This window comes from Acidovorax radicis N35 (assembly GCF_000204195.1).
Taxonomy (GTDB): domain Bacteria; phylum Pseudomonadota; class Gammaproteobacteria; order Burkholderiales; family Burkholderiaceae_C; genus Acidovorax; species Acidovorax radicis.
The window spans coordinates 557,122-666,677 of the sequence record NZ_AFBG01000018.1; the positions used below are offsets into that span (position 1 = coordinate 557,122).

111 protein-coding genes, 3 tRNA genes and 1 pseudogene (2 of these 115 only partly in view) are annotated in these 109,556 nt (G+C 64.4%); 66 read left to right on the forward strand and 49 right to left on the reverse strand.

Going from position 1 to position 109,556, the window contains the following annotated elements; all coding sequences use genetic code 11:
- The 3 genes in view from ARADN35_RS0108175 to ARADN35_RS0108185 are tightly spaced (each overlapping or abutting the next) and all read left to right on the forward strand, a layout consistent with a single transcriptional unit that may run on beyond the window.
- Positions 1–257, forward strand: the final stretch of a protein-coding gene (locus ARADN35_RS0108175) for a DUF802 domain-containing protein (RefSeq protein ID WP_010460952.1). It extends 2,170 nt beyond the left edge of the window; 257 of the gene's 2,427 nt are visible here — the last part of the coding sequence; the start codon falls outside the window, past its left edge; its stop codon occupies positions 255–257.
- The gene (locus tag ARADN35_RS0108180; protein ID WP_010460954.1) at positions 254–913 is read left to right on the forward strand and encodes an OmpA family protein; all 660 of its coding nucleotides are present in this window, start codon (positions 254–256) and stop codon (positions 911–913) included. The genes ARADN35_RS0108175 and ARADN35_RS0108180 overlap by 4 nt, the downstream gene beginning before the upstream one ends.
- Positions 906–1,499 carry a DUF2894 domain-containing protein gene (locus tag ARADN35_RS0108185; RefSeq protein WP_010460956.1) on the forward strand — a complete coding sequence of 198 codons (594 nt, stop codon included), beginning with the start codon at positions 906–908 and terminating at the stop codon, positions 1,497–1,499. The genes ARADN35_RS0108180 and ARADN35_RS0108185 overlap by 8 nt, the downstream gene beginning before the upstream one ends.
- Positions 1,500–1,537: 38 nt before the next feature.
- On the opposite strand, the gene ARADN35_RS28525 is transcribed toward ARADN35_RS0108185, so the two are convergent.
- Together ARADN35_RS28525 and ARADN35_RS0108195 are read right to left on the reverse strand one after the other, a co-directional pair.
- Positions 1,538–2,413: a DUF3703 domain-containing protein gene (locus tag ARADN35_RS28525; RefSeq protein ID WP_010460958.1), complete on the reverse strand. Its 876-nt coding sequence runs from the start codon at positions 2,411–2,413 to the stop codon at positions 1,538–1,540.
- A 3-nt stretch (positions 2,414–2,416) separates the two neighbouring features.
- Entirely contained in the window at positions 2,417–3,079 is a 663-nt protein-coding gene (locus ARADN35_RS0108195; protein ID WP_010460960.1) for a cation efflux transmembrane domain-containing protein, read from the reverse strand.
- A 69-nt stretch (positions 3,080–3,148) separates the two neighbouring features.
- On the opposite strand from ARADN35_RS0108195, the gene ARADN35_RS0108200 reads away from it, so the two are divergent.
- The 4 genes from ARADN35_RS0108200 (at position 3,149) to ARADN35_RS0108215 (ending at position 6,414) form a co-directional block, all read left to right on the forward strand.
- Complete coding sequence (locus tag ARADN35_RS0108200; protein ID WP_010460962.1) at positions 3,149–3,610, forward strand: Cd(II)/Pb(II)-responsive transcriptional regulator; 462 nt, start codon at positions 3,149–3,151, stop codon at positions 3,608–3,610.
- A gap of 196 nt (positions 3,611–3,806) precedes the next feature.
- Complete coding sequence (locus ARADN35_RS0108205) at positions 3,807–4,607, forward strand: MlaE family ABC transporter permease (RefSeq protein ID WP_010460964.1); 801 nt, start codon at positions 3,807–3,809, stop codon at positions 4,605–4,607.
- A gap of 59 nt (positions 4,608–4,666) precedes the next feature.
- Positions 4,667–5,704 (forward strand): MlaD family protein, encoded by a 1,038-nt coding sequence (locus tag ARADN35_RS0108210; protein ID WP_010460965.1) that lies wholly within the window; start codon positions 4,667–4,669, stop codon positions 5,702–5,704.
- Complete coding sequence (locus ARADN35_RS0108215; protein WP_010460967.1) at positions 5,701–6,414, forward strand: hypothetical protein; 714 nt, start codon at positions 5,701–5,703, stop codon at positions 6,412–6,414. The genes ARADN35_RS0108210 and ARADN35_RS0108215 overlap by 4 nt, the downstream gene beginning before the upstream one ends.
- 11 nt (positions 6,415–6,425) lie before the next feature.
- On the opposite strand, the gene ARADN35_RS0108220 is transcribed toward ARADN35_RS0108215, so the two are convergent.
- Positions 6,426–6,803, reverse strand: coding sequence for a hypothetical protein (locus ARADN35_RS0108220; RefSeq protein ID WP_244265861.1), 378 nt, complete (start codon positions 6,801–6,803; stop codon positions 6,426–6,428).
- Positions 6,804–6,929: 126 nt separating this feature from the next.
- Positions 6,930–7,112, reverse strand: coding sequence for a hypothetical protein (locus ARADN35_RS0108225; RefSeq protein ID WP_010460972.1), 183 nt, complete (start codon positions 7,110–7,112; stop codon positions 6,930–6,932).
- A gap of 987 nt (positions 7,113–8,099) precedes the next feature.
- On the opposite strand from ARADN35_RS0108225, the gene ARADN35_RS0108235 reads away from it, so the two are divergent.
- From ARADN35_RS0108235 to ARADN35_RS0108245, 3 genes are all read left to right on the forward strand, one after another.
- The gene (locus ARADN35_RS0108235) at positions 8,100–8,663 is read left to right on the forward strand and encodes a hypothetical protein (RefSeq protein WP_010460976.1); all 564 of its coding nucleotides are present in this window, start codon (positions 8,100–8,102) and stop codon (positions 8,661–8,663) included.
- 103 nt (positions 8,664–8,766) lie between these two features.
- Positions 8,767–10,458: a sensor histidine kinase gene (locus ARADN35_RS0108240; protein ID WP_010460978.1), complete on the forward strand. Its 1,692-nt coding sequence runs from the start codon at positions 8,767–8,769 to the stop codon at positions 10,456–10,458.
- The gene (locus ARADN35_RS0108245; protein WP_010460979.1) at positions 10,455–11,147 is read left to right on the forward strand and encodes a response regulator transcription factor; all 693 of its coding nucleotides are present in this window, start codon (positions 10,455–10,457) and stop codon (positions 11,145–11,147) included. Before ARADN35_RS0108240 ends, ARADN35_RS0108245 begins: the two co-directional genes overlap by 4 nt.
- 142 nt (positions 11,148–11,289) lie before the next feature.
- Here ARADN35_RS0108245 and ARADN35_RS0108250 read toward each other — a convergent pair whose 3' ends face one another.
- Together ARADN35_RS0108250 and mhpA are read right to left on the reverse strand one after the other, a co-directional pair.
- Complete coding sequence (locus ARADN35_RS0108250; RefSeq protein WP_010460981.1) at positions 11,290–11,700, reverse strand: nuclear transport factor 2 family protein; 411 nt, start codon at positions 11,698–11,700, stop codon at positions 11,290–11,292.
- Between the two features lie 77 nt (positions 11,701–11,777).
- On the reverse strand, positions 11,778–13,376 hold the full coding sequence (mhpA, locus tag ARADN35_RS26055; protein ID WP_010460982.1) for a bifunctional 3-(3-hydroxy-phenyl)propionate/3-hydroxycinnamic acid hydroxylase MhpA: 1,599 nt from the start codon (positions 13,374–13,376) through the stop codon (positions 11,778–11,780).
- Positions 13,377–13,512: 136 nt separating this feature from the next.
- On the opposite strand from mhpA, the gene ARADN35_RS0108260 reads away from it, so the two are divergent.
- Both ARADN35_RS0108260 and ARADN35_RS0108265 read left to right on the forward strand, forming a co-directional pair.
- Positions 13,513–14,622, forward strand: coding sequence for an alcohol dehydrogenase catalytic domain-containing protein (locus ARADN35_RS0108260; protein WP_010460985.1), 1,110 nt, complete (start codon positions 13,513–13,515; stop codon positions 14,620–14,622).
- 12 nt (positions 14,623–14,634) lie between these two features.
- On the forward strand, positions 14,635–15,177 hold the full coding sequence (locus ARADN35_RS0108265; protein WP_029413709.1) for a cupin domain-containing protein: 543 nt from the start codon (positions 14,635–14,637) through the stop codon (positions 15,175–15,177).
- A 43-nt stretch (positions 15,178–15,220) separates the two neighbouring features.
- On the opposite strand, the gene ARADN35_RS0108270 is transcribed toward ARADN35_RS0108265, so the two are convergent.
- Entirely contained in the window at positions 15,221–15,808 is a 588-nt protein-coding gene (locus tag ARADN35_RS0108270) for an NADPH-dependent FMN reductase (protein ID WP_010460989.1), read from the reverse strand.
- Between the two features lie 34 nt (positions 15,809–15,842).
- Between ARADN35_RS0108270 and ARADN35_RS0108275 the strand changes: the two genes are divergently transcribed.
- From ARADN35_RS0108275 to ARADN35_RS0108305, 6 genes are all read left to right on the forward strand, one after another.
- Positions 15,843–16,559, forward strand: a complete 717-nt coding sequence (locus ARADN35_RS0108275) for a GntR family transcriptional regulator (protein ID WP_029413710.1) — start codon at positions 15,843–15,845, stop codon at positions 16,557–16,559.
- 437 nt (positions 16,560–16,996) lie between these two features.
- Positions 16,997–17,857 carry a fumarylacetoacetate hydrolase family protein gene (locus ARADN35_RS0108285; protein WP_010460995.1) on the forward strand — a complete coding sequence of 287 codons (861 nt, stop codon included), beginning with the start codon at positions 16,997–16,999 and terminating at the stop codon, positions 17,855–17,857.
- 89 nt (positions 17,858–17,946) lie between these two features.
- On the forward strand, positions 17,947–18,918 hold the full coding sequence (locus ARADN35_RS0108290) for a tripartite tricarboxylate transporter substrate binding protein (RefSeq protein WP_010460997.1): 972 nt from the start codon (positions 17,947–17,949) through the stop codon (positions 18,916–18,918).
- 33 nt (positions 18,919–18,951) lie between these two features.
- Complete coding sequence (locus ARADN35_RS0108295; RefSeq protein ID WP_010460999.1) at positions 18,952–19,530, forward strand: amino acid synthesis family protein; 579 nt, start codon at positions 18,952–18,954, stop codon at positions 19,528–19,530.
- 23 nt (positions 19,531–19,553) lie between these two features.
- On the forward strand, positions 19,554–20,549 hold the full coding sequence (locus ARADN35_RS0108300; protein ID WP_100199409.1) for a zinc-dependent alcohol dehydrogenase family protein: 996 nt from the start codon (positions 19,554–19,556) through the stop codon (positions 20,547–20,549).
- 19 nt (positions 20,550–20,568) lie between these two features.
- Positions 20,569–21,129: a VOC family protein gene (locus ARADN35_RS0108305; RefSeq protein ID WP_010461002.1), complete on the forward strand. Its 561-nt coding sequence runs from the start codon at positions 20,569–20,571 to the stop codon at positions 21,127–21,129.
- Between the two features lie 219 nt (positions 21,130–21,348).
- On the opposite strand, the gene ARADN35_RS0108310 is transcribed toward ARADN35_RS0108305, so the two are convergent.
- The 3 genes from ARADN35_RS0108310 to ARADN35_RS0108320 all read right to left on the reverse strand — a co-directional run bounded on the left by ARADN35_RS0108310 (position 21,349) and on the right by ARADN35_RS0108320 (position 25,917).
- The gene (locus ARADN35_RS0108310) at positions 21,349–21,642 is read right to left on the reverse strand and encodes a hypothetical protein (protein ID WP_010461004.1); all 294 of its coding nucleotides are present in this window, start codon (positions 21,640–21,642) and stop codon (positions 21,349–21,351) included.
- A 284-nt stretch (positions 21,643–21,926) separates the two neighbouring features.
- On the reverse strand, positions 21,927–24,863 hold the full coding sequence (locus ARADN35_RS0108315) for a PAS domain S-box protein (RefSeq protein ID WP_010461007.1): 2,937 nt from the start codon (positions 24,861–24,863) through the stop codon (positions 21,927–21,929).
- Between the two features lie 10 nt (positions 24,864–24,873).
- Positions 24,874–25,917, reverse strand: coding sequence for an ABC transporter substrate-binding protein (locus ARADN35_RS0108320; RefSeq protein WP_035196818.1), 1,044 nt, complete (start codon positions 25,915–25,917; stop codon positions 24,874–24,876).
- A 406-nt stretch (positions 25,918–26,323) separates the two neighbouring features.
- Between ARADN35_RS0108320 and ARADN35_RS26060 the strand changes: the two genes are divergently transcribed.
- Positions 26,324–27,484, forward strand: a complete 1,161-nt coding sequence (locus ARADN35_RS26060; protein WP_244265862.1) for an ATP-binding protein — start codon at positions 26,324–26,326, stop codon at positions 27,482–27,484.
- 275 nt (positions 27,485–27,759) lie between these two features.
- Here the strand turns inward: ARADN35_RS26060 and ARADN35_RS0108330 are convergent.
- The 4 genes and pseudogenes from ARADN35_RS0108330 to ARADN35_RS0108345 form a co-directional block, all read right to left on the reverse strand.
- Positions 27,760–27,849, reverse strand: a tRNA-Ser gene (locus ARADN35_RS0108330).
- A gap of 64 nt (positions 27,850–27,913) precedes the next feature.
- Positions 27,914–29,133: pseudogene (locus tag ARADN35_RS26065) on the reverse strand (GGDEF domain-containing protein).
- A 259-nt stretch (positions 29,134–29,392) separates the two neighbouring features.
- Positions 29,393–30,313 carry an SPFH domain-containing protein gene (locus ARADN35_RS0108340; protein ID WP_010461012.1) on the reverse strand — a complete coding sequence of 307 codons (921 nt, stop codon included), beginning with the start codon at positions 30,311–30,313 and terminating at the stop codon, positions 29,393–29,395.
- A 54-nt stretch (positions 30,314–30,367) separates the two neighbouring features.
- Positions 30,368–30,793, reverse strand: coding sequence for an NfeD family protein (locus ARADN35_RS0108345; protein WP_010461014.1), 426 nt, complete (start codon positions 30,791–30,793; stop codon positions 30,368–30,370).
- Positions 30,794–30,939: 146 nt separating this feature from the next.
- On the opposite strand from ARADN35_RS0108345, the gene ARADN35_RS0108350 reads away from it, so the two are divergent.
- A complete protein-coding gene (locus ARADN35_RS0108350) occupies positions 30,940–33,312 on the forward strand; it encodes an arginine/lysine/ornithine decarboxylase (protein WP_010461017.1) in 2,373 nt (790 codons plus the stop codon).
- A gap of 210 nt (positions 33,313–33,522) precedes the next feature.
- A complete protein-coding gene (locus ARADN35_RS0108355) occupies positions 33,523–34,083 on the forward strand; it encodes a fasciclin domain-containing protein (RefSeq protein ID WP_010461019.1) in 561 nt (186 codons plus the stop codon).
- A 69-nt stretch (positions 34,084–34,152) separates the two neighbouring features.
- On the opposite strand, the gene ARADN35_RS0108360 is transcribed toward ARADN35_RS0108355, so the two are convergent.
- Positions 34,153–35,016 carry a DNA ligase gene (locus ARADN35_RS0108360; protein ID WP_010461021.1) on the reverse strand — a complete coding sequence of 288 codons (864 nt, stop codon included), beginning with the start codon at positions 35,014–35,016 and terminating at the stop codon, positions 34,153–34,155.
- A 77-nt stretch (positions 35,017–35,093) separates the two neighbouring features.
- Complete coding sequence (gene fabI / locus ARADN35_RS0108365; protein ID WP_010461023.1) at positions 35,094–35,894, reverse strand: enoyl-ACP reductase FabI; 801 nt, start codon at positions 35,892–35,894, stop codon at positions 35,094–35,096.
- Positions 35,895–35,998: 104 nt separating this feature from the next.
- Between fabI and ARADN35_RS0108370 the strand changes: the two genes are divergently transcribed.
- From ARADN35_RS0108370 to ARADN35_RS0108385, 4 genes are read left to right on the forward strand one after another with little or no spacing between them, the layout of a single operon-like run.
- A complete protein-coding gene (locus ARADN35_RS0108370) occupies positions 35,999–37,825 on the forward strand; it encodes an extracellular solute-binding protein (protein ID WP_029413713.1) in 1,827 nt (608 codons plus the stop codon).
- An 18-nt stretch (positions 37,826–37,843) separates the two neighbouring features.
- Entirely contained in the window at positions 37,844–38,875 is a 1,032-nt protein-coding gene (locus tag ARADN35_RS0108375) for a microcin C ABC transporter permease YejB (RefSeq protein ID WP_010461028.1), read from the forward strand.
- A 22-nt stretch (positions 38,876–38,897) separates the two neighbouring features.
- On the forward strand, positions 38,898–39,944 hold the full coding sequence (locus ARADN35_RS0108380; protein WP_035196876.1) for an ABC transporter permease: 1,047 nt from the start codon (positions 38,898–38,900) through the stop codon (positions 39,942–39,944).
- 14 nt (positions 39,945–39,958) lie between these two features.
- The gene (locus tag ARADN35_RS0108385; RefSeq protein ID WP_035196820.1) at positions 39,959–41,578 is read left to right on the forward strand and encodes an ABC transporter ATP-binding protein; all 1,620 of its coding nucleotides are present in this window, start codon (positions 39,959–39,961) and stop codon (positions 41,576–41,578) included.
- Between the two features lie 94 nt (positions 41,579–41,672).
- Here ARADN35_RS0108385 and ARADN35_RS26070 read toward each other — a convergent pair whose 3' ends face one another.
- Positions 41,673–42,269 carry a lipocalin family protein gene (locus ARADN35_RS26070; protein ID WP_010461034.1) on the reverse strand — a complete coding sequence of 199 codons (597 nt, stop codon included), beginning with the start codon at positions 42,267–42,269 and terminating at the stop codon, positions 41,673–41,675.
- Positions 42,270–42,536: 267 nt separating this feature from the next.
- Here ARADN35_RS26070 and ARADN35_RS0108395 point away from each other — a divergent pair, with 267 nt between their 5' ends.
- Positions 42,537–43,097, forward strand: coding sequence for a DUF1003 domain-containing protein (locus tag ARADN35_RS0108395; RefSeq protein ID WP_010461036.1), 561 nt, complete (start codon positions 42,537–42,539; stop codon positions 43,095–43,097).
- Between the two features lie 81 nt (positions 43,098–43,178).
- Positions 43,179–43,823, forward strand: coding sequence for a hypothetical protein (locus tag ARADN35_RS0108400; protein WP_010461038.1), 645 nt, complete (start codon positions 43,179–43,181; stop codon positions 43,821–43,823).
- 101 nt (positions 43,824–43,924) lie between these two features.
- Here the strand turns inward: ARADN35_RS0108400 and ARADN35_RS0108405 are convergent, their stop codons facing one another.
- Both ARADN35_RS0108405 and ARADN35_RS0108410 read right to left on the reverse strand, forming a co-directional pair.
- On the reverse strand, positions 43,925–44,269 hold the full coding sequence (locus ARADN35_RS0108405; RefSeq protein ID WP_010461040.1) for a FlxA-like family protein: 345 nt from the start codon (positions 44,267–44,269) through the stop codon (positions 43,925–43,927).
- 30 nt (positions 44,270–44,299) lie between these two features.
- A complete protein-coding gene (locus ARADN35_RS0108410) occupies positions 44,300–45,223 on the reverse strand; it encodes a LysR family transcriptional regulator (protein WP_010461042.1) in 924 nt (307 codons plus the stop codon).
- A gap of 121 nt (positions 45,224–45,344) precedes the next feature.
- Here ARADN35_RS0108410 and ARADN35_RS0108415 point away from each other — a divergent pair, with 121 nt between their 5' ends.
- The 3 genes from ARADN35_RS0108415 to leuD are packed head-to-tail and all read left to right on the forward strand — an operon-like array spanning position 45,345 to position 48,342.
- Positions 45,345–46,271, forward strand: a complete 927-nt coding sequence (locus ARADN35_RS0108415; protein ID WP_010461043.1) for an alpha/beta fold hydrolase — start codon at positions 45,345–45,347, stop codon at positions 46,269–46,271.
- The gene (leuC, locus tag ARADN35_RS0108420) at positions 46,268–47,686 is read left to right on the forward strand and encodes a 3-isopropylmalate dehydratase large subunit (protein WP_010461045.1); all 1,419 of its coding nucleotides are present in this window, start codon (positions 46,268–46,270) and stop codon (positions 47,684–47,686) included. Before ARADN35_RS0108415 ends, leuC begins: the two co-directional genes overlap by 4 nt.
- Positions 47,683–48,342: a 3-isopropylmalate dehydratase small subunit gene (leuD, locus tag ARADN35_RS0108425; RefSeq protein WP_010461048.1), complete on the forward strand. Its 660-nt coding sequence runs from the start codon at positions 47,683–47,685 to the stop codon at positions 48,340–48,342. Before leuC ends, leuD begins: the two co-directional genes overlap by 4 nt.
- Positions 48,343–48,391: 49 nt before the next feature.
- On the opposite strand, the gene ARADN35_RS0108430 is transcribed toward leuD, so the two are convergent.
- Positions 48,392–49,390 (reverse strand): PhnD/SsuA/transferrin family substrate-binding protein, encoded by a 999-nt coding sequence (locus tag ARADN35_RS0108430; RefSeq protein ID WP_029413715.1) that lies wholly within the window; start codon positions 49,388–49,390, stop codon positions 48,392–48,394.
- A 385-nt stretch (positions 49,391–49,775) separates the two neighbouring features.
- On the opposite strand from ARADN35_RS0108430, the gene ARADN35_RS0108435 reads away from it, so the two are divergent.
- The 4 genes from ARADN35_RS0108435 to ARADN35_RS0108450 all read left to right on the forward strand — a co-directional run bounded on the left by ARADN35_RS0108435 (position 49,776) and on the right by ARADN35_RS0108450 (position 54,807).
- Complete coding sequence (locus ARADN35_RS0108435; protein ID WP_010461052.1) at positions 49,776–50,681, forward strand: hypothetical protein; 906 nt, start codon at positions 49,776–49,778, stop codon at positions 50,679–50,681.
- A gap of 19 nt (positions 50,682–50,700) precedes the next feature.
- Positions 50,701–51,201, forward strand: coding sequence for a hypothetical protein (locus ARADN35_RS0108440; protein ID WP_010461054.1), 501 nt, complete (start codon positions 50,701–50,703; stop codon positions 51,199–51,201).
- Between the two features lie 184 nt (positions 51,202–51,385).
- On the forward strand, positions 51,386–52,606 hold the full coding sequence (locus ARADN35_RS0108445; protein WP_010461057.1) for a radical SAM family protein: 1,221 nt from the start codon (positions 51,386–51,388) through the stop codon (positions 52,604–52,606).
- Complete coding sequence (locus ARADN35_RS0108450; protein WP_010461059.1) at positions 52,591–54,807, forward strand: ATP-binding protein; 2,217 nt, start codon at positions 52,591–52,593, stop codon at positions 54,805–54,807. Before ARADN35_RS0108445 ends, ARADN35_RS0108450 begins: the two co-directional genes overlap by 16 nt.
- A gap of 44 nt (positions 54,808–54,851) precedes the next feature.
- On the opposite strand, the gene ARADN35_RS0108455 is transcribed toward ARADN35_RS0108450, so the two are convergent.
- The 3 genes from ARADN35_RS0108455 to ARADN35_RS0108465 all read right to left on the reverse strand — a co-directional run bounded on the left by ARADN35_RS0108455 (position 54,852) and on the right by ARADN35_RS0108465 (position 57,237).
- The gene (locus ARADN35_RS0108455) at positions 54,852–55,646 is read right to left on the reverse strand and encodes a sterol desaturase family protein (protein WP_010461061.1); all 795 of its coding nucleotides are present in this window, start codon (positions 55,644–55,646) and stop codon (positions 54,852–54,854) included.
- A gap of 122 nt (positions 55,647–55,768) precedes the next feature.
- Entirely contained in the window at positions 55,769–56,101 is a 333-nt protein-coding gene (locus tag ARADN35_RS0108460) for an ArsR/SmtB family transcription factor (protein ID WP_010461063.1), read from the reverse strand.
- 98 nt (positions 56,102–56,199) lie between these two features.
- Positions 56,200–57,237: an NAD(P)-dependent alcohol dehydrogenase gene (locus tag ARADN35_RS0108465; protein WP_010461065.1), complete on the reverse strand. Its 1,038-nt coding sequence runs from the start codon at positions 57,235–57,237 to the stop codon at positions 56,200–56,202.
- A gap of 343 nt (positions 57,238–57,580) precedes the next feature.
- Between ARADN35_RS0108465 and ARADN35_RS26075 the strand changes: the two genes are divergently transcribed.
- Together ARADN35_RS26075 and ARADN35_RS0108475 are read left to right on the forward strand one after the other, a co-directional pair.
- A complete protein-coding gene (locus tag ARADN35_RS26075; RefSeq protein WP_010461066.1) occupies positions 57,581–58,114 on the forward strand; it encodes a 2'-5' RNA ligase family protein in 534 nt (177 codons plus the stop codon).
- A gap of 82 nt (positions 58,115–58,196) precedes the next feature.
- A complete protein-coding gene (locus ARADN35_RS0108475) occupies positions 58,197–58,589 on the forward strand; it encodes a VOC family protein (protein ID WP_010461069.1) in 393 nt (130 codons plus the stop codon).
- A gap of 87 nt (positions 58,590–58,676) precedes the next feature.
- On the opposite strand, the gene ARADN35_RS0108480 is transcribed toward ARADN35_RS0108475, so the two are convergent.
- A complete protein-coding gene (locus ARADN35_RS0108480; protein ID WP_010461070.1) occupies positions 58,677–59,570 on the reverse strand; it encodes a LysR family transcriptional regulator in 894 nt (297 codons plus the stop codon).
- Positions 59,571–59,698: 128 nt separating this feature from the next.
- On the opposite strand from ARADN35_RS0108480, the gene ARADN35_RS0108485 reads away from it, so the two are divergent.
- From ARADN35_RS0108485 to ARADN35_RS0108500, 4 genes are all read left to right on the forward strand, one after another.
- Complete coding sequence (locus ARADN35_RS0108485; RefSeq protein ID WP_010461072.1) at positions 59,699–61,069, forward strand: acyclic terpene utilization AtuA family protein; 1,371 nt, start codon at positions 59,699–59,701, stop codon at positions 61,067–61,069.
- A 12-nt stretch (positions 61,070–61,081) separates the two neighbouring features.
- Positions 61,082–61,483: an AtuA-related protein gene (locus tag ARADN35_RS0108490; protein WP_010461074.1), complete on the forward strand. Its 402-nt coding sequence runs from the start codon at positions 61,082–61,084 to the stop codon at positions 61,481–61,483.
- Between the two features lie 83 nt (positions 61,484–61,566).
- Positions 61,567–62,562, forward strand: a complete 996-nt coding sequence (locus ARADN35_RS0108495) for a Bug family tripartite tricarboxylate transporter substrate binding protein (protein ID WP_010461075.1) — start codon at positions 61,567–61,569, stop codon at positions 62,560–62,562.
- A 183-nt stretch (positions 62,563–62,745) separates the two neighbouring features.
- Entirely contained in the window at positions 62,746–64,866 is a 2,121-nt protein-coding gene (locus ARADN35_RS0108500; protein WP_010461077.1) for an alpha/beta hydrolase domain-containing protein, read from the forward strand.
- A 231-nt stretch (positions 64,867–65,097) separates the two neighbouring features.
- Here the strand turns inward: ARADN35_RS0108500 and ARADN35_RS0108505 are convergent, their stop codons facing one another.
- Positions 65,098–65,991: a LysR family transcriptional regulator gene (locus ARADN35_RS0108505; protein ID WP_010461078.1), complete on the reverse strand. Its 894-nt coding sequence runs from the start codon at positions 65,989–65,991 to the stop codon at positions 65,098–65,100.
- 117 nt (positions 65,992–66,108) lie between these two features.
- On the opposite strand from ARADN35_RS0108505, the gene ARADN35_RS0108510 reads away from it, so the two are divergent.
- From ARADN35_RS0108510 to ARADN35_RS0108525, 4 genes are read left to right on the forward strand one after another with little or no spacing between them, the layout of a single operon-like run.
- The gene (locus ARADN35_RS0108510; protein ID WP_010461079.1) at positions 66,109–66,972 is read left to right on the forward strand and encodes an MBL fold metallo-hydrolase; all 864 of its coding nucleotides are present in this window, start codon (positions 66,109–66,111) and stop codon (positions 66,970–66,972) included.
- A gap of 36 nt (positions 66,973–67,008) precedes the next feature.
- A complete protein-coding gene (locus ARADN35_RS26080; protein WP_010461080.1) occupies positions 67,009–67,449 on the forward strand; it encodes a nuclear transport factor 2 family protein in 441 nt (146 codons plus the stop codon).
- A gap of 14 nt (positions 67,450–67,463) precedes the next feature.
- Positions 67,464–67,733: a hypothetical protein gene (locus ARADN35_RS0108520; RefSeq protein WP_181147533.1), complete on the forward strand. Its 270-nt coding sequence runs from the start codon at positions 67,464–67,466 to the stop codon at positions 67,731–67,733.
- Positions 67,734–67,736: 3 nt separating this feature from the next.
- Positions 67,737–68,387, forward strand: a complete 651-nt coding sequence (locus ARADN35_RS0108525; protein WP_010461082.1) for a DsbA family protein — start codon at positions 67,737–67,739, stop codon at positions 68,385–68,387.
- Positions 68,388–68,412: 25 nt separating this feature from the next.
- Here ARADN35_RS0108525 and ARADN35_RS0108530 read toward each other — a convergent pair whose 3' ends face one another.
- Positions 68,413–69,303, reverse strand: coding sequence for a LysR family transcriptional regulator (locus ARADN35_RS0108530; protein WP_010461083.1), 891 nt, complete (start codon positions 69,301–69,303; stop codon positions 68,413–68,415).
- 120 nt (positions 69,304–69,423) lie between these two features.
- Between ARADN35_RS0108530 and ARADN35_RS0108535 the strand changes: the two genes are divergently transcribed.
- Positions 69,424–70,392: a DMT family transporter gene (locus ARADN35_RS0108535; protein WP_010461084.1), complete on the forward strand. Its 969-nt coding sequence runs from the start codon at positions 69,424–69,426 to the stop codon at positions 70,390–70,392.
- A 20-nt stretch (positions 70,393–70,412) separates the two neighbouring features.
- Here the strand turns inward: ARADN35_RS0108535 and ARADN35_RS0108540 are convergent, their stop codons facing one another.
- The 6 genes from ARADN35_RS0108540 to ARADN35_RS0108565 all read right to left on the reverse strand — a co-directional run bounded on the left by ARADN35_RS0108540 (position 70,413) and on the right by ARADN35_RS0108565 (position 75,395).
- Positions 70,413–70,856: a YybH family protein gene (locus tag ARADN35_RS0108540; RefSeq protein ID WP_010461085.1), complete on the reverse strand. Its 444-nt coding sequence runs from the start codon at positions 70,854–70,856 to the stop codon at positions 70,413–70,415.
- Between the two features lie 451 nt (positions 70,857–71,307).
- Positions 71,308–71,856, reverse strand: coding sequence for a P-loop nucleotide/nucleoside kinase family protein (locus ARADN35_RS0108545; RefSeq protein ID WP_050812487.1), 549 nt, complete (start codon positions 71,854–71,856; stop codon positions 71,308–71,310).
- A 208-nt stretch (positions 71,857–72,064) separates the two neighbouring features.
- Positions 72,065–73,051, reverse strand: a complete 987-nt coding sequence (locus tag ARADN35_RS0108550) for an alpha/beta hydrolase family protein (protein WP_010461087.1) — start codon at positions 73,049–73,051, stop codon at positions 72,065–72,067.
- Complete coding sequence (locus tag ARADN35_RS0108555) at positions 73,048–73,911, reverse strand: AraC family transcriptional regulator (RefSeq protein ID WP_010461088.1); 864 nt, start codon at positions 73,909–73,911, stop codon at positions 73,048–73,050. Before ARADN35_RS0108555 ends, ARADN35_RS0108550 begins: the two co-directional genes overlap by 4 nt.
- Positions 73,912–73,987: 76 nt before the next feature.
- Positions 73,988–74,944, reverse strand: a complete 957-nt coding sequence (locus tag ARADN35_RS0108560; RefSeq protein ID WP_010461089.1) for an NAD(P)/FAD-dependent oxidoreductase — start codon at positions 74,942–74,944, stop codon at positions 73,988–73,990.
- On the reverse strand, positions 74,931–75,395 hold the full coding sequence (locus tag ARADN35_RS0108565) for an Rrf2 family transcriptional regulator (RefSeq protein ID WP_010461090.1): 465 nt from the start codon (positions 75,393–75,395) through the stop codon (positions 74,931–74,933). The genes ARADN35_RS0108560 and ARADN35_RS0108565 overlap by 14 nt, the downstream gene beginning before the upstream one ends.
- A gap of 251 nt (positions 75,396–75,646) precedes the next feature.
- Between ARADN35_RS0108565 and ARADN35_RS26085 the strand changes: the two genes are divergently transcribed.
- Both ARADN35_RS26085 and ARADN35_RS28745 read left to right on the forward strand, forming a co-directional pair.
- Positions 75,647–76,246 (forward strand): class I SAM-dependent methyltransferase, encoded by a 600-nt coding sequence (locus ARADN35_RS26085; RefSeq protein WP_010461091.1) that lies wholly within the window; start codon positions 75,647–75,649, stop codon positions 76,244–76,246.
- Positions 76,236–76,502, forward strand: a complete 267-nt coding sequence (locus ARADN35_RS28745; RefSeq protein ID WP_010461092.1) for a hypothetical protein — start codon at positions 76,236–76,238, stop codon at positions 76,500–76,502. The genes ARADN35_RS26085 and ARADN35_RS28745 overlap by 11 nt, the downstream gene beginning before the upstream one ends.
- A 155-nt stretch (positions 76,503–76,657) precedes the next feature.
- Here ARADN35_RS28745 and ARADN35_RS0108575 read toward each other — a convergent pair whose 3' ends face one another.
- The gene (locus ARADN35_RS0108575; RefSeq protein ID WP_010461093.1) at positions 76,658–77,590 is read right to left on the reverse strand and encodes a LysR family transcriptional regulator; all 933 of its coding nucleotides are present in this window, start codon (positions 77,588–77,590) and stop codon (positions 76,658–76,660) included.
- Positions 77,591–77,707: 117 nt separating this feature from the next.
- Between ARADN35_RS0108575 and ARADN35_RS0108580 the strand changes: the two genes are divergently transcribed.
- The 10 genes from ARADN35_RS0108580 to ARADN35_RS0108620 all read left to right on the forward strand — a co-directional run bounded on the left by ARADN35_RS0108580 (position 77,708) and on the right by ARADN35_RS0108620 (position 88,839).
- Positions 77,708–78,106: a tautomerase family protein gene (locus ARADN35_RS0108580; RefSeq protein ID WP_010461094.1), complete on the forward strand. Its 399-nt coding sequence runs from the start codon at positions 77,708–77,710 to the stop codon at positions 78,104–78,106.
- A 45-nt stretch (positions 78,107–78,151) separates the two neighbouring features.
- Positions 78,152–78,625, forward strand: a complete 474-nt coding sequence (locus ARADN35_RS0108585) for a cupin domain-containing protein (RefSeq protein ID WP_010461095.1) — start codon at positions 78,152–78,154, stop codon at positions 78,623–78,625.
- Positions 78,626–79,333: 708 nt separating this feature from the next.
- Positions 79,334–79,885 (forward strand): SLATT domain-containing protein, encoded by a 552-nt coding sequence (locus ARADN35_RS27865; protein ID WP_081474586.1) that lies wholly within the window; start codon positions 79,334–79,336, stop codon positions 79,883–79,885.
- Positions 79,872–81,236 carry a reverse transcriptase domain-containing protein gene (locus ARADN35_RS27265; protein ID WP_010461097.1) on the forward strand — a complete coding sequence of 455 codons (1,365 nt, stop codon included), beginning with the start codon at positions 79,872–79,874 and terminating at the stop codon, positions 81,234–81,236. Before ARADN35_RS27865 ends, ARADN35_RS27265 begins: the two co-directional genes overlap by 14 nt.
- Before the next feature lie 217 nt (positions 81,237–81,453).
- The gene (locus ARADN35_RS0108595; RefSeq protein ID WP_010461098.1) at positions 81,454–82,701 is read left to right on the forward strand and encodes an ROK family transcriptional regulator; all 1,248 of its coding nucleotides are present in this window, start codon (positions 81,454–81,456) and stop codon (positions 82,699–82,701) included.
- The gene (locus ARADN35_RS0108600) at positions 82,698–84,275 is read left to right on the forward strand and encodes a sugar ABC transporter ATP-binding protein (RefSeq protein WP_010461099.1); all 1,578 of its coding nucleotides are present in this window, start codon (positions 82,698–82,700) and stop codon (positions 84,273–84,275) included. Before ARADN35_RS0108595 ends, ARADN35_RS0108600 begins: the two co-directional genes overlap by 4 nt.
- Positions 84,256–85,272 carry an ABC transporter permease gene (locus ARADN35_RS0108605; RefSeq protein ID WP_010461100.1) on the forward strand — a complete coding sequence of 339 codons (1,017 nt, stop codon included), beginning with the start codon at positions 84,256–84,258 and terminating at the stop codon, positions 85,270–85,272. Before ARADN35_RS0108600 ends, ARADN35_RS0108605 begins: the two co-directional genes overlap by 20 nt.
- 216 nt (positions 85,273–85,488) lie before the next feature.
- The gene (locus tag ARADN35_RS0108610) at positions 85,489–86,472 is read left to right on the forward strand and encodes a substrate-binding domain-containing protein (protein ID WP_010461101.1); all 984 of its coding nucleotides are present in this window, start codon (positions 85,489–85,491) and stop codon (positions 86,470–86,472) included.
- Between the two features lie 115 nt (positions 86,473–86,587).
- Positions 86,588–87,598 carry a sugar phosphate isomerase/epimerase family protein gene (locus tag ARADN35_RS0108615; RefSeq protein WP_010461102.1) on the forward strand — a complete coding sequence of 337 codons (1,011 nt, stop codon included), beginning with the start codon at positions 86,588–86,590 and terminating at the stop codon, positions 87,596–87,598.
- A gap of 56 nt (positions 87,599–87,654) precedes the next feature.
- Positions 87,655–88,839, forward strand: coding sequence for a Gfo/Idh/MocA family protein (locus ARADN35_RS0108620; RefSeq protein ID WP_010461103.1), 1,185 nt, complete (start codon positions 87,655–87,657; stop codon positions 88,837–88,839).
- 83 nt (positions 88,840–88,922) lie between these two features.
- On the opposite strand, the gene ARADN35_RS0108625 is transcribed toward ARADN35_RS0108620, so the two are convergent.
- Together ARADN35_RS0108625 and ARADN35_RS0108630 are read right to left on the reverse strand one after the other, a co-directional pair.
- On the reverse strand, positions 88,923–89,273 hold the full coding sequence (locus ARADN35_RS0108625; RefSeq protein WP_010461104.1) for a hypothetical protein: 351 nt from the start codon (positions 89,271–89,273) through the stop codon (positions 88,923–88,925).
- 269 nt (positions 89,274–89,542) lie between these two features.
- Positions 89,543–90,796, reverse strand: coding sequence for a GNAT family N-acetyltransferase (locus tag ARADN35_RS0108630; protein ID WP_010461105.1), 1,254 nt, complete (start codon positions 90,794–90,796; stop codon positions 89,543–89,545).
- Positions 90,797–90,876: 80 nt separating this feature from the next.
- Here ARADN35_RS0108630 and ARADN35_RS0108635 point away from each other — a divergent pair, with 80 nt between their 5' ends.
- Positions 90,877–92,535, forward strand: coding sequence for an NAD+ synthase (locus ARADN35_RS0108635; protein ID WP_010461106.1), 1,659 nt, complete (start codon positions 90,877–90,879; stop codon positions 92,533–92,535).
- Positions 92,536–92,590: 55 nt separating this feature from the next.
- Positions 92,591–92,929: a P-II family nitrogen regulator gene (locus ARADN35_RS0108640; protein WP_007857855.1), complete on the forward strand. Its 339-nt coding sequence runs from the start codon at positions 92,591–92,593 to the stop codon at positions 92,927–92,929.
- A gap of 141 nt (positions 92,930–93,070) precedes the next feature.
- Here the strand turns inward: ARADN35_RS0108640 and ARADN35_RS0108645 are convergent, their stop codons facing one another.
- Genes ARADN35_RS0108645 through ARADN35_RS0108670 form a run of 6 tightly spaced genes read right to left on the reverse strand, consistent with a single transcriptional unit; the run spans position 93,071 to position 96,642 of the window.
- Complete coding sequence (locus ARADN35_RS0108645) at positions 93,071–93,664, reverse strand: LOG family protein (protein WP_010461107.1); 594 nt, start codon at positions 93,662–93,664, stop codon at positions 93,071–93,073.
- A complete protein-coding gene (locus ARADN35_RS0108650; protein WP_029413728.1) occupies positions 93,657–94,067 on the reverse strand; it encodes a diacylglycerol kinase in 411 nt (136 codons plus the stop codon). The genes ARADN35_RS0108645 and ARADN35_RS0108650 overlap by 8 nt, the downstream gene beginning before the upstream one ends.
- A gap of 55 nt (positions 94,068–94,122) precedes the next feature.
- Positions 94,123–94,671, reverse strand: coding sequence for an RDD family protein (locus tag ARADN35_RS0108655; protein ID WP_081474588.1), 549 nt, complete (start codon positions 94,669–94,671; stop codon positions 94,123–94,125).
- 44 nt (positions 94,672–94,715) lie between these two features.
- Entirely contained in the window at positions 94,716–95,600 is an 885-nt protein-coding gene (locus ARADN35_RS0108660; RefSeq protein ID WP_029413730.1) for a DUF3106 domain-containing protein, read from the reverse strand.
- Between the two features lie 23 nt (positions 95,601–95,623).
- The gene (locus ARADN35_RS0108665) at positions 95,624–96,076 is read right to left on the reverse strand and encodes a DUF3619 family protein (RefSeq protein ID WP_010461111.1); all 453 of its coding nucleotides are present in this window, start codon (positions 96,074–96,076) and stop codon (positions 95,624–95,626) included.
- On the reverse strand, positions 96,073–96,642 hold the full coding sequence (locus tag ARADN35_RS0108670) for an RNA polymerase sigma factor (RefSeq protein WP_010461112.1): 570 nt from the start codon (positions 96,640–96,642) through the stop codon (positions 96,073–96,075). The genes ARADN35_RS0108665 and ARADN35_RS0108670 overlap by 4 nt, the downstream gene beginning before the upstream one ends.
- A gap of 295 nt (positions 96,643–96,937) precedes the next feature.
- On the opposite strand from ARADN35_RS0108670, the gene ARADN35_RS0108675 reads away from it, so the two are divergent.
- From ARADN35_RS0108675 to pbpG, 6 genes are all read left to right on the forward strand, one after another.
- The gene (locus ARADN35_RS0108675) at positions 96,938–98,731 is read left to right on the forward strand and encodes an acetolactate synthase 3 catalytic subunit (RefSeq protein WP_010461113.1); all 1,794 of its coding nucleotides are present in this window, start codon (positions 96,938–96,940) and stop codon (positions 98,729–98,731) included.
- A gap of 145 nt (positions 98,732–98,876) precedes the next feature.
- Positions 98,877–99,368, forward strand: a complete 492-nt coding sequence (ilvN, locus tag ARADN35_RS0108680; protein WP_007857867.1) for an acetolactate synthase small subunit — start codon at positions 98,877–98,879, stop codon at positions 99,366–99,368.
- Positions 99,369–99,529: 161 nt separating this feature from the next.
- Positions 99,530–100,546: a ketol-acid reductoisomerase gene (gene ilvC / locus ARADN35_RS0108685; RefSeq protein WP_010461114.1), complete on the forward strand. Its 1,017-nt coding sequence runs from the start codon at positions 99,530–99,532 to the stop codon at positions 100,544–100,546.
- A gap of 192 nt (positions 100,547–100,738) precedes the next feature.
- Positions 100,739–101,572 carry a CDP-diacylglycerol--serine O-phosphatidyltransferase gene (pssA, locus tag ARADN35_RS0108690; RefSeq protein ID WP_010461115.1) on the forward strand — a complete coding sequence of 278 codons (834 nt, stop codon included), beginning with the start codon at positions 100,739–100,741 and terminating at the stop codon, positions 101,570–101,572.
- Between the two features lie 212 nt (positions 101,573–101,784).
- Positions 101,785–103,323 (forward strand): 2-isopropylmalate synthase, encoded by a 1,539-nt coding sequence (locus ARADN35_RS0108695; protein ID WP_010461116.1) that lies wholly within the window; start codon positions 101,785–101,787, stop codon positions 103,321–103,323.
- Between the two features lie 116 nt (positions 103,324–103,439).
- On the forward strand, positions 103,440–104,540 hold the full coding sequence (pbpG, locus tag ARADN35_RS26090; protein WP_010461117.1) for a D-alanyl-D-alanine endopeptidase: 1,101 nt from the start codon (positions 103,440–103,442) through the stop codon (positions 104,538–104,540).
- A 139-nt stretch (positions 104,541–104,679) separates the two neighbouring features.
- On the opposite strand, the gene ARADN35_RS0108705 is transcribed toward pbpG, so the two are convergent.
- The 6 genes from ARADN35_RS0108705 to ARADN35_RS0108730 form a co-directional block, all read right to left on the reverse strand.
- Positions 104,680–105,507, reverse strand: coding sequence for an IclR family transcriptional regulator (locus tag ARADN35_RS0108705; protein ID WP_010461118.1), 828 nt, complete (start codon positions 105,505–105,507; stop codon positions 104,680–104,682).
- A gap of 56 nt (positions 105,508–105,563) precedes the next feature.
- Positions 105,564–106,322, reverse strand: coding sequence for an arginyltransferase (locus ARADN35_RS0108710; RefSeq protein ID WP_010461119.1), 759 nt, complete (start codon positions 106,320–106,322; stop codon positions 105,564–105,566).
- Positions 106,319–107,074 (reverse strand): leucyl/phenylalanyl-tRNA--protein transferase, encoded by a 756-nt coding sequence (gene aat, locus ARADN35_RS0108715; RefSeq protein ID WP_010461120.1) that lies wholly within the window; start codon positions 107,072–107,074, stop codon positions 106,319–106,321. Before aat ends, ARADN35_RS0108710 begins: the two co-directional genes overlap by 4 nt.
- Positions 107,075–107,185: 111 nt before the next feature.
- Positions 107,186–107,261 (reverse strand) — tRNA-Asn (locus ARADN35_RS0108720).
- Positions 107,262–107,313: 52 nt separating this feature from the next.
- Positions 107,314–107,389, reverse strand: a tRNA-Asn gene (locus ARADN35_RS0108725).
- 147 nt (positions 107,390–107,536) lie between these two features.
- Positions 107,537–107,956 carry a YbaN family protein gene (locus ARADN35_RS0108730; RefSeq protein WP_010461121.1) on the reverse strand — a complete coding sequence of 140 codons (420 nt, stop codon included), beginning with the start codon at positions 107,954–107,956 and terminating at the stop codon, positions 107,537–107,539.
- 106 nt (positions 107,957–108,062) lie between these two features.
- On the opposite strand from ARADN35_RS0108730, the gene def reads away from it, so the two are divergent.
- Positions 108,063–108,602 carry a peptide deformylase gene (def, locus tag ARADN35_RS0108735; RefSeq protein WP_010461122.1) on the forward strand — a complete coding sequence of 180 codons (540 nt, stop codon included), beginning with the start codon at positions 108,063–108,065 and terminating at the stop codon, positions 108,600–108,602.
- A gap of 10 nt (positions 108,603–108,612) precedes the next feature.
- On the opposite strand, the gene ARADN35_RS0108740 is transcribed toward def, so the two are convergent.
- Positions 108,613–109,050 carry a universal stress protein gene (locus ARADN35_RS0108740; RefSeq protein WP_010461123.1) on the reverse strand — a complete coding sequence of 146 codons (438 nt, stop codon included), beginning with the start codon at positions 109,048–109,050 and terminating at the stop codon, positions 108,613–108,615.
- 305 nt (positions 109,051–109,355) lie between these two features.
- Positions 109,356–109,556, reverse strand: the end of a protein-coding gene (locus ARADN35_RS0108745) for a [protein-PII] uridylyltransferase (protein WP_010461124.1). Its footprint extends 2,409 nt past the window's final position; the window shows 201 of its 2,610 coding nt (coding positions 2,410–2,610); its start codon lies beyond the right edge, outside the window; it ends in the stop codon at positions 109,356–109,358.

Genomic DNA, 109,556 nt, shown 5'->3' on the forward strand with positions numbered 1-109,556 from the left:
TGTCCAGCCTGGGTGAATCCTTTGGACACGGCGTGGGGCTGTTCACGGCCAGCAACGAGAAGCTGATGGACAGCCTGCAGCGCATCGAAGGTGCCATTGGCCAGTCGATGAGCCGCAGCGATGAGCAGCTTGCCTACTACGTGGCGCAGGCCCGTGAGGTGATCGACCTGAGCATTGCCTCGCAGCAGGGCATCGTGGAAGACCTGCGCCGCCTCAATGGGCAAATGGCCGCTGCGGTGCAGGGGGTTGCTGCGTGACCGGCTTGGACGACACGCTGGACGATGCGACCGAGCAAACGGCCCCGGTGTGGGCTGTGTTTGGCGACCTCATGGCGGGCCTGCTGGGCGCGTTTGTACTGATTCTGGTGGGCGTGCTGGTGGTGCAGATCGACCTGGTTGCCAGCCTCAAGCAGGAAGTGGAAAAGCGGCAGATGGAAGAAAAGCGCCGGATGGCGCTGGAAAAAGCGCTGGCGATTCCGCTGGCCAGTGGCCGCGTCACGGTCAATGAAGGCCGCATTGGCATCAGCGGCAGCGTGCTGTTTGCGGCAGGCTCTGCCGAGTTGCGCCCTGAAGGCCGGCAACTGCTCCAAAGCCTGGTGCAGCCGCTGCAGGTGTACCTGCGCGAACGCGATGAAATGCTGATGGTGAGTGGCTTTACCGACAACACCACGCTGTTGCAAGGGCGTCACCAGCGTTTTGCCGACAACCTGGAACTGTCGGCCCAGCGCGCGTTGACCGTCACGCGCGCCCTGATCGAAGAGGACATGCCCTCGTCCCAGGTGTTTGCAGCGGCCTTTGGTGCTGAGCAGCCGGTGGCGGACAACGCCGACGAAAAGGGGCGGGCACAGAACCGCCGTGTGGAGATGGCCCCTGTACCCCGCGCTGCGCAAGCCAAGCCCGTCCGCAATGAGTGAGCCAACCCTGGAGTCCCTGCGGGCAGAAGGCGCGCAGCACCACGACCCGGTGCGCTTTCGGTACCTGGAGGTGCTGGCCACACGCCTGCCTGCGCAGCCAGAGGCTGTCCAGCAGGTGCTGGCAGGCAGATTGCAAACCGCCATGCGGGACTACGCCGGGCGTGCCCGGCCAGCTGCCCCCCGGCCACTGGCTGGTGCGGTGGTGGCCGGGACGCCATCCCCTCTGGCGCAGCTGAACCGCGATCTGAGTGCCCGCGCCCAGGCCGATGCAGACAGCGTACTGGTGGGTGGTGGCGCCAGCTTGTCGGACATGAAGAGCGTGCGCCGCTTCAGTGAAGTCTGGTCCAAAATTTCTGCAGAACAGCAGGTGGCCCAGGCCTTCACGCGTGGACCTGAAAACGCAGGGCCGCTGAATGCGCACCGGCTCATGCTGCGCTCCCTGGCCCTGATGCGGACCCTGTCACCCGACTACTTGCGGCATTTTTTGTCGCAGATGGACAGCCTGTTGTGGCTGGAGCAGGCCGCCGCGAAGCCAGCCAGGGCACCTCTCAAGCCGGGTCGCGCGGGTCGCTCCTCCAAACTCTGAGTGCACAGGCTGCGACCGGGGTACGCGGCGCGCAGTTTTTAGAAGCCGTGGTCGTCCGGCTGCACGGGGCGGATCGCCGTTTCCTTCAGCGCCTGGTCCATGAGCACAGTGACTTCCGCCGCAGGCACCATGGGCCGGAAAGCACTCACATGGGACCGCCCGATGTTGCCCAACGGCAACCGTGCCAGCAGGTGGCCCAGGGGCACCAGGGCCAGCCGCAGGAGCTGGCCGGTGGCCTCGCGCGCATCCCCCAGAACCAGGGCATGGCGCAGCATGGCAGTGTGTGACCGCCAGTGCAGTGGCAACGATGTCTGCCCTAGCACATGGGCGGCCTCCAGCCAGCGCCAGCGCTGGGCGGGGGGGACGTCGGGCTGGTGTGCAAAGCCGGCCAGCAGGTGGTCGAACGCGGCGCGCCTGTGCAGCGCGGTGGGGGCGGTGCCCCCTGCGGCGTGCTGGGCTGCCAACTGGCGCCAGCGCCTTTGGCGGTGCCGGTAGAACATCTGGGCAAACAGGGCGCTCAGCGGTGTCATCAGCCAGGGCAGGTGGCGTGCAACCACCTCGATGTCGTCCGTGTACAGCGTACGACCATCGGGCAGGGGCTGCAGGGTGATGCGGTGGTCCCAGCGGCGCATGAGCACGCCTTCTCCGTTGTCGCGCAGCGTGGGCCAGCCGCCCGCCTGTGCGGGTGGCTCGATAGAGATGCGTACGGTCTGCGGGCCCATGGGCAAGACGCCGAGTAACCGCATGTGCAGCGCCAGCTCGCCGGGCGCCCAGTGCGTGGGCCATTCCTTGCCCCGCGCTGGCCGGAACCGGATAAGCGGTGCGGTGATATGGCGGAACACGGCGGTGCTTTGCAGCTGGGCAGCCACCCATTCAGGCGGCGCGCTCAAGGGGGTAGACAGGTGCACGTGCATGGATCAGCGCCCCTGAGGTTGCGGTTGGGCAGCGGAGCCGGCCAGCTCGTGCCGTGCCTGGCGAATCACGCTCAAGCCCCCGCTGATGGCCAGGCCCGCCATGACGGCGGCCACTGCCAGATCGGGCCAAGCAGTGCCAGTGCCCAGAACGCCCAGGGCCGCACCCATCACCGCCAGATTGCCCAAGGCATCGTTGCGGGTGCACAGCCACACGCCGCGCATGTTGGCGTCGCCCTCCCGGTAGGCATAGAGCAGGGCGGCCACGCCCAGGTTGGCCGCCAGCGCCAGGAGGCCCACGCCACCCATGGTGAAGGGCTCGGGCGGTGTGCCTTGCCACGCACCCCAGGCCACGCGCCCGATCACGAACACGCCAAACGCCAGCATGCTGGCCCCCTTGACCAGGGCAGCGCGCGCGCGCCAGGTGAGGGCCATGGCAAGCACCCAGAGCGACAGGCCGTAGTTGGCGGCATCCCCCAGAAAGTCGATGGCGTCAGCCAGCAGCGATGCCGAGCCCGAGCGGGTGCCCGCCCCCAGCTCCACCACAAACATGGCGGCGTTGACGACCAGCGCGATCCACAGGATGCGGCGGTAGCGCGGGTCGGCGGTGGCAGGGGCGCCATGCTGATGGCCGTTGGCGCCGTGGTCGTGGTGGCAGTGGGCAGACATGAGTTCTTCTCCGGTTCTTTGAAAGCAATGGCATGATTGGAAACCTTAAAGTCACTTGAAGGTCAAGCCATGGATCAAAACGTTGTGCAGTTCCGCATTGGCGAGGCCGCCCTGCAGTCCGGGGTGTCGGCTGCCAATATCCGCTACTACGAGAAGGAGGGGCTGCTGCCTCTCGGAGCGCGGGGCGACAACAGCTACCGTCTGTACAGCGGCGCGGATGTGCACCAGCTGCGTTTTATCCGCCTGTGCCGCGCCATGGACATGTCGCTGCATGAAGTGCGCACCTTGCTGGCACTGGACTGGAGCCGCAAGGAAGACTGCGACGCTGCGCGCGATGCGCTGGATGACCATTTGCAGCACGTGCGTGCCCGTCTGGCAGAGCTGCAGACGCTGGAGGCCGACCTGCTGGCGTTGCGCAACCGCTGCGATGGGTCGGATGACCACTGCCACATCATCGAAGCCCTGCATGCGCGCGCGGATGCGCAGCCCGCCATGCCTTCAGCCACCGCTGCGGGAAAGCGGCATGTGTAGCCCGGTGTGCCGTCGGCGCTTGCCGCCACCAGTTTTCGCGAGGATGTGAGGAGCTGTTTCTTCTGCATCCAAGAATGCTATTTAAATAATAGCTGTCTGCTCTTATCTATCAAGCGCTAGAGCGAAAAAACATGCAAAAAATGCCATGACGACCCACCGTGAACGCTTGCTGTGAGTGCGCCGCTATGATCCGGCCATGATTTCGCGCTTGCCCGGCCTCTCCCTGCCCGAACGTGTGTGGAACACCGCGCGGCGCTGGGCGGTCGCCTGGTGGCGCATCCTGTACCTCGGAGCTGTGGTGCTGGTGCTGGTGCTGTCGCCGTCCAGCTATGGCAAGGGCACGCGCAGGGCGCTGGCGCGCCATCTTTACCTCGACACCGCCCCGGTGCTGCTCGGCTTTACGGTGCTGGCAGCGCTGCTCAGCCTGGTGCTCACGCGCATTGTGGTGGTCACGGCGCTCAGCTATGGCCTGTCGCGCTATGCGCTGGAGATGGTGATCCGCGTGCTGGTGCTGGAGCTGATCCCGCTCACGGCGGCGCTGTTTGTGGCCATGCGCTGCACCATCCCCAATGGCTCGCAAATCACGCGCCTGCGGCAGACCGGCCGGTTCGACACGCTGCGCGCCCATGGCTCGGACCCGGTGCGCATCGAGCTTCTGCCGCGCGTGATCGCGGGCGTGTTCGCCTGCATCACGCTCGCCGCGCTCAGCTGCGTGGTGGCCCTGGTGCTGGCGTACCTGGGGGTGTATGGTTTCAACCTGGCGGGGCTGCCTAGCTACACGCGCATGTTTGGCCAGGTGTTCACGCCCAGCGTGACGATGGTGTTCGCTCTCAAGACGGTGTTCTTCAGCCTGGCCGTGGCGCTCATCCCTATGGCGGCGGGCCTGTACGACACGGGCGACCGCACCCAGCCCGATTCGGAATTGGGCGGCCTGGCCCGCATGTTTGCCGTGCTGCTGATGATCGAGGTGGCCTCGCTCATGGGCAACTATTACTGACCGATGTCTGCTGACACCCGACCCCCCCACCTCCTTTCAGCGACCCACCTTCCGGCACCATGAACGACGAGAACCACAACGCCCGCCCAACGCCACCCCCAGGGCCCGCTCCGGCTTCTTCGGCCGCCGATGTGCCGCCCGTGGAAACCTTGCGCCCGGTGGCCTACCTGGAGATCAAGGCGGCGGCGTTGCTGCTGTTCACGGTGGCCCTCATCGTAGGCTCGGGCCTGTACCTGCTGTACGCGCGCGGCGCGTTCGAGCCCACGCAGACCCTGGTGCTGACGGCGGACGATTCCGAAGGCGTGGTGGTGGGCATGGACATGACGTTCTCGGGTTTCCCCATCGGCCGCGTGCGCCGCATTGAGCTGGCCGAAACCGGCAATGCCCGCATCATCGTGGACGTGCCCCGCAAGGATGTGCACTGGCTGCGCGAATCCAGCGTGTTCACCCTGGTGCGGGGCATCGTGGGGGGCACCAACATCCGCGCCTACACCGGCATGCTGAACGACAAGCTCCTGCCCGATGGTTCCGTGCGCCCGGTGCTGCGCGGCGACGCCACCGCCGAAATCCCGCAGCTCATGGCCTCGGCGCGCGAACTGCTGTCCAACCTCAATGCGCTTACGGCGCAGGACGCTGCCCTGGGCGGCAGTCTGGCCAACGTGCGGGCGCTGACCGACCGCATCAACGGACCGGGGGGTGTGCTGGGCGTGCTGATGGGCAACGAAGCCGATGCGAAGAAGATCGTGGCCACGCTCGAACGCACCAACGCCTTGCTTGCGCGCCTGGACGGCATGGCCGCACGCGCCGACAAGCAGGTGTTTGGCAGTGAGGGCAGCAAGGACGCGCTGGTGCCCGAGGTGCGTGCCACGGTGGCCCAGCTCAATGGGCTGCTGGCCGACACCCGCACCAGCCTCAAGAAGGTGGATGCGGTGCTGGTGGAGGCCCAGGCCATTGGCGCCAATGCCCGCGAAGCCTCCACCGACCTGGGGGCCCTGCGCGCCGAGGTGGAAAGCAATCTGCGCAAGGTGGAAAGCCTGGTCAACGAAATCAACCGCAAATGGCCTTTCGCGCGGGATACGGAACTCAAGCTGCCATGAAGCCATTTGCCGCACTGTCCTTCAAGGCCCAGCGCCCTGCCATGTCCCTGCGCATGCTCTTCTTCGGCGCCATGGTGGTCGCGGCGGCGCTGCTGGCCGCATGCTCCAGCAAACCCCCCGTGCCCGACTGGCAGATGAACGCCCAGGGCTCTGCGCAAAAGGCCATCGATGCTTTTCTGTCGGGCAATGCACGCGTGGACAAGCTCGAATGGGACCGTGCCCGTGCTGAAGTGGCCCGCACGGGCCGCCCGGACCTGCTGGCCCGGCTGGAACTGATGCGCTGCGCCGCGCAGACCGCCAGTCTGGTGCCCGGCCCCTGCGAAGGCTTTGAACGGCTGCGTGCCGACGCCGCCGCGCCCGAGCGCGCCTATGCTGACTATCTGGCGGGCCGATTGCAGCCCCAGGATCTGGGTTTGCTGCCCGAAGCCCAGCGCAAAGTGGCCGCATCAGGCGATGCGTCGGCCCTGTCTGCCTTGGAGGACCCGCTCTCGCGGCTGGTGGCCGCCGGGGTGTTGTTTCAGTCCGGGCGCTCCAGCCCGGCGGTGATCGCGATCGCTGCCGACACCGCTTCTGCCCAGGGATGGCGCAGGCCGCTGATGGCGTGGCTCAATTTGCAGGCGCATCGCGCCGAAGCTGCGGGCGACCAGCAGGCTGCAGCCGCGCTGCGTCGGCGCATGGCCATCGTGGAGCAAGGTGCACCGCTGCGCTGAGGTGTGCCTGGCTAGCGCAGGCGAGCCTGCAACTGGGTCTCGATGTGCTCCCTCTCCAGCGCAAACTGCTGGGCGTCGATTTCATTGGCCTCGTACTTGCGTGCGGTGGATAGCAGCAACACGGTGTTTTCCAGCCGTGTGTCTTGCTGCAAGGAAGGGGGCAGGGCGGTGAGGCGATCAAAACTTTGTTTGTAGAGCTCGCTCCAGCTCAGCGCACCCGCCTGGGCCTGGGCACGCGCGCCATCGTGCCAGCGCGCGAATTCTTCGAGGGAGCCGTCCCTGGGGCTGGTGCAGCCCGTCAGCGCTGCCAGAAGCGCCGTGGTCGCCAAAGGCCACGCCATGAAGTGAGAAGAAAACTGGCCTGCAGAGATTCGAAAACGTGTGGTCACGATCGTCCTCCATTCTTGAATGCCACCGAAAATCCCGGTGCGCAGCGCCAGATGGTACTCCGATGCTATGTTTTTTACTACCAAGGCGGCAAGAGTGCCGCCGCGATCTGACGGAGGCAAGTCAGATCATTCCAAAAAGCTGGAGGGGAGGATCTGGTCCAACCCACTGGGCAAGAGCGACATCGAATCCACCGACTGTACGGTCACATCGGGCATCAACAACGATGCTGCAGCCAGTACCGCCAGCACAACCGTGCCGGCAAACGCAGCCAGTGCGCGGGTTCCGGGTGTCAAAGGATGGCGCTTCATGATGGATCCTGTGTCAGAAAGGGGTGGGAGTCCCAATGAGCTCCCAAGCCAGCCTCAATGGCTGCTGGAAAGGATTTCAGCAAAGCATGCGCCTAGCGTCTGTCAGACAAGTGCGATATCGAGGGTTGTTTTCGGGATGTTGCTTTTGGTTGCATGTGTGCTGCCGCGTGCTGCGCAGTTGGCGGCGCATGGGGTTGCTTGGGATAGACCACAGCAACGCCGCAAGCAAACCTAATGCGGACCACGCCTTCTCTCCGTCATCGCAGCGAAAGCGGGGGATCGAAGCACCTGAAGAGGCAAGACCTCGATTCCTTTGTATTTCTGAACGCTTGCTGCGAGCTGTTTCCCCGGGGCTAGGAATCCAGCGTTGTTCTGGTTGTGTCGCGCTGCATGTGGCAAACGTCCAGGGAAGGGAGCCAGTCGGGAACGAGTGGCCCCTGCGGGGGCTGGACGGCTGCGAACCTGAATTGGTGACGGGGATAAGTGGTTGCCAGCGCTGCCCGTCCTTGCGGCGAAATAGCGAAAACCTCTGCTTTTTGCGCAGGGGCGTCAACATTGGGAAGTCGGGCTTCCACGAGCTGGGCAGCCGCCAGTACGCGAAGCTTGTCAACGTCGCAGGGCTTCTCGATCGTCATGGGTAGCTTGCTCTGTGCAAGGACGAACAGTAGCTCCATGGGCATGGGGGCACTCCTTCCGGATGGAGGCACTTATTTTGAACAGGGCACTTTGGTGTGACAACCAATCACACGTTTTGCAACAAATTCACTGACTTTGTAGCAAAGCCTGAGTCCTTCGTAGCTGGGGGGTGTGAGTCCATCCAGTCGCCATGGGCGGCTGCCTGACCTTGGTTCATCGAATGTTCATGTTCCGCTCACGTTCGGCTCATCAAGAAGTCAGAACCCATCCATGTTGCTTTGGTGAACTCTAGTTCTCGCAGACAGCCGCTCCGGCAACTGCGAGATCAAACCACTTCAACCAAAGAAAATCATGAAAAAAACCACCTGCATCGCCGTCGCCAGCCTCCTGATCGGCGCAGCTGCACTGCCCGCTTTGGCCAAGGGCCCGGTCGTCAACCACGCCATCTCCGAAAGCGAAGTGCTGGCGGCTCAGCAAGCCTGGTGCAAGGCGCTGATTGATATCAGCAACGCCAACACCTCCGGCGGCCAAGCGGCTGCCAAGGCGCTCGCTGAAAAGGTGATCGACAGCGCCTACGGCTACCAGATGGGGGCGGTGCTTTTCAAGCCGACACTTACCGAGGTGCCTCAGACCTTTCGCGTCACTCGCGAGGGCGCGCTTTCGTACTTCGTGGGGGGCAATCCGGCGTTCCCCAAGGACACCGGCTTTGCACTGAAGGGCTGGACAAAGTGCGAGATCGCCAATAGTGCCGTGTTCATCGCTGGTGACTCGGCCAACACCATGGGCAATGTGATGTTCACGGGCAGGGACGGCAAGGTGACCACGGTGGACAAGACCTGGGCGTTCGTCAAGGATGACGCGGGCAAGCTGCGCATCGTGGTGCACCATTCGTCCTTGCCATTCACCGGCAACTGACCGGCCCTGGCGTGGGGGCAGCAGCTTCGTACGCAAAGGCCACAGGCGCACTGCGAGTGCACCTGCCCGGCTTCATAATCCGGGGCTTCCTCCCTTGCCCGCCATGTACCGCGCACGACTCTCTCTGGCCTTTGCCGCCCTGGTGGCCCTGGTCTGCATCCAGGCCGCCTTTGTGTACTGGGGCGCCAACCGCGTCAACGACTACGCCCAGCACAGCCGGCTGGCCAGCGACATCCAGGCCGAGCTGCTGGACCTGTCGGCCAACAAGCAGCGGCTGCGCGTGTGGGCCATGCAGCGCCTGATGAACACCGATGCCCAGCCCGAGCAGCGCGAGCGCCTGGTGGCCAGCATGTACGCCAGCGCCGCCAACCTCGACGACCTGGTGCGGCGCGACCTGGCGCTGTGGACCGAACTCGTGCGCCGCGAAGGCGTGAGCATGCCCGCCGAGGTGCCCCAGCTCGTGGGCGTGACGGAGCTGCTGCGCGACAACATCCAGGCCGTGGAGGCGCGGCTGGCGCAACTGGTGCCGCTGGAACAGGGCGCCGACTTTCCGGCCCTGTGGGGCGAGCTTACCCAGGTGTTCGACATGGCGCGCGGGCGCGACCTGCGCGAGCTGATCAATGGTGCCATCGCGCACCAGCGTTCGGCCGTGCCGGTTGCGCGCGCCGCCACCGAGCGCGGGCTCGACGTGCTGCGTGCGCAGGCCATCGGCATGGCCCTCGTCACGCTGGCCGTGGCCGTGGTGCTGGCGCTGCACCTCAAGCGGCGCCTGCAGCGCCCGCTGGACCGGCTGCTCGAAGGCACACAGGCCCTGCAGGCTGGGGCACTGGACCACCGCGTGGCCACCGGCTCCAACGACGAATTCGACCGCGTGGCCCAGCACTTCAACGCCATGGCGGCCGAGCTGCAGCAGCACCGTGCGCGCGCCGATGCCGCGCGCCGCGGGCTGGAAGACGCCGTGCAGGCCCGCACCCAGGAGCTGAGCGCTGCGCACGACACCCTGCAGCGCCTGGACCAGCGCCGCCGCCAGCTGTTTGCCGACCTGGGCCACGAGCTGCGCACCCCCGCCACCTCCATCCGCGGCGAAGCTGAGATCGCGCTGCGCGGTGGCGACAAGCCGGCCGACGAATACCGCCAGACCCTGGCGCGCATCGTGGGCGGGGTGGACCAGCTCACCCGCGTCATCCACGACCTGCTGCTCATCGCCAAAGCCGAGGCCGACCAGCTGGTGATGCACCCGGCCCCGGTGGACCTGCGCGCCCTGCTGGGCGATGCCGCAGAGCAGGCCGCCGCCTTGGGCGCACCGCAGGGTGTGCAGGTGCAATTGCTGCTGGACGGCATCGAAAGGGATGGCGATGCCAGCGGCGCACTGCCCACCGGACAGGTCACTGTGCTGGCCGACGCCGACCGCCTGCGCCAGGCGCTGGTGATCGTGCTGGACAACGCGGTGCGCTATTCAGCGCGCGGCACCACCGTGCGCATCGGCCTGCAGGGCGTGGCGGGGGCGAATGGTGTGGGTGAGGTCGCGGTCGTGGTGCGCGATGAAGGCATCGGCATCGACGCGGACGAACTGCCCCGCGTGTTCGAGCGCTTCGTGCGCGGGCGCCGGGCGCGCGCCCACCGGGCCGACGGCACGGGCATCGGCCTGTCCATCGCTCAGGCCATCGTGCAGGCGCACCAGGGCCGTATCACCATCGCCAGCGAGCCGCAGCAGGGCACGGTGGTGCGCATCGAACTGCCGCTGCTGATGGCACCCCCGCAGCAGATTGGCGCACAGCAGGGAGTGCTGGCATGAACAAGCACATCCTGGTGGTGGAAGACGATGCGCGCGTGGCCGACTTCCTGGTGCGCGGTCTCAAGGCCGAGGGCTACCGCGTGGAGCTCGCCCGCACTGGGCCCGAAGGCCTGGCCATGGCGCGCGGCGCCGAGCCCGGCGTGCTGTTGCTCCTGGACCTGATGCTGCCGGGCCTGAGCGGCCTGGAGCTCTGCCAGACCCTGCGCGCCGAAGGCCGCCACATGCCCATGCTGATGCTCAGCGCGCTGAGCAATACCGAAGACAAGGTCAACGGCCTGCGCCTGGGCGCAGACGACTACCTCACCAAGCCCTTTGCCTTCGAGGAGCTGCTGGCCCGCATCGAGGCCCTGCTGCGGCGGGGCCGCGAGCAGCGTCCGCGCGCCAGCACCCTGCAGGTGGCCGACCTGGTGTTGGACCTGGAACGCATGCAGGCCAGCCGGGCGGGCCAGTCCATCGCGCTCACCGCGCGCGAGCTCGCCTTTCTGGAGCTGCTGATGAACTCACCGGGCCGCGTGTACAGCCGCGAACGGATCCTCTCCAACGTCTGGGGCACCAATGAGGACCCGCTGACCAACGTGGTCGACGTGTATGTGCGCCGCCTGCGCAGCAAGATCGACGAAGGCCATGCGCTCACTCTCATCAAGACTGTGCGTGGCTTTGGCTACCGGCTGGATGCGATGGCAGATTGAGCCAGGGCAAGGCGAGTTTTGGGTGACAGCGCCGAAGTGCGCGCACCAGCGTCGCGCTGCATTGCCGGAGGCTGCCTCCGCTGCGCTCAAGTGGTCCAGGCCGACCATAGCCCGCAAGGACTTGTTGCGAACGCGCATGGGATCAGGTGATGCTCATCGCCAGCGGCGTGGTCTGGAACGCAATCTGCCGCCACGCTCCGCCGTCCGCCTGCGTCCACACCTGCAGCACGCGCGAGTCGATGCGCACGGTGCCTGTGCCGTCCTTGCGCACGGCCACCAGCAGCTGGCGGCCGGTCATGACGGCGCTGGTGCCGAGCACCTGCACCTTCAAGTCGGACCGGTCGATCTGCTGGTAGTCGACGTGCGTGCCGCCGGAGCGGAAGTAGCTTTCGTAGTCGTCGGTCTGCCCCTTGGCATGTACATGGGTCAGGCCAGGGTGCAGGATCTCGCGCAGCCGTGCAAAGTCGGCGCGCTTCATGGCGTCGCACCGCTGGGCCTCCAGGTCCAGCAGCAGGGCTTCGGCGCCGGAGGGGGAATCGGTGGGGGATGTCATGGGAACCTGTTGTGTTCAAAGCCCGGAGGGCGGTGGCGGTACTGTTCAGCGGGACGCTGCGGAATGCTGAGGAGTTGTCACGAGACGGTAGCGGTTTGCACTGCGAGGTGCTCACAGGCGCGCTGCAGCAGTTCGGTGGTGGGTGCCGTGCCTTGCGCCACGCCGTAGACGATGTGATCGGGCCGCACCAGGGCTGCGCTGCATCCGTGTTGGCCGAACCAGTGCGCAAGGATGTCGTCGGCCTCATGCAATGCCTGCACGCCGGCCACCGCGCGCGCGGTGATGTCGATGCACGCCACCTGCGCCTGCAAGCGCTGCAGCGCGTCGGTCCATTGCGCCAACTGTTCTGCCGAGAGCGCATCGCGCAGGACCAGTACGAAACCATGCCCCAGCAGGTCGTCCATCATTTGTTCATGGCCTGCCGTGCCGATCTGACAGACCGGCTGCGGGAACGGTGTTCCCATCGGTGCTTCATCGCGGTCGATGAGGCCATGGTGCACCCCGGGCAGCAGGCTCTGGCGCAGCTGCATGCGCACCTGGTGGCCTTGCTGGGCGCGCAGGTGCTCGTCGCGCTCGTGGGCACGCGAGGGGTCGCGCTCGCAGATGATCTGCCCCAGGCGCTTGACGGTGGCGGTGACCGCCTCCACCTGCGGGCCGCGCTCGGTGCCGTAGCTGTCCAGCAGCTCCTCACCCGCACGGCCCTTGAGCACCCAGTCGAGCTTCCACGCCAGGTTGGCGGCGTCGCGCAGACCCTGGCACATGCCCTGGGCCAGAAAGGGCGGCATCTGGTGGGCGCTGTCGCCCGCCAGCAGCACCGGGCCCTGGCGCCACTGCTCCAGCACTACGGCGTGGAAGCGGTAGGTGGCGGCGCGCCAGATGGTCGCCTCCCCGGGGGCAATCCAGGGCTCCAGCAGTTGCCAGATGGCGTCGGGCGGCATCTCGCGCTGCTCGGCCTCGTGCGGCAGCAGCAAAAACTCCCAGCGCCGGTGCGTGCCCGGACCGACGACGTAGGTGCAGGGCCGTGCCGGGTTGCAATACTGGATGTTGGTGTCGGGCAGCCGGGCCAGCGCGGATTCGTTCACATGCATGTCCACCACGATCCAGGGCTCGTCGAAATCCAGGCTCTTGAGGCGCAGGCCCAGGCGCTTGCGGGCAGGGCTGGTGCCGCCGTCGCAGGCCACCACATAGCGCGCATGCACTTCGCGCGGGCTGCCGCCGGCTGCCTGCACCGTGAGCGCCGCGCCGCCATGCGCCTGCTGGACATCGGTGACCTCGTGGCCCAGATGCACCTGCACGTTGGGCAGCGCGCCCACGGCCGCACGCAAGGCGGTCTCCAGCGCCGGCTGGTTGAAGGTGTACGACGGTGCCCAGGCCAGCGGGTAGGGCGCAGGTCCCATGTCGAAATGCTGGATGGGCTGGCCGTCTGCGCCCTGGTAGATGGTGGGGCGGTAGGGCGTGATGTGCGCCGCCAGCGCGCCGGCAATGCCGATCTGCTGGAAGGTGCGCATGGCCTCATGGTCCAGCGCAAAGGCGCGGGGCAGGGGGTAGATCTGCTCGGACTTGTCAAAGACTGCCACGCGGCACCCGCGCTGCCCCAGCAGGGCGGCCAGGGATGCGCCCACGGGCCCGAAGCCGATGATGGCGACGTCTACAGAAGAGGTGGTTTGGCTGGTCATGGTATTTTTAATGCAATAAATGTAAATTGTGCATAAAAAAATAAAATGTGCATTAGGGGTTGATCCCGATGCCGGCGTCCGCGCTTAGATCAAAAAATGCACAAAGTTGGATTTGTGCATTTAACAAGGAGACGACATGTCGATGATGAAAGCGGCCCGCCTGCACCAGGTCGGCGCCCCCATGGAGATCGAGCAATTGCCCATCCCCCAGCCAGCGGCCAATGACGTGCAGGTGCGCGTCAGGGCCTGCGGCATCGTGCCCAACCTGGGCAACATATTGGCCAACTGGACCACCTGGTTTCCCGAGCTGCCGCTGCCCCCGCTGCCGGCCGTCTTCGGGCTCGACCCCGTGGGAGAAGTGACGGCGGTAGGCTCCCACGTGCATGCCTGGAAGCCGGGCGACCGCGTGTATGTGAACCCCAGTCTGTACTGCGGCGGCTGCCGCGCCTGCCGCAACGGCGACCTGATCAACTGCACGCACTATGCGTTCAGCGGCTACTTCGGCTTCTCGCAGAACTCGCTCAAGCTCTATGAGAACTACCCCAACGGCGGGCTGGCCGAGTACATGATCGCCCCGCAGTACGCGCTGGTGAAGCTGCCCGACAACGTGGGCTTCAACGAGGCGGCGCGCTTCGGCTACCTGGGCACCATGTACTCTGCCATGCGCAAGGCAGGCGTGGGGCCGGGCAAGAGCGTGCTCATCAACGGCATTAGCGGCACACTGGGCATCGGCGGCGCACTGTTCGGGCTGGCCATGGGCGCCACCCGCATCCTGGGCACGGGCCGCAACCAGGAGTTGCTGGACCGCGTCAAGGCGCTCGCGCCCGGCCGCATCGAGGTGTTCTCGAATGCCGATGGCGGCGCCATCGATACCTGGGTGAAGTCGCGCACCGAGGGCCTGGGGGTCGATGCCTTCTTCGACGCGCTGGGCCCCGGCGCCTCGCACGAGACGCTGCAGCAGGGTGTGCGCGCCCTCAAGCGCGGCGGGCGGGCCTACAACATCGGCGCCATCGCCGGCATGGTGGGCATGGACCTGCACACCATGATGGACGAGCAGCAATCCATCGAAGGCTCGGCTTGGTTCACCGCGGGCGAGGGCCAGGACATTGCGGACATGGCCGAGGCGGGAACGCTCGACCTGTCGGTCTTCGAGCATGTGTGCTATCCGCTGGACCGTATCAACGAGGCGATCTCGGGCATTGCGGGGCGCAATGGCGGGTTCAGTAATTTCGTCATCAACCCCTGAGAGGTGCCCACCATGCAAATCAGGCGAATCGTCGCGGGGGTCGGTGCCAACGGCCGCTCGCAGGTGTTCACGGACGGCGTGGCGCCGCGTGCCGTGGAGTTCGAGAGCGCACAGGGCTTTGCCGCTGCCCTGCTGTGGGCCACCTCGGCTGGCGAGGTGCTGGGCCAGGGGGCGGTGGCCGACCGCACGGGGCAGACCGGGTTCGTGCCGGCAGCGGGCGAGACGCTGCTGATGTTCGTCACCTTCCCGCCGGACGCGGTGATGATGCGCGCGGATTTCGACGGTGCGGCCTTTGGTGCGGAGTTTGCGCAGAAGGTCCCGGGCCTGGCCGAGCGCTTCGAGCAGGACCACCCGGGCATGCACACCACCGAGAGCATCGACTACGACGTGGTGTTGGAGGGAGAGATCACGCTGGAGCTGGACGACGGCGCCCAGGTGCTGCTGCGCCGGCACGACGTGGCGGTGCAGCACGGCAACCGGCACGCCTGGCGCAACCACACCGACCAGCCTGCCACCATGCTCTTCGTGCTGATGGGGGCGCGGCGGCCAGGTTGAAGGCCATGACGGGGCTTGCAGGGGCGGCATGCCCCTGCGTGCATCACGCCTGCTGGCGCGCGGCCTGGAGCCAGCGGATCTCGCCGAGCAGGTCCACCAGGCCGGCCTGGATGAAGCCCAGGGTCGGCTCGTCCACCAGGCGGCCGTCTTGGATGCGGCTGGCCACGCCTGCGATGGCGATGTGCTGGCGCACCAGCGGCCGGGCCAGCGTGGCGGCCAGGGCATCGCGGATCTGTGCCTGCGCGCGCACGCCGCCGGCCGTGCCGGGCGATGCGGTCATGACCAGCACCGGCTTGCCCTTGAGCGGCGAGGCGAAGCCCGGGCGCGATGCCCAGTCGATGGCGTTCTTGAGCACGCCGGGGATGCCGTAGTTGTACTCGGGCGAGCAGATCACCAGGCCGTCCGCAGCCGCGATGGCAGCCTTGAGCTGCGCGACTGCGGCCGGCGGGCTGTCGCCATCGAGGTCGGCGTTGTACATGGGAACGTCGTCCAGCGGGAACAACTCCAGCGTGGCCGTGGGTGGCAGCAGCGGTGTGAGGCTGCGCAGCACGGCCGTGCAGTGCGATGCGCGGCGGATGCTGCCCGATATGGCAACGAGGCGGGTGGGGGCGGTGTTCGGATTGGCGGTCACTGGGGTTTGCTCCTTCTTTCAATTGTTTGAGTTTATGCATAAAATTCAAAACATGTACAAAAAAGAAACGCCCACGCGCACACCGCCCCTGGTTGACCAGGCGTTTGCACAACTGCGCCACGATGTGCTCAGCGGTACCTATGGTGCCGGTGCCAAGCTCAAGCTCGACGAGCTGCAGACGGCGTATGGCTTTTCCAGCAGCCCGCTGCGCGAGGCCCTGAGCCGCCTGGCCCAGGAGGGCCTGATCCGGGCCGACGAGCGGCGCGGCTTTCGGGTGGCCGCCATTTCGGAGGAAGACCTGGCCGACATCACCCGCATGCGCGTGATGCTGGACGTGCAGGCGCTGCGCGAATCCATCGCCCATGGCGACGATGCATGGGAGGCATCTGTGGTGGGTGCCTACCACCGGCTTGAAAAAGTGGAAGGCCGCCTGGGCGATGGGCCGGTCATCCTGGACAACGATTGGACCGAACTGCACACCGCCTTCCATACCGCGCTGATCTCCGCCAGCCCGTCGGAGCGCCTGCGCACCTGGAGCGCCAGCCTGTTCGACCAGGCCGAGCGTTACCGCCGCTACTCGGCCCGCTTTCGCAAGACCTCGCGGCGCAAGTCGAACGAGCACCGCAAGCTCATGGACGCCACGCTGCGCCGCGATGCGGACACCGCCTGCGCGCTGCTTGAAGAGCACATCCTGAGCACCCAGCGCAATGTGATGGCGGTGCTGGCCCAGGTCGAGCAGCAGGACGGCTGATCCTGCGGCCGCCACCAGGGCTGAAGGGCTCCTGGCTGTCCCGGCATCCAACTGACCGGTAGCGGGCTGCACGCACCGCCCTCATGCCCTGGCGGCCATCGCGGCCCCGCATCCCTTTCAGCCTTTCTCTTCGCGCACCCCCAGCGCATCCGCGCCCACGCAGCCCAGGCGGCACGCCGCTGCGGGCTTGCCCCTGCCTGCCTGGCGCACGCGGGGTTGGGTGCCGGCCACCCGCAACTTTCCCCCTGTTGATTACCTGAGGCGCCGCCGCTGGCAGGCTCTTTCGCGTCTCTTCAGTTTTTGTGCTTGGTGTAAACCACTATGCATTTACAATGTTTTATGCATAAAAATAACTTCATGCACCAATTCGTGCGGCTGGAAAAATTCACTCCGGGTCGCCGTTCTTTTCACCTTTCCCATCCCTTTGAAGGAAACCCATGAAACTGATGTCCTACTCGATCGCCGGCCGTGAAACCTGGGGCGTTGTCGTCGACGATGGCGTGGCCGAACTGGCGGCGCGCACGGGCCATGCCACGCTGGCCGACTTCATCGCCAGCCCCGACTTCGCGCGCCGCGATGCGCTGGTGGCCGGGCTGGGTGCCGATGCGAAGCTGGCCGACGTGGTGTACCTGCCCGTGATCCCCCGCCCCGAGAAGATCGTCTGCGCGGTGCGCAACTACATGGACCACCACCAGGAGGTGCTGGCCGCCGGCATGCACCGCGAGCTGTCCGAGCAGCCGCCGATCTTTTTGCGCGTATGGCGCTCGCAGACGCCGCACCAGGGGCCCATCGTGCGCCCGCACGTGTCGGAGTCGCTGGATTGGGAGGGCGAGCTGGCCGTCATCATCGGCAAGGAGGGGCGCGACATCAGCGAGGTGGATGCCTGGGCGCACATCGCGGGCTACAGCTGCTACAACGATGCCAGCGTGCGCGAATGGCAGTTCCATGCCAAGCAGATCGCATCGGGAAAGAACTTCGAGTCCACCGGCGCCTTCGGCCCCTGGATGGTGACGGCCGACGAGATCGCCCCTGGCCGCGAGCTCAAGCTGGAGACGCGGCTGAACGGTGCCGTGGTGCAGTCCAGCCACACGGGCCACATGATTTTCTCCATCCCGCGCCTGATCGCCTACGCCTCCACCATCTTCACGCTGGTGCCCGGCGACGTGATCATCACCGGCACGCCGGCCGGTGTGGGCTGGAGCAAGAAACCCCCGCAGTTCATGAAACCTGGCGACGTGGTGGAGGTGGAGATCGAAGCCATCGGCTTGCTGCGCAACCCGGTGGTCGCGCAGGCCTGAGCGTTGCCACTCCCCAGATCCCATCCATCCACCACCAACGGGTAGAGCACCAGGCCCCAAGACGGCCGCCGCCCATGGAGACAAGCACCATGAACAGAAGACACCTGCTGGCTGCCTGCAGCGCGGCTGCCGTTGCCTGGCCGGCATTGCCGGCCCTGGCCCAGGCCTACCCGGAGCGGGCCATCAAGCTCTACCAGGGCTTTGCGCCCGGCGGCAATGCCGACGCCATCGCCCGCGCAGTGGGCATGGAGATGGCCCGTGCGCTGGGCCAGCCCGTGGTGGTGGAGGCGCAGTCCGGCGCGGGCGGTACCATTGCCGCCACCACCGTGGCGCGCGCCAAGCCCGACGGCTACACCCTGCTGCTGGCCACCGGTGGCCACGCAGTGGCGGGGGCGCTGTACAACACGCTGCCCTACAAGTCGGTGGCCGATTTCGAGATGGTCTCCACCGTCACCTACTTCCCCTTTCTGGTGGTGGTCAACACCAACTCCAGGGTGCAGGGGCTGCGCGAGGTGATCGCCAGCGCGCAGGCCGCGCCCGGCACGGTGGCCTATGGCACGGCGGGGGTGGGCTCCACCCACCACCTCGCGGGCGAGCTGCTGGCCAGGCTGGCGCGGGTGAACCTGCTGCACGTGCCCTACCGGGGCGATGCCGCCTCGCTCACTGCCTTGCTGGCAGGGGACGTGCCCTTCATCATCGCGCCGCCCACGGCGGTGATGGCCAACATCCAGGCCGGCAAGCTGCGTGCCATTGCCACCACTGGCCCGCAGCGCTGGCCGGGCCTGCCGAATGTGCCCACCGTGGCCGAGCAGGGCGTGGCGGGCTACGACGTGCGCTCGTGGGCCGGCCTGATGGCACCGGCCGGCACGCCCCGGGCCGTGGTGGATCGCCTGAACGCCGAGGCCCTGCGCGCGCTGCAGGCGCCCGCCGTGCGCCAGCGGCTGGAGGACATGGGCGGCGAGGCGCGCGGCAGCACGCCCGAAGAGATGAAGGCCATGGTCAGCCACGAGCTCGAAAAATGGCAGCAGGTGGTGGCCGATGCCAAGATACCGAAACAATGAACGACTGAAAAAATTCACTGAAAGACTTTTCGCATGACTCTGATCGCCATCCGCAAACGCAGCCTCAGCATTGAGACCATCTACCACGAAGGCGGCCCGCCAGCGCAGCAGCCGCTGCGCGTGGCTGCGGCCTGCGCGGTGATCCACAACCCCTATGCCGGCCGCTACGAGCCGGACCTGCTGCCCTTCATGGCCGAGCTGCGCAGCCTGGGCACCCTGCTGGCCGAGGAGCTGGTGGCCACGCTGGGCAAGGAAAACGTGCAGGCCTACAGCAAGGCGGCCATCGTTGGGGTCAACGGCGAGCTGGAGCACGGCGCGGTCTGGCACGAGGCCGGTGGCTGGGCCATGCGCCAGGTGCTGGGCGAGCCCAAGGCCATCGTGCCGGCGGCCAAGGCCGTGGCGGCCACGGGCTACCGGCTGATGGTGCCGCTGCACTACATCCATGCGGCCTATGTGCGCAGCCACTTCAACAGCACCGAGGTGGGCATACAGGACGCGCCGCGCCCCAACGAGATTTTGTTCGCGCTGGTGATGGCCGATGGCGGGCGCGTCCACTCGCGCCTGGGCGGGCTCACACGCGAGCAGGTCTCCGTGCACGATGGGCAGCGCTGAGCATGGCGGCACACACCACCCCCATGACGATGAAGGCAGTGCAGCTGCAGGTCACCGGCGGCCCCGAGGTGCTGTCGCTCGTGGACCTGCCCGAACCCCAGCCGGGCCCGGGCGAAGTGCGCGTGCGCGCCCACGCCATCGGCGCGGGCGGGCCGGACGTGCTGATCCGCAACGGCACCTACAAATGGATGCCCCCGCTGCCCGCCGTGCCCGGCAATGAGCTGGCCGGCGTGGTGGATGCCGTGGGCCCTGGCGTGGACCGCCTGGCCGTGGGCGAGCGCGTGCTGGTCAGCGCCCGCGAGCTGCCCCAGCGCGGTGGCTGCTACGTGCAGGCCATCTGCGTGGACCAGGCCGTGCCCTTCGTGCTGCCGGCCAGCATTGCCTTCGACGATGCGGTGAGCCTGGGCAACTTCCAGCTCGCACTGGCGCTGCTGGCGAGCAACGGCAACCTGCCGGCGCAGGCCATCTTGGTGCCTGGCGCGGCCGGCGGCGTGGCCACCGCGCTGGCGCAGGTTGCGCGCTCGCGCGGGCTGCGCGTGATCGGCACGGCATCCAGCGTGGAAAAGCGCGCTTTTGCACTGGAGAACGGGGTCACCGACCTCGTCGATGGCGATGTGCAGGCCCTGCCGCAGCGCGTGATGGAGCTCACCGGCGGGCGGGGCGTGGACCTGGCCTTCGACCATGTGGGCGCCGCGCTCTTCATCGCCTGCCTGCGGTCGCTGGCGCCCTCGGGCATGGCAGTGTCGTACAACATCCTGGCAGGCCCGCCGTCGAGCGACGTGTTCGACGAGCTGCGCAAGCTGCTGGCCAAAAGCCTTGCCATCCGCACTTTCTCCATCCACGCGGTGGATGCCGACATCGCGCAGCGCCGCGGCCTGATGGAGCAGGCCATTGCGCTGATGGCCAGCGGCCAGGTGCGCGCACCGCGCGCCATGCGCCTGCCGCTGGCGCAGGCCCGCCAGGCGCACGAGCTGCTGGACAGCGGTGGCACGCTGGGCAAGCTCGTCCTCATCCCCTGACCCCATGGAGGCCGCCACCATGAACCCACCCTACAGCGCCAACCTCTCGCACTGCGGCATCTTCTGCCGCGACCTGGAGGTGATGAAGCGTTTTTACACCGGCGTGTTCGATATGCAGGAGACCGACCGGGGCGAGGGTGTCACCTTCCGCTTCGAGATCGTGTTCCTGAGCGGGCGCGACGACCAGCACCATCAACTGGTGCTGGCCGGCGGGCGCGGGGCCGATGCGCCCAGCACGGTGATGCAGCTGTCCTTCAAGGTCCAGACCATCGACCACCTGCGCGAGGCGCGCCGCCGGGCCCTGGCCCTGGGCGCGACGAAGATGCGCGGCCTGAACCACGGCAACGCGATCTCCATCTACTGCATGGACCCTGAAGACAACACCGTGGAGGTGTACCTGGACACCCCCTGGTACGTGAGCCAGCCCCACGGCGACCCGCTGGACCTGGACCAGGACGACGAGGCCATCTGGGCCCAGACCGAGCAGGTGGTGCGCACCGACCCGAGCTTCATGCCGGTGTCGCAATGGGCAGCACGCTTCGCATTGCGCAACGAGGCGTTGAAGAAATCGAAGCTTTAGTCAGGGGCGATTGGGAGCATCCTTTGCCTTTTGATCGCGGGTCCAAGGACGCAGGGCTTGCGAGGATTTTCAGCTGCTTGCAGAGGCATGGACGCAGCAACAAAAAAGGCTCCCAACGGGAGCCCAGTTTGCTTGGCTTCAGCGCGGGATAAAAACACTCCCCATGGCAGCAGCACCCGCGAAGTGCCGCCACCATGGGAAGGCCCGCAACTGCGTCAATTACATGGCGCTGAATTCGCCAGAAGAGATCTGGCCCGTGCGCAGGGCTTCAGCAGCCTGGGCACGCACAGCAGCGCGGTCAGCGGTGGACTTGTAGGTCACCACACGCGAGCCAGCAGGCTCGATGGAGCGGGTCTGTGCCACGGTAGCGGCTTCAGCAGCCACTTCAGCACGGGTGCGGTTCGTGTCGAACTTGGTGGCGAACTGCGAAGCATCGGCTTCGTCAGCCTGGGCACCGAAAGAAGCGAAAGCGGCCACAGCGGCGATGGAGAGGAAACGTGCGGTGTTGTTCATGATGAAAATCCTTGAAGTTAAAAAAGCGTCTCAATAAAAGCCGGGACAAAAACCGTTCTTGAACCGGATTCGGTGAGTCGCCTTGCGGGTTCGGCTCATCGATGGGTTGAACTGTACGCCGCTGTCGTCCAGAGAGAAACTATCGGGTTGCGAACTGACCGTTTCAGTATTACGAACAATGCAGTGGGCCTGTCGGCCCGTGAAGGGCTCTTGCAGTGGGCCTGTCGGCCCGTGAAGGGCTCTATTTCTGCAATGCTCCGTGGGGCCTGCAATGCTGCAATACGCTACGCTGCCGAGCCTCCGCTGCTTCCCACGAGCCTGGATAGGTGGATAAAGGTCTTGCGCAACTCCCCGAGTTTGGGTGGTTTGCTGAGGATGCAGTCAATGTGCGGTGGAGTCTCTCCATTGGACATCAGCTTGCGCCCCCAACCGGTCAGGAGAATGACCGGTGTCAACGGTGACATTTGCTTCACGGCTTCGGCGACCCTGCGTCCATCGATATGCGGCATGCCCAGGTCCGTGATGACCATGGCAAACGTTTCCCCCGCTTCTTGTGTTGCGCGAAAAGCGTCGATCCCTGCCTGTCCGCCATTGGCGGTGGTCACGTCATGACCGTCCACCTCCAGGACGTCGCGCAGCGATTTGAGCAGCATAGGATCATCGTCCACGATCAAGAGACGCAGGCGCGGGATGGATACATCGAGTATTTCAGTCGATGCAAGAGCCGCCGCGACAAAGGGCACCGAAAACACCAGGCGCATGGTTGTCCCCAGCCCCTGTGTGCTGTCGATTTCAATTTCTGCGCTGTGACGCTCCACAACGCCATACACCATCGCCAAACCAAGTCCAGTGCCCCGCGCGCCCTTGGTGGTGAAAAATGGTTCCAGGCAGCGGCGTCGTGTCGCCTCGTCCATCCCCGTCCCGGTGTCTTCCACCTCAAGATGTACATGCTCCAGTGGAAGGGATGCGTCTGCCACCCTTTGCACTGCCTTCGTGCGCAATGTCAGCGTGCCGCCATCCGGCATGGCATCAATGGCGTTGAAGAATAGGTTGATCAATGCTTCGCGGATCTCGCTTTCGATGCCCATGACCACTGGCAAATCCGGCGCAAGCTCGGTTCGCAACTGGATCACAACACCCCGCTGCTGAGGTATGTCGTGCCATCTGGCGCGCGTGAGGTCGATGACCTGTTGCAGCAGCAGGTTCAGTTGTACGGGGGTGAGTGTCAGCTGAGGTTCGCGGTGTCGGTAGAACTCTCCCATACGCGTGACCGTCTGTGCTACGTCTTCAATCGAGCGCTGAATGGTTTCAAGATAATTGCGGCCGCGAGCGCTGAGTCCGGGCTCATTGGTCAGCAGCGTCTCGGTATAGAGCGTCACCGGCGAGATGGCGTTGTTGATGTCATGCGCAATGCCGCTGGCCATTTGTCCGAGTGCCCCCAGGCGTTCCTGTTGCATCACAGCCTGCTGGCTCAGGCGCAAATCGTCGTACGCTTGGTGCAGCGTTCCGTAGAGTTGCGTTTGGTGCGCCGCCAGGGCGACATGCTCACTCAGTTGCTGCAAGAATTCGCATTCACCACTGCTGAAGGCATGCGCTGCATGGCGCGCGGTAATCAACACACCGAACACACGGCTTTCCGTCAACAGGGGCGCGACGACCAAAGAACGCAGCTTCCCGCGCGCCAGGCGTTGCGGAAAAGGAAACGCGACCTGACTGATATCGGGCTCGTACACGAGTTCCCCACGTACACAGCGCGACAAACCATTGGCATCAATGGTCACCTGCTCGTGAGCCGTCATGACCAGCTCCGTGGCCAATACAGCACTGCGTATCCCCACGCTGGCGATTTCCAGGATGTTGTTGGATGAGTCATGCAGGGACATGCAGGCAAAATCCACCGGAAGCTGGTCCTCCAGGCTATTCACAACCACCTGGAAGATGCTGGGCAGATCCTGCCGCTCTCCAATCGCGCGAGTGATCTGATGCAGCAAATTAAGGCGCCCCAACTGCGCCTGGAGCTTCTGTTCGCTCAACTTGCGTTCGCTGATATCTCGCACAAATCCGGTGAAGGTGGGGGGGTGTGCAGAGCCGCTACGTGTGATGGACAACTCGGCCGGAAACTCCGTTCCGTCGGCGCGCAGGGCCGTCAGCTCCACACGCTGGCCCAGTATTGGCCCAAGCCCGGTCGCGAGGTAGTGTTCCAGGCCTTGGCGGTGCTGCGCGCGCCACTGTGGCGGGATAAGCAACTCAGCCATGTCTCGGCCAAGCACGTCGCCCTTGGTATGACCAAAAATGCCTTGGGCTGCAGCATTGAAATCGACAATACGTCCTTCATGGTCGATGGAAACGATGCCGTCCAGGGCTGTGTTGACCACCGCGAGGTTGCGCTCCTGGCTCTCGCGCAAGGCAACCTCGGTGCGTTTGCGTTCGGTGATTTCCGATTGCAGCTGCGCGTTCGACATCACCAATTGATCGCGCGAAACGGTCGTTCCCTTCAGCGTTGACGTCATGGCATCGAATGCGCGTGCCAAGTCGCCAATCTCGTCACGGGAAGTCACATCGAGCCGATAGTCAAGATTGCCTGCACCCACGACCTCAGTGCTGGCGCGCAGCCTTTCAAGAGGTCGTGTCACGCTTCTGAGCACGAGAAGGAGCGTCATCATGATGACCAGTAAAACTGCTCCACCGAATGCCGCCACGGCCACACTGGCGCGCTGCTGGGCTTTGAGAACGCCCTCCCGGCTTCGCACGGACAGACGCAAGGCATCTGAGATCATGGCTTGCGTCTGGTTGATGATCTGCCCGGTGAGCCGGGAGTCCAACTCCTCCAGCACCTCGCTGGCTTGTGGGGCGGCCTTGCGCTCCTGCTGGTTGGCAACAAGCTGGTCGAACAAGGTGTCGACAACCGTGTGGGTGCGCCTGAATTCTTCCAAGATGGCAAGTTCTTCGGCGTCGCTGAATTCCGGTATTGGGGTCAGCAGCTTCAGCAGCGACGCTTGGCTCAAGCGCCGCTGCACCCTTGCGCGCTCTTCATGGCGCAACACGTACTCCAGCGTCAGGTGTCTGACTGCGGTGACAGCGTTGAGAATTTCGCCGGCCGCCTCGTTTTTGGCGAGCTCCTTTTTGACCTGCTGCGTCGTGGTCCACAACACGGCGCTGATGACGATTACCACGGCGGCGGAGAACAGTCCCGCAAGTTTGAGTCGGGTTGCGATTTTCACGCTGGCATTCCTAGTGGATGACCGTCACTGCGCGTGGCATCACCGCGAGCAGCCCGTCTAGGTGGATGTTGTTCAGGTAATTCGGCATCTCTTTTTTGTCACCGACCAACCCATTCTTAATCGCCCACCGCGCCTCGTCCTCCAATGTCAGTAGCAGGCTCTGGTCCAGCACAACCCGAAAGCGATACAGCGCCCAGGGCTCTTTCAGTTCCTCCGCGCTGAATTTCATGAACCGCCCCGTCATTTCTCGGGCCTGCTCGGGTGCATCCTGGCAAAACCGCCCACCCTGGATCAGCGCGCGCAGGACTTTTTTGACAGCTTCCTGGTTGTTCTCCACGTAGTCGCGTGTTCCGCTCACGCTGGAGGTTGCCTCGTAGATGCCTGTGGCGGAAAAGGCTGTGCTATTGGTGCCCAGGGCCTTTTTCATCGCGCTGACGTGCGGTTCCCACGTTGCGGCAGCATCGATGTCCCCCCGGGCCAGTGCGGGCGCGATGTCTTCCGGCTTGAGGTCGACTGCCGTCACGTCGCTGGGCGATAGCTTTTGCCGGTTGAGAAACGCATCCAGTACGAAATGTCCGGACGTGCCCAGCGATACACCAATGCGTTTGCCTCGCAAGCTGGCTGGCGTAGTGATGCCCCGGTCCTTGCGCCCCACGACTTCATAGTCGGATTCCGATGCAAAGATCGTGGCAATCACGGCAATCGGCTGCTGGCGCATGCCAGCGAACATGATGGGGATGTCGGCCGATACACCGAGGCTGGCTTTGTCCTCCAAAACCGCGTCCAGCGCGGCCTTGCCGCTGGTGTGCGGCTGGATTGTGACGTTCAGGCCTTCGGCACCGAAGTAGCCATTCTCGTGCGCAGCCAGTATCGGGCACGAGCCCGCATAGAAGGTGTTGGCGGCAATGATCACCTGCTCAAGGGGCCTGGGATCTTGCGATGAGGTACGGGTGCCCCATACCACGGTCCCCGCCACTGCCATGGCCAGAACAAGCAGGCCTGCTGCGATGCGAACAGACCCGTTTCCCTCTTTTGATGCCGTCGCTCGTTTCATCTTGAACCTCTCTGGCACTGCGCCCAGGCTTCTGCTGCAGGCCCCGGTACACGGCATTTGTCCCGCAGGTCAGTGCATGCCCAATGATTGTGCGTATTCCGGAGGCCAAGGCAAGGCGCAATTGACAGCGGATCAACCACCCAACACGTTGTGCGCGGAGCCGAATGGACAGGCCCAGCGTTTGAAACTACCATTGAACACAGAAATAATTGACAAAGACCTCTTGTGGATTGGGTGTCGTTACCACACAGGACAGGGACTTTGCGTTCTTCTGAGGGAACAAGGCATGCAACTGCGTCAGTTTCTCCGCGTCGGCTGTTGGGCCCCTCGGTCGGGATGTCCCCATTTTTTTGTGACCTGAGTTCGCATCAAGCACATGCCTATGCAAGCCCCGCGCCTTTTGATCGTGGACGACGAAGTGATGCAGATGACAGCGCTGTGTGACACGCTGACACCCCAGGGCTATGAAACCGTCGGCTTCACGTCTGCCAAAGCGGCACTCCTGGCGCTACGGGAACAACGGTACGAATTGCTATTGACCGACTTGACCATGCCGGAGATGGATGGCATTGAGTTGTTGCGCGCTGCGTTGGATATAGATCCGCAGATGGTGGGGGTCGTCATGACGGGCGATGGCACTATTTCTTCGGCGATTCAGGCCATGAAAGTTGGTGCCTTCGACTACATACTCAAACCTTTCCGGCTGAGCGCCATTCTCCCGGTGATTGCGCGTGCCTTGGAGGTCCACAGTTTGCGCCAGGAAAATGCGGTGCTGGAGCTGCAGTTGCAGGAGCATATGGCGGCGTTAGAGGCGCGCAACAAGGAGCTGGCCTCAGCCAATAGCGAGCTTGAGGCATTTGCCAGCTCCGTCTCACACGATTTGCGCGCACCTTTGCGCATCATTTCCCAGTTTGCCCAGATCCTTGAAACCGACTTTGGGTCCGAAATGCCTGCAGAGGCCCGCGAGATGTTGGGCCGCATTGGCCTGGGGACGCAGCGCATGCACCAGCTTGTTGCCGATTTGCTGCGCTTGTCCAAACTGGGGCGCCAGACATTGATCAAGCGTCGCGTCGATCTGGACAGTCTTGTGCATGCGCTGATTGATGAGTTGCGCCCGGACTACGCGCGTGATGGCATCGGCATCCATGTTGGCCCGCTGAACCACTGCACTGCGGATCCTGCGCTGCTTCAGCAGGTGATGACCAATCTTCTGTCGAATGCGTTCAAGTTTACGCGGGGTCGCGATCAAGCCCGGGTGGAAATCGGGCGCCTTCCGCAGCAAGAAGAGGCAGCCTATTTTGTACGCGACAACGGTGTAGGTTTTGACATGGCCCATGCTGGCAAGCTGTTCGCTCCCTTCCAGCGGCTGCACCGCGCGGAGGACTATGAGGGTACGGGCGTCGGCCTGTCGATTGCGCAGCGGATAGTGGAGCGCCACGGCGGCCGTATCTGGGCCGAGGCGGAGGAGGGTAAGGGCGCCACGTTTTTCTTTACACTTTCCTCCGAGGATGACCTTATGAGGTCGAAGGCTGCAGCTGCGGGCGAGTCGGGTGGAGTCGCCGACTGATGCCAGGGCATACGCTACTCCGTGACCTGCCCGGGCGCGTATGAGGGTGTCCAAGGACTCTTGCTATCCTGCGATCTCGCTTTGACTGAGGCAGTACCTACTTCGAGAGCAAGGCTGGAATTGGGACAACCGAGCAAGCGGGCGTGCGGCGCCAGCAATCCATAGGGACAAAAAAAAAGCCCTGCCTTTCAAGACAGAGCTTTGTTTTGTGTGGGACTTTGTGTTGAACGGATTTGGAAGTCGTTCCTAAGTCATGGGTGGCTTTGTGTGCCAAATGGCGGAGAGGGCGGGATTCGAACCCGCGGTGGGGATTAGCCCACACACGCTTTCCAGGCGTGCGACTTAAACCGCTCATCCACCTCTCCGAAGCCCACTATTCTAGCAGTGCTTTTGGGCGTTTTCTGCGCCCGACTGATGTATCGGTTGTTTTTAGTGGGCGGGTCGGGTCGCGAGTGGTGCTGATTCTGTGGCGGAGTCGATCTCTTGCGCGTCGTCGCTCCTCTCGATGCGGTTGCGTCCGGTGTGCTTGCCCCGGTACAGCGCTGCATCGGCTTGTTGCATGGCGCGGTCTAGTTCCTGTGGGCCAGCGAAACCGGCCGAGATGCCGATGGTCACGGTGCAGCGGATGGGGCCGCCTGGGGCGGCGGCGGTCACCACTTCGCTGTTCTCGATGGCCATTCGCGCGCGGCTCGCAAGGCGCAGGGCGCCCTCGGCGTCGGTGTCCGGGCAAATAACAACGAACTCTTCGCCACCCAGGCGGCACGCGAGGTCGCCCTGGCGGGCGGTGTCCCTCAGCACGTCGGCCACATGGCACAGAACGGTGTCGCCGATTTGGTGACCGTATGTGTCATTGATGCGTTTGAAATGATCGATGTCCACGATCAGCAGGTGCGCAGTGCCTGCAGTGCGTGAGCGGAAATATGCATCCAACCCGTCGAGCATGCCGCGACGGTTCAACAGCCGCGTCAGCGGGTCGTGGGCCGCCATGGCGCGCAGTTCGTCGGTGAGCCTGCGCAGCACCAGCCAGATGATGGACGGTGCCAGCACGGTCGCCAGAAAGGACATATAGAGATAGAACACGGTCTGGAAACGGCTGTTCATGTCCAGTGCCTCCAGTCCGTCCTTGAGAACCATCACGAACTTCATGGCGTTGAGGGCAAAGATGCCGCCGATCAGGACTGCGAACAGCACCATTTCCGCCCGCAGATCCCTGGCAAAAGTGTGCGCGCCCTGGATCACGGTGGCGGTCATGGCGAGAAAGAGCAGGGCAGAGGCGCCCGCCAGCATGGCGTAGCGGACCTCTGTTCCCAGCGTCCATTGCACCACTAACTGCGCAGCGGCGTAGGCAAGGGCCAGTGTGAGGAGAGGGCGCCACAGCGGGGCCGCTCGACCGAAGAACCGCATGGCACCTACCGCGTAGACTGCCGGTGCACACAGGGTGAGCGTATGGTTGGCCACGCTCATCGCGTTCCACCCCGGGGGCCGCCCACCAGCTGCAACACGTAGGCTGAGCCCAGCAAGAAGTTGCCGATGGCGAAAACTTCCATGCCCATCTTCTTACCATGCAGGCGCGTGCTGATCAGCAGGAACATGGCGCTAAAGCACAGCAAATGCACGCACAGCATGCTGACGATGAGGGTGGCACCCATGGGTACTTGCACGTGAAGGTGTCTCGGTAGGAAAGCGAAATGGCACTTCATCCTAGCCGACACCATGCCGGCCTTACACCGTGGCACGCCTTCGCTGTTTGCTCAGCAAAGGGGTTGTGGAACAACCGGCAGCGTGGACGAACACCCATGCCTGGAATCAAAAAACCGGCACCGGGCGCTGGCGGCTTGTGCCTTGCAGCGTGCTCGGTTCGCCGGTTCACTGGGATCAGGGCCGATGGCGTCGGCCTGCCGTTTGATCTCAGTTGCGTGGAGTGCCGGTGGTTTGCACCATTTTCATCGCCGAGCCGATCAGTGCCGACACCTCGGTCATGTTGCTCGGCACGATGAGCGTGGTGGTCGAGTCCGCTGCCACCTGGCTGTACGCCTCCACGGCCTTTTCCGCGACCTTGAGCTGTACGGCCTGTTCGCCGCCGGGCTGGCGGATGGCGGCGGCCACGCGCTCGATGGCCTGGGCATTGGCTTCAGCCACGGCCTTGATGGATTCGGCCTCGCCCTGGGCCTTGTTGATGACGGCCTGCTTTTCACCTTCGGAGCGGGCAATGAAGGCTTCGCGTTCGCCGGTGGCGATGTTGATCTGTTCCTGGCGGCGGCCTTCGGAGGCGGCAATCAGCGCGCGTTTTTCGCGTTCTGCCGTGATCTGAGCCTGCATGGCATGCAGGATTTCCTTGGGTGGTGTCAGGTCCTTGATTTCATAGCGCAGCACCTTCACGCCCCAGTTCAGGGCTGCTTCGTCAATGGCTTGAACGACCTGGGCGTTGATGATGTCCCGCTCTTCAAAGGTCTTGTCCAGTTCCAGCTTGCCGATGACCGAGCGCAGCGAGGTCTGTGCCAACTGCGTCACGGCCACGATGTAGTTGCTGGAGCCGTAGCTTGCGCGCATCGGGTCGGTCACCTGGAAATACAGGATGCCGTCCACTTGCAATTGTGTGTTGTCGCGGGTGATGCAGACCTGGCTGGGCACGTCGAGCGGGATTTCTTTCAGGCTGTGTTTGTAGGCAACCTTGTCCACAAAGGGCACCAGAAAGTTCAGCCCCGGCGTGAGTGTGCCTGCGTACTTGCCCAGGCGTTCTTTGACCCAGGCGTTCTGCTGGGGCACGACCTTGACGGAGCGTGCGACGAAGATCACGGCAATGATGAGAATGACGACGGCAATTTCCATGAGAAACCTCTCTTTTCGTTGTTGATCTGTGAAGGTGAAGCGGCCGCGGCCTTTTTAGAGCGGATCTACCAGCAGGCGATTGCCCACCAGTTCCGCAACCCGGTGCATGCCTGTGGAGGGGGTGACACCGGGGCGGTGGATGGCTGTCCAAGTGGCACCCCGATATTTCACTGTAGTGGTGCCGTCCGCGTTCCAGCCCTCAATGAGGATGGTTTCGCCCACGTCCATGTTGACGCTGCGGTCGGCGCGGGCGGAGGGATCTCCGGGACGCTTTTTCTTGAGGTAGTACCAGCCCACCACCGCTCCTCCTCCCACGACGGCCGCCGCCACAACCTGAACAGTAGTGGGCAGGCCCAGATGGGCGGCCAGGGCTGCAGCCACCAGGCCGATGGCTACCATCAGCAAATAGAACGTACCGGTGAGCAGCTCTACAACGACCACAGCCCCTGCTGCCAGCCACCAGATGGTGGATTCCTCCATAGCCAACTCCTTGTTGTGGTTGTGTTTAGTGCACCACATTCTGGGTCAAAAGGGTTGCAGTTCAAAGGCGCGTCAACGTTATTCCTTACACTTCGCGCCTATTTCGTTTTTTGGCCGGGCAGGGCACGGTTGCACGGAGGCTGCGCATGAAGTTTCGCTTTCCCATCATCATCATCGATGAAGACTATCGTTCCGAGAACACTTCGGGGCTCGGTATTCGCGCGCTGGCGCAGGCCATCGAGGCCGAAGGGTTCGAGGTGGTCGGGGTCACCAGCTATGGTGATCTGTCGCAGTTCGCGCAGCAGCAAAGCCGCGCCAGTGCGTTCATTTTGTCCATCGACGATGAGGAATTCTCGGAGGGCGAAGGCCTCGATCCGATCGTTCTGAGCCTGCGCAACTTCATCGGCGAGGTGCGCCGCAAGAACACTGAGGTGCCGATCTACGTGCACGGCGAGACCAAGACCAGCCGCCATCTGCCCAACGATATCCTGCGCGAACTGCACGGCTTCATCCACATGTTCGAGGACACCCCCGAATTCGTGGCGCGCCACATCATCCGCGAGGCCAAGAGCTATCTGGAGGGTGTACAGCCGCCGTTCTTCAAGGCGCTGCTCGACTACGCCGAAGACGGCTCGTACAGCTGGCACTGCCCCGGCCACTCGGGCGGCGTCGCCTTCCTCAAGAGCCCCGTGGGCCAGATGTACCACCAGTTCTACGGCGAGAACATGCTGCGCGCCGATGTGTGCAACGCGGTGGAAGAATTGGGCCAACTGCTGGACCACAACGGCGCCATTGGCGAGAGCGAGCGCAATGCCGCGCGCATCTTCAATGCCGACCACTGCTTCTTCGTGACCAACGGCACGTCCACGTCCAACAAGATGGTGTGGCACCACACCGTGGCCCCCGGTGATGTGGTGGTGGTGGACCGCAACTGCCACAAGTCCATCCTGCACAGCATCATCATGACCGGGGCCATCCCGGTGTTCATGAAGCCCACGCGCAACCACTTCGGCATCATCGGCCCCATCCCGCAAAGCGAGTTCGAGCCAGCAGCCATCCAGGCCAAGATCAAGGCCAACCCGCTGCTCAAGGGTGTGGACGCCAAGAAGGTCAAGCCGCGCGTGCTGACCCTCACGCAGTCCACCTACGACGGCGTGCTGTACAACACCGAGACCATCAAGGGCATGCTCGATGGCTACGTGGAGAACCTGCACTTCGACGAGGCCTGGTTGCCGCACGCGGCCTTCCATCCGTTCTACGGCACCTACCATGCCATGGGCAAGAAGCGCACGCGTCCCAAGCATTCGGTGACGTATGCCACGCAGTCCATCCACAAGCTTCTGGCCGGCATCAGCCAGGCCAGCCATGTGCTGGTGCAGGACTCGCAGACCACCAAGCTCGATCGCCACCTCTTCAACGAGGCCTACCTGATGCACACCAGCACCAGCCCGCAGTACAGCATCATCGCCAGCTGCGACGTGGCGGCCGCGATGATGGAGCCGCCCGGGGGGACCGCGCTGGTGGAAGAGAGCATCCTGGAGGCACTCGACTTCCGTCGCGCCATGCGCCAGATTGAAGACGACTTCGGCAAGAAGGACTGGTGGTTCAAGGTCTGGGGCCCCGAGAAGCTGGTGGACGAAGGTATCGGCCGCGCGGAGGACTGGATCATCCGCAGCGATAGCAAGAGCAAGAAAGCCGGCGCCAAGTGGCACGGCTTCGGCCAACTGGCCGATGGCTTCAACATGCTGGACCCGATCAAGTCGACCATCGTCACGCCGGGCCTGAACCTGGACGGCAAGTTCGACAAGACCGGCATCCCCGCGTCCATCGTCACCAAGTACCTCGCCGAGCACGGCGTGGTGGTGGAGAAGACGGGCCTGTACAGTTTCTTCGTGATGTTCACCATCGGCATCACCAAGGGCCGCTGGAACACGCTGCTCACCGCGCTGCAGCAGTTCAAGGACGACTACGAGAAGAATCAGCCCATGTGGCGCATCCTTCCGGAGTTCTGTCAGCAGCACAAGCGCTATGAGCGCATGGGCCTGCAGGACCTTTGCCAGCACGTGCACGAGATGTACGCCAAGTACGACATTGCGCGCCTGACCACCGAGATGTACCTGTCGGACCTCACGCCCGCCATGAAGCCTTCGGATGCGTACGCGCACATCGCGCACCGCCAGACCGAGCGCGTGGAGATCGACCAGCTCGAAGGCCGCATCACCGTGGGCCTGGTCACGCCGTACCCACCGGGCATTCCGCTCCTGATTCCGGGCGAAGTGTTCAACAAGAAGATCGTGGACTACCTCAAGTTCGCCCGCGAATTCGCCAAACTGTGCCCGGGCTTTGAGACCGATATCCACGGCCTGGTGGAGGTGGAGGATGAAAACGGCCAGGTGCGCTACTACGCGGACTGCGTGGCCGACACAACCGCCAAGACCGGCAAGAACACCAAGCCGCTGGCCACCGCCAAGAACCTGGTACAGGTGGGCGACGACGGACCTTACGGCCGCAACGTGTGAGTGCGGTTTGACGCCGTGGTGATCGGCTAGTGGGGTCGTTCACCCGGCCCAAGATCGTGAACGCGTTCTAAAAATCGCTCCCCGGCACCGCCGGGGAGCGATTTTTTAGTTTGGAGGGTTTGAATCCGCTGAACAAGTACCCCCGTATTGCCTGTCAGCCGCGTGATTTTCAGGCGGTGTCAGTCCCTACATCACTTTCAGGAGATTCTCATGACCCACCGATTCAACACCCGTATGGCCACCATTGCATTGGCCGCTGCCATGGCTGCGGCCGCTGTACCTGCCATGGCGCAGGTCATGGTGGGTGGCGCGCCCATGCTCGCCAGCAAAGACATCATCGACAATGCAGTGAACTCCAAGGACCACACCACGCTGGTGGCTGCCGTGAAGGCCGCAGGCCTGGTCGAAACGCTGAAGGGCACCGGTCCCTTCACCGTGTTTGCACCCACCAATGCCGCCTTTGCCGCTTTGCCCGCTGGTACCGTGGACACCCTGCTCAAGCCCGAGAACAAGCCGACGCTGACCAAGGTGCTTACCTACCACGTGGTTGCAGGTAAGTACGATGCCGCAGCGCTTTCCAAGATGATCGCCGACGGCAAGGGCATGGCCAGCTTCAAGACAGTGGCAGGCGGCACACTCACCGCCAAGGCCAGTGGCTCCAGCATCATGGTCAGCGATGAAAAGGGTGGCATGGCCAGCGTGACCATTGCCGATGTGTACCAGTCCAACGGCGTGATTCACGTTGTGGACAAGGTACTGCTGCCCAACTGACCACATTGACGAAAGCGCTGAAAAGGCCTGTCCGTTGTGGAAGGGCGGGTTGCCTGGCTTGGCGCTCGATCAGCGTGCAGCAGGCATGTCTTCCCGCACACGCACAAAACTCGCGAAACGCGGCAGGCCGCCGTCGTGTGTTCCGCGAAACCGGTAGGTAACCCAGCTGCCCACCGGCGGAGGGTCAGCCCGTTGCGCATCGCTGAAGCCCGCGCCCAACCGAAAGCGCTGACCCGAGGGCATTTCCACCAGCAGGGCTCCCATGCGCCCTGCGTGGCGACCCTTGCCCGGCAGGTGGGCAACGACGCGGGCTTCCGTGTCATCGTGGGTCTTGACCTTCACCAGATCATCGCTGCGGCCAGACTGGTAGTGCGAGCTGCCCCGGTGCAGCATCAGGCCTTCGCCGCCCGCCCGCACCGTACGTTGCAACAGGGCCTGGAGGGCCGCATCGTTTTCGATGCGCTTTTGGGGCACCGCCTGGACCCAAGGCTGGTTGATCTGCATCACCAAGGCGTTGAGCGACCGCAGTCGCTCGTCAAACGTGTCGCCGTGCCGGGGCAGGTCAAACACCATGAAGCGCATCTGCCGCCAGGCCACGTCGTTGGGCTGCTGCTGGCGCGTGGTGGACTGCGCGTGCGCAAAGCGCCCGCGCCCAGCCCACAGTTCGCCATCCATGGGGGTGCTGGGCCAGCTGGCGGTGAACCACGCGGGGGCCACTACCGTTTCACCACCCCGGGTGCGCAGCGTGTGGCCGTCCCAGTAGCCACGCACGCCGTCGTACTTTTCGCTGACCCAATAGTCCGCCAACGCCATACCCGGCCGGTACACATTGGCCAGCAGCAGAGCCGGAGCATCTGCTGCATGGCCAGGACGTGTGGAAAGTGCGGGGAGGGCTGCGAACGCCAGCCAGGCCAGGTAGCTTCTGCGTTGCATTTGCTATTTAATTGATAGCTTATTGCGCTTTTGTATCAAGCGCTGGAGCCTGTTTTGACTCAAATTTCGAGGCGAAATCAGACTTGGTCTGCGCTCAGGCCTGCCGTCTGGCTGAAGCCGCCGTCCACGTAGGTGATCTCGGCGGTCATGCCCGATGCCAGGTCCGACAGCAGGAAGGCCGCCACATTGCCCACGTCCTCGATCGTCACGTTGCGGCGCAGGGGCGAGGCATCGGCCACGCGGCTGAGCAGCTTGCCAAAGTCCTTGATGCCGCTTGCAGCCAGCGTCTTGATGGGGCCCGCGCTGATGCCGTTGGCGCGGATGCTGCGGCCGTCTTCGGTGCGGCCGACGGCTTCGGCCAGATAGCGCACCGATGCTTCCAGACTGGCCTTGGCCAGGCCCATGGTGTTGTAGTTGGGAATGGTGCGCAGCGCGCCCAGGTACGACAGCGTGAGCAGCGACGACTTGTCGTTCAGGTAGGGCAGGGCGGCCTTGGCCATGGCCGGGAAGCTGTAGGCGCTGATGTCGTGCGCAATGCGGAAACCTTCGCGAGACAGGCCTTCGAGGAAATTGCCGGCAATCGCCTCACGGGGCGCAAATCCAATGCTGTGCACAAAACCATCAAATTTTGGCCACACCTGGGCCAGGTCGGCAAACATGCGATCGATCTGCTCGTCGCTGCCCACATCGCAATCAAAGATCAGCTTGGAGTCGAACTCGGCGGCAAAGTCGGTGATGCGGTCCTTGAAGCGCTCGCCCACGTAGCTGAAAGCCAGCTCGGCACCCTGCGCATGGCAGGCCTTGGCGATGCCGTAGGCGATGGAGCGGTTGGACAACACACCCGTGATGAGCAGCTTCTTGCCGGTCAGAAAACCCATGTTCAATCTCCTTTTGGAATGGCGAAATGTCGGCGGGCGGCCTGGTGCATGTGGATATGCGCGATCTGCAGCGAGGCCCGGCGAACGTAGTGCAGAATTGTCGCATGCGGTTTTGGCTGACTTTTTTGCTGATGGGGTGTGCGGTTCCGGCGTGGGCTGCGCATGGGTATGCCCTGTGGGGCGAGCCGCGTTATCCCTCCGGGTTTGCGCACTTTGCCTATGTGAACCCTGATGCGCCCAAAGGTGGCGAGCTGCGTCTGGTCAGCAACCTGCGGGTGTCCACCTTTGACAAATACAACCCGTTCACCATCAAAGGTAACGCACCAGCGTACTTGTCGTCGCTGATGTTCGATTCACTGCTTGCCGGTTCGATGGACGAAACAGCCACCGGCTATGGCCTGCTGGCCGAAGATGTAGAAGTTGCCCCCGACGGCTTGTCCGCCACCTTCCGCCTGCGGCCCGAGGCGCGTTTTCACAACGGCAAGCCGGTGCTGGCGCAGGATGTGAAGCACAGCTACGACACGCTGGTGGGCCCCTTCACATCCCCTGCCTACAAGACGCTGCTGATCGAGGTGGCGGGCGTGGACGTGATCAACGACCGCACCGTGCGTTACCGCTTCAAGCTGCCCAATCGCGAGCTGCCCCTCACCGTAGGTGGCCTGCCGGTGTTCAGCCGCGACTGGGGCGTCGAGAACGGCAAGGCCAAGCCGTTTGACCAGGTGGTGATGGATATTCCCATCGGCAGTGGCCCCTACAAAATCGGCCCGGTGCGGTTTGGCAAGGACATCACCTATGTGCGTGACCCGCAATATTGGGCGCGTGATCTGAACGTGCGCAAGGGCACGGCCAATTTCGACAACATCCTTGTCAAGATCTACAAGGACAACACCGCGCGGCTGGAGGCCCTCAAGGCGGGCGAGTTCGACCTCATGCGGTTTTTCAGCGCGGGTGACTGGGCCCGGCGCGTGACGGGCAAGAAGTTCGACACGGGTGAACTCGTCAAAGGCGAGTTTGTGCACAAGCTCCCTTCGGGTTTTCAGAGCTATGTGCTCAATACCCGTCGCCCGCTGTTGCAGGACGCCCGGGTGCGCGAGGCCCTGGGCCTGGCCATGGACTACGAATGGATGAACCGCCAGATGTTCTATGGCGCCTACCAGCGGGTGAACGGCCTGTTTGGCAACACGGCATGCGAAACCAAAGGGAGCCCATCGCCCGAAGAACTCGCGTTGATGGAGCCCTATCGCAAGGATATTCCGGCGTCGGCTTTTGGCCCCATGACGGTGGCCCCGCGCACGGATGGCGATTCGTCTCTGCGCGCCAACCTGCGGCGCGCCCAGGCTTTGCTCAAGGACGCTGGCTGGGAGGTGCGCGATGGCACGCTGCGCAACGCCAAGGGCGACGCCATGGTGCTCGAATACATGGACAGCAACGAAGGCGGCGTGCGCACCATCACCCCCTGGATGCGCAATCTGGAGAAGATCGGCATCACGCTGCGCTTTCGCACGGTGGACTTTGCGCTGTACCAGCAGCGGCTGCAGAAGTTCGACTTCGACATTACCTCCATCGCCTACCAGGGCACCAACAACCCGGGCCAGGAGTTTGCCGACATGTTCGGCAGCCAGGCGGCCGATGTGGAGGACTCCGGCAACTTCGTCGGTGTCAAGAACCCTGCGGTGGACGCCATGATCAAGGCCATGACCTCGGCCAAGACCGAGGCGCAATTGCTGCCCGCCTGCCACGCCCTGGAGCGCATCATCGCGCACAGCCACTACCTGATTCCGCAGTGGACGGCTGGCACCCACCGCATGGCCTACAACGCCTGGCGGCTGGCACGGCCTGCCACGGTGCCGCCTTACGCCAGCGGCGAAGGGTGGGTCATCGACACGTGGTGGGCGCGCATTCCGCCCCAAACCGCGCCAGACAAGAAATAACAACAAGACCGCCCACCCATGTTTGCCTACATCCTCAAACGTGTCTTGCTCATGCTGCCCACGCTGCTGGGCGTGCTCTTGCTGACTTTTGTGGTGATCCAGTTCGTGCCGGGCGGTCCGGTGGAACAGTACATGGCCGAGGCCAAGGCCGGTGTGGGCGGTGGTGGTGCCGAAGGTGGCGGCCTGAGTTACCGGGGTGCGCAGGGTGTGGACCCCAAACGGCTGGAGCAGATCAAGGCGCTGTACGGCTTCGACAAACCCGCTTACGAGCGCTTCCTGCAGATGCTGGGCCAGTTCGCACGGTTCGACCTGGGCAAGAGCTTTTTCCAGAACAAGGATGTGTGGCAACTGGTGAAGGAAAAACTGCCGGTTTCCATCAGCCTGGGCCTGTGGACTTTTTTCATCAGCTACCTGGTGGCCGTGCCGCTGGGCGTGGCGAAGGCGGTGCGTGCCGGTTCGCGGTTTGACCTGGTGACCACGCTGCTCATCCTGGTGGGCTACGCCATCCCGGGCTTTGTGCTGGGCGTGGCGCTGCTGGTCATTTTTGGTGGGCAATTGCAATGGTTTCCATTGCGCGGTCTCACGTCGGCCAACTGGGATGAGATGTCGTGGGGCGCGCGCATCGTGGACTATCTGTGGCACATCACGCTGCCTGTGACGGCCATGGTGCTGGGCAGTTTTGCCGTGACGGCAATGTTGACCAAGAACGCCTTTCTGGAAGAGATCCGCAAACAATATGTACTCACGGCCCGCGCCAAGGGGCTCAGCGAGCGGCAGGTGCTGTGGAAGCATGTGTTCCGCAATGCACTCATTCCCATCGTCACCGGGTTTCCGGCGGCCTTCATCGGCGCATTCTTTGCGGGCTCTCTGCTGATCGAGACCCTGTTCTCGCTCGACGGCCTGGGCCTGCTCAGTTATGAGAGTGTGATCCGCCGCGACTACCCGGTGGTGCTGGGCACGCTGTATCTTTTCACGCTGATCGGGCTGGTTACCAAGCTGGTCAGTGACCTTTGTTATGTGTGGGTCGACCCGCGCGTGAAGTTTGACTAGCCCGAACGAACCCATGGCCCTGATGAGTTCTGCTTCCGCATCGCCTTCGCTTTCTCCCTCGCGCCGTGCCTGGCTGCGCTTCAAGCGCAACCGCCTGGGTTACTGGAGCCTGCTGATCTTCTGCGCCCTGGTGCTGGTCAGCCTGTGTGCCGAGCTGGTCAGCAACGACAAGCCCCTCGTCGTGCGCTACGAAGGGCAGACCTACTTCCCCATGCTGAAGGACTACCCCGAAAAGACGTTTGGCGGGGACTTCGAGACCCCTACGGACTACCTCGATCCCTTCATCAAGGATCGCCTGAGTGCGGGCAGCAATTGGGCGCTGTACACCTTGAACCCCTACGGCCCCAACACGCTCAACTACTTTGCCAAGGCGCCCAACCCGTCTGCGCCCACGGCCGACAACTGGCTGGGAACGGACGACAGGGGGCGTGACCTGCTGGCGCAGTTGCTCTACGGCTTTCGCGTGAGCGTGCTGTTTGGCCTGGCGCTCACGGTCACCGGCGTGCTGCTGGGAATGCTCACCGGCGCCATCCAGGGTTTTTTTGGGGGCAAGACGGACTTGGCCTTCCAGCGCTTCATCGAGATCTGGGGCTCCATGCCCGAGCTGTACCTGCTCATCATCTTCAGCGCCGTGTTTGCACCCAGCATCGCGCTGCTGCTCATCCTACTCTCGCTGTTTGGCTGGATGGGGCTGTCGGACTACGTGCGTGCCGAGTTTCTGCGCAACCGCCAGCTCGACTACGTGAAGGCCGCGCGGGCCCTGGGCGTAGGCAATGCTCAGATCATCTGGCGCCACATCCTGCCCAACAGCCTGACGCCCGTGGTCACCTTTTTGCCGTTTCGCATGAGTGGCGCCATCCTGGCACTGACCTCGCTCGACTTCCTGGGCCTGGGTGTGCCACCGGGCACGCCGTCGCTGGGTGAGCTGCTGAACCAGGGCAAGAACAGCATTGATGCGTGGTGGATTTCGCTGTCCACCTTTGCGGTGCTGGTCACCACCTTGTTGCTGCTGACCTTCATGGGCGACGCGCTGCGCGATGCCCTGGACCCCCGAAAGGCCGACCAGTGACCACCCCTTCGGCCATGACCCCTTTGTTGCAGGTTCAGGACCTCCACGTTCGCTTTGGCGCCAAAGAGGTGGTGCGGGGCGTCAACTTCAGCATTGCAGCGGGCGAAAAACTGGCGCTGGTGGGTGAGTCCGGCTCGGGCAAAACCATCACGGCGCTGAGCCTGCTGCGGCTGGCGGGCGATGCAGCCATCTCCGGCCAGGCGCTGCTGCAGGGGCGTGGAGAACTGCTGGCGCTGACCGAACGCGAGATGCGCGGCGTGCGTGGTGGCGACATCGCCATGGTGTTCCAGGAGCCCATGACCGCGCTCAACCCGCTGATGACCATTGGCCTGCAGATTGCAGAAATCCTGCAGCTCAAAAAAGGCCTGACCGGGGCCCAGTGCGCGCAGGCCGCCGTCGAGCTGCTGGCCCAGACCGGCATCCCCGAGCCTGCGCGCCGTGCCAACAGCTTCCCGCACCAACTCTCAGGCGGCCAGCGCCAGCGCGCGATGATCGCCATGGCCCTGGCCAGCGCGCCGAAGCTGCTGCTGGCCGACGAACCCACCACCGCACTCGATGTGACGTTGCGTGGCCAGATCCTCGACCTGCTCAGCGACCTGCAGCGTCAGAACGGCATGGCGGTGCTGCTGATCACGCATGACCTGAACCTGGTACGCCGCTTTGCCGACCGCGTGGCCGTGATGGAGCAGGGCGTGCTGGTGGAGCAGGGCCCCGTGGCCGAGGTGTTTGGCGCCCCCCGGCATGCCTACACCCGGCGCCTCATCGCTAGCCAGCCCCGCCGCGATGTGGTCGAGGTCGACCCGCCCGCAGGCACCGCCCCGGTCGTGAAGACGCAGGACCTGCGCGTGGTGTACCCCACGCCGCTGCCCGGTGTGCGAGGGTGGTTCAAGAAGGGCGAGTTTGTGGCTGTGCAGGGCGCCGCGCTGCAGTTGCTGCCAGGCCAGACGCTGGGTGTGGTGGGGGAGTCCGGCTCGGGAAAATCCACGCTGGCCCAAGCCATCCTGGGCCTATTGCCTTACGCAGGCGAATTGCAGGTGGGTGGGCAGGCATGGCAGCAGCCCGCCATGCGCAATACACCGGCCAACCAGCAGCTGCGCCGCCGGGTGCAGGTGGTGTTTCAAGACCCGTTCTCATCGCTGTCTCCGCGCCTCACGGTGGAGGAGATCGTGGGCGAGGGCCTCAAGGTGCACGAACCCACACTGACCGTGGCCCAGCGCCGCGCCCGCGTCGAGGCGGCCCTGGAGGAGGTGGGGCTTGCCGAAGCACAGTACCCGCGCCTGCTCGAGCGCTACCCGCATGAATTTTCTGGCGGCCAGCGCCAGCGCCTGGCCATCGCCCGGGCGCTCATCGTGCAACCCCAGGTGCTGGTGCTGGACGAGCCCACCAGCGCCCTGGACGTGACCATCCAGCAGCAGGTGCTGGGCTTGCTGCAGCGCCTGCAAAAAGAGAAGGGCCTGAGCTACCTGCTCATCACCCACGACGTGGATGTCATCCGTGCCATGGCGCACGACGTGGTGGTGATGAAGGACGGTGCCCTGCTCGAAAGCGGCAGCGTGACAGACGTGCTGGATGCGCCGCAGCATCCGTACACCCAGCGGCTGGTGGCGGCGGCCACGGTGCCGGTTTTGGACTGATGAATTTTGATGAAAATAGCCGATAGCGCTTGCTGGTAAAGCGCAGTGCGCTATTGAAAATATAGCATTCTCGAAATGGCCGGGTCGTACCTTCTCAGGTCATCACGGCCCGCCGGGCATGTTGTTCGCTGGCAGGGGGTGTCCACAGAATCCTGCGCACGTCCATACCCAGCGTCTGCGCCCGCTCCATGAGGTGCTCGCGCACGTGTCCGGGCAGGGTGGGGGTGCGTGACAACACCCACAGGTAGTCCTTGCTCGAGCCCACCACCATGGCCCACTGGTAGTTTTCATCGAGCGCCACCACGTTGTAGCCGCCGTAAAAAGGCCCGAAGAATGACACCTTGAGTGCAGCGCGCGTGGGATCGTCCACAAAGCGGGCCGTGCCCTCGGCTTCCTTCCACACCTTGCGTACCGGGTCATAGCCACGGTTGACCACCTTGATCGTGCCTTCGGCATTGCGGCTGTAGGTGGCGCTGGTCTGGGTCAGGCCGCGCTCAAAGGAGTTTTCGATGCGTGCCACTTCGTGCCAGTGCCCTGCGTAGCGGTCCACGTCAAACCCCGTCACGGGCTGGATGCCCTCGGGCGTGCGCGGTGTGGAGCAGGCAGTCAGTGCCAGCGCGGCCATCAAGGCGGCTGCGCCGACCACCAGGGGCCATGGTGAGGGGCGGCGTGGCTGGGCATGAATACGCATGGGGTGCTCCGGCGGTGTTGTGGGCGTGTGGCTGGAAAGGGCGGCGCCGGTTGGGGTGGCGCAAAGGCTCGTTTATCGATGGATCTGACTTTAGGCAGGGTGCCGCACAGGGCCTGTAGGAGCGCGCTGTCAGCGCTTGTCAGAGCCCGGCAGCAAGGGGCGGCGCCCCCATTTGCGGATGTGCAGGTGTGTGGATGGGCGAGCGCGTAGAGTGCAGCAACGGTTTTGCCGATTGCGCGAACGCCCGGCCCGCTTTGGAGAGAACCCATGACTGCCCCTGCCCATCACCCCGCACACCCCGCAGCACCTTCTGCAGAGGGCCCTCCACCAACCGACCACCTGCGCTTTCATCGGCGCCATGCGCATCTGGCGCCCACGTTCGGGACGGACCGGTTCGCACTGCGGGCGGAGGCCTTTGCGCGCTTCTTTGGCACGCCCCTGTTTCTGGGGGCGCAGACGCTGATCGTGGCCACCTGGATATTCATCAACGTACTGGGCATCGCCAAGTTCGACCTCTATCCGTTCATCCTGCTCAACCTGGCGTTCAGCCTGCAGGCGGCCTATGCCGCCCCGCTTATCCTGCTGGCCCAGACGCGGCAGGCTGCGCGGGACAAAAGCCATGCGGAAGCTGATGCGCAGCACCGCGAAGCGCTGGCCATTGCCAATGAGCAGCGCCAGTCCATCGCCGCCCAGAGCGCGGCACAGGTGCTAGAGCTGCTTCAGCAGAACACCCTGCTCACCGAACAGACCCGCGAACTCACGGCACGCATCGAGGCGTTGACGGTAGAGATTCACCAGCGTTTTGTTGCCCCACCGGTAAAGCCGTGAAAAGATGCGCGAGCCCACACGGGCCTGCGCTGACCGCCATCGCTCGCCCGCACCGCCGCTGTTTGAAGAATCGGAGCCACCATGACCTCACCCCGGCCCGCGCCCTTTGCATCCCACAGTCCGTCAGCCTCGCTGCTGCCCCAAGTCGCCGAGCCCCGTTTTGATATCTCTGCCCTGTACCGGCAGGCGCACGGGCTGGCTGCACCCGGTCAATGCGTCACCGCCTTGCACATGGGCGCCGAGCACACCCTGTTGGCAACGGGAATCGACCCAACAACGCCGTCCGTGGTGCTGACGCTCGCCCTGGGAAGCGAGAAGACCGCGCGTGATTTTTTCCGCAGCACGCTACCCACCCCGCTGGAACTGGAGACGGCCATCGCCTGGGTGGAAGACGAGGTCTATGCGGCACACACGCGCCACCGCCAATGGGTACCCGAAGGGGTGGTGGTGATTCCATGTTCCACAGACCCCGCCCTGCACGAGATCGCCACCCTGGCGGGTGTTGCCGAAGCACCCACCCGGGTTTTGCCCCTGGAGGCCATGGAGCGTTTGTTCAACCGCCTTGCCGCCGTGGCCCAAGGCCGGCCTCCTGCACACGAGGGGTTGCCCGCGAGCCCCACCTTGGCCGCCACGCTGCTGGTCCTGCGCGAGTTGATGCACCACATGCCTTTTGCCGCCATCACGCTGACACCCGTTGCGAGCGGGGCGGGACTCTCTACGGGTTGAAGTGCCTGCAGCGCTTTTTTGTAAAGCGCTGTTTGCTATGGAAAAAATAGCGCTCTTCTGAGAGTTTCACCCACCGACCCGATTCCCACGGGTCGCCGTGCTCACGCAAAAGTGTCGACGGTGTCACCCAGGCCAGGTGTGCGACGGCCTGCAGGTGCGGGTGCCGCTTTCGTGCTCGGGTCCCTGGTCGCCTGGGCCTGCTGTTGTCTGGCGGCCTGCTCCTGCTGGCTTTGCCGTGCAATGGCAGCAATCTGTTGCTGCACCATCTGGATCTGCGCCTGCAGCAGCTTGATCTTTTCCTGCTTGGCCTTGGCGTCGATGTCCTGTCCGGCTACGCCCCGCAGTTCGTCGGTCAACTCACGCAGCTGTTTCTGAAGCTTCGCGATGTTGCTGCTGGCCGCCCCGCGGGAGGCAGCATTGGTGGAGTTGGCGCCGGAGATTTGCATCCCCTTGTTATCGGCACGGAATGGGCCATCTCAAGCACTGTTTGTTGTGCGCTGCGTTGCCGTGGGGCGCTGTGCAAACCACTCCCGCAAGAAATCCGCCAGGGCCCGCGTTTTGGCTGACAGATCACTTTTGGTTGGATAGACCAGGGTCACGTCCGCAGCGGGCAGCATCCACCCGGCCAGCACGCGCTGTAGTCGGCCTGCGGCCAGATGTGGCGCCACATCCCATTCCGACCGCATGAGCACGCCATGGCCCTCCAGTGCCCAGACCGTGGCGGCTGCGCCATCGTTGGTGCTGAGCATGCCGCGCACCTTCAGGGTTTCTTGCCGCTCGCCCTGGCGCAAGTGCCAGGTGCCATAGGTTTCGTCACTCTCGCGGATCACGATGCACTGGTGGGCCAGCAGGTCAGCGGGCTGTGTGGGCTCGCCCGCCAAGGCCAGGTAAGCGGGTGACGCGCACAACACGCGCTGGTTGGCCAGCAGCCGGCGCGCGGTCAGTCGCGAGTCGGGCAAATCACCAAAGCGCACAACGGCGTCAAAACCTTGCTCCACCAGGTTGACGGGCCGGTCGGTCAGGTGCAGTTGCACCTCGACCTCAGGGAAGGCGCGTGCAAACGCCGACAAGGCAGGTGCAATGTGTGCGCGGCCAAAGCCCAGCGTGGCGGCCAGCTTGATGAGCCCGCGCGGAGAGCTGCGCGCGCCCGCCACTGTGCGCTCCAGCGCCTCCAGATCGCCGAGGATGCGCGCACCGTCGAGCAGGTAGGTCTCGCCCTCGGGCGTAAGGCTGATGCGGCGCGTCGTGCGGTGCAATAGCCGCACGCCCAGCCGGTGCTCCAGCTGCGCCAGGCGCCGGCTCACAGCCGGGGGGGTGATCCCCATCTGCTGCGCTGCGGCGGCCAGGCTGCCTTCCTTCATGAGCAAAGCAAAAAAGCGCAGGTCCGAAAAGCCGTCCATAGGGTTTATTCGTGCTTTTGGTTTATGAATGAAGTGATTTTGAATGACTTTATGCCGTTTTCAATCACTCATAAGATGCCCGTCAGACAGAACACCACCAATCTGCCGGAGACAAACCCCAATGGCCACCACCCCACTTTTCCCCGGCTTCACTCCCCACCGCGTAGCCACGCCCGACGGGCAGCACATCCACGCCCTGGTGGGCGGCAGTGGGCCGCCGCTGCTGCTGCTGCACGGCCATCCACAAACCAGTGCGATCTGGCACAAGGTGGCGCCCGCGCTGGCACAGCATTTCACGCTGGTACTGGCCGACCTGCGGGGGTACGGGGACTCGGCCAAGCCCTTGGGGAGCCCGGCCCCAGGCAACGGTGATGCAGAGCATGCGCTCTACAGCAAGCGCACCATGGCCGCCGACATGCTGGCCGTGATGCAGCACCTGGGCCACACCCGGTTTGCCGTGCTGGCGCACGACCGGGGCGCCCGCGTGGCCCACCGGCTGGCGGCCGACCACCCCGATGCCGTGGTGCGCCTGGTGCTGCTTGACATTGCCCCTACCCTGGCGATGTATGAGCAGACCAGCGACGCCTTTGCCCGCGCCTACTGGCACTGGTTCTTTCTGATCCAGCCCGCGCCGCTGCCCGAACGGCTGATCGAGGCCGACCCTGCTGCTTACATCCGCGACGTGATGGGCCGACGCAGCGCGGGCCTGGCGCCGTTTGATGCCCGGGCACTGGCCGAATACGCGCGCTGCCTGGCCCTTCCGGGCACAGCCCATGGCATTTGCGAGGACTACCGCGCCGCCGCCGGCATTGATCTGGTGCACGACCGGGCCGACCGCGCTGCAGGGCGCCACCTGGCCATGCCGGTGCTGGCGCTGTGGGGCGAGCAGGGCGTGGTGCACCAATGCTTCAAGCCCCTGGCCGAATGGCAGCGCGTGGCGCGTGATGTGCGCGGCCACGCCTTGCCCTGCGGCCACTACATCGCCGAAGAGGCGCCCGATGCCCTGCTGACCGCCGCCTTGCCCTTCTTGCTGGAAGCCACACCATGACCCATCCCCAGACCCTGTACCAGAAGCTGGTCGCATCGCACACCGTCACGGTGCTGGACGCGCAGAACGTGCTGCTGTTTTGCGACCTGCACCTGATGAACGAATACACCAGTCCCCAGGCCTTTGCAGGCCTGCATGAGGCCGGGCGCGGCGTGCCCATGCCGGGGCAGAACGTGGCGGTGGTGAGCCACATCATCCCCACGCACCCGGTGCGTCACCGCGTCATCCAGGACCCACCTTCGGCCCTGCAGGCGCGCAACCTGAAGGCCAACTGCGAGCGGCACCAGATCCCGCTGTTCGACACCAACGACCCGCTGCAGGGCATCGAACACGTGGTGGCGCCTGAGCATGGCATGGTCCGCCCCGGCATGGTCATCATCTGCGGCGACAGCCACACCACCACCTACGGTGCGCTGGGTGCCCTGGGGTTTGGCATCGGCACGTCCGAGGTCGAGCACGTGCTGGCCACCCAGACCCTGGTGTACCGGCTCGCGCAGAACATGCGCATCCGCGTGGATGGCGTGTTGCCCACCGGCACCACGGCCAAGGACCTGATCCTCATGGTCATCCGCCACATTGGTGCCCAGGGCGCGCGCGGCTATGTGGTGGAGTTTTGCGGCAGCGCCATCAGCGCGCTGTCGGTGGAGGCGCGCTTCACGCTGTGCAACATGGCGGTGGAGGCGGGCGCACGCGGCGCCTTGATCGCGCCCGACGCCGCGGCCATTGACTATGTGCTGGCCCGGGCCCCCGACATCACCGGGGCGTGGCGCGAACGGGCCCTGGCGCACTGGGCCACCCTGCACAGCGATGGGGATGCGGCGTTTGATGTGGAGCACCATTTCGACGCCAGCAATGTCGCCCCCTATGTGACCTGGGGCACCAGCCCCGACCAGGCCATGGCCATCGATGCCACCGTGCCGCTGCCCGCCCACATCGCCGATGCGGCCCAGCGCAGCAGCGCGGAGCAGGCCTTGCGCTACACCGCGCTTTGTGCCGGGCAGGCGCTCCAGGGCGTGCCCGTGCAGCATGTGTTCATCGGCTCGTGCACCAACGCCCGCATCGAAGACCTGCGTGAGGTGGACCGCATCGTCGGCCACCGCCATGTGGCCAGCGGCGTGCGCGCCATGGTCGTGCCAGGCTCGGGTGCCGTAAAAGCCCAGGCCGAGGCCGAAGGCATTGCCGCGCGCCTGGTGGCTGCGGGCTTCGAGTGGCGCCAGCCCGGCTGTTCCATGTGCCTGGCCATGAACGACGACGTGCTGGCCCCCGGCCAGCGCTGCGCTTCCACCACCAACCGCAACTTCGAAGGGCGGCAGGGCCGGGGCGCCATCACCCACTTGATGAGCCCGGCCATGGCCGCCGCAGCCGCCATCACGGGCTGCATCACCGATGTGCGCAACCTGGAAATTGCTGTATGACCACCGACAACGCTCTTGTTCGCGGCCGCGCCGCCGTGCTGGCCACGCCCAACCTCGACACCGACCAGATCATGCCCAAGCAGTTTCTGCGTGGCATCGACAAATCGGGCCTGGCACCCGGCCTGCTGTACGACCTGCGCTTTGACGGGGCAGGCCAGCCGCGCGCCGACTTCGTGCTCAACCAGCCCGCGTTTGCAGGCGTGGATGTGCTCATTGCGGGCGCCAACTACGGCTGCGGCTCCAGCCGTGAACACGCCGTGTGGGGCATGCAGCAATACGGCTTCAAGGCCGTGGTGGCGTCGAGCTTTGGCGAGATTTTTTACTCCAATGCGCTCAACAACCGCCTGCTGCTGGCCATGGTGGCTGAGGACGATGTGCAGGCCTTTGTGGCCGAAGCGGCCGCGCAGCCAGGGCCGCTGGCGCTCACGATTGACGTGCAACAGCGCATGGTGCGCAGCCCTGGGCGCAGCGCGGGTTTTGTGCTGTCTGACCGGCACCAGCGCATGTTTCTGGAGGGGCTGGACGTGATCGGCGTGTCGCTGAGCCACGCCGACCAGATCCGTGCGTTTGCAGACCAGCACTGGGCGGCGCAGCCGTGGGTGAAGGATGTGGCGCGCCGCACGCGCGAGCGGCTATTGGCCGCCACAGGCGGCTGAGCCTGGTGCGGCGACCACGGGGGTAGTCGCCGTCGACCCAAAGGCTTGCTTACTTGGCTGCGCCCTTGGCCGCCTGCGCCTTCTGGGTCTTGTTGTAGACCTCCATCACGGTCGCGAAGTCGCGTTCGAAGTTGATGGGCAGGAAGGTGTCGTTGCCCGGCAGCAGCTGACGCAGCTTGGGCGAGAAGCTGTAGCTGTACGAGCACTTCTTCACGCGCGCCTGCAGCTCGGGCGAGACATCCTTGCCCATCGTCCAGGTCTCCGTCATGAAGGGCGGGCTCTCCCACAGCGTGCGGATGCTGGAGCCCTTCACATCGCCCTTAACCACCATGCGCTGGTACAGGTCGCTGGCCACGGCAGCGGCGGGGTAAAAGCCGTGCATCACGCCCGTCACCGAGCGCTCATGGCCATTGGAGAACACCACCTCGTAATTCTGGTCCGGCACCAGCCCGATGGCCGGGAACAGCGCGCGCGGTGCCAGGTTGCCGGAGTTGGAGGTGGGCGTGGTGTGTGCAATCTTCTTGCCCACCAGGTCTTGTGGCTTGGTGAAAGGGCTGTCCACGCGCGAGATGAGGATCAGCTTGTACGAGTTGCGCTGCCCGCTGGCCTTGTTGCCCGGCACGCCAAACGGCGTGGGCTGGCCCGCGGCCACCAGTTGTGGCACCAGGCCAGGGTTCACCTGGGCCAGCTGGGCCTTGCCGGCCACCAGGCTGTCGATGAGTTCCTTTTCTGCCAGCACGTCGATGTTGGTGCTGCGCTCCAGCGATTCGCCCTGCAGGTTCTGCAGATCAATGTTTCCGCAGCGTGCCAGGTGGTTGAAGTAGTCGCCCCACAACAACATGGTTTCGCTTTTGGCGTAGGTCTTGGGCATGGCCACCACGAGTTTTTCGCGCGGGCCGCTGGCGATGGGCGCCGGGGCGGCGGCTGCACGGGCCGCTGCCGCACGGGCCTGTGGGGTGTTCGTGGGGGTGTCGGTTTGTGCGGCCACGGGGCCCAGCATCAACGTAGCGCCTGACAAAAGCGCGCAAAAACGTGCATCACATCGCATGGTGATTTCCCTCTGAAATTTTTGTTGGGTTTCGCAAGGCCGGCTGCAGCTGTGTGGCACAGGTGCGCGCCCGTGGGCCATGGTCTGCCCAGTATGCATGAAGGCGAGGGGCTTGCAGTAACCCGTGCGACTTGTGGACAGCTGCCGGGCGTCGCCGTCCACCGCCGCAAGGGGCCGCGCCTGGGCGTTGTTGCGCGGTGCCATGCCAGTGGGAAGGACGGGACCAGTTTCTCGTCAGGTGCGCGGATGAGGAAGGCGCGGTGGACACGGCGTCAAGTGCACTGTGGCGTGGATGGACAACGTGGTGAAGGACAGCGGCCTGGAGCTCTGTAACAATTCGTTCCATTCCACAAACCCTCCAGTCCGTCCTTCACAACGCAGAGCCATGTCGCAAAACGCCCATACCCTTCACCTCTTTTTTGAAGACCCGATCAAGCTCAAATTCGGCCAGCTGGTCTATCAATACCTGGTAACCGGCAACACCGAGCAGGCGCAACGCTGGGCCGACAAGCTCGGCGGGGCGGACCTGGCGGCGTTGTGGGATGAAGAGTGGTTCAACCAGGAGGTGTCGGCCACGCCGTCCCACCTGCTGCTGCGTTTTGACACGGGTACCAGTGGCGATCTGCCCTTGCGGGCGCTCGAAACACTGTTTTCCCATGGGTTGAAGGCGGCCGTCCTCCAGGTGTTTTACGACCAGGTGGGTGAGACCGAACGCATGCACTTTGACGACGGCCAATGGGTGTCGCGCCAGGCATTCTTTGACAAGCACCCTGAGCGCCGCAGCATCGTGGAGCCTGCAGACCCGGACCACCCAGCCGGTTCTGCCGATGAAGGGCCTGAAGACGAGTACGACTGTTCCAAAGACCCTGGCAAGCCCGTGTCCGTGGCAAAGCTGCGCAAACAGGAAGCCGAGCGCAAACAGAAGGGCCAGGAAGCGGCTGAGGCTTTCATCGAAATGGCCAAGGCCATGGGCAAAAGCGGCGTATCGCCTGTGAAGGGCCTGATTGCCGTGCTGTTGCTGCGCGCAGGGCTCAAGGGCCTGCTGCAGGCCTTCGTGTTCACGGTGGTCACCGTGCTGCTGTTCAAGGGCTTCTGGCTCTGGCTGGGCCTGGGCCTGGTGTTGGCCATCGTGCTGCCGCTGTACTACATCGTCTCCACGCACAAGGACCTCAAGGGCGACGACGCTGATGAGGACAGCGACCCCGATGAAGGTGGCGGCGACGAAAGCACTGAAGACAAGGACAGCGACCACAACAAGGGCAGCGCAGCCACCACGGGCAGCAGCCACTGAACCGCAGGGAGAACACAACATGCTGACGCAAATCGAATGGTGGGGTGGGGTGATTTTTGTGCTGGGCGCACTGACGTACCGCATGGTCATGGGCGCGCTGGAGAAGAAGGAAGGGGGCATCCCCTGGTACCGCCTGATGATGCACATCTTCTTTGTGGCGCCCGCCATCGTGCTGGCCGGGTACTTCTATCCGCTGGAGCGCATCGAACTGCAATATGCCTACCTGGCGGCGCTGGGCGTTTCGCTGGTGGTGGTGGCGGTGATGCTGGTGCAGGAGATGACGGGCGATGCCTCCGAAGAGGAAGCTGAGGCGAAAAGACAGGGCGCACAAGACAAGGCCGCCAAGATCGCAAAGCCCGAAGGAGGGGGGCAAGAAGAGGGCGCGCAGGCAGAGGCGGAGGAGGAGGAACCCGGCTGGCTGATGACCATCGTCGGCGCGATCGTGTTGTACAGCCCGGTGCTGGTGGCATGTGGGCTGGGCTGCACCAAGGCCTGGCCGATGGTGCAACGGTGGATGTGACCCCACGGAGCTGAGCCTGCACGCACCGGCACGGGCTCGGCGCTTCTCCGCCTGGTCTGCAGCCCCTGGGCGGGCGGTGCGCGGGCACAGATGACAATCCGTGCAAGCCACCGCCATTTTTTCTTCTTCTGGCCGTGGGCAGTTTTTTGCCCTGCCATCCCTCCTTAGCACCCCTGCGCAGCCCATGGCGACCGACTCTTTTGCCGACCTTCTCTCGCTCTACATGCGCCGCATCCGCGCCAGTGCCTCGGGCGTGGCCACCGAAATCGGCCTGAGCCGCGAGGCGGTGAACAACTGGCGCAACGGCGTTTCTACCCCCAACGTTCGTTCGCGCGACCGTGTGGTCGCCTGCACGCGCTACCTGCGCCTGACCGAGAGCGAGGCCAACCGCCTGCTCAGTGCTGCCGGCTTCGAACCCGAGTTTCCGCTGCAGGCCGAGTCCGTGGGCGCCCAGCCTTTTGCTGCGTTCCAGGGCCGTGTGTTCGCCCAGCTGGCGCAGGCCGTGCCGTACCCCATCTCGATGCTGCTGTCACCCGCGCACTGGGGGCAGCCGCCGTTTCGGCAAGAGTTGCTGCAGCGCGCGCGTGCGCAGTATGGCGAGGGCTCGGTGCTGCACATCCAGCCGCCGTACAGCGTGAGCACCGCGCAGGCCGATTACTTCGCAGCCATCGGCCGCCAGTGCGGCCTGGGCGAAGTAGCGTCGGACTACGAATTCGAATCCGCGCTGGAGCGCCGCCTGCTGGCGGGCGAGCGCATTTTCTGCCTGGTCAGCCGCTTTGAGCAAGGCACGCCCGCGTTGCGCGAAACCCTGGCGGGCATTTTGCGCAGCCTGAGCGAGATGCACAGCGGCCGCCTGCACCTGCTGCTGTGCGGCGGTGAGGCGCTGGCCGACCTCAAATACCGCAGCGGCGACCTGTCGCTGCTCAACATCGCGCAGGTCAACCACTGGCCCGACCCGTCGCTGGACGACCTGATGCAACTGGCCCGCCACCGCTGGCCCGAGCACACCTGGACCGGGCCGGTGGTGGCCGAGTTGCAGGCGCTCAGCGGCGGCCACCCCGCGTTGTTTGAAGAGGGGCTGCAATGGCTGGTGGACCAGGGTGTGGGCGATGGACATGCGTCGTCCAGCGCACTGCGCACGCACCTGGCCAGCAGCCCGCGCCTGTGGCAGACCTTTTTGCCGCTGGCCCAGGCGCCTGCCACCCGCACGCGTTTGCAGCAGCTGCTGCAGGCCGACGACCTGGGCCGTGCGCGCCCCTATCTGCAAGACGACGAACTGCGCAGCCTGTTCTGGGGCAACCTCATCCATGTGCGCGGCACGGGCGATGCGGCGCGGCTGCACTGGCGCTGCGCCACCATTCGCGATGCGGGTTTGATGGTGCTGGATTCATGCTCGACCGACTGAAGCCCCTGCTGTCCAAGGCCGTGGTGCGTGCGGTGGCCATTGCGGCGGTCACGCTGTTCGTGGGCAGCGCGCTGTTCACGCCCCAGCTCAACCCGGTCACGCGGGGCGCGTTCCTGGCATCGGTCAATGTTGGCCCCGTGTGGGGCGAGCTGGTGCAGTGGCGCGTTGCCCTGATCCAGGCGCGCAATGAGCTCGGTGCCTGGCCCAAGGACATCCAGGAATACGCGCCGCGCATTGCCAACCCGCAGCTGCGCGTAACCTCCCCGCGCCCCAACGTGCTGCAGGCCGACATCGCCCACAACCCCGAGCTCGGCAAGCTGGCCGGCACGCAGGTGGTGGTGGAGCTGAAGCCCGGCACCCACACCTGGACGTGCCGGCCCGGCAACCCGCCCATTCCCTCTGGCTACCTGCCCATCAACTGTCAGGAAGGCAGCACCGACGACTTCGAGCCCGCCACCAAGCCCGCGCCCGATGCCGACCCGTTCGCCTGGCTGCGTTCGCTCATCCTGTGGTGCGCAGTGATCTTTGCCGTGGGCGCCGTCGTGTGGGTGGTGCGCCACCCCCTGATCGGCGCGGGCCAGCTGCGCCCTGCGCGTCTGCGGCGCACACCCCTGGCGCGCCTGCCGCAGATCGACCGGCTGCTGCGCTGGCTGCGGCGGCTGGAGGCCACCTTGCTGGCCGCCGACATCCGCATGGTGGACTGGCGCCGCGCCGTGCTGTGCGCCCAGGCCACGGGCGCCGACCATGCACCGGCCCTGGCACGCGCATTGGCCGAGCGCGTGTCGGCCCGCTGCCAGCCCAGCAGCGACTGGGCGCTGCCCGGCCAGGTGTTCGAGTGGCAGTTTCCGCCCGACCTGCCCGTGTCGCTGGACCGCTGCCTCGTCTTTGTGCCCACCCCGGGCATCGACGAAGCCACCGCGCTGCGCCAGCTGCGCGCCGCGCAGACCGGCAGCGACGTGCTGTTGATCCTCAGCGAGCACAGCGTGGAAACCCCGTGCCCGCTGCTGCGCGCCCACGCCGATGACCGCGCCAATCTGCACGTGATGGTGGACAGCGCCAGCCAGACCGAGTGGCTGATCGGCGGCGAATCGCTGCAGGTGCTGCTGCGCCAATTGGCCGCGCAGCTGCGCATCACCCGCATCTCGCCGTACCAGACGCGTGGCGGCGTGACCCGCGAAGGCGCCTTCTTTGGCCGCGCACAGCTGCTCGCCCGTGTCATCAACCGCGAGCCCGCCAACTACCTGGTGGTGGGCGGTCGCCAGCTGGGCAAGAGCAGCCTGCTCAAGGCCGTGCAGCGCCGCCTGCAAGGCCACCCGCACACCGTGTGCCACTACGTCTCGCTGCGCGACCACCGCCTGGCGCCCCGTATGGCGCTGCAGTTTGGCCTGGCCGCCGACACACCACTCGAAGCCATCGTGGACCACCTGCAGGCCCAGTACGAGGGCAAGCGCCTGGTGCTGCTGATCGACGAGGCCGACCTGTTCTTCCGCGACGAGTCGAACCACGGCTACGCCCAGTTGTCCACGCTGCGCGCGCTGAGCGAAGAGGGGCGCTGCTGGTTCATGCTCGCGGGCTTCTGGGACCTGTACGCCACGGCCGTGCTCGACTACCAGAGCCCCTTGCGCAACTTTGGCGAAGTGCTGGCCATCGGCGGGCTGGAGCGTGCCGCCTGCCGCGAGCTGGCCACCGAGCCCTTGCGCAGGCTGCGCCTGGGCTTTGCCAGCGACACGCTGGTGGAAAAGCTCGTGGACGCCAGCGGCCAGCGCGCCAACCTCGTCGCCATCCTGTGCCAGGAGTGCCTGGAAGCCCTGCAGCCTGGCGAGCGCGCCATCGAAGCCCGCCACCTCACGCAGGCCCTGGCCTCGCAGGCGGTGCAGGACGCACTGGCCGGCTGGGGCCGCCTGAGCCACGACGAGGCCGCCTGCCGCCTCGACCGCATCGCCGTCTACCACACGGCCCAAGTCGGGCAGACCGGCCTGGTGGCCCTGGCCCAGCTGCTGCAAAGCCACGGCATCACCGCCGACGCGCAGGCGCTGCGCCAGTCGCTGGCCCGCCTGCAGCTGGCCTATGTGCTGCGCAAGCAGGACGCCGACTACCGCTTTGCCATCCCGCTGCTGCAGGGCCAGTTCGAGCCGACCGAGGTGGAACTGCTGCTGCGCCAGGAGCTGGCGATGCTGGCGCGCAGCACGGTAAAAATATGAGCCAAATTGGCCGCCAGCGCTTGATGGATAAGCGCTAATAGCTACTATTTTTGTAGTAATCCGCAGCAACCCCGTGCCGCAGGCGATTCCACCCCGGCCTTGTGCACATCCCGCATGCGCAGCATGTCGCCCCAGCGGGTGGCGAGCTGCGGCGCAAAGCCCACTTCGCCGTCAAACCGCGCGGGGTTGGCATAGGTGCCAAACAGCATGTCCCACACCGGCAGGTCGCCATAGTTGCGGGCATGCACATCGCGTTCGTGGTGCAGTGCGTGCATCTCGGGCCGGGGCAGCAGCCAGCCCAGCCAGCGTGGGGTGTGGATGTTCCAGTGCTGAAAAATGCTGAGCACCGCCAGCAGGGCCGTGGTCAGTGCCGCGGCTGCGGGCGCCAGCCCCAGCACCACCGTGCCCAGGGCCACGCCCATACCGGTTTTGACCAGCACCTCGAAGGGGTGCACCACATAGGCGCCTGGCACATCCACGCGCGGCGCAGCATGGTGCAGCTGGTGGCCCATGCGCCAAAGCCCATCGAACCGGTGCTCGGCCCGGTGCCATGCGTAGTGCACCAGCGACAGCACCAGCAGCCCCACCGGCACACCCCACAGGCTCAGCGCGCTCAGGTCGAGCACGCGCAGCGCGGCGAACCCCGTGGCCTGCAGCAACCAGGGCACAAGCGAGCCCACCATGGCCGTCAGCACAAAAAACGCCACGCCCAGCCGCTGCCAGCCGGGCACGGGCGCATAGCTGCGCGCGGGTGAGCGCGCCTCCACCGCCCACATCAGGGCATAGGCCGTGGGGACCAGCAGCGGGGCCAGCAAGGGGAAGTGGGGGGCGTCGATCATGGAAGGCCTTTCTTGGTGAGCATATGTGCGTCGATGTGCACATGTTGTGTGGAAAAAATGGGCACATTGCTGTGCCCGCTTGGCGGAGTTGGCTTGGCGGGGGAGGATTCTTTTGGCGACGGTCAACGGGGGCAGCACAGCGGCTGCAGGGTCTGTAGCAGGGTGGTCAGGGCCTTCATCTGCTCCAGCACACCGTCGCCATCGATGGCGTAGAAGGTGTGCCGCCCCTCGGTCTCCGACCGCAGGATGCGCGCACGCTCCAGCACCTGCAGGTGGCGCGCCACCACGGAGCGGTCTTGGGGCACCTGCTCGGCAATCGAGCCCACATCGGCGCGGCCCTGCAGCACCAGCACCCGCAAGATGGCCACGCGCGCGGGTTCGGACAATGCTTTGAAGAAGGCGCTGTCCAGTGCATCAATGCAGGCGGCGGCAGCGGTTTCGCGGGGGGAGGTCATGGGTAGAGCATATGTGCACATTAATGCACATGTCAACCTCGCGGCAATCCCCTTTGCCGGACCCCTCCGTCAGCCTGAGGGGGTGTGGCCCACTTCGGTCATGGCTCGGGCCAGGCCACCACCACCACCGCCCCGCGCTTGCGCCCCGTCTCCACATACGCGTGCGCAGCGGGCAAATCGGTGAAGGGGTAGGTGCGGTCCACCACGGGCTGCAGCGCACCGGCCCGGGCCAGATCCACCAGCATCTGCAGGTCCTGCACACGCTCGGGCGCAGGGCCGCCGATGCTGCGGCGTGTGCCGCGCGGGCGGGCCAACAATTCCATCAGGCTGCCCGCCACCGACAGGTAGCGGCCGTGCTCGTTCAGGCTTGCCAGGCAGGTGGCGAAGCTGCTGGCGCCCACGGTGTCGGCAATCACGTCCCAGCGCTGCGCGGTTTGGGTGAAGTCCTGCGCGGTGTAGTCGACCACGTCGTGTGCGCCGAGCGCCAGCACCAGCGCCACATTGCCCGCGCTGCACACCCCCGTGACCAGCGCACCCCGGTGCCGCGCCAGCTGCACCATGGCGCTGCCCACGGCGCCCGACGCGCCAATCACCAGCACCCTCTCGCCCGCCCGCACCTGGGCCTTGTTCAGAAAGTGCAGCGCTGCCAAACCACCAAACGGCAGGCTGGCCGCTTCGACAAATGACAGCCGCGCGGGCTTGTGCACCAGGGGCTTGGTGGCGGGCAGCACGCAGTATTCGGCATGGCAGCCCATGGCAACGCCGGCCACGCCCAATACGGCGTCGCCCGGTTGAAAGCCCTGCACGTCACGGCCCACGGCCTCCACCACGCCGGCCACGTCGGTCCCCAGCACCGGCTGGCGTGGCCGCGCCAGACCAAACGCCAGCCGTCCCAGCAGCCCAAATCCACGCGGCAGGTTCTGCGTGCGAATGCGCACGTCGGCCGACGACACGCTGGCCGCAAGCACCCGCACCAGCACGTCGCGCGGGCCGGGTGTGGGGCCGGGGCGCGTCTGCAGCTCCAGCACCTCGGCGCCCCCGTAGTCGTGGCACACCCAGGCCCGCAGGGTGGTGGGAGCGTGGGCCGCAGAGGGGCTGGCAAACGGGGCTGCGGATGTATGGGGGGTGTCGGGCATGGGGGTTGGCAAGGTCACGGGAAGGGAGGGCAGATACGCGCAGCCGCAGAGCGTAGGCAGATACATCTCCCGCACGCAACCCGACCTTGGGTGGGGTACCTGGCGATCCTCCCGCCCAGTCCATCGTGCAGTACGCTTAAGAACCTGTTCAAGATCTTTTCGGGGATCGCATGGGAGTGCAATCGGGATGAGTGGATGCTTCGGATGTGCCGCATGGGCTCGTGCCCATGCCAGCAGCCGGGGCGTCCAATCGCCCGATTTCACTCCAACCCTTCGGGCAAGGTACTTGTGCGACCCTGAAAAGATCTTGAACAGGTTCTAAGACACACTGCGGAGGCACCCCTTGAACCCCACCCTCTACACCGTGGCTTACCCCGAATGCGATGCACAAGACCTGCTTGCCGTGGACACCTGGCGCGCCGACAACGACCCCACCGGCCATGCGCTGATCCGTCCACATTTCACGCTGGTGTTTGCTGGTGACGGGGTGGACGCCACCACCTACCTGGCCCATGTGGCGGCGGTGGCGGCGCGCACTGCGGCCATCGCCTTTCACTGCCGCTACGCGATGCTGGGGGCCGACGCCTGCAGCCAGCGCACCCATGCTTACCTGGTGCCGGACGAGGGCTACGCCGCGCTCTCGTTGCTGCACGATGCCCTGTACAGCGGCCCGCTGGCCGACCACCTTCGGCTGGATCTGCCCTACACGCCCCATATCACGGTGGGGGCGTTTGCCTCCGCCGCGCGAGCGCGGCAGTGGTGCATTGACCGCAACCTTGCAGGTGTCTCGTTGCCCGGCCGCGTGGAGGCGCTGTGGGTGGGGCAGGTGGTTGAGGGGCGGTTTGAGCACCTGGGGCAGTTTGCGCTGGCGGGCTGAACCCCTGCGGCTGCCCCTACACTGCGGCCATCTGGTTCCTCCAAGGCCGTGAGGCCTTGGACTTCTACGGGAGGTTTGGACAATGCCCATCCAGCTCGATCACCTCATGGTGCCCGCCCGCGACAAACTGGCCGCCGCCCGGCTGCTGGCCGAACTGCTCGGCGTGCCCTGGTCCGAAACCGGCGTCGGGCCGTTTGCGCCCGTGTTCGTGAACGATGGTTTCACCATCGATTTCGACGAATGGCCCGAGCCCATTCCGCGCATCCATTACTGCTTTCGGGTGAGCGACGCGGAGTTCAGCGCCATCCTCGGGCGCATCCAGGCCGCGGGCATCCCGTACCGCAGCGCCGTGCACGGCCCCGTGGACGGGCAGGTGGACACGGCCCACGGTGGCCGCATCGTCTACTGGAACGAGCCCGATGGGCACCAGTGGGAGATGCTGACCGTGAGCTACGCGCGCGCTACAGCGGGTTGAGGGCTGAATTCCAAGTGAAATTGGCCGCCAGCGCTTAATCTATAAGCGCTACTAGCTATCAAATTTATAGTAATTGCCGCCTGTGATTCAAGGCCGCTGCGCCATCACCAGCGCATACAGCGCCTGCGCCGCCACGGACAGGCTTTCGTCCCGCCGCCGCACCAGGTAGATCTGCCGTGTGAGCCCGGGCAGCGACAACGGCCGCGTGACCAGCCCCGGCTGCTCGAAGTGGAACAGCGTGAGCGCCGGCACCACGCTGATGCCCAGGCCCGCGCGCACCATGCCCATCACGGTGGCCAGTTGCTCCACCTCCATCAGCGTGTGCATGGCCTGCGGGTGCAGGGCGGCCTCCAGGTACTGGCGCACGCTGCTGGTGCGGGCCAGGTGGATGAACGGCCAGGCGGCCAAGTCCTGCGCGGTGATGGCTTTGCGGCGGCGTGCCAGCGGGTGGTCTGCGGGGCACACCAGGTAGAAGTTATCGCTGCAAAAAGGCTCGGCCTGCAAAGCAGGGGTGTCGGCGCGGATGGCGGCCAGCGCAAAGTCGGCATGGCCGCTGGCCACGCGCTCGATGCACGGCTCGGACAGCACGTCGGCGATGTCGATCTCGATGCCGGGGTGCGCCGCGCGGTACTGCGCCAGCACGGCGGGCAGCCAGCCCGCAGCAAGCGATGGCAGCAGCGCCACGGCCACCCGCCCGCGCTGCAGGGTGGCGGCATCGCGGAGAGCCCCGAGCGCATTGGTGATCTCGCTGCGGATGCGGCGGGCTGATTCCAAAAAGTTCTGCCCCTCGGGCGTCAGGTCCACATGCCGCGTGCTGCGGTCGAAAAGGCGCAGGCCCAGGTCGTCCTCCAGTGCGCGGATCAGTGCGCTGAACGCGGGCTGCGACAAATGGCACAGCGCTGCTGCGCGCGTGAAGCTTTGCTGCTCTGCCAGCGCAATAAAGGCATCGAGCTGGCGGCTGGAGAGGTGGGCAGTGCTCATGGGGGAGGGCGGCGGCTGGTAAACCGGCTGCTGATTGATTTATCTGAAATTCAGATGGATTCATTGGAACAATCGATTTCACAGAATACCGCAGTCTCTCTAAAGTGCCCCCAGGAGACAACAAACCCATGGTGAACAACACCCCTCTGCGCATCGGCTGCGCAGCCGGCTTTTCGGGCGACCGCACCGACGCGGCCCTGCCCGTGGTGCAGGCGCTCATCGCCAGCGGCCAGCCGTCCGTGCTCATCTTCGAGACCCTGGCCGAGCGCACGCTGGCCCTGGCGCAACTGGCCCGCCGCACCGACCCCGATGCCGGCTACGAGCCGCTGCTGGCCGACCTGCTGCGCCCCGTACTCGGGCTGTGCCTGGCGCACGGCGTGCGCATCGTCAGCAACTTCGGCGCGGCCAACCCGCACGGCGCCGCACGCCGCATCCACGCGCTGGCAGCCGAGCTGGGCCACTCCCGCCCACGCATTGCCGTGCTGCAGGGCGACGACCTGAGTGGCCCCGCCCACCGCGCACTGCTGCAGGACGCCCTGGGCGATGCCATGCCCACCGAGCCCATCGTCAGCGCCAACGCCTACATCGGCGCACAGGCCATTGCCGATGCGCTGCGCGCCGGGGCCGACATCGTGGTCTGCGGCCGCGTGGCAGACCCGTCGCTCGTGCTGGGCCCGGCGCTCGCGCACTACGGCTGGGCCCCTGACGACTGGGACCGCCTGGCACGCGCCACCATGGCCGGGCACCTGCTCGAATGCGGCGCGCAGGTCACGGGCGGCTACTTTGCCGACCCCGGCTACAAGGACGTGCCGGGCCTGGCGCAACTGGGCTACCCCATCGCCGAGATCGATGCCGACGGCCACTGCACCATCACCAAGCCGCCCGGCACCGGCGGGCGCATCGACGAGCGCACCGTCAAGGAGCAACTGCTGTACGAGCTGCACGACCCCGCGGCGTACCTCACGCCCGACGTGGTGGCCGACATCAGAGAGGCCCGCGTGCAGGCCGTGGGCACCGACGCCGTGCGCCTTACCGGCGTGCAGGGCCATGCGCAGCCCCCTACGCTCAAGGTCAACGTGTGCTTTGAATCCGGCTGGTTCGCCGAGGGCGAAATCTCCTACGCCGGCCCGCGCGCCGAAGCCCGCGCACGCCTGGCGGGCGAGGTGCTGCGCGAGCGGCTGAGCGGCCTGGGCCCACTGCGCATCGACCTGATCGGCGTGACCAGCATCTTCGGCGACGACACCAGCCGGTGGCTGGATGCGCCCGCCAGCGACAGCGGCGACGCCCACAACGACATGCGTGATGTGCGCCTGCGCGTGGCCCTGCAGCACCGCGACCACGCCAGCGCCCAGCGCCTGGTGCGCGAGGTGACCGCGCTCTACACCTGCGGGCCTGCCGGCGGCGGCGGCGTGCGCACCGCCATACGCCCGCGCCTGGGCACGGTGTCGTGCCTGGTGCCGCGCGATGCGGTGGCCGTGCGCTTTGAGATGGTTGATTGAGGGACCACCACCATGACTTCTGCAACCCAGGCCGCAACCCAGCCCGCCTCCGCGGCAACCATCACTGTTCCGCTTTATCGCCTGGCCCACAGCCGCACCGGCGACAAAGGCAACCGCTCCAACATCAGCGTCATTGCCTGGCACCCCGCGCTCTGGGATGCGCTGGTCGACCAGGTCACCGAAGCCGCCGTGGCCCGCCAGTTCGCGCTGCGCCAGCCGCGCCAGGTCACGCGCTACCTGCTACCCGAGCTGCAGGCTATGAACATCGTGCTGGACGATGTGCTGGACGGCGGCGTGAACGACGCGCTCAACCTCGACAGCCACGGCAAGGCGCTGAGCTACCTGCTGCTGGACATGCCCGTCACCGTGCCCGCCGCGCTGGCACCGCACTTGGGCGGGCCGCCACCGCCATAGCCGTCGCATCTTTTCCGGGTGACCGATTACTTTTCCCGCTTCCCGCTTCCCGCTTTTCCATACCTACACACAAGGAGACAAACATGAACCCATCCACTTCGCTGTTGAACCTGGGCCGACGCCACGCGATGGCCGCTGCCGTGCTGGCGCTTGGCGCGCTGCAGGGCGGGGCTGCCCATGCGCAGGCTTACCCGGCCAAGGCCATCACCTTCGTCGTGCCCTTTGCAGCCGGCAGTGCCACCGACCAGCTGGCGCGCGCGCTGGGCCAGTCCATCACCACGGACACCAAGCAGGCGGTGGTCATCGACAACAAGGCCGGTGCCAGCGGCATGATCGCGGCGTCTGCCGTGGCCAAGGCGGCGGCCGACGGGTACAGCGTGCTCATCACCACCAACACCACACACGCGGCCAACGAGCATTTGTACAAGAAGCTCTCGTACGACCCGGTCAAGGACTTTGCGCCGGTGACGGGCCTGGGCAAGGGCGGGCAGGTGCTGGTGGTCAATGCCAGCGCGCCGTACAAGAACGTGGGCGAGCTGCTGGCCTTTGCCAAGAAGAACCCCGGCAAGCTCAGCTTCGGCAGCGGCAGCTCGTCGAGCCGCATGGCCGGCGAAATGCTCAAGCAACTGGCCAGCGTGGACATCCTGCACGTGCCCTACAAGAGCAACCCGCTGGCCATCACCGACCTGCTGGGCGGGCAGATCGACCTGATGATCACCGACACCTCCACCGGCGTGCCCCAGGTCAAGGCGGGCAAGCTGCGGGCCCTGGGTTACTCCACCCAAAAGCGCAGCGCGCAACTGCCCGATGTGCCCACGCTGGACGAAGCCGGCGTGAAGGGCTACGACATGGGCTACTGGTTTGCGGCCTATGTGCCCGCCGGCACGCCCGCACCGGTGGTGGCGCGCCTGAACGAACTGCTGACCGCCGCCACCAAGAGCGCGGCGGCCAAGAGCTTCTTCGACAACGCCGGCTCCGAGGCGTGGACAACCAGCCCGGACGACCTTGCCAAATTCCAGGCCGCCGAGACCCAGAAGTGGGGCAAGGTGATCAAGGCCGCCGGCATCGAGGCCGAGTAAGCCGACCGCCCGGCGCGGGCTGACCAGCCCCGGGTTTCATTCTTTCCGTCCATTTTTCTCACGCCGTCTGCCGTTCACCGGCAGGTGTGGGCGAAGCCTTGCCCGCGCGGTGCCACAGACGCCGCCATTTTTCCTTAGAGCCGCACAAGCGGCCACTACCACCCATCCATCCAAGGAGACAACATGCAATCCCTTCATGCATTCGGAAAACTCGCGCTGACCGCCGCTGCCGCTACGGCCTTCGCGGCCTGCGGAGGCAGCAGCAACGATGCCGCCCCAGGCCCGTCCTTCAAGCTGGCGATCACCGCCACCGAAGCCTTCCCCGGCAGCTACGGCGACGTGGGCGAGTACGAGCGCCTCACCGGCACCATCAGTGGCGAGGTCGACCCCAAGGACCCCAAGAACGCCACCATCCAGGACCTGGCGCTCGCGCCCACCAACGCCAACGGCATGGTCGAGTACCAGGCCGACTTCGTCATGCTCAAGCCCAAGAACATGGCCAAGGCCAGCGGTGTCTTGCGCTACGACGCACCCAACCGCGGCAACATCCTCACGATGCTGAACCCCACGGCCACGCCCAGCGACGCGGTGTACCTCGAGCGCGGCTACGTGATGCTGTACTCCGCCTGGCAGGGCGACGTGCCCAAGACCACCCCGGCGCGCCTCACGGTGACGGTGCCCGTGGCGAAGAACAAGGACGGCAGCAGCATCACCGGCCCCTACCGTGCCGAGCTGGTGCCCACCGTGGCTAGCCCGTCCATGACGCTGCCCGGCGGCGTGTTCAATGGCTCCATGATTCCGTACGAGCCCGCCAGCCTGGACAACACCCAGCCCGGCTACTCGCTCACCCGCCGCGCCAACGAGACGGATGCACGCGTGCCCGTGCCCGCAGCCGACTGGAAGTTCGCCACCTGTGACGCGGGCGCCAATGCCTTCCCCGGCACCGCCAGCCCCACCAGCGTGTGCCTCAAAGGCGGGTTCGACCCGGCCTACCTGTACGAGCTGGTCTACGTCGCCAAGGACCCCAAGGTCATGGGCGTGGGCCTGGCCGCGCTGCGCGACACGGTGAGCTTCTTTCGCAGCAAGTCGGCCGACTCGTCGGGCACGCCCAACCCGCTGGCGGGCCGCATCCAGTACACGCTGGGGCAGGGCACCTCGCAGTCGGGCAACGCGATGAAGACGTTCTTGCACCTGGGCTTCAACCAGGCGCTCGACGGTGGCAAGGTCTTCGACGGCATCTTCGCCCACGTGGCCGCGCGCCAGACCCACATCAACACCCGCTTTGCCGTGCCCGGCGGCGGCGGGGGCCTGCGCACCGACCACACGGCCTTCGGCCAGACGGCGCCGCGCGGGCTGGACAAGGACTACAACGACGACATCAGCGGCCGCCAGGGCGGGGTGATGAAGCGCTGCGCCGCCACCAGCACCTGCCCCAAGTTCTTTTTGGGCCTGTCGGGCACCGAGTTCTGGCAGCTGCAGGGCTCGCCCGTGCTGACCGATGCCCGCGGCACCAAGGACCTGACCCAGCCCGACAACGCGCGCATTTACTACTACGCCAGCACCCAGCACGGCGGGGCAGGGGGCACGGCCAGCATCGCGTATGCGCCTACGCGCGCCACCTACCCTACGGGCACGGTGGTGCAGTTCAACGACACCTTCCGCGCGCTGTTCCTGAACCTGGAAGACTGGGTGGCGCGCGGCACGCTGCCGCCCGCCAGCCAGGTGCCGCGCATCGACAACGGCACGCTGGTGCGGCCCGAGGCGCTGGCGTTCCCGGCCATGAAGGGGCTGACCTGGTCCGTGGGCGGCGTGCAGACGGCCATCCCTGAGTTCAGCTACCGGGGCCTGTACAACAACTTCCCGCTGTTCGACTTCGGGCCACAGTACATCCCGCAGGACGAATCGGGCATCGCCACCATCCTGCCCCCGCGCAACCTGGGCCGTGACTACGCGATCATGGTGCCGCAGGTCGATGCGTCCACCGGCCTCACCCGCGCCGGCATCCGCAGCGTGGAGGCGCGTGCGCCGCTGGGCACCAGCATCGAGTTCAACTACGTGGCCACGCCCGGCATCACCGATCTGGCCAACCTCACCGGCAGCTTCATCCCCTTCCACAAGACGCGCGCCGCGCGGCTGGCGGCGGGCGATGCGCGGCCGTCGCTGGAAGAGCTGTACGGCACGCAAGACGGCTACGTGACAGCCGTGACCGAAGCGGCCAACACGCTGGTGGCGCAGCGCCTGCTGCTGCAGCGTGACGCGGACCTGCAGATTGCGCGGGCCAAGGCGGCTGCGGTGTTGCCGTGAGGTGATGGGGTATGTGGGGTGGGGCTGTGGTTCTGGTGCCGTTGTGCCTCTTGGCGGCGGCCCCCTCTCCCCAAACCCCTCTCCCGCAAGGGGCGAGGGGCCAGAACACCGCCGAGCGTTCGAGCGCCCCTCAAAATCAAGCAAAAACAGCCACCAGCGCTTGATCCGTAAGCGCCACCAGCTATTAAAAAAGTAGCACTCACCCTGGCCACTACGCCAACTAACGCACCACTACCATGGCGCCCCTGCAAACCGCAGCACCAAAAAATCCAGCAGCGCTCGCACCGCCGGCGACAGGTGCCTGCGCGAGGTGTACAGCGCGTGGATGGTCATCACCGGCAGGCTCCACGCGGGCAGCACGGCCTGCAGTTCGCCGCTGTGCAGATAGGGGTTGACCAGGTAGGTGGGCTGCAGTGCGATGCCGCCGCCCGCCAAGGCGGCGCGCATCAGCGTGGTGGCCTCGTTGGCGCTGAAGGGGCTGGTCACGCCCACGCGGGCGACCTCGTCGCCGCGGGTGAGCTGCCACACGCTTTTGCCAAAGTTGGCGTAGCTCAAACAACGGTGGCGGGTCAGGTCGGCGGGCTCCTGGGGCGTGCCGTGTGCCGCCAGGTAGGCGGGCGATGCCACCAGCGCCGAATCGCAGCGCGCCAGCGGCCGGCCAATGAGCAGCGGGTCGGGCTCGGCACTGATGCGGATCGCCAGGTCGATGCGGCGCTCCACCAGGTTCAGCGAGCCCTCGCTCGCGTCCAGGTCGATCTTGAGCTGCGGGTGTTGCGCCAAGAAGTCAGCAATCGCCGCGCCCATCTGCGCATACGCAAACGACACGCTGCAGGTGATGCGCAGTTGCCCGCGCAGCTCGCCTTCAGTGGTGGTGGCGGTTTCTTCTTCCAGGTCCTGGGTCAGCGCCAGCATCTGCTGGCAGCGGCGCAGCGCCAGTTCACCGGCATCGGTCAGCGTCACGCTGCGGGTGGTGCGCTGCAGCAGCCGCGCCTGCAGCCACTGCTCCATCTCGCCCACATAGCGCGTGACCATGGCGCGCGACATCTCCAGCCGGTCTGCCGTGGCGCTGAAGCTGCCGCTGGTGGCCACTTCCACAAACACCCGCATGGCGGTCAGACGGTCCATATTTGCTCTATTGGTGCAACAAATATGCGCATTTTATGGGGTTTATTGGATCGATTGGTGCAAATAAACTTCATTCCGTCATTAACGCAAACCCCTTCAAACCCTGGAGAAACCGCCATGTTCCGCACCACCCTCATCGCCGCCACCCTGTCCCTTGCCTTTGCTGGCGCCCACGCCGCCCAGCCCCTGCAGATCAAGGTTTACAACGCCGACGGCAACAGCTTCAACGTCAACTCCACGCTGGTGTACGGCGAGAAGGAGGCCATGGTCATCGACGCCGGCTTCACCCGTGCCGACGCACTGCGCATTGCCGCCAACGTGTTCGACAGCGGCAAGGAGCTCAAGACCATCTACGTGAGCCAGGCCGACCCCGACTATTACTTCGGCGTGGAAACGCTCAAGGAATTTTTCCCCAAGGCTGAGGTGGTAACCACCCCCGCCGTGCTGGAGAAGATCAACGCCAAGCTCGCCGGCAAGCTCGCCTTCTGGGGCCCCAAGATGGGTGCCAATGCACCGCGCACGCCTGTGCTGCCCAAGGCCATCAGCGGCAACACCCTCACGGTGGACGGCCAGACGGTCGAGATCCGTGGCACCACCGGCCTGCTGGCGCACCGCCCTTATGCGTGGATTCCTTCGGTGAAGGCCGTGGTGGGCAATATCGGCGTGTTCGGCAACCTGCATGTGTGGACGGCCGACACCCAGACCGTGGCTGAGCGCAGCGCCTGGATCGCCCAGCTTGACGAAATGGCTGCCCTGCAGCCCACCGTGGTGGTGCCCGGCCACATGCTGCCCGGCACCACGCTGGACGTGACAGCGGTGACCTACACCAAGGGCTACCTGCAAGCGTTTGAGAAGAATGCCGCCGCCACCAAGACGGGCGCCGAACTCATCGACGCGATGAAGAAGGCCTACCCTGCAGCGCCCATGGGCCTGTCGCTGGACATCGGCGCCAAGGTGAACAAGGGCGAGATGAAGTGGTAAGCCCGTAGTCAACAGCAACCCTCACTGGAGTCAAGAATGAAACCGTTCAAAGTGTTCCTCGTCGCTGCATCGCTGGCCGCAGTTTTCTCTGCCAATGCGTTTGCCCAGACCAACAAGGAAATCGTCGTGGCCGGCATGAAGGGCCTGTTCATCACGCGCGATGCTTCGGTCATCGACAAATACTGGTCCCCCAACTACATCCAGCACAACCCTGCGGTGCCAAACGGGTCCGAGGTTCTGAAGGGGTGGGTCGGCAGCCTGCCGCCCGACTTCAAGTACGAGCCCGGCATGGTGGTGGCCGAAGGTGACTTCGTCATGATGCACGGCCGCTACGCGGGCATGGGCCCCAAGGTCATGATTGGCGTCGATATCTTCCGCCTGGCCAACGGGAAAATTGTGGAGCACTGGGACGTCTTGCAAGAAGAAACGGTCAAGACGGTCAGTGGCAACCCCATGTTCACCAACCCCCAAAAGTGATCGGACACCAGATCGTGCCAACCCACCCCCTTCAACCCGTCCTGGACCACCTGCACGCCGGGCGCTGGAACGCGGCGCACGATCTGGTGCAACACGACGGCTCCATGCTCGCCGCCTGGCTCCACGGCATCCTGCACCTGCAAGAGGGTGATCTGGAAGATGCCGAGAACTGGTACGACCGTGCAGGCCGCCACTTCCGCAGCCGGGGCACCCTCGCCGAAGAGCTGGCGCTTTTCGAGGCCGCGCTGGCTTCATCCTCACCCCCTGACGTTGAAAGACCCTGATCCATGCCCTCCATGCCCACCACGGTGACCTATCTGTTCGACCCCTTGTGCGGTTGGTGCTACGCCGCCGCGCCGGCGCTGCAATACCTGCAAGGCGTGGATGGCGTGCACGTCTCGCTGGCGCCCACGGGGCTGTTTGCGGGCGCCGGGGCGCGGCCCATGGATGCGCAGTTCGCTGCGTACGCCTGGTCCAATGACCAGCGCATCCAGCAGCTCACAGGCCAGCCCTTCACGCAGGCCTACCGCGACCAAATTCTGGGTGCTGCGTCCGGCCGCTTTGATTCAGGCCCTGCCACCCTCGCGCTGACCGCCGTGGCGCAGACTGCGCCTGAAAGTGAACTGGAAGCCTTGCACGCATTGCAGCACGCACGTTATGTGGAAGGCCGCGACACGGCAGAACCCGAGGTGCTGGCGGACCTGTTGCGGGCTTTGGGCCTGGCGGATGCCGCAGCGTTGACGCACGCAGCCACTGCCGCGCTGCACAACCTGGTGGCCGAACGCATCGCCAGCGCCCAAGCAACGCTGCGCGCCGTGGGCGCCCGGGGCGTGCCGCAATTGGTGGTGGCGGGGCCGGGCGGTGCGCTGCGGTTGATCGGGGGCGATGCGCTGCTGGGGCCGCGCGAAAAGCTGCTGGAGCACATCCTGGCGGCCTGACGCCGTGGATGACCGGCGGCGGCGCTCAGGCCTTGGGTAGCAGTTCGCCCCGCCGCCCTAGTGTCCGCACCACCTGTTCGTACATCGCATCCACAGCCGGTGAGCGCAGCGACACCTTGCTGCGCAGCACTGCCACATTCATCGAAGCCAGCGGCGGAAGGTCAAACTCCGCGGGCAGGTTCTGCAAGATTTGCAGATGGGCTGGCGCGCTGCACCGCGTGAGCACCGCCACCGCCAAACCGCTCTCCACCGCAGCCAGCTGGCCCGCCAGGCTGGAGCTGTGGTACACGATGCGGTAGGCTCGGCGCCGCGTGTCCAGTGCCGCCAGGGTGGCCTGTCGGGCCATGCTGGCCGATTCGTACACCGCAATCGGCAGCGGGTCACGCCGCCACGCTTCAAACTGCGCAGCCCCCACCCACACCAGCGGCTCTTCAAACAAAAAATGCCCCCGCTGCGGCTTGTCGCGCGAGACGAGGGCCAGGTCCAGCTCGCCGCGCACCACGCGTGGGATGAGCGAGGTCGATTGCTCGCAGGTCAACTCAATCTCCACGCCCTGGTACCGGTGCGAAAAGCTGCGCAGCACCGGTGTGAGGTAGGTCGATGCGTAGTCGTCCGGCACCCCCAGCCGCACCCGGCCCGCCAGCTGCGGGCCGAACAGCGCCGCGTGCGCCTCGGCCTGCAGATCGAGCACGCGGCGCGCGTACGACAGCAGCTCGGCCCCGGCGGGTGTCACCTCCAGATGGCGCGGCCCGCGCAGCAGCACTGGGCGGCCTAGTGCGGCCTCCAGCTTCTTGATCTGCATGCTGACCGCCGACTGCGAACGGTGCACCAGCGGCGCCGCGCGCGAGAGCGAGCCCGCGTCCACCACGGCCACAAAGGCGCGCAGCCAGTCAATCTGGAAATCGGGGTAGTTCATCGCGTCAGCTCTCTGGTTTTGTGTTGGCAAAACCTGTCGGGATAAAAATTCGTTTATCGAATGGTATCTGTTCGAACTATGCGCTTTACACCAGTGTGCCAATCTTCGAGCATCGACGGCATGAACCAGAAAGCCAGTGCCGCCACGCCCTCATCTCTTGCCGCGCCTATCCCCTCCACAGTGCCCGCCAGTACCCGCGAGCGGGACGGCCAGTGGTTGCTCATCGCCGGCGGCGTGCTGCTGGGCACCATCGGTGTTTTTGTGGAAGAGGCGGGCCAGCATCCGCTGGTCACCGTGTGGTTCCGCTGCGCATTCGGTGCGCTGGCGCTGCTGGCCTGGTGCCTAGCCACGGGCCGGGGGCGTCAATTGCTCTTGAACGGGCGAGCGCGCTGGGTGGCCTGCGCCACGGGCGTGCTCATGGTGATGAACTGGGCGCTGTTCTTTGCAGCCATCCCGCGCACATCCATCGCCGTGGCCACGGTGATCTTCCACATCCAGCCCATCTGGGTCATCGTGTTCGGCGCGCTCTTCCTGCGCGAGGCCGTCTCGCCCACGCAGTGGCTGGCCACCCTGGCCGCGCTGGGCGGGCTGGTGCTAACCACAGGGCTGCTGGACGGCTCCGCAGCCGCCGCAGCGGCCAGCAGCAGCGGCGGTTACATGGCCGGCGTGCTGATGTGCCTGGGCGGCTCGCTCTGCTATGCGGGTGTCACGCTGCTCGCCAACACGCAGAAAACCATCAGCCCCTTTGCGATGGCGTTTTGGCAGTGCCTGGTGGGCGCGGTGGCGCTGGTGTGGGCCCCCTTCGCGCTAGGCTGGCCGCAGCAGGGCGCCGCGTGGGCCTGGCTGCTGGGGCTGGGCGTGGTGCACACGGGGCTGGCTTACGTGGTGCTGTTTGCCGGCATGGCGCGCCTGGGGCTGGGGCGCATTGCGGTGCTGCAGTTTGTGTACCCGCTCACGGCGGTGCTGGTCGATTGGTGCGTGTATGGGCGCACGCTGAGCGCCGTGCAACTGGGCGGCGTGGCACTGATGGCCGCAGCGCTGTGGACCCTCCGGCGGCCGGGCGTGGTGCCGCTGGCCCGGTCTGGCTGATGTCTTGCGCGGGCTGCAGCTCAGCCTTTTGCTTCGTCCGTCTTGCGCATGTCGGCGTGGCGATGGATCAGCTTCCACTCGCCCCCTTCAAGGCGGAAGACCTCTGTCGTGCGCAACTGCATCGGCACGCGCTCTTCCTGGCCCTCCGTCCGCACGTCGGCGTGCTGCACCCCGGTCCAGAACGCCAGGGTGCCGCTGCTGGCGCTTTGCATGACTTCGAACTGCCCCGTGCTTCCCTTGCGAAAGCGCAGTGCGCCCTGGTGCTGGGCAGCAGACACCTCGCCGGCGCTTTGCACGGTGGTGCCATTGGGCGGGAAGAACGTGGCGGGGTCGTGCTGCGTGGCGATGCCGTCGAGCGGCTCGGGGTTGCCATTGATGTAGTCGTTGGAGATCCGTTCGCGCGTGCGCAGGAACTCTCGAAACGAGACGGTAGGCCGATCGGGGAAGTCATTGCGTGCATTCATAGGTGGTGCTCCTTATGGCAGCCCCGGCGCCGGAACAGCGTTGAGCGTGGTCCCGGTGGGTGCGTACCCTGGCTTACGCCAGCCTAGTGCGCGTGCCACCGCGGGATGTAGGAGGTGCGGCTTGCGTGGCGTCGGAAGGGGGCGGCGTTCTGCCGCGCAGCCTAGGGGTGGCCTGCATAACCCTCGCGAGGCCGCGCTGTCACAGACCGCAGGGAGTTATGCAGGCCATCGCTAGGGACCCTCTGCATGAATCATCGCGCCGTGTGCATCTGCGGTCTCGGGCGGTCTGCGGCGTTGCAAATACTCGCAATAGCTACGGCTATTGCTGCGTTTTGCGCCTTGCAGCCCCTCCCGATCCACAGCGCCCACTTGCCGCTCGATTCGTGCAGAGGATCCCTAGGGCTGGGTGGTTGACGTCGGGTCAGCACCGTCGCCCACCGTGGCCCCTCTGCTACGGCACAAACACCACCGACCGCTCGGCGCACTCCGCCTCCCCGGGCGGCTTCCACAGGTCGCTGGCCAGCTCAAAGATAAGCGGAGGCACCACCATCGAGAACGTCTCTCCCTGCTCGGCATTGCGCCGCAACACGCGCTCGCGGCGCACCTCGCGCGGTGCGTCGAGCACGTACACCACCATGGCGTCGGCCCACGGCCCCATGCGCGCATAGAAGGCGTCGCGCTGGTGCTGCTGGATCAGGCCCACCTCCAGCACCACATCGCCGCCGGCGGCCAGCACGGCTTCGGCGGTTTTCCAGATCTGCTCCAGGCAGCGCAGGGTGCGGGGGATGTACCAGGCCATCACGTCCCCGGTATCGGGCCGGTCGGGCGAAAACAGCGTGGCCATCCAGTCGTCCAGATTGAGCGCCACGGCGCGGTGCTGCTGCACCAGTTGGCGAACCAAGGTGGACTTGCCTGCGCCCACCGGGCCGATGACCAGGTGAATGCGGGGGGAGGTGCCGGCCATGGTGGAAGGGGCGGCGTGTGTCGAAGCGGTGTGCATGAAAAAAGGCTCCAGAAATGCAAAAAGCCCTCTCTGCAAGCAGGGAGAGCTTTCCATAGGGCGGACGAAAAAAAGCCCTCAACGGTGGTGGAGGGCTTTGCGGTTCGCTCCAACCCCAAAGGTCAGATGCGAGGTTGGCAGTGTAGGTGGCCGGCGCTGGCTGCGTCAACCCACGGGCCACGTGGGGACGACGAATTCCAGCCTGCCCTCAGGGTGCTCTGGCTGCCACGATGTGCCGCTGAAAGAACGCCAGCACCTGGGCATTGAAAGTCTGGTGAAAAGCCACCCGGTCAAACCCCGCTGCATCGCGGCAGATTGCTGGCATCGCTTCCACCAGTGCTGGCGGGCAGGGCGCCAGAAAGGCGAAGTGCCCCGCGTTGGCTGCCACGTGCCAGTCCGGCGCGCTGGGCAGGCCCTGGCGCACCGTCTCCACACTCTGGGGCGTCACGCCATCGCCACCCAACGCCGAGGCCCACAGCTGGACCGGGATGCCGACCTGCCCCAGCCCCTTGGCATCAAACACGCTCAAGGGGTCGACGATGACGGCCGCCCGAATGCGTGCGTCCCGCGCGGGCGGGGCGGGCAGTTCTTTGCGACGGATCTCGCCGCACAGGGGCCGCGACGACTCGGGCGGGCACAGGTCCTGCCGCAACGTCCAGTCCGGCACGGCACCGATGGTGACAAGGCCCGTGTAGCCGCCGCGCGAAAAGCCGAACAGGCCGACCTTGCTGGCGTCCAGCTGGGCATGGCGGTGCCACGCGCCCAGCATGTAGTCCGTCAGCCGCTTCATGTCCACGGGCCGCGTGGCAAAGGCCGACAGGTGGCCCTGGCGGCTCAGGTCCTGAAAGTTGTCGCCCGGGTGGCTGATGGCGGCCACCACATAGCCCGCATCGGCCAGCGTGGCCGCCGTGTCGTGGTGCCCCAGGGCCGAGCCGCCCGTGCCGTGCGACATGACGATCAATGGCAGGCCTTGGCCGGTGAGGGGGCAGTCCCGCGTGCCTTGCAGCACCAGGGGCGCCAGCTCGATGCGGCCCGGCGGCGCGCTGCAGGGCGACCATACGGCGCCGCGCAGCGCGGGCCCGTCCTTGTCTGCAGGCACCTCGATAAAGGCAAAGCCCGCAGCGTGGGCCAGGGTGGTGGCGCAGCAGAGCGCTGCGGGCAAAAGGGAACGAAAGAGCCAGCGAAAACGGGTCATAGGGATGGGGTGGGGCGGATGGGAATCAGCAGATCGGTGCGCAGGTCCGCCTGCGCGGCGTTGCGGGGGGAGTTGAGGTAGTGCTCCAGCGTGGGGCGGTCGTCCGGCTCATAGCCGCTGGCCGGGAGCCAGCGTGTGTGGATGGCCGCCAGTGCCGCATTGATGCGCGTGTACGGGCCGGTGAGCGTGTGGCGCGCATACAGGCCTGCCGGGATGTCCAGTAGTTCCAGCCCGCCATCTGCCGCCGGGATCGGTTCTGGCAGCACCACCGCCGCGTAGTAGCGAAAACCGCCGCCCGTGTCCTGCGGGTCTCCGCACGATGCGCCCAGCCGGTGGGTTGCACGCTGGCCGCACTGCAGGTACAGCCGCCGCTGCGTGTGGGGGATGGTGGATGGTGGCCCCTGGTGGCGCAGCGCATGCAGGCGCTGTGCTGGGCGCTCGACGATCTGCACGGCCAGCGTGTGCTCAGTCCTTCCATCCGCGTGTCCGGCGCCTGGATCGAGGATGAGGCGGTGCATGTCCCGCTGGAACGCCCGTGGCGATTGCCCGGTGAACTGGCTGAATGCGCGGGTGAAGGCCTGCGGGCTGTCGTAGCCCACCTCCAGCGCCACCTGGGTGATGCTCTGCCCGCCTTGCTCCAGCAGCCGCGTGGCCAGGGCCAGCCGCACGCGGCGCACCGTGGCGGCCACGGTTTCGCCCGCAATGCTGCTGTAGACACGGTGGAAGTGGAAAGGGGAAAAGTGGGCAATGGCGGCCAGATCCTCCAGCCGATGCGCTGCCAGCGGGTGCGCCACGATGTGGGCGATCACGCGGGCCACGCGTTCGCGGTAGTGCTGATCGGCGCTCTGGTCCAGGCTCATGGCCGCAGAGTGTGCCGCAGCTTGCGCGCCGGTACTTAGCCGATCTTGCTACTTTGTGGCCTGGTGCCGCAGCTAGTCACTGCCCAAACACCATCGCCTGGTGCGCCCCCACGCCCGCCAGCACGCCTTCGGCCGACGCCAGCGTGGCGTTGTGCCGCATCAGCGTGGCATCGCCCGCCGCGTACACACCCGGCACCGTGGTCATCTTGTTGGCATCGGTGCGGATGCACGGGCCCATGGGGCCCTCGTCCAGCGCACAGCCCAGTTGTTCTGCCAGCGGGCTGGCGGGGCTTGTGGTGGCGGCCACGTACAAAGCGTCAATCGGCACCAGGCGGCCATCGGCGCCGCCATTGGCCACCAGGCGCACACCGCTCAACGCCCGATCAGGCCCTTCCAGCCCAGCAATGCGCGCAGGCTCCACCGCAATGCCCAGCGCCAGCAGCCGCGTGCGCTCGCTGTCCTCCAGCGTGGTTTCACCATTCAGGAAAAGGGTGGTCGGGCCCCAGTCGGCAATCAGCTGCGCGTGCATGCCGGACTGCGGCGAGTGGTACAGCACGCCCAGCCGCTGGCCCGCAAACTCATAGCCGTGGCAATACGGGCAGTGCAGCACGCTAGCGCCCCAGCGCTCGCGCAGGCCTGCAATGTCGGGCAGACCATCCTTCACGCCAAAGGCCAGCACCAGCTTGCGGGTGGTCAATGGGGTCAGTGCACCGGCGCCATCGTCCAGCACCACGTCAAAACCAGACGCTGTTGATGCACCAGCGTCTGGCTTTGACGTGGCCGACACCACCGTGCCCTGGCGCAGCGTGACCGTGGGGTAGGCCAGCAGCTTGCGGCGCGCCTGCTCGATCATCGCCAGCGGCGGCTCGCCGTCTTGCCCAAAGAAGCCGTGCGACGCGGCGGCAAACCGGTTGCGCGGCTTGCCTGCGTCCACCACACACACGCGCCGCCGCGCCCGCGCCAGTTGCATCGCGGCCGACAGGCCCGCAAAGCTGCCGCCAATCACGATGGCGTCGTGGTCATAAGTGTTCATGTGAAAAGTCCTTGTGCGCGTGGCCCCTGGCCACCATGCGTTCATGAAACTGGGCAGACAACTGCGCCAGCGTGACCTCGCCCAGCCGCGTGAGCAGCACCTGCTCCGCCGCTTCAAAGGCATCTGAAAGGGCGGCGTTCACCGCTTGCTCAACCGCGCAGCCAGGGCTCTCCACCCTGTTGCCCACCGCCAGCAACGTGGGCGCGCCCAGCGCTTCATGGATGTCGCGCAGCGTGATGTCCGCCAGCGGGCACGACAGCACCCACCCCCCGCCGTGCCCCTTGGCCGATGAGACAAAACCCGCATACCGCAGCCCCGCCATCAGGCGGCGGACCACGACAGGGTTGGTCTGCATGGCCTGCGCCAGCGATTCAGACGTGGCGGGGCCATCCATCTCTGCCATGTGCAGCAGCGCGTGGAGGACGTTGGAAAGGCGGCTATCTCGTTTCATGCAACATTCAAAGTTGCGTGATGTTAGCATGTGACCAGAAGCAGCGCTGGTGGACTCACGGATAACTACTGAATTGATAGCTGCTAGCGCTTGTTGAATAAGCGCTAGAGGCCGATTTGAATTAATTTTTGGCCCATCTCGCCCACCCCCACCCGTTCGGGTTGAGCCTGTCGAAACCCTCCGCTGACCTGGCAACCCCATCGGACAGCCCCACCGCAAAACGCCGTACCCATCCCACGCCACACCACCCCATGACCCATCCCCCCACTTCCCCCTTCACCGACCCCGCCGCCGTCGCCCGCTACGCCGAAGGCCCCCGACGCAACGTGCCCGGCTACGACAGCCTGCTGCCCATGGTCCGCATCCTGCTGGCCGAGCGCGTGCCCCCCGACGGCCGCGTGCTGGTGGTGGGCGCGGGCGGCGGGCTGGAGCTGGAAGACATGGCGCGGGCGCACCCCGGCTGGCGGTTCGACGGCGTGGACCCGAGTCAGCCCATGCTGGACTTGGCCGCGCAGCGGCTGCAGAGCGCGGGCGTGTCAGGCGACCGCGTGGCGCTGCACCGCGGCTATGTGCAGAGCGCACCGGCCGGGCCGTTCGATGGCGCGACGTGCCTGCTGACCTTTCACTTTGTGCCGCGCGAGGAGCGTGCGGCCATGGTGGCCGAGATCCGGCGGCGGCTGAAGCCTGGGGCGCCGTTCGTCGCGGTGCATCTGAGCGTGGCCGATGGTGATGCTGGCGATGACGGCGATGACGGCGATGACGGCGATGACGGCGGGGCAGGCGGGGCAGGGGAGCGCGACCTGTGGCTGGCGCTATGCGGCATTTCAGGTGGCGTCTGGCATGGCGCCTGAGATGGCAGACCGGGGGCGGGCCAAGGTGGCTGCGGAGCTGGCGGTGCTGACGCCGCAGCAGGACGAGGCGATCCTGCGCGAGGCCGGGTTCGGCGATGTGCGGATGTTTTACATGGGGTTTGCGTTCAGGGGTTGGGTGGCAACGGCTTCCCATCAAGGCGGCGCCCAATGGCTCGAACCCGTTCGCGCTGAGCTTGTCGAAGCGCCGCGCAAGGCTTCGACAGGCTCAGCCCGAACGGTTGTTTCAATCCAGTGATGCCGATGCGAACAGTGATCGGTAGTCAGTGATCGCTGGAAGCGGGCAGTGCTTGGAACGCATAGGCACCGCGCCTGGCTGATCTCCAAGTCGGCTTGCTGCAGTACCGGGCCAGCAGCCCCCGTACCAGCCAGCCGGTGTCGCACAAAAGCCCCTCAACGCACAGGCGCCAACGCCCACCGGTCCTTCGACGCCTTCACCAGAAAATCAATCACCGCCTTCACCCTGGCCGCATTGCGTCGGCCCGGTGACGACACCGCGTACAGCGTGTGCACCGTGCCGGACGCAAAAGGCGCAAGCACCTCCACCAACCGGCCTTGCGCCGCATCGGCCGCCGCGAGCGGGCTGGACAACATGCCGATCCCCGCGCCGCTCACCAGTGCGTGGTGCACCAAGGCCGAACTGCTGGCGGCCAGGCGCGAGCGCACGGTCACCTCCAGCGGCTTGCCTTGTGCGTTGCGAAACGCCCAGGTCATCGCCGGCCCCTGCGCGGTGTGCGTGACGGTGTGGTGCTGCTGCAGATCGCTGGGGTCGGCGGGCGTGCCGTGCAGGCGCAAATACTCCGGGGCCGCGTACAGGCGCCGCTCAAACCGGCCCAGCTCGCGTGCTACCACCAGGTCGCTGTGGCCCACGGTGGTGCGCAGCGCCACGTCGATGCCTTCGGTCACCAAGTCGGCCACGCGGTCGTCGGCCAGCAGTTCCACCCGCAGCGCGGGGTAGCGCGCCTGCAGGTCTGCCAGATGGGGCAACACCAGCGCTTCGCAGATTTCCTGGCTGGAGGCCAGGCGCAAGGTGCCCGCCACGCGGCTGCGCTGGTCCGACAGCGATGCAGAGATGTCCTCCAGCTGCGCCAGCAAGGCACGCGCTTCCTGCGCCAGCTCTGCGCCCTCGGGCGTGGCCGACAGGCCATGCGTGGACCGGCGCAGCAGGCGCACGCCGTACCCAGCCTCCAGCCGGTCCACACCGCGCGCGACGACCGACACCGCCACATCCATTTCGCGCGCCGCTGCAGAAAACGAGCGCAGGTCGAGCGAACGCACCAGCCACCGCAGGTCGGCTGGATCGGGGAGGAAGAAAGCGTTTTTCATCGAGCGCGCCTTTGCGTGCGGAGCAAAAGCCATTATCGCCACGGGCGGTTTCCGTGGCGCGGCGCAATTTCTACAGTGAAGGCTCGTTCAACCCCATGCATTCAACAGGAGCCCTTCATGCCCATCCTCAACGTCAAAGTGTCCGCCCAACGCACGCCCGAACTGTCTGCCCGCATTGCAGAAACCCTGCTGGACCTGACCACCCGCGTGCTCGGCAAGCGGCGCGACCTCACCGCCGTGGTCATCACCTTTGTCGACCCGGCCGACTGGTACATCGCCGGCCGGTCGTTGGCCGATCTGAAACAGTCGAGCTTCTACTTCGACGTCAAGGTGGTGGACGAGACCAACACCAAGGCCGAGAAGGCGCGCTACATCGCCGAGGCGTTTGAAGCCTTCGAGGGCCTGCTGGGCACCTTGCACCCCGAGAGCTACGTCTACGTGCAGGACGTTCGCGCCGCCGCGTACGGCTTTGGCGGCCGCACGCAGGAGTACCGCCACCAGCATCCCGAGCAATAAGCAAGCAATCAAGCAATCCACCAATAACTACCCAGGAGCACCGACATGACGATGACGACAACGAACAACCACCTTGCCTGTGTGATCGTGGCCCGGGCGCTGGAGCGCGCGGGCCTGGCGGACTGGATTCCTGAAGGCGAAGGCAAGTGGTCCCTGCCCATTCAGTTCTTGCCCGACGATGCCGGGTGGGTCGAGCTAATGCGCCTGTCGCCCGGCACGCGGCTGGGCCTGCACCGGCACACGGGCGAAGTGCACGCCCTGACGCTGGCGGGCGAGCGCCGCCTGAACGATGGCCGCGTGGTGCGGCCGGGCGACTACATCCACGAGCCCGCTGGCAATGTGGACTGGTGGGAGGCGACAGGCACCGAAGAGCTGCTGGTGCATGTGGTGGTCAAGGGCAGCGTGGAATACCTGGGGCCGCACCACACGGTGTTGCAGCGGATTACCACGGCTGATCGGCGGGCGGACTATCACCGTTGGTGCGAAGCGGTGGGCGTGGTGCCGCGTGATCTGCGCTAGGGACCTGGCTGGGCGGGGCACGCAAGGCAGCGCAAGCAAGCACATGTTCCGCAGAAATGTGATTAAAAACAGGCTCTAGCGCTTGTTGGTAAAGCGCTTGCAGCTATAAAAATAAGAGCATACCCCTCACGCCCCACCACCGCGTGCTGGCGGCGGGCTGGAGCTGGGAGCCATGGCGCGGGTGCACCCCGGCTGCAGTTCGATGGCGTGGACCCTAGCCAGCCGATGCTGGGTTTTGCGGCACAGCTGCAGGCGCTGGCGGCCAAGGCGGTGTAGGGGAGCCCGATCTGTGGCTGTCGCGCTATGCAGCGTTTCTGGTGGTATCCAGCGTGCGACCACGGCGTGGGACAAGATGGCAGCGGAGCTGGCTGTGCTGACGCCGGGGGAGGATGAGGCGATTCTTCGCGAGGCTGGGTTCAGCGATGTGCGGATGTTTGTATGAGTTTCGCGTTTAGCGGGTGGGTAGCTTTGGGACATAAAACTAATGGAAAAATGTGGTTTTTCCACCAAAACGACGGGAATGCCGGTGAAAGCTGTGGATTGGAAGGTGTAACACGATTGCATCCTCAGTAACATGTTCACCGGAGGGGCGGGTTCAGGCTGCGAAAGCGGCGATTCTGATAATTAACGGTTTTCCGTTGGGACTTTGGTCCCTGGTCCTGCGAAGGGCGATTTACTTACTTCCAACTCTCGCCTCTCCACCTAATTATGCAAAATTTTGATGACGTATGGTTTACCTTTAAGGCTCGCGTTGCTGCAGAGTTGCGACTGAAAAATAATGATGTTCATTCGCAAATATTGCTGGTTTGGTACGCGTTGGTTTCCTCTGCGGCGAGTATTGTTGCAGTGAGATATGAGAAATTCGCTGGTCCTGATACAGATATCTACACGGCAATATTGTCCGTTGCCCTTCTTGTAATTTCAATGCTGGTCGCGAATAGAGATTATCGAGGCAGAGCGCTGCAGTTAAGGGCTAATCATATTGCTTTGAAAAAATTGCATGATGACTTGAAGTCTGGGCTAGTCAGTGTTGCTGATAAGCCAGCAATGTATTCGAAACTCCTTGCTGAGTGTGAAAATCATTCGTCTTATGATGATCGGTATTTTCGTGTTTTAAATAGAGCGGGGCTGACAACAAGAATTCCGACTCGGTCGGATTACTTTTTTATGTTGTCTGTTTGTTCTTTTAGAGTTGTATTTTTGCTTGTTCTTTACATTCTGCCATTTACTGCGTTCTATATTCAAAGTGTCAAAAATTAATGCGGCGAAAAAATTTAGAGAATTCTTCTCTGAATCGGAAGTTAAGCGTGTCTTTGATGCCAAAATTCTTGGGTCGCGGACCATGGGTTTGGATAGGGTGGACTCAAATAATTTCGAGTCGAAGTTGGCCGCAGAAGTAGAGCTGGTGTCTAGGAAAGTGCTTCTGGGTAAATATACTTTTACCAAGTATAAAGAAAAATTGATTTCAAAAGGATTTGGAAAAAATCCCCGCCAATTGTCAATTCCGACCATTCGAGATAGGCTGACGCTCAAGATAATATGTGATTACTTGTTCTGCATATTTCCTGAGGCTAAGCCGGTTCTGCCGCAGGAGAGCGTGTTGAAAATTCGAGATGCGGTTGATTCTGGGGCTTATAAATATTTCATCAAAATAGATTTGCAGGATTTTTACCCTTCTATTGATCACGCTCTTCTTTACTCTAAGTTATACAAGAGGGCGAGGCTAGAGGAGTTTAAAAAATTGATCAGTTCCGCAGTGGAAAATCCGACGGTTGCGGAAAGTAGTGTGCATAAATTCGTCCCATCGAAGAAAGGCATCGCTCAAGGTCTTTCAATTTCGAATGTGCTGGCTGAGATATTTATGCTGGATGTTGGGCGAAAAATATCTGAAAAATACCCCGTCTTCTTCAGATTTGTAGATGATATAGTTGTCTTGACTAATGATGATCCGGTTGATGCATGTCAGCAGATATGCAAAATATTAACTTCGGAAAAGCTGAAGCCCCATCCTCTAGATGCACCCGGCTCAAAGACTCAAACAGGTATGGTCGCTGATGGGATTGAATTTTTAGGCTATTCGATCAAGCCGGAGAAAATTTCTGTCAAGAAAAGTGGGTTGGTTAATTTTGAATCTGCATTGGTTGGGGTTTTTGCCGACTACAAGCATCGTCTCAGAAGGGCTAAAACCAATGTAGAGAAGGACGCGGTTTTGGCACGATTTAGGTGGGGTCTCAATTTAAAAATAACAGGTTGTATATATAAAAATCAAAGATTTGGTTGGGTTTTTTATTATTCTCAAATCAATGATTTAGGCGTTTTGCGCCGCATTGATCACACTGTATCTCATTTGTGTAAGCGATTCGGTATTGTTAGTCCGCCGAATCCCAAGCGTGCTCTTAAAGCATTTTATGAGTCCAAGAGAGTCGATAAAAATAGTCACTGGTACATACCAAACTATGATGATATGCCGATTCCTAAAGTCAGAGTTTTTTTAAATGAGGTGGGAGTGGATTTGGCGGGCCTCAATGATGTGGATGTGGCGTTGGTTTTTCATAAGCTAGTCCGGCGTGCTACGCGAAGCCTCGAAAAGGATATCGCGAGCGTTTCTTAACTTGCTTGCCAGATCGTGCAAATGTTTCTGAGCACGTGTTATTGAACGTCGTTGCCATATATCAAAAACGTGTTCCAACATAATTCATCACGGGAGATTGCTTTGGTCTGAATTGGGTCAAAGTTCAGTCTTGCCCGGCCAAAGTAGACCGCATAGCATCCCTGTCAAGCGCCCACCCCCATGAGGTGCTGCACAAGAACATGACAGGAGACAAGCCTTGCCATCCACCCGCTGGAGTCACTGCGGCGCCGAAGACCTGGACGTCTTGCAGACCATCTTCTGGTCCGCCGGCGCGTCGCGCAATGCGCTCGCGCAGCGCTTGGCCTATTCCAAGAGCAAGGCCAACGCCATGGTCGCGGCGCTGCTGGACGAGGGCCTGCTCGACGAAGTGGGCCTGCAGGAATCCTCAGGCGGTCGGCGGGCCGAAACCCTGCGTTTGAGCGAAACCCTGGGCGTGGTCATTGGCGCCGACCTGGGCGCGACCAGCATGCAGGTGGCCATCATGCGGCCCGACATGACGGTGCTGGCGCGTCACCGCGAGCCCATCGATGTGCGCCAGGGGCCGGGCGTGATCCTGGCGCGGCTGCGCGGGTTGATGCGGGAGCTGATGGCGCGCTGCGGGCTGGCGGCGTCGCAGGTCATTGCCATCGGCATGGGCCTGCCGGGGCCGGTGGATTTTGAAAGCGGCCAGCTCGTCAATCCGCCGCTGATGCCCGACTGGGACGGCTTTTCGATCCGCGACTACCTGCGCGAGGCGTTTGCCGCGCCGGTGTTTGTGGACAACGACGTGAACCTGATGGCGCTGGGCGAGCTGTGGCGGCTGCAGCGCAATCTGCCCAACTTCCTCGTGATCAAGGTCGGCACGGGCATTGGCTGCGGCATCGTGTGCCACGGGCAGGTGTACCGGGGCGCCAATGGCTCGGCCGGCGACGTGGGCCACATCTGCGTGGACCAAAGCGGGCCGCGCTGCCACTGCGGCAACCAGGGCTGTGTGGAGGCCATGGCCGCCGCGCCCGCCATGGCGCGCATGGCGATGGAGGCCGTGGAGCGCGGCGAGAGCGCGATGCTGGCCGAGCGCCTGTTGGCCACCGGCACGCTGACCACCGAGGACGTGGCCCAGGCCAGCCGTGCGGGCGATGTGGCGGCCAACGCGATCATCCAGCGCGCGGGCAGCCTGGTGGGGCAGATGCTGGCGTCCATCGTGAATTTCTTCAACCCGTCGCATGTATTCATTGCGGGGCGGGTGACGGACATGGGGCCGCTGTTCCTCGCGTCGGTGCGGCAGAGCGTGTACCACCGGTCGCTGGCGCTGTCCACGCGGCACCTAGAGATCCAATACGCGCCGCTGGCCGACGATGCGGGCGTGGTGGGCGCGGGCGTGCTGGCCATGCAGGAAAGTTTGGCGCGGTCTTCTTCACGGCCGACCGCAGCGGTTGGCGTTGCAACGGCAGGAGCGATGCGATGAGTGTGGCCGTCGAGTTCCGCAATGTGACCAAGGAGTTTGGCCCGGTGCGCGTGCTGCACGGCGTGGGCTTTGCACTGCAGCCGGGCCGGGTGTACGGCCTGCTGGGCGAGAACGGCGCGGGCAAGTCCACGTTGATGAAGATTTTGGCCGGGTACGAGAGCCCCACCACCGGCGAGGTGGTGGTGGACGGCGCAGTGCGCGCCCCGGGCGGCGGATCGCGCGCGGCCGAGGCGCAGGGCATTGTGCTGATCCACCAAGAGTTCAACCTGGCGGACGACCTGACGATTGCGCAGAACATCTTCCTGGGCCATGAGATCAAGAAGGGCTTCTTTCTGCCGCCGGGCCGCCCCAAGGCAGAAAGCGGCCCCCTCGGGGGGCAGGGAGCGACACGCAGTGCGCGACCGTGGGGGTCATGGTTTCTGGACGACAAGGCGATGCGCGAGAAGACGCGCGAGGCGCTTGCCAAAGTGGGCTTGCCGCTGGACCCGGACACGCGGGTGCGCAAGCTCATCGTGGCCGAAAAGCAGCTGGTGGAGATTGCCCGCGCGCTGGCCCGCAATGCGCGCCTGCTCATCATGGACGAGCCCACCGCCACGCTGACCCCCGGAGAGACGGAGCGCCTGTTTGCGCTGATGGCCGGGCTGAAGGCTGCGGGCGTGACCATCATCTACATATCGCACAAGCTCGATGAAGTGGAGCGCACCACCGACGAGGTGGTGGTGATGCGCGACGGCTTGCTGGTGGCGCGCGAGCCCACGGCCAGCGTCACCCGGCGGCAGATGGCCAACCTGATGGTGGGCCGCGAGCTGGCGGATTTGTTCCCGCCCAAGCTGCCCGCGCCTGCGGGTGGAGAGCCCGCCATTAAGGTGCGTGGCCTCTCGGTGCCGGGCTGGGCCGAGGACGTGAGTTTTGAAGTGCGGCGCGGCGAGATTCTGGGCTTTGCCGGGCTGGTGGGCGCTGGCCGCACCGAGCTGTTTGAAGGCCTGCTGGGCCTGCGCCCGCGCTCGGCCGGCACGGTGGAACTGGCGGGCAAGCCGGTGAATTTGAAAAGCCCGCGCGATGCGGCGCGCCATGGCCTGACGTACCTGAGCGAAGACCGGAAAGGCAAGGGCCTGCACGTGCACTTTGCCCTGCGGCCCAACCTGACGCTGATGGCGCTGGAGCGCTATGCCAAGCCCTGGCTCGACCCGGCGGCCGAGCAGACCGCGCTGCGCGCTGCGGTGCAGGAGTTCGGCATCCGCACGGGGTCGCTGGACGTGCGCGCGTCGTCACTATCCGGCGGCAACCAGCAAAAGCTGGCGCTGGCCAAGGTGCTGCACCCCGGCCCCAGCGTGGTGGTGCTGGACGAGCCCACGCGCGGCGTGGACGTGGGCGCCAAGCGCGAGATTTATCACCTGGTGCAGCGCCTGGCAGAGCAGGGGCTGGCGGTGGTGGTGATTTCTTCCGAACTGATGGAGCTGATCGGCCTGTGCCACCGCGTGGCGGTGATGCGCGCCGGGCGGCTGCAGACCACGCTCCAAGAACCTAATTTGACCGAAGAGGAGTTGATCGCTCATGCCACAGGTACCCGCTGAAAACGCAACCACCGCAGCGGGCCGCCACGGCGGCGCCACGGCCTGGTGGGGCAAGCTGCACGGGCTGGGCCCGGTCATCGGGCTGGTGCTGCTGTGCATTGCAGGCACGCTGCTCAACAGCAACTTCGCCACTTACGACAACGTGATGAACGTGCTCACGCGCACGGCCTTCATCGGCATCATCGCGGTGGGCATGTGCTTTGTGATCATCTCGGGCGGCATCGACCTGTCGGTGGGGTCGATGGCGGCGCTGATTGCAGGCTCGGTCATCTTGTTCATGAACGCGATGGCCCCCGTGCTGGGCTCGCCCATGGCGGCCGTGGTGGTGGGCATGCTGCTGGCGGTGGTGCTGGGCGCGGTGTTCGGGCTGGTGCACGGCCTTCTCATCACCAAGGGGCGCATCGAGCCCTTCATCGTGACGCTGGGCACGCTCGGCATCTTCCGTGCGTACCTCACGTATTTCTCAAACGGCGGGGCCATCACGCTGGAGAACGATCTGTCGGACATCTACAGCCCGGTGTACTACGCCAACCTGCTGGGTGTGCCCATCCCCGTGTGGATCTTCTTGCTGGTGGCTGTCATCGGCGGCGTGATCCTGAACCGCACGGCCTATGGCCGCTATGTGCAGGCCATCGGCTCCAACGAGCAGGTGGCGCAGTACGCCGCGGTGGACGTGCACAAGATCAAGATCCTCACGTACATGCTGCTCGGGGTGTGCGTGGGCATTGCCACGCTGCTGTACGTGCCGCGCCTGGGCTCTGCATCGCCCACCACGGGGCTGCTGTGGGAGCTGGAGGCGATCGCTGCGGTGATCGTGGGCGGCACGGTGTTGAAGGGCGGGGCGGGCAGCATCACCGGCACGGTGGTGGGCGCGATCCTGCTGTCGGTCATCAGCAATATCTTGAACCTGACCAGCATCATCAGCGTGTACCTGAATGCGGCGGTGCAGGGGTTCGTGATCATTGCGGTGGCGTTCATGCAGCGCGGCAAACGGTGACGGAGTGGCCGGAACAACTCTCCTGGCGTTGTTGCTGCCCGCGCTTGTATTTCGTCGTGCTCATCGCACTGCCTGCGACACAGCGCCTAGCCAGGACCGCTTCGCTGAGTTTTCCAGCCACTCTTGACGTGAATTTATTTTTCGAGGTGTTCCCCAGTCGGCCAGGCTTTCATGGCCATTTTTCAGCAAAGCAACAGCAACAGGAGACAACGCATCATGAATAGCAAGACATCTACTTTCACCCGCCGCCTGGCCCTCTCGGCCGTGGGCGCCGCAGCAGCGCTGGCGCTGGCCGGCCCCGCCGTGGCGCAAGCCAACAAGACAGTGGTGGGCGTGGCCATTCCGTCGGCCACGCACGGCTTCACGGGCGGCATCGTGTACTGGGCCAACCAGGCCAAGAAGGACCTGGAGAAGGCCCACCCCGGCCTGCAGGTCATCGTGAAGACGGCAGGCGGCGCGCCCGAGCAGGCCAACCAGCTGCAGGACTTGGTCACGGTGAACAAGATCAACGCATTGGTCATCTTCCCGTTCGAATCGGCGGCGCTGACCAAGCCCGTGGCCCAGGTCAAGGCCAAGGGTGTGTACGTGACGGTGGTGGACCGCGGCCTGACCGACACCAGCGCGCAGGACGCGTATGTGGCCGGTGACAACACGGCGTTTGGCAAGATTCCGGCCGAGTACATCGCCAAGGCGCTGAACGGCAAGGGCAACGTGGTGGCCATGCGCGGCATTGCGACCACGCTGGACAACGAGCGCATGGACGCGTTCAACGCGGTGCTGAAGAACCACCCCGACATCAAGCTGTTGGACGCCAAGTACGCCAACTGGAACCGCGACGACGCCTTCAAGGTGATGCAGGACTACCTGACGCGCTTCCCGCAGATCGACGCGGTGTGGGCGGCCGACGACGACATGGCCGTGGGCGTGCTCAAGGCCATCGAGCAGGCCAAGCGCAAGGACATCAAGTTGGTGTTCGGCGGCGCGGGTGCCAAGGGCATGATCAAGACGCTGGCCGACGGCAGCAACCCGCTGATCCAGGCCAACGTGTCGTATAGCCCCAAGTTCATTTACGACTCGATCAAGCTCACGGCCGAGGCGCGCATCAAGGGCGAGAAGCTGCCTGCGACGACGATCATCCCGTCGGTGCTGATCACGAAGGAAAACGCCAAGAGCTTCTACTTCCCAGACTCGCCATTCTGATGGTGTTTTTGAGTCAAATAGGCCTCTAGCGCTTATCCATAAAGCGCAAGCAGCTATTGAAAATATAGCTGCTTGTCGCTTCGCACCTGCAACCCCACGCCCCTTGGGAGCCGCCATGCCAAGACCCGTCACCCTTTTCACCGGCCAGTGGGCCGACCTGCCGTTGGCAGAACTCGCGCCGCTGGCACGCAGCATGGGCTACGACGGCCTGGAGTTGGCCTGCTGGGGCGACCATTTCAACGTGCAGGAGGCGCTGTCGTCGCCCCAGTACGTCAAAGACAAACACGCACTGCTGGCCCAGCACGGCCTGCAGTGTTTTGCCATCGGCAACCACCTGGTGGGCCAGGCGGTGTGTGACCTGATCGACGAGCGCCACCATGCCATCCTGCTGCCCCACGTGTGGGGCAACGGCGAGCCCGAGGGCGTGCGCCAGCGGGCTGCCGCCGAGCTGGCTGACACCGCGCGCGCGGCTGCGGCGTTCGGCGTGAAGACGGTCACTGGCTTCACGGGCTCGTCGGTGTGGCATTCGATCTACGCGTTTCCGCCCACTACGCAGGCGTATTGGGACAAGGGGTTCGTGGACTTCGCAGACCGCTTCGGCCCCATCCTCGATGTGTTCGAGGAGCACGACATCAACTTCGCGCTAGAGGTGCACCCCACCGAGATCGCGTTCGACATCGCCTCGGCCGAGCGTGCGGTTGCAGCCGTCAACCAGCACCGGCGCTTCGGCTTCAACTACGACCCGAGCCACCTGGCCTACCAGGGCGTGGACTACGTGAAGTTCATCCGCCGGTTTGCCGACCGCATCTACAACGCGCACATGAAGGACGTGTGGTGGGGCAAGGGCGACGGCACGGTGGGCACCTTCGGCGGGCACACCAGCTTTGGCGATGCGCGGCGCAACTGGGACTTTCGCAGCGTGGGGCGCGGGATGATCGATTTCGAATCCATCATCGTCGCGCTCAACGACATCGGCTACCAGGGCCCCCTCTCGGTGGAGTGGGAGGACAGCCGCATGGACCGCGTGCACGGCGCCACCGAGAGCGCGGCGTTCTGCAAGCGGCTCGACTTCAAGCCCGCTGCCGGCGCGTTCGACGCCGTATTTGCACGCGACAAGCAGGCCTAGCCGCGCTCCGTCCATAAACCGATAACAACAACACACAGCGAGCAAAGGCGTTTCGTATGTCCAGTGAAAGAAAGCTCCGCTACGCCATGGTCGGGGGCGGTCACGGCGCCTTCATCGGCGCGGTGCACCGCAAGGCCATGGCGCTCGACGGCCAGTTTGAACTGGTGGCTGGCGCGCTGTCATCCTCGCCCGAGCGGGCCCGCGCGTCCGGCGCCGAGCTGGGCCTGGCGGACGACCGCAACCACGGCAGCTGGCAGGACCTGCTGGCCGACGAGCTGCGCCGCAGCCCCGATGAGCGCATCGACCTGGTGAGCATCGTCACCCCCAACCATGTGCACCACCCGGTGGCCCTGGCCTTTGTGCAGGCGGGCTTTCATGTGGTGTGCGACAAGCCGCTGGTGCACACCAGCGCGCAGGCCGATGAGCTGGTGGCGGCGGTGAAGAAGGCCGGCACCGTGTTCGGCGTGACCTACAACTACACCGGCTACCCCATGGTGCGCGAGGCCCGCCACCTGGTGCACAGCGGTGCCCTGGGCACGCTGCGCAAGGTCACCGTGGAATACAACCAGGGCTGGCTGGCCACGGCGGTGGAGCAGGGCGGCAGCAACAAGCAGGCCGACTGGCGGCTGGACCCGGCCCGCAGCGGCGCGGTGGGCACCATGGGCGACATCGGATCGCACGCCGAGAACCTGGCCGCCACCGTCACCGGCCAGCGGCCCGAGGCGCTGTGCGCCGACCTCACCACCTTCGGCGCAGGCCGCCAGCTGGACGACGATGCGCAACTGCTGCTGCGCTATGCGGGCGGCGCACGCGGCGTGATCGTTGCGTCGCAGGTGGCGGCGGGGCTGGAGAACGATGTGCGGCTGCAGGTGTCCGGCACGCTGGGCACGCTGGTGTGGCGCCAGGAAGACCCCAACCACCTGGTGCATTCGCCGGTGGACGGGCCGCGCCGCATCCTCACGCGCGGCTCGCCGTGGCTCAGCGAATCGGCGCTGCGCGCGGGGCGCATTCCGGCGGGGCATCCGGAGGCTTTCATCGAAGCGTTTGCCAACGTCTACCTGGGCGTGGCGGCGGACATCCGCGCCCGGGCAGCAGGCAGAACAGCGAGCGCGCTGGAGGCCGACTACCCGCGCGTGGAAGATGGGGCCGAGGGCGTGCGCTTCATCGAAAAGGTGGTGGAGTCTGCAGGCAGCGAGCGCAAGTGGACCGCATTGGCAAACGGCGCCGGCCCGAAAATTTGAATGAAATCAGCCTTTAGCGCTTAGCTAGGAAGCGCTAGACGCTATCTATTTGTGAGCGTTTTCAGGCCCTGAGCGCACGCTAGTTAGTTGCCTGCTAGCTGAAACCGCTGGTCAAAGTTCATCTTGCCCAGCACACGCAGTGCTGCCGTGCGGGTGGCGTTGTCGACCTTGCTGATGTCCAGGCTGTAGCGCTTGGCGGTGGACACCACATCCACGCTTTTGGGGCCCCACTGCACGGCCACCAGCAGGGCGGGGCGCTGGCCCGCTTCGGCGCCCACCGACACACCACGCTGCTCGGGCCGCAGCATGAACTCCAGCCGGGGGGTGCGCACCAGTGTGAGGCGGTGGGCTCCTTGCGGGCCGAGCGCGAACGAGACGACCCAGTCGTCTTCGTCTTCCACCGTCAGAAACGGGACATGCTGGGGAGCGGCCATGAATAAGGGGCTTTGGGGTTACGGGCGGGCGGATGGGCCGCCGTGGTGCACAACCCGTGGTGCGGGCGGCCGCCAGTATGCCGTTGCAAAAGCTGTGCCGAGGTCGGGAGAACCCGAGGTTGGGCACATCCAACGCGGCATTGGTGTTGTCAGCTTGGTGCAAGCTGGCGTGGGCCCAAGCTGGCGATGGGCCACACGGGCGACGAAATGTGCCCCGATGCTGGCCGCCCAAAGATGCTCCGGCGGCCATGGAGCGGCTTTGCGCCGGCTCAGCCTGTCTTGAACGGGCTGCGTTCTTGCAGTTCGCTCAGGTAGTGCCCCACCCCCTCGCTTTCGCGCGCCAGAAACCGCTCCACCGCCTCGGCAAAGGCCGGGTGCGCCAGCCAGTGTGCGCTGGTGGCCTGCACGGGCAGCAGGGCGCGGGCCATCTTGTGTTCGCCCTGGGCGCCGCCTTCAAAGCGCTGCACGCCATGGTCGATGCACCACTGCAGGGGCTGGTAGTAGCAGGCCTCAAAGTGCAGGCAGTCCACGCGCTCCAGCGCACCCCAATACCGGCCGTAGGCTACCAATCTTTGGTCTTTTTGGCTGCTAGCGCTTGATGGTAAAGCGCTGATAGCTATCAAACTACTAGCAATCGGCAGGCCATCGCGCTCGGCCACAAACAGCAGCCAGGCCTCGGGCATGTGCGCCGCCATGCGGGCAAAGAAGTCCCGCGTGAGGTAGGGCGGGTTGCCATGTTCGAGGTAGGTGCGTTCGTAGCAGCGGTAGAAAAAATCCCAGTCGGCCGCGCTGATGTCCGCGCCGCGTGACCAGCGGAAGGTGACTCCGGCCTCCGCCACGCGGCGGCGCTCCTGGCGGATCTTCTTGCGCTTGTCCTGGGCGAGGCTGGCGAGGAAGTGGTCGAAGTCTGTGAACGGTTGATTCCCGCCATCGACGGGCGGGGACCCCTCGGGGGGCAGCGAACCACGCGCAGCGGGGAGCGTGGGGGCCACATTCTTCCAGTGGAACTGCACGGTGTGCCGCAGCATCAGGTCTTGCTGCGCACTGGTCAGCACATCGTCGTCGCTGGCAAACAGGATGTGCACGGACGACACGTTTTCGTCCTCGCACCACTGGCACACCGCCTGCACCAGCAGCGCGCGCGCGGCATCGTCGCGGGCCATCAGACGGGTGCCCGGCACGGGGGTGAAAGGCACGGCGATCACGGCCTTGGGGTAGTAGGGCACGCCGTGCTGCTCGTAGGCGCTGGCCCAGGCCCAGTCGAAGACGTATTCGCCGTAGGAATGGTTCTTGAGGTACAGCGGGCAGGCGGCAATCAAGGTGTTGCTGTCCCACAGGGTCAGGAAGCGCGCCGCCCAGCCCGTGCGCGGGGTGGCACTGCCGCTTGTCTCCAGGGCGGCCAGGTACTCGTGGCGCATGAAGGGCGTGGGGTGGCTTTGCCGGGCCAGCAGGGTGTTCCAGGCCGCAGCATCCACCTCCAGCACAGAGGCAAGTACGCGGGCGATAATGGCAGATTCAGCCATGCACACCCCGGTTTTGCTTTGCAAGCTGCGGGCCCGTGTGGGCAGTATTCAACCTGGCCGCAGGGGCCGATTCCAGTTCCATGACGCTCTCCATTTGCACTGCGCAGCTCAACTTTGTCGTGGGCGACATGCCCGGCAACGCCCAAAAGATCATTGCGGCGGCCCGCGAGGCCTATGCCCAGGGGGCAAGATTGCTGCTGACGCCCGAGCTGGCGATTTGCGGCTATGCGGCCGAAGACCTGTTCCTGCGCCCCGCGTTCATTGCGGCCTGCGATGATGCCGTGAAAACCGTGGCCCGCGAGACGGCAGGGTTGAAAGGCTTGGCCATCGTGCTGGGCCACCCGCAGGCCGTGGTGCCCGATGCGCCTGCATTCAGCGCCTGCTTCAACGCCGCCAGCGTGCTGCGCGACGGGCAGATCGAGCAGACCTATGCCAAGCGCGAGCTGCCCAACTACCAGGTGTTTGACGAGCGCCGCTACTTTGTGGCGGGCAGTGCGCCCTGCGTGTTCGAGGTGGAAGGCGTGCGCGTGGGCGTGCTGGTGTGCGAAGACGCCTGGTTTGCCGCCCCCGCACGCGATGCTGCAGCGGCGGGTGCACAGCTGCTGGCGGTCATCAACGCATCGCCGTTCCATCTGGGCAAAGGCGCCGAGCGTGAGCAGACCATGCGTGAGCGTGTGGCCGAGACGGGCTTGCCACTCGTGTACGCGCACCTGGTTGGCGGCCAGGATGAGGTCGTGTTTGAAGGCCGCTCGTTCGCGCTCAACGCCGATGGCTCGGTGGCCTGCCGGGGGCCGAGTTTTGAAGAAAAACTGGTGTTTGCGCAGGTCCATCAAACGCAAGCAGCTATCAAAATAGAAGCAGAGATAGCCCCAGAGAATAGCCTGGAGGCCGACCTGTGGGATGCCCTGGTGCTGGGTGTGCGCGACTATGTGGGCAAGAACGGCTTTCCGGGCGCTCTGCTCGGGCTGTCGGGTGGCATCGATTCGGCCCTGGTGCTGGCGGTGGCCGTGGATGCTCTGGGGGCAGACAAGGTGCGCACGGTGATGATGCCGTCGCCCTACACGGCCGACATCAGCTGGATCGACGCACGCGACATGGCCGCGCGTTTGGGTGTGCGTTATGACGAGATCTCGATCAAGCCGCAGTTCGAGGCTTTCAAGGCCGCGCTGGCCAGCGATTTTGCGGGTCTGGCAGAAGACACGACCGAAGAAAACCTGCAGGCACGCATCCGGGGCACGCTGCTCATGGCGCTGTCCAACAAGTTCGGCTCCATCGTGCTCACCACGGGCAACAAGAGCGAGATGTCCACCGGCTACTGCACGCTGTATGGCGACATGGCGGGTGGTTTTGCGGTGATCAAGGACGTGGCCAAAACCCGCGTGTTCGACCTGGCCCGCTGGCGCAATGCGAACGACCCGTATGGCACGGGCGTGGGTCCCATCCCCGAACGCATCATCACGCGCCCGCCCAGCGCCGAGCTGCGGCCCGACCAGAAGGACCAGGACAGCCTGCCGCCCTACGAGGTGCTGGACGCCATCGTGGCGCGCTACATGGAGAACGATGAGCCCATCGAGTCCATCATCGCGAGCGGCTTTGAGCGCGCCGATGTGGAGCGCGTGACACGCCTCATCAAGCTCAACGAGTACAAACGCCGCCAGGCTCCTGTAGGGATTCGCGTCACGCGCCGCAGCTTCGGCAAGGACTGGCGTTACCCTATCACCAGCAAATTCAGGGCATGACGCTTCGGCGTTGCGCCTTCAGCCCCCATTTTTTACATCCTCCAGGAGACACGCCATGAAAATGATCACCGCCGTCATCAAGCCCTTCAAGCTCGAAGAAGTCCGCGAAGCCCTGGCCGAATGTGGCGTGACCGGCCTCACCGTGACCGAGGTGAAGGGTTTTGGCCGCCAGAAGGGCCACACCGAGCTGTACCGTGGCGCAGAGTATGTGGTGGACTTTCTGCCCAAGGTGAAGGTCGAGGTCGTCGTGAAGACCGAGGACGTGGACCGCTGCGTGGACGCCATCGTGAACGTGGCGCGCACGGGCAAGATCGGCGACGGCAAGATTTTTGTGACGGCCGTGGAGCGTGTGGTGCGGATTCGCACCGGTGATTTGGACGACGCGGCGGTATAGGGTGGCAACCCCCTGAGTCGCTTCGCGCCTTCCCCCTTCTCTCGAATGGCTGCGCCATTCGGGAAGGGGGACACCGCCAGCGCGGCGGGGCGGCCCTTGCGCGGCGGTCGCTGGCTTGGGTCGCGCCAGTTTTAACCGCAGTCAGATCACCGAGCGCAGCGGGACAGGGGCTTGGTTGGGGCCGGCGTCTTGCACCAGCGTGCGCAGCAGGGCCTCGGCATCGTTGGAGGCGTGCAGCAGGCCCATTTGCCATTCGCCCATGAAGCCGCTGGCCACGCTGGTCTGCAAAAAGCCCAGCAGGCCGTCGTAGTAGCCCGCCACATTGAGCAGGCCCAGGGGCTTGTCGTGGTAGCCCAGCTGGCGCCAGGTCCACACTTCAAACAGTTCCTCAAAGGTGCCGATGCCGCCGGGCAGGGCTAAAAAGGCGTCGCTGCGTTCGGCCATCATGGCCTTGCGTTCGTGCATGGTCTGCACGATGTGCAGCTCGTCGCATTGGCGGTTGGCCAGTTCCTTGTCAACCAGGGCCTGGGGAATCACGCCCACCACACGCCCTCCGCCCAAGCGCGTGGCCTCGGCCACCGTACCCATCAAGCCGCTGCGGCCACCGCCGTACACCAGCTGCCCGCCGTGCTGGCCAATCCACCGGCCCACGGCCTTGGCCGCGTCGGCAAAGGCTGGGTTCTCCCCGGGGCGCGAACCGCAGTACACACAAACGGAAAAAGCAGGTTCAGCCATGAAAAATCCTCTGAAAAACAGCTGCGCCCCAGATGCCCATGCACAGTAGCAGGGCCAGCAGCACAGCGGCGCTGCCCATGTCCTTGGCGCGTTTTGAAAGGTCGTGCCATTCGGGGCCAATGCGGTCGATGGCGGTTTCGATGCCGGTGTTGAGCAGCTCCACGATCATCACGATCACCACAGAGCCTGCCAGTAGGGCCGTTTCTACCCAGTTTTTCCCCAGCCACAGCGACACGGGCAGCAGCACCATGGCGGCAACAGCTTCCTGGCGGAATGCCTTTTCGTTCCACCCCGCGCGCAGTCCTTCAAGGGAGTAGCCCGCCGCGTGCCAGATGCGGTTCAAGCCCGTGCGGGTCTTTTGAGGGTTGGCAGGTGCGATGGACTCAGGTGGGGGCAGGGGCATGAAGGTATTGTCTCGCAGCCGCATGACAGCGGGCGCAGCCGCCCGCCCTGGAGCGCTACTTTTTCGGAAGCTCGAAATGCACGAGGCGGGTGCCTGCCATCGCGTCGTGCCAGAACTGCCGCTGTGGATGAAAGCGGCTCAGGATGGCCCAGATGGCCACCCAGCCGAACAGCAGCACCAGCACTTCAATGGCCGAGACACCCGACAGATAGGCTGCCAGGGGCGGCAGGAACCACACCCAGCTCAGCAGATAGCGCAACAGTGCACGCGCCTGGGTAATGGGTTGCCCGGCGGCATCCACGACACGGATGAGCCAGGTCTTCTGGGCCAGGGTCTGGCCTTTGGCCCAGAACCAGGTGAAGTAGATGCCAAACACCACGAACAGAAACGCCTGCAGGGCATGCCGGTTGTCCAGGGCATGGCGGGTCTGGCTGAGGGTGCCGAACAGATAACCGGCAATGAATACCACCCCGAACATCAGCATGCCTTCATACAGCCAGCAGGCCATGCGGCGCCACAAATTGGGCGTGTGGCCGACGGCAACTGCAGAAAGGGTTGCCGAGGGGGTTGCCTGTGGTGCAGGTGCGGGAGGGGTGGCGGTCATTCCAGGGAGCGAAAACGAGGCGGAGGGTGCCGGTCAGCGGCGGGTTATTGGGGGTACAGGCCGGAATTGTCGGGGGTGACCGTGGGGGCAGCGGGGGTTGTTTCTGCGGAGCCAGCGCCCAGAGGCGGCAATGCCGCTGGCACCGCCACTGGCACCGAAACGGGTGCCGTCTCGACCACCGTAGGCGCAGGGTTTTGCGCGGATGCGCCCGTCGCCGGGGGCGCTGCGGGGGTGACTGGCGCCGCCACCCGGGGTGCACTGTGGTCGAGCGGCGGGATCTTCGGTGCGTTCGGGCGGCTGGGGTTGGCCTGTGTGGCCGCTGGAACCTGGGCCAGCTTCTTGGGCGACACGGGCTGCAGTGCCGTGGCGGCACCCTTGGGCTTGGGGGCCGCACGTGCTGCCAATGCACGTTTTTCTTCGTCGGACAGTGCCTGGTAGGCCTCCCACTGGGCGCGTTTGTCGTCACGTGCGAGCCGGTTGGTCACGGCGTAGTTCAGCCGGGCCTGGTTGCGCTGCTGCGCGCTCAAACTGGCCCAGTCCGTCATGCGGTCATGGAACTTGGCCTGCTCCTCCTCGGGAAGCAGCGAAAAATTGGCTGCCAGCGCCAGCCAGCGGCGCTTTTGCGCCTCGCTGATGAGGGCCCAGCGCTCCGCCAGTGGGTATAACGCCATTTTTTGGGGCGTGCTCAGGGTTTCCCAGCCCGGGCCGGTCTCAACCTGGGGCACCGCCGTGGTGCCCTGCCGGGAGGGTGTGCGGGCATTGTTGGGGCTTGCCACCGCCGCTTCTGCACCCGCCGACAGCAAAGTACCCGGTGCCATGCGCATCTGCACCAGCACCTGGCCACCCACTGCGGCGAGCACGCCCAAGAGCGCCAAAGCCAGCACGAAGGCTGGCAGGGCGGGGGAAGCGTCTGGAGAACTTGGGTGCATGCAGTACGTTGTCGGGGGCGGGCTCAGTTCGACGGTGCAGAGGTTTTGAGGAATTGTACGAAGCCGGGGTCTGCGTAGGCTGCGGGCGGCAGATCATCGGTCAACAGGGCGGCATCCACTTCGGCCACATCGTTGACGCTGTTTTCATCCTGGGCAATGTTGATCACCACCAGCCCCACCACCAGCGCCATCAGCGGAACGGCTGAGACCAGCGCATTCCACCAGCTGCCACCTTCGTTGCCACCACGGCCCAGCGTCGCACTGCCACCCGCATGCACCACCACGGGTGCAGCCAGGCGCACCGGAACGATGTCTTTTTTGCGCTTGGCCAGTGCCTGCATGCGCGAGGCGCGCAGCCGTTCGGAAATGTCGTAAGGCAATTCGTCGGCACCGCCCGACAACCGCGCCGCGACGCGCAGCGCAAAGCGCTCTGCCGCAGCTTCTGCCTGTGTCGATGGGGTTTGTACAGTGTTCATGGCTCGATTCCTTTGGCCTTCAGTGCCTTGCTGAGGGTTTGTATGGCACGAAAACAGTGCGTTTTGACGCTGCCCTCGGAGCAGCCCATGGCGGCCGCCGTTTCTGCAACATCCATTTCTTCCCAGTAACGCATGAGGAACGCTTCCCGTTGACGTGGAGGCAGTTCGGCGATTTCGGCTTCGATGCCGTGAAAGATCTGCGCCCGGCGGGTCAGATCCTCGGCGCTTTCCGCCCGTTCCCCATCGTCCGGTCCTGAATACGCTTCCAGCAGATCAAAATCCATGCCATCTTCGCCAGGGCCCTCGAAGTCGCTCATGCTCGAAAACAGTGCATTGCGGGTTTTCTGGCGGCGAAACCAGTCGAGCGTGCAGTTGGAAAGAATCCGCTGGTAAAGCATCGGCAACTCTGCTGCCGGCTTGTCTCCGTAGTGCTCCGCCAGCTTGAGCATGCTGTCCTGCACGATGTCGAGCGCCGCTTCCTCATTGCGAACGTGGTAGACCGAGCGCTTGAATGCGCGCTTTTCTACACTTTTGAGGAAATCGGAGAGTTCTCGTTCGGTTGCCAAGAGGGGTCAGCCCGGGAGGGGATCGTTGCGGGTGTAGCCGCAAAAAATGTGGCTATCCGGTACGTGAAGCCTTTGATTATCGCATCCGCGGGGGTTTTTTTAGACGGTCGGCGGTTTTACATGTGTTGCAGTGCGATAATCGCCCCTGCAATTCAAAAGGCAAACGGGTCACGGTCCGGCGCGGCAATCATCCCGCCCATGTCCTTGGCCTCAAGTTCCAAGCTGGCTTCACAAGAGCGCGTGCAAGGAGCACCCAAGGTTTTTCGTCAGAGAAATTCACAAAGGTTGATCGATCATGGAAATCTCCAAGGCTGAACTCAGTTCGGCGGCCGCTGCTTCGCAGGGCAACACTCCCTCCGCTTCCGGCTCGCAGGACCTCATGGGTTCTGAGATCCTCATCAAGTCGCTTCAGGCTGAGAACGTCCAGTACATCTGGGGCTACCCCGGTGGTGCGGTTCTCTACATTTACGACGCGCTCTACAAGCAAGACACCATCCAGCACGTGCTGGTGCGCCACGAGCAGGCTGCGGTGCACGCTGCCGACGGCTATGCCCGAGCCACGGGCGAAGTCGGTGTGGCGCTCGTCACCTCGGGCCCTGGCCTGACCAATGCGGTCACGGGTATTGCCACGGCATACATGGACAGCATTCCGATGGTGATCATTTCCGGCCAGGTGCCCACGCCCGCCATCGGGCTGGATGCCTTCCAGGAATGCGACACGGTTGGTATCACTCGCCCCATCGTCAAGCACAATTTCCTCGTCAAGGATCCCAAGGATCTGGCCATGACGATGAAGAAGGCCTTCCACATTGCACGCACCGGCCGCCCTGGCCCTGTGGTGGTGGATGTGCCCAAGGACGTTTCCTTCAAGAAGGTGCCGTACAGCGGCTATCCACAAAGTGTGGAAATGCGCTCGTACAACCCGGTGCGCAAGGGCCATGGTGGCCAGATCCGCAAGGCGCTGCAACTGCTGCTGGCCGCCAAGCGTCCCTATATCTATACCGGCGGCGGCGTGCTGCTGGGCAATGCCACCAACGAGCTGCGCACGTTGGTCGACATGCTCGGCTACCCCGTCACCAACACGCTGATGGGCCTGGGGGCTTACCCAGCCTCGGACCGCAAGTTCCTGGGCATGCTGGGCATGCATGGCACCATCGAGGCCAACAACGCCATGCAGAACTGCGACGTGCTGCTGGCCGTGGGTGCACGCTTTGACGACCGCGTGATCGGCAACCCCAAGCACTTCGCCCAGAACGACCGCAAGATCATCCATGTGGACATCGACCCGTCGAGCATTTCCAAGCGCGTGAAGGTCGACATCCCGATCGTCGGCGACGTGAAGGATGTGCTCACCGAGCTGATCTCCATGATCCGCGAGAGCAGCACCCGCCCCGACGCCGGCGCGCTGGCTGCCTGGTGGGACACCATCGAAGGCTGGCGCAAGCGCGACTGCCTGAAGTACAGCATGGGCAGTCCCGACGTCATCAAGCCACAGTATGTGGTCGAGACGCTGTGGAACATGACCAAGGACGTCGACACCTACATCACGTCCGACGTGGGCCAGCACCAGATGTGGGCCGCGCAGTACTACCGCTTTGATGAACCCCGCCGCTGGATCAATTCCGGTGGCCTGGGCACCATGGGCGTGGGCATTCCCTACGCCATGGGCATCAAGCTGGCCAAGCCGGATTCTGAGGTGTTCTGCATCACGGGCGAAGGCTCGGTGCAGATGAACATCCAGGAGCTGTCCACCTGCCTGCAGTACAACACGCCGATCAAGATCTGCTCGTTGAACAACCGCTACCTGGGCATGGTGCGCCAGTGGCAGGAGATCGAGTACTCCGGCCGCTACAGCCACAGCTACATGGACGCGCTGCCCAACTTCGTGAAGCTGGCCGAGGCCTACGGCCATGTGGGCATGCTGATCGAGCACCCCAAGGATGTGGAGCCCGCGCTGCGCGAAGCGCGCAAACTCAAGGACCGCACGGTGTTCATGGACTTCCGCACCGACCCCACCGAGAACGTGTTCCCGATGGTCCAGGCGGGCAAAGGCATCACCGAAATGTTGCTGGGGTCGGAAGACCTTTGAGCAAGATAGGCCTCCAGCGCTTGTTCATCAAGCGCCAATAGCTATCAAATAGATAGCAACTACTTTTTTTGACGAATCTATTGCCTGCCAAGCCCGTGTATTACCGTGCACGGGGGAGGGCAGCGAAAAGAGGAATCTCTTCATCATGAAACACATCATTGCCGTTCTGCTGGAAAACGAACCCGGTGCGCTGTCACGCGTTGTTGGCCTGTTTTCTGCCCGTGGCTACAACATCGAATCGCTCACCGTGGCGCCCACCGAGGATCCATCGCTCTCGCGCATGACGATCCAGACCACGGGCTCCGACGACGTGATCGAGCAGATCACCAAGCACCTGAACCGCCTCATCGAGGTCGTGAAGGTGGTGGACCTCACCGAAGGTGCCTACACCGAGCGCGAGCTCATGATGGTGAAGGTGCGTGCGGTGGGCAAGGAGCGCGAGGAGATGAAGCGCATGGCCGACATCTTCCGTGGCCGCATCATCGACGTGACCGAGAAGAGCTACACCATCGAGCTCACCGGCGACCAGTCGAAGAACGACGCTTTCCTGCAGGCCATTGACCGCACGGCCATTCTCGAGACCGTCCGCACTGGTGCCAGTGGCATCGGCCGCGGCGAGCGCATTCTGCGCGTGTGACGGATTGGCCTTCGACCGGCTAGCGTCGTTGGGGAGCCTTGCCGTGCTACAGCACTGTCTGCGGCCCCCCGCCTAGCCATCCGGCCGAATCTCAATCCGATGTAAGACAATTGACTGTTTATTTTTCAACCCCCAACAACGCATTTCAACCGGAGCGACCCATGAAAGTTTTCTACGACAAAGACACCGACCTGAGCCTGATCAAAGGCAAGACCGTGGCCATCATCGGCTACGGCTCGCAGGGCCATGCCCACGCACAAAACCTGAACGACAGTGGCGTGAAGGTCGTGGTCGGCCTGCGCAAGGGTGGTGCATCGTGGGACAAGGTCGGCAAGGCTGGCCTGACGGTTCTGGAAGTCAACGACGCCGTCAAGTCCGCTGACGTGGTCATGATCCTGCTGCCCGATGAAGACATCGCAGCCGTGTACAAGAACAACGTTGAACCCAACATCAAGCCCGGCGCCTCGCTGGCATTCGCCCACGGCTTCAACGTGCACTACAACCAGGTCGTGCCCCGCGCTGACCTGGACGTGTGGATGGTGGCCCCCAAGGCCCCTGGCCACACCGTGCGCAACACCTACACCCAAGGTGGCGGCGTGCCCCACCTGGTCGCCGTGCACCAGGACAAGTCCGGCAAGGCCCGTGACCTGGCCCTGAGCTACGCTGCAGCCAACGGCGGCGGCAAGGCCGGCATCATCGAGACCAACTTCAAGGAAGAAACCGAGACCGACCTGTTCGGCGAACAGGCCGTGCTGTGCGGTGGCGCCGTCGAGCTGATCAAGATGGGTTACGAAACCCTGGTCGAAGCCGGCTACGCCCCTGAAATGGCCTACTTCGAGTGCCTGCACGAGCTCAAGCTCATCGTGGACCTGATCTACGAAGGCGGCATTGCCAACATGAACTACTCGATCTCGAACAACGCCGAGTACGGCGAGTACGTGACCGGCCCTGAAGTGATCAATGAGCAGTCGCGCGCTGCCATGCGCAATGCTCTGAAGCGCATCCAGAACGGCGACTACGCCAAGATGTTCATCCAGGAAGGCCGCCTGAACTACCCAAGCATGACGGCCCGCCGTCGCAACACGGCTGACCACTCCATCGAAAAGGTGGGCGGCCAACTGCGCGCCATGATGCCTTGGATCGCCAAGAACAAGCTGGTCGATCAGACCCGCAACTGATGTTTCATTCCTGAAGCGTCAAAAGGCCACTTCGGTGGCCTTTTTCATTGGCGGTGGGCCCTGTGGGCAGGCGCTACACTGCGGCCTTCGCCTTTTGCACGCACGGCGACCTGCCTGTCCTGCGGGAAATTGCTGAATACTATAAATTTAATAGCTGCTTGCGCAATATCGGCAAGCGCTGGAGGTCTTTTGATGCATGACGGCAATGAGTCCACCGACAACCCTGGTGTGATGGTGCGCAAAAGGCGCAAGGGCATCTACATCCTGCCCAACCTGTTCACGCTGGCGGCCTTGTTTGGGGGGTTCTACTCCATCGTGATGGCCATGAATGGTCGTTTTGACATGGCGGCCGTGGGCGTCTTCTGTGCCATGGTGCTCGACAGCCTCGATGGCCGTGTGGCGCGCATGACCAACACACAGAGTGCGTTTGGTGAGCAGATGGATTCGCTCTCCGACATGGTGTCTTTTGGGGCAGCTCCCGCGCTCATTGCTTACGAATGGGCGCTTCAGGGACTGGGTCGCTGGGGCTGGATTGCCGCTTTTGTGTACTGTGCCTGTGCGGCCCTGCGTTTGGCGCGCTTCAATGTGAATACCGGCGTCGTGGACAAGCGCTACTTCCAGGGCTTGCCGTCCCCCGCCGCCGCTGCCCTGGTGGCCGGTTTCATCTGGTTGATGACCGAACTGGGTGTGCATCCGGGCGAAGACCTCTGGCTGTCCTGGAACCAGATCACCTGGACCATGTTTGCCTTCACGCTGTATGCAGGCCTGACCATGGTCACTAATGTGCCGTTCTACAGCTTCAAGGACATCCAGATGAAAAAAAGCGTGCCCTTTGCGGCGATCGTGCTGATCGCGCTGGGTATCGCCATCATCAACATCCACCCCCCCATTGTGTTGTTTGGCGTGTTTGTGTTCTATGGCATCAGTGGCTATGGCGTGTACGCCTGGCGCAAAGCCAAAGGACAGCACAGCAGTGTGATCAGCACATCGACTGATGAGCCCGACGAGCGCGGGCTCCACAAGTGACTGCGGCAGCATTGGCGACATGTGCTACATTGCATTCCATGAACACGTTTGCGCTGGCCCTACTGCTACCTCCCCACGGGCGGAGACAGTAGGCGCACGCGCACACTTTTCCACAAAGGCCCGTATGCACCCGCAACGGGCCTTTTGTTTTGGGCGCCGATTTTTAGCGTTGCGGACCGACCCCGCCACCCACCAGTACCAGGAGAAACCACATGGCTGACAAACTGATTATTTTCGACACCACCTTGCGCGACGGAGAGCAGTCCCCAGGCGCCTCAATGACCAAGGACGAAAAGCTCCGTATTGCCCGCCAACTGGAGCGCCTGAAGGTGGACGTGATCGAAGCCGGGTTTGCGGCCAGCTCCAACGGAGATTTCGAGGCGGTGCAGGCGATTGCAAACGCGATCCGGGAGTCGACGATCTGCTCGCTGTCCCGTGCGAATGACCGTGATATTTCGCGTGCAGCCGAGGCCCTCAAAGGGGCGGCCAGTGCCCGTATCCATACTTTCATTGCCACGTCTGCGCTGCACATGGAGAAGAAGCTGCGCATGACACCCGACCAGGTGCTTGAACAGGCCAAACAATCGGTCCGTTTTGCGCGCAATCTGGTGGGTGACATCGAATTCAGCCCCGAGGATGGCTACCGCAGCGACCCGGACTTCCTGTGCCGCGTGCTCGAAGCGGTGATTGCCGAAGGCGCCACCACCATCAACGTGCCCGACACCGTGGGCTATGCGATTCCCGAGCTGTACGGCAACTTTATCAAGACACTGCGCGAGCGGATCCCCAACAGCGACAAGGCGATCTGGTCGGTGCACTGCCACAACGACCTTGGGATGGCAGTGGCCAACTCGCTGGCCGGCGTGAAGATTGGCGGCGCCCGCCAAGTGGAATGCACCATCAACGGCCTGGGCGAGCGTGCCGGAAATTGTTCGCTCGAAGAAGTTGTCATGGCCATCAAGACGCGCCGCGACTACTTCAATCTTGACCTCAACATCGACGCCAAGCACATCGTCGCCGCCAGCCGCATGGTCAGCCAGACCACTGGCTTCGTGGTGCAGCCCAACAAGGCCGTGGTGGGCGCCAACGCCTTCGCGCACGCCAGCGGCATTCACCAGGATGGCGTGCTCAAGGCGCGTGACACCTACGAGATCATGCGCGCCGAAGACGTGGGTTGGTCGGCCAACAAGATCGTGCTGGGCAAGCTCAGTGGCCGCAACGCCTTCAAGCAGCGTTTGCAAGAACTGGGGGTGAGCCTGGACAGTGAAACCGAAGTCAACACCGCTTTCACCCGCTTCAAGGAATTGGCTGACCGCAAGAGTGAGATCTTCGATGAGGATATCTTGGCCTTGGTCAGCGACGAGAGCGTGACTGCCGAGAAGGAGCAATACGGCTTTGTTTCCCTGTTCCAGCAGAGCGAAACGGGTGAACACCCCCGCGCCCGCATTGTCTTCACCGTGGACGGCCAGGAAGTGCGCGGCGAATCCGAGGGCAATGGCCCTGTGGACGCTTCGCTCAAGGCGATCGAATCGCACGTCAAGAGCGGTGCGGAAATGGTGCTGTACTCGGTGAATGCCATCAGTGGCTCGACCGAAAGCCAGGGCGAAGTGACCGTGCGCCTGCAGAACAGCGGTCGCGTGGTCAATGGTGTGGGTGCAGATCCCGATATCGTTGTTGCCTCGGCCAAGGCTTACCTGAGCGCGCTGAACAAGTTACAAAGTAAAGCTGACCGGGTGGCTGCACAGGGTTGAATGATCAATTTATAATTTCATTCACTTTCTTGGAAAGTCGTGCAAGGTATTGATCTTGCGCGACTTTTTTTGATTCTGTACACTGCTCAACACTTATTACCGTTTGGAGCACTTTGATGCACCATCGCCACCGCGCCGCAGTGAATCGTTTTCTTCAACTTTTGGGCTTTGTCGTCGTCAGCACGGCGCTGGTAGCGCCGGTTGCCCACGCAGTGGATCGGTCCAAAGCGCCGATCAAAAAGCAGCAAGCCAGCACGGCCAACGCCAAGCGTGTCGCGCCAGCCCGCAAGGTCGCTGCCAACACCCGGACGGTTCGCATCACGGCCAAGACTGCCAAGGTCCCGACCCGGGTGGCTTTTGTGCCCGCCAAGCAGTCTTTCGGGCAAATAGCGGGATTGCACGAAGTGAGCGATCCACTGGATCTCAAGTCCAGTGTTGCACTTGTCATCGACCAGGACACGCACGAGGTCCTGCTCAGCAAGAACGATCAGGCGGTGCTTCCCATTGCATCCCTGACCAAGCTCATGACGGGCGTGATCATCTCGCAAGCCAAGTTGCCGATGGATGAACCGATCACGATCACCCAGGACGATGTGGATACCGAAAAAGGCAGCCGCTCGCGACTGATGGTGGGTTCCACGCTGACCCGGGGCGAGATGCTCCACCTTGCGCTCATGTCCAGTGAAAACCGTGCAGCCCATGCGCTGGGTCGCACATACCCTGGCGGGCTCGAAGCTTTTGTGGTGCAGATGAATGCAAAGGCCCGCCTGCTGGGCATGACTGATACCCGCTATGTGGAGCCCACGGGCCTTTCCAGCCGCAATCAGTCCAGCGCCCGCGACCTGGCCACCCTGGTGAATGTGGCGCATGGCGATCCCTTGCTGCGTGAACTGTCGACCTCTCCTGGGTACGAGGTGGCGGTGGGTCCAAGGACGCTCCAGTACAACAATACCAATGGGCTGGTAAAAAATCCCACCTGGGACATTGGCCTGCAGAAGACTGGCTACATTTCCGAGGCAGGGCGTTGCCTGGTGATGCAGACCCAGATTGCCGGGCGCAAGCTCATCATGGTGTTTCTGGATTCCGCTGGCAAATTCAGTCGTCTGGGGGATGCCGAGCGTGTGCGCCATTGGGTGGAGTCGATGCCAGCGCTGGCAGTACCGCTGCAAGCTCGGGCCGTTGCCAATGGTGCGCAGCCGTCCACTTTCGCACGCTAGCGCTGGCACTGGTGGCCGCAGGGCCGCCAAGAGTCAGGGGTCTCTGAGGGTTGATCGCTAGGCCGACCAGGCGTTGCTGCCTGTGTCGGCCTTTTCGTGCGAAGTAGCGCCCGCTGCCACTGCAGTGCGCACGGGGTTCTCAGCGGAGATTGGTGCGCAAGCTGGCATCACCAGCTGCTGATGCTTCCACGTTCGGTGTGTGGCCCAGAGCGAAGGAAATCTCGTTGGCGGTGGCTTGGAGTTTCGGAAGCCATCCTTCATCCAGGCGGTCCGCCGGCGCCGATATGGACAGGCCCGCCACCAGCTTGCCTTGGTCGTCGTAGACGCCCGCTGCCATGCAGCGCACGCCCAATTCCAGTTCCTCGTTGTCGCGGGCGATGCCGTACTGGCGCGCTTTGGCGAGTTCCCGCTCCAGAACGGGCAACTGGGTAATGCTGTTGCGGGTGTGTCCTGCAAGCCCCGTGCGGGTAGCGTAGGCCCGCACGCGCTGGGGGTCGTCCAGGGCCAGGAAGAGTTTGCCGGTGGAGGTAAGGTGCAAAGGGGCGCGACCACCAATGGCGCGGACCACCTGCATGCCGGAGCGCTCACTGTAGGCCCGCTCCACATACACAATTTCATCGCCCTGGCGCATGCTCAGATTGACGGGTTGCTGGATGAGCTTGTGCAGATTGCGCATCGGGGTCAGCGCCGCATCACGAACGCTCAGGCGCGCTTTGACGAGGTTGCCGAGCTCCAGCAGGCGCATGCCCAGTCGGTAGCTGCCGGACTCCGGTCGATCCACGAAGCGGCCGATCGTGAGGTCGTTCAGGATACGGTGCGTTGTGGAAGGGTGCAGCCCCGTTTTTTCGCTGATTTCCTTGAGAGAGATTGCTTCTTCGCGTGATGCCAGAACATCGATCAGCGTAAACATGCGTTCAAGCACCTGAACGCTGGGTTTGACGGGGATGCTGGGATCGTTTTTTTTCATGGGCGGCGATGCAGTGACGGCCGCAGCATTTTATCTTGTGAAATGCAACCCTGCATTCATGCGCTCTGATTCACGCCCAAGCTGGCGCGATGCCATTGGCCATCGGTCCGGATCTCGTGGGGGTGAAAGCGTGCCTTGTAGTTCATCTTGGGACTGGCCTCGATCCAGTAGCCCAGGTAAACGTGGGGAAGGCCCAGGGAGCGTGCCTGCGCAAGCTGCCACATCACGTTGTAGGTGCCATAGCTGCAGTGCGGCTCGGGTTCGTAGAAGGTGTAGACCGCTGAAAGCCCGTCGTCGAGCACATCCAGGATGGAGACCATCTTGAGTGCACCGGGTTCGCCTGCTGCATCGGTTTCGCGGAATTCAACAAGGCGCGAATTCACCCTGCTTTGCAGCAAAAACTGCGTGTACTGGTCGATGCTGTCATGGTCCATGCCGCCGCCCGAATGGCGACCGTTCTGGTAGCGCAAGTACAGCTGATAGTGCTCGGGGACGAAACACAGGCGCAATACCCTCGCTTGCAGGTTGCTGTGACGCACTGTGGCGCGCCGCTGGCTGCGATCTGGCTGAAATTCGTTCACCAGCACACGCAAGGGGGTGCAAGCCTGGCAACCATCGCAATAAGGGCGGTAAGTGAACATGCCACTGCGGCGGAATCCCTTGGCCACGAGGTCGGAATACACATCGCTCTGAATGAGGTGGCTGGGCGTGGCTACCTGCGACCGTGCCTGCTTGTCCGGCAGATAACTGCAGGGGTAGGGGGCTGTCGCGTAGAACTGCAGGGTCTGCAGTGGGAGGTCGTTGAGTTGCGTCATGCCATGGGCACTGTGGAGGGCAGCAGCTCGTTCCAGTATACGGGGTCAAACAACCATGAGAGCGCCGGGCGATTTTGGGCGTTCTGGATATGGGCAAGGAACTGGGCTCGGGAGATCTCGTGGGCTCCTAGTGAGGCCAGATGCCGGGTGTTCTGCTGGCAATCAATCATTGCCACGCCCTGATGGCTACACAGGCTCACCAGGGCAGCAAGCGCGATCTTCGATGCGTCGGTAGCGTGGGCAAACATCGATTCACCGAACACCGCCTGCCCGAGGGCAACACAATACAGGCCACCGACCAGTTGTCCATCAACCCAGGTTTCGACGCTATGGGCATGGCCTGCTGCATGGAGGCGGTTGTAAGCCTCAACCATCTCGGGCACGATCCAGGTGCCTGCCTGGCCATCCCGCTCTTTGGCGGCGCAGGCCTTGATGACATCCCGGAAGTTGTGGTCCACGCGGATTTCGCAGGATGTATTGGTTCTGAATGCCTGCAGGGTTTTGCGCAGAGACCGATGCAACCTGAAGTTCGCGACGTGCAAGACCATGCGCGGATCGGGTGCCCACCAGAGGATGGGCTGCCCTGGGCCATACCAGGGGAAGGTGCCTTGAGCGTAGGCCGCTTTGAGGTGTGCAGCATCCAGTGCGCCACCCGCGGCCAAGAGTCCGGGGGCGGGGTCGGTGGGCCCCCACGCATCCGCAGGAGGGGGTAGCGGGTCTTCGGGCTCCAGCCAAGGCAGTTGCGGGGGCATGGGGTGGCAATACAAAGAGACTTATTGTCAGGCAGGCTGAGGGTGGGTTGGCGTGTTCAATGGTGGAAATAAAAAACCCACCATGCGTGAACATGGTGGGTTTTTTTTGGCTGGCTCCTCGACCTGGGCTCGAACCAGGGACCTACGGATTAACAGTCCGGCGCTCTACCGACTGAGCTATCGAGGAATGATCGGTATGTAAAAGGCCCCGCGTACACATGCAGGGCCTGCAAAATTCTTGGCTCCTCGACCTGGGCTCGAACCAGGGACCTACGGATTAACAGTCCGGCGCTCTACCGACTGAGCTATCGAGGAACAAGACTTAGATTATATACATAAAAATGGGGCCTCTAAAGATTCTGCAGCTTCTTCGAGCATGCAATTGCGGTGATACGGAGGGGTGATGAAGGAGCGATGTAGGAATCACCCCATGCGCCGCCAGCACTCGCTGAGTGGGGCTCTTCAGGGCTCCGGCCGGCGCCACAGCCAGGCCGCCACGCAGACCATGCAGGTGATCGCAATACCTGCCACCCAGGGGCGGGAGCCCGTGGCGAACAGCACGATGCCGCTGAGTGCCATGAGCAGCGTGGCGCTCCACTTGGCCCGCCGACTGACCTTGCCGCCCTGGGCCCAGTTGCGCAGCAGGGGGCCGAACAAGCGGTGGTTCCACAGCCAGCGATAGAGCCGTGGCGAGCTGCGTGCAGCGGCCCATGCTGCCATCAAGATGAACACCGTGGTCGGCAGCCCGGGAACGATCACACCAATGATGCCCATGACCAGGCACAGCACGGCAAACGCGAGCAGCAGCCAGCGCACGGGCCAGGGCAGGGTGCGCAGTTGCGGTGTGGTGTCCTCGGGGGACTCGGATGGGGGCTGGGACATGCCCTGTATTGTGAATGCGCTGGTCGCTCCACGACGGGCGCGCACACGCTATGCTGCCGCAGCTGCGCGTGTGCCGCTTCCTCCCCTTGAACTGAATGCACCTTCGATGACCATCCATACCATCCTGAAGATGGGCGATCCGCGCCTGCTGCGCATTGCCCAGCCCGTCACTGAGTTCGATACCGATGCGCTCCACCTTCTGGTGCGCGACATGTTCGACACCATGCAGTCTGTCAATGGTGCGGGGCTTGCCGCACCGCAGATCGGCGTGAATCTGCAGCTCGTGATTTTTGGCTCTGGCGAGCGCAATCCGCGCTACCCGGACCGGCCGGTGGTCCCTCGTACAGTCTTGCTCAACCCGGTCATCATGCCGCTTGGTGATGAGGAGGATGAGGATTGGGAAGGTTGCCTGTCCGTCCCAGGTTTGCGTGGCAAGGTGCCTCGGTGGTCGCGCATTCGCTATACCGGGTTTGATCCGTATGGAGACCCGATCGACCGCACGGTGGAGGGCTTTCATGCCCGGGTGGTGCAGCACGAGTGCGACCACCTCATTGGCAAGCTCTACCCCATGCGGGTGCGCGACTTCACGCAGTTCGGCTTTACCGAAGTGCTGTTCCCGGACATCAGCGCCACCGAAGACGACTGATCAATCTCCATCACCTGTGCACCAGCACCGGGATCTTGCTGTGGGTCAGGACTTTCAGCGTCTCGCTGCCCAGCAGGAGGCCCTGAAGCCCCCGGCGGCCATGCGATGCCATCAGGATCAGGTCACACCCCTGGGCGTGTGCGGCGTCAATGATGGCTTCGTACGGGTGGTCGCTGATGCTGGTCACGGTGTCGCAGGGCACGCCGTACTGTGCCGCTGTCTCCCGGATGTAATCCAGCACCACTTCGGCGCGGGCGCGGGCCTGGTCCTCCTGGCTTTTGCGCGTGTGTTCCAGCATCTCTGCGTGGTAGGCCAGCGAATGGAACTCGGGCAACGCGTAGAAACCGGTGACTTTCGCATGGGCCTCGCGGGCAAAACGCATGCCACGCAGGATGGCTGCTTCCGACAAGGCTGTGCCGTCGGAGGGCATCAGGATGTGCTTGTACATGCTGGCTCCTTGGGGCTGCGCAGGCAGCCTCGAAGGGCGCTGGGTGCCCACCTGGGCTGCGGTGGCGCAACGCGGCAGGGCGGACACTGTGGGCGCCTTGGATGCGCCACATTCACGGTTCTCTTATAGGCCGATGACACGCGCAAAGCAAGCGCATACCCGAGCTCGCGGTGGCGCGGAAATATGGCTGTAGGTGCCTCTACCGCTTATTCATCATCGATTTTTTGCTATTTAAAATATAGCAATATTGCGCACAAGTGCATCGCGGGTGTGCAGGCCAGCCGCCGGACTGATGTCCGCGCCGGTCAGTCGGACAACTCGCGCAGGAGCTCGGTTTCGATCTGGATCTGGCGGGCGTTGTTCTGCAGCTCGGGGCCCTGGATCAGGAACGTGTCTTCCACCCGCTCCCCCAGGGTACTGACCTTGGCCAGCTGCACGCTCAGGTGGTGCTGCGCCAGGATGCGGGCCACCAGGTAGAGCAAGCCCGCCCGGTCGCTGGCCGAGAT

Bases quoted from the DNA above. Each gene is read 5' to 3' on its own strand.
- ARADN35_RS0108345 (WP_010461014.1), bottom strand. From the start codon at position 30,793: ATGGAGGAATCCACCATCTGGTGGCTGGCAGCAGGGGCTGTGGTCGTT.
- ARADN35_RS0108375 (WP_010461028.1), top strand. From the start codon at position 37,844: ATGTTTGCCTACATCCTCAAACGTGTCTTGCTCATGCTGCCCACGCTG.
- ARADN35_RS0108635 (WP_010461106.1), top strand. From the start codon at position 90,877: ATGACGCTCTCCATTTGCACTGCGCAGCTCAACTTTGTCGTGGGCGAC.
- ARADN35_RS28525 (WP_010460958.1), bottom strand. From the start codon at position 2,413: ATGCACGTGCACCTGTCTACCCCCTTGAGCGCGCCGCCTGAATGGGTG.
- ARADN35_RS0108550 (WP_010461087.1), bottom strand. From the start codon at position 73,051: ATGACCCGTTTTCGCTGGCTCTTTCGTTCCCTTTTGCCCGCAGCGCTC.
- aat (WP_010461120.1), bottom strand. From the start codon at position 107,074: ATGCCCCCGCAACTGCCTTGGCTGGAGCCCGAAGACCCGCTACCCCCT.
- ARADN35_RS0108530 (WP_010461083.1), bottom strand. From the start codon at position 69,303: ATGAACTACCCCGATTTCCAGATTGACTGGCTGCGCGCCTTTGTGGCC.
- ARADN35_RS0108195 (WP_010460960.1), bottom strand. From the start codon at position 3,079: ATGTCTGCCCACTGCCACCACGACCACGGCGCCAACGGCCATCAGCAT.
- ARADN35_RS0108275 (WP_029413710.1), top strand. From the start codon at position 15,843: ATGCATAAAATTCAAAACATGTACAAAAAAGAAACGCCCACGCGCACA.
- pbpG (WP_010461117.1), top strand. From the start codon at position 103,440: ATGCACCATCGCCACCGCGCCGCAGTGAATCGTTTTCTTCAACTTTTG.
- ARADN35_RS0108455 (WP_010461061.1), bottom strand. From the start codon at position 55,646: ATGATCGACGCCCCCCACTTCCCCTTGCTGGCCCCGCTGCTGGTCCCC.
- ARADN35_RS0108350 (WP_010461017.1), top strand. From the start codon at position 30,940: ATGAAGTTTCGCTTTCCCATCATCATCATCGATGAAGACTATCGTTCC.
- ARADN35_RS0108260 (WP_010460985.1), top strand. From the start codon at position 13,513: ATGTCGATGATGAAAGCGGCCCGCCTGCACCAGGTCGGCGCCCCCATG.
- ARADN35_RS0108265 (WP_029413709.1), top strand. From the start codon at position 14,635: ATGCAAATCAGGCGAATCGTCGCGGGGGTCGGTGCCAACGGCCGCTCG.
- ARADN35_RS0108580 (WP_010461094.1), top strand. From the start codon at position 77,708: ATGCCCATCCTCAACGTCAAAGTGTCCGCCCAACGCACGCCCGAACTG.
- ARADN35_RS0108490 (WP_010461074.1), top strand. From the start codon at position 61,082: ATGACTTCTGCAACCCAGGCCGCAACCCAGCCCGCCTCCGCGGCAACC.
- ARADN35_RS0108650 (WP_029413728.1), bottom strand. From the start codon at position 94,067: ATGCCCCTGCCCCCACCTGAGTCCATCGCACCTGCCAACCCTCAAAAG.
- def (WP_010461122.1), top strand. From the start codon at position 108,063: ATGACCATCCATACCATCCTGAAGATGGGCGATCCGCGCCTGCTGCGC.
- ARADN35_RS0108290 (WP_010460997.1), top strand. From the start codon at position 17,947: ATGAACAGAAGACACCTGCTGGCTGCCTGCAGCGCGGCTGCCGTTGCC.
- ARADN35_RS0108605 (WP_010461100.1), top strand. From the start codon at position 84,256: ATGCCACAGGTACCCGCTGAAAACGCAACCACCGCAGCGGGCCGCCAC.
- ARADN35_RS0108380 (WP_035196876.1), top strand. From the start codon at position 38,898: ATGAGTTCTGCTTCCGCATCGCCTTCGCTTTCTCCCTCGCGCCGTGCC.
- ARADN35_RS0108395 (WP_010461036.1), top strand. From the start codon at position 42,537: ATGACTGCCCCTGCCCATCACCCCGCACACCCCGCAGCACCTTCTGCA.
- ARADN35_RS0108430 (WP_029413715.1), bottom strand. From the start codon at position 49,390: ATGCGATGTGATGCACGTTTTTGCGCGCTTTTGTCAGGCGCTACGTTG.
- ARADN35_RS0108295 (WP_010460999.1), top strand. From the start codon at position 18,952: ATGACTCTGATCGCCATCCGCAAACGCAGCCTCAGCATTGAGACCATC.
- ARADN35_RS0108355 (WP_010461019.1), top strand. From the start codon at position 33,523: ATGACCCACCGATTCAACACCCGTATGGCCACCATTGCATTGGCCGCT.
- ARADN35_RS0108460 (WP_010461063.1), bottom strand. From the start codon at position 56,101: ATGACCTCCCCCCGCGAAACCGCTGCCGCCGCCTGCATTGATGCACTG.
- ARADN35_RS0108250 (WP_010460981.1), bottom strand. From the start codon at position 11,700: ATGACATCCCCCACCGATTCCCCCTCCGGCGCCGAAGCCCTGCTGCTG.
- ARADN35_RS0108185 (WP_010460956.1), top strand. From the start codon at position 906: ATGAGTGAGCCAACCCTGGAGTCCCTGCGGGCAGAAGGCGCGCAGCAC.
- fabI (WP_010461023.1), bottom strand. From the start codon at position 35,894: ATGGGTTTTCTGACCGGCAAGAAGCTGCTCATCACGGGTGTGTTGTCC.
- ARADN35_RS0108285 (WP_010460995.1), top strand. From the start codon at position 16,997: ATGAAACTGATGTCCTACTCGATCGCCGGCCGTGAAACCTGGGGCGTT.
- pssA (WP_010461115.1), top strand. From the start codon at position 100,739: ATGCATGACGGCAATGAGTCCACCGACAACCCTGGTGTGATGGTGCGC.
- ARADN35_RS26070 (WP_010461034.1), bottom strand. From the start codon at position 42,269: ATGCGTATTCATGCCCAGCCACGCCGCCCCTCACCATGGCCCCTGGTG.
- ARADN35_RS0108385 (WP_035196820.1), top strand. From the start codon at position 39,959: ATGACCCCTTTGTTGCAGGTTCAGGACCTCCACGTTCGCTTTGGCGCC.
- ARADN35_RS0108225 (WP_010460972.1), bottom strand. From the start codon at position 7,112: ATGAAGCGCCATCCTTTGACACCCGGAACCCGCGCACTGGCTGCGTTT.
- ARADN35_RS0108575 (WP_010461093.1), bottom strand. From the start codon at position 77,590: ATGAAAAACGCTTTCTTCCTCCCCGATCCAGCCGACCTGCGGTGGCTG.
- ARADN35_RS0108300 (WP_100199409.1), top strand. From the start codon at position 19,554: ATGACGATGAAGGCAGTGCAGCTGCAGGTCACCGGCGGCCCCGAGGTG.
- ARADN35_RS0108495 (WP_010461075.1), top strand. From the start codon at position 61,567: ATGAACCCATCCACTTCGCTGTTGAACCTGGGCCGACGCCACGCGATG.
- ARADN35_RS0108630 (WP_010461105.1), bottom strand. From the start codon at position 90,796: ATGGCTGAATCTGCCATTATCGCCCGCGTACTTGCCTCTGTGCTGGAG.
- ARADN35_RS0108435 (WP_010461052.1), top strand. From the start codon at position 49,776: ATGTCGCAAAACGCCCATACCCTTCACCTCTTTTTTGAAGACCCGATC.
- ARADN35_RS0108645 (WP_010461107.1), bottom strand. From the start codon at position 93,664: ATGGCTGAACCTGCTTTTTCCGTTTGTGTGTACTGCGGTTCGCGCCCC.
- ARADN35_RS26085 (WP_010461091.1), top strand. From the start codon at position 75,647: ATGACCCATCCCCCCACTTCCCCCTTCACCGACCCCGCCGCCGTCGCC.
- ARADN35_RS0108730 (WP_010461121.1), bottom strand. From the start codon at position 107,956: ATGTCCCAGCCCCCATCCGAGTCCCCCGAGGACACCACACCGCAACTG.
- ARADN35_RS27865 (WP_081474586.1), top strand. From the start codon at position 79,334: ATGCAAAATTTTGATGACGTATGGTTTACCTTTAAGGCTCGCGTTGCT.
- ARADN35_RS0108305 (WP_010461002.1), top strand. From the start codon at position 20,569: ATGAACCCACCCTACAGCGCCAACCTCTCGCACTGCGGCATCTTCTGC.
- ARADN35_RS0108400 (WP_010461038.1), top strand. From the start codon at position 43,179: ATGACCTCACCCCGGCCCGCGCCCTTTGCATCCCACAGTCCGTCAGCC.
- ARADN35_RS0108565 (WP_010461090.1), bottom strand. From the start codon at position 75,395: ATGAAACGAGATAGCCGCCTTTCCAACGTCCTCCACGCGCTGCTGCAC.
- ARADN35_RS28745 (WP_010461092.1), top strand. From the start codon at position 76,236: ATGGCGCCTGAGATGGCAGACCGGGGGCGGGCCAAGGTGGCTGCGGAG.
- ARADN35_RS0108695 (WP_010461116.1), top strand. From the start codon at position 101,785: ATGGCTGACAAACTGATTATTTTCGACACCACCTTGCGCGACGGAGAG.
- ARADN35_RS0108505 (WP_010461078.1), bottom strand. From the start codon at position 65,991: ATGGACCGTCTGACCGCCATGCGGGTGTTTGTGGAAGTGGCCACCAGC.
- mhpA (WP_010460982.1), bottom strand. From the start codon at position 13,376: ATGACCAGCCAAACCACCTCTTCTGTAGACGTCGCCATCATCGGCTTC.
- ARADN35_RS0108480 (WP_010461070.1), bottom strand. From the start codon at position 59,570: ATGAGCACTGCCCACCTCTCCAGCCGCCAGCTCGATGCCTTTATTGCG.
- ARADN35_RS0108500 (WP_010461077.1), top strand. From the start codon at position 62,746: ATGCAATCCCTTCATGCATTCGGAAAACTCGCGCTGACCGCCGCTGCC.
- ARADN35_RS0108485 (WP_010461072.1), top strand. From the start codon at position 59,699: ATGGTGAACAACACCCCTCTGCGCATCGGCTGCGCAGCCGGCTTTTCG.
- ARADN35_RS0108710 (WP_010461119.1), bottom strand. From the start codon at position 106,322: ATGACGCAACTCAACGACCTCCCACTGCAGACCCTGCAGTTCTACGCG.
- ARADN35_RS0108465 (WP_010461065.1), bottom strand. From the start codon at position 57,237: ATGCCCGACACCCCCCATACATCCGCAGCCCCGTTTGCCAGCCCCTCT.
- ARADN35_RS0108660 (WP_029413730.1), bottom strand. From the start codon at position 95,600: ATGCACCCAAGTTCTCCAGACGCTTCCCCCGCCCTGCCAGCCTTCGTG.
- ARADN35_RS0108245 (WP_010460979.1), top strand. From the start codon at position 10,455: ATGAACAAGCACATCCTGGTGGTGGAAGACGATGCGCGCGTGGCCGAC.
- ARADN35_RS0108625 (WP_010461104.1), bottom strand. From the start codon at position 89,273: ATGGCCGCTCCCCAGCATGTCCCGTTTCTGACGGTGGAAGACGAAGAC.
- ARADN35_RS0108360 (WP_010461021.1), bottom strand. From the start codon at position 35,016: ATGCAACGCAGAAGCTACCTGGCCTGGCTGGCGTTCGCAGCCCTCCCC.
- ilvN (WP_007857867.1), top strand. From the start codon at position 98,877: ATGAAACACATCATTGCCGTTCTGCTGGAAAACGAACCCGGTGCGCTG.
- ARADN35_RS0108545 (WP_050812487.1), bottom strand. From the start codon at position 71,856: ATGCACACCGCTTCGACACACGCCGCCCCTTCCACCATGGCCGGCACC.
- ARADN35_RS0108215 (WP_010460967.1), top strand. From the start codon at position 5,701: ATGAAGCCATTTGCCGCACTGTCCTTCAAGGCCCAGCGCCCTGCCATG.
- ARADN35_RS0108665 (WP_010461111.1), bottom strand. From the start codon at position 96,076: ATGAACACTGTACAAACCCCATCGACACAGGCAGAAGCTGCGGCAGAG.
- ARADN35_RS0108620 (WP_010461103.1), top strand. From the start codon at position 87,655: ATGTCCAGTGAAAGAAAGCTCCGCTACGCCATGGTCGGGGGCGGTCAC.
- ARADN35_RS0108655 (WP_081474588.1), bottom strand. From the start codon at position 94,671: ATGACCGCCACCCCTCCCGCACCTGCACCACAGGCAACCCCCTCGGCA.
- ARADN35_RS0108210 (WP_010460965.1), top strand. From the start codon at position 4,667: ATGAACGACGAGAACCACAACGCCCGCCCAACGCCACCCCCAGGGCCC.
- ilvC (WP_010461114.1), top strand. From the start codon at position 99,530: ATGAAAGTTTTCTACGACAAAGACACCGACCTGAGCCTGATCAAAGGC.
- ARADN35_RS0108370 (WP_029413713.1), top strand. From the start codon at position 35,999: ATGCGGTTTTGGCTGACTTTTTTGCTGATGGGGTGTGCGGTTCCGGCG.
- ARADN35_RS0108640 (WP_007857855.1), top strand. From the start codon at position 92,591: ATGAAAATGATCACCGCCGTCATCAAGCCCTTCAAGCTCGAAGAAGTC.
- ARADN35_RS0108235 (WP_010460976.1), top strand. From the start codon at position 8,100: ATGAAAAAAACCACCTGCATCGCCGTCGCCAGCCTCCTGATCGGCGCA.
- ARADN35_RS0108675 (WP_010461113.1), top strand. From the start codon at position 96,938: ATGGAAATCTCCAAGGCTGAACTCAGTTCGGCGGCCGCTGCTTCGCAG.
- ARADN35_RS0108585 (WP_010461095.1), top strand. From the start codon at position 78,152: ATGACGATGACGACAACGAACAACCACCTTGCCTGTGTGATCGTGGCC.
- ARADN35_RS0108440 (WP_010461054.1), top strand. From the start codon at position 50,701: ATGCTGACGCAAATCGAATGGTGGGGTGGGGTGATTTTTGTGCTGGGC.
- ARADN35_RS0108200 (WP_010460962.1), top strand. From the start codon at position 3,149: ATGGATCAAAACGTTGTGCAGTTCCGCATTGGCGAGGCCGCCCTGCAG.
- ARADN35_RS0108705 (WP_010461118.1), bottom strand. From the start codon at position 105,507: ATGAAAAAAAACGATCCCAGCATCCCCGTCAAACCCAGCGTTCAGGTG.
- ARADN35_RS0108555 (WP_010461088.1), bottom strand. From the start codon at position 73,911: ATGAGCCTGGACCAGAGCGCCGATCAGCACTACCGCGAACGCGTGGCC.
- ARADN35_RS0108205 (WP_010460964.1), top strand. From the start codon at position 3,807: ATGATTTCGCGCTTGCCCGGCCTCTCCCTGCCCGAACGTGTGTGGAAC.
- leuD (WP_010461048.1), top strand. From the start codon at position 47,683: ATGACCACCGACAACGCTCTTGTTCGCGGCCGCGCCGCCGTGCTGGCC.
- ARADN35_RS0108615 (WP_010461102.1), top strand. From the start codon at position 86,588: ATGCCAAGACCCGTCACCCTTTTCACCGGCCAGTGGGCCGACCTGCCG.
- ARADN35_RS0108740 (WP_010461123.1), bottom strand. From the start codon at position 109,050: ATGTACAAGCACATCCTGATGCCCTCCGACGGCACAGCCTTGTCGGAA.
- ARADN35_RS26080 (WP_010461080.1), top strand. From the start codon at position 67,009: ATGAAACCGTTCAAAGTGTTCCTCGTCGCTGCATCGCTGGCCGCAGTT.
- ARADN35_RS0108525 (WP_010461082.1), top strand. From the start codon at position 67,737: ATGCCCTCCATGCCCACCACGGTGACCTATCTGTTCGACCCCTTGTGC.
- ARADN35_RS0108240 (WP_010460978.1), top strand. From the start codon at position 8,767: ATGTACCGCGCACGACTCTCTCTGGCCTTTGCCGCCCTGGTGGCCCTG.
- ARADN35_RS0108475 (WP_010461069.1), top strand. From the start codon at position 58,197: ATGCCCATCCAGCTCGATCACCTCATGGTGCCCGCCCGCGACAAACTG.
- ARADN35_RS0108410 (WP_010461042.1), bottom strand. From the start codon at position 45,223: ATGGACGGCTTTTCGGACCTGCGCTTTTTTGCTTTGCTCATGAAGGAA.
- ARADN35_RS0108445 (WP_010461057.1), top strand. From the start codon at position 51,386: ATGGCGACCGACTCTTTTGCCGACCTTCTCTCGCTCTACATGCGCCGC.
- leuC (WP_010461045.1), top strand. From the start codon at position 46,268: ATGACCCATCCCCAGACCCTGTACCAGAAGCTGGTCGCATCGCACACC.
- ARADN35_RS0108535 (WP_010461084.1), top strand. From the start codon at position 69,424: ATGAACCAGAAAGCCAGTGCCGCCACGCCCTCATCTCTTGCCGCGCCT.
- ARADN35_RS0108560 (WP_010461089.1), bottom strand. From the start codon at position 74,944: ATGAACACTTATGACCACGACGCCATCGTGATTGGCGGCAGCTTTGCG.
- ARADN35_RS0108610 (WP_010461101.1), top strand. From the start codon at position 85,489: ATGAATAGCAAGACATCTACTTTCACCCGCCGCCTGGCCCTCTCGGCC.
- ARADN35_RS0108340 (WP_010461012.1), bottom strand. From the start codon at position 30,313: ATGGAAATTGCCGTCGTCATTCTCATCATTGCCGTGATCTTCGTCGCA.
- ARADN35_RS0108310 (WP_010461004.1), bottom strand. From the start codon at position 21,642: ATGAACAACACCGCACGTTTCCTCTCCATCGCCGCTGTGGCCGCTTTC.
- ARADN35_RS0108405 (WP_010461040.1), bottom strand. From the start codon at position 44,269: ATGCAAATCTCCGGCGCCAACTCCACCAATGCTGCCTCCCGCGGGGCG.
- ARADN35_RS0108510 (WP_010461079.1), top strand. From the start codon at position 66,109: ATGTTCCGCACCACCCTCATCGCCGCCACCCTGTCCCTTGCCTTTGCT.
- ARADN35_RS0108540 (WP_010461085.1), bottom strand. From the start codon at position 70,856: ATGAATGCACGCAATGACTTCCCCGATCGGCCTACCGTCTCGTTTCGA.
- ARADN35_RS0108320 (WP_035196818.1), bottom strand. From the start codon at position 25,917: ATGAAACGAGCGACGGCATCAAAAGAGGGAAACGGGTCTGTTCGCATC.
- ARADN35_RS0108415 (WP_010461043.1), top strand. From the start codon at position 45,345: ATGGCCACCACCCCACTTTTCCCCGGCTTCACTCCCCACCGCGTAGCC.
- ARADN35_RS0108600 (WP_010461099.1), top strand. From the start codon at position 82,698: ATGAGTGTGGCCGTCGAGTTCCGCAATGTGACCAAGGAGTTTGGCCCG.
- ARADN35_RS0108450 (WP_010461059.1), top strand. From the start codon at position 52,591: ATGCTCGACCGACTGAAGCCCCTGCTGTCCAAGGCCGTGGTGCGTGCG.